General features: G+C 59.9%; 85 protein-coding genes, 3 tRNA genes and 1 pseudogene (1 of these 89 only partly in view). 49 read left to right on the plus strand and 40 right to left on the minus strand.

Annotation, left to right across the window (positions count from 1 at the left end; all coding sequences use genetic code 11):
- The 3 genes in view from KIK84_RS09275 to KIK84_RS09285 are tightly spaced (at most 44 nt apart) and all read right to left on the minus strand, a layout consistent with a single transcriptional unit that may run on beyond the window.
- Positions 1-421 carry the 5' end (the start) of a Rieske 2Fe-2S domain-containing protein gene (locus tag KIK84_RS09275; protein ID WP_214122779.1) on the minus strand. It extends 950 nt beyond the left edge of the window, so the window shows 421 of its 1371 coding nt (coding positions 1-421); it begins with the start codon at positions 419-421; its stop codon lies off the left edge, out of view.
- 27 nt (positions 422-448) lie between these two features.
- A complete protein-coding gene (gene catA, locus KIK84_RS09280; protein ID WP_214122780.1) occupies positions 449-1384 on the minus strand; it encodes a catechol 1,2-dioxygenase in 936 nt (311 codons plus the stop codon).
- A 44-nt stretch (positions 1385-1428) separates the two neighbouring features.
- Complete coding sequence (locus KIK84_RS09285; protein ID WP_214122781.1) at positions 1429-2625, minus strand: muconate/chloromuconate family cycloisomerase; 1197 nt, start codon at positions 2623-2625, stop codon at positions 1429-1431.
- A gap of 143 nt (positions 2626-2768) precedes the next feature.
- Here KIK84_RS09285 and KIK84_RS09290 point away from each other — a divergent pair, with 143 nt between their 5' ends.
- Positions 2769-3785 carry a LysR family transcriptional regulator gene (locus tag KIK84_RS09290; RefSeq protein WP_214122782.1) on the plus strand — a complete coding sequence of 339 codons (1017 nt, stop codon included), beginning with the start codon at positions 2769-2771 and terminating at the stop codon, positions 3783-3785.
- 9 nt (positions 3786-3794) lie between these two features.
- Here KIK84_RS09290 and KIK84_RS09295 read toward each other — a convergent pair whose 3' ends face one another.
- A complete protein-coding gene (locus KIK84_RS09295; protein ID WP_214122783.1) occupies positions 3795-4598 on the minus strand; it encodes an IclR family transcriptional regulator domain-containing protein in 804 nt (267 codons plus the stop codon).
- Positions 4599-4718: 120 nt separating this feature from the next.
- On the opposite strand from KIK84_RS09295, the gene KIK84_RS09300 reads away from it, so the two are divergent.
- From KIK84_RS09300 to pcaF, 3 genes are read left to right on the plus strand one after another with little or no spacing between them, the layout of a single operon-like run.
- Positions 4719-5435: a 3-oxoacid CoA-transferase subunit A gene (locus KIK84_RS09300; RefSeq protein ID WP_214122784.1), complete on the plus strand. Its 717-nt coding sequence runs from the start codon at positions 4719-4721 to the stop codon at positions 5433-5435.
- A gap of 2 nt (positions 5436-5437) precedes the next feature.
- Positions 5438-6085, plus strand: coding sequence for a 3-oxoacid CoA-transferase subunit B (locus KIK84_RS09305; protein ID WP_214122785.1), 648 nt, complete (start codon positions 5438-5440; stop codon positions 6083-6085).
- Between the two features lie 12 nt (positions 6086-6097).
- Complete coding sequence (gene pcaF, locus KIK84_RS09310) at positions 6098-7300, plus strand: 3-oxoadipyl-CoA thiolase (protein ID WP_214122786.1); 1203 nt, start codon at positions 6098-6100, stop codon at positions 7298-7300.
- A gap of 186 nt (positions 7301-7486) precedes the next feature.
- On the opposite strand, the gene KIK84_RS09315 is transcribed toward pcaF, so the two are convergent.
- Genes KIK84_RS09315 through KIK84_RS09325 form a run of 3 tightly spaced genes read right to left on the minus strand, consistent with a single transcriptional unit; the run spans position 7487 to position 10420 of the window.
- Entirely contained in the window at positions 7487-8344 is an 858-nt protein-coding gene (locus tag KIK84_RS09315; RefSeq protein WP_250207868.1) for a methyl-accepting chemotaxis protein, read from the minus strand.
- Between the two features lie 18 nt (positions 8345-8362).
- Positions 8363-8914, minus strand: coding sequence for an SRPBCC family protein (locus tag KIK84_RS09320; protein ID WP_214122788.1), 552 nt, complete (start codon positions 8912-8914; stop codon positions 8363-8365).
- Between the two features lie 30 nt (positions 8915-8944).
- Positions 8945-10420 (minus strand): benzaldehyde dehydrogenase, encoded by a 1476-nt coding sequence (locus KIK84_RS09325; protein WP_214122789.1) that lies wholly within the window; start codon positions 10418-10420, stop codon positions 8945-8947.
- A 291-nt stretch (positions 10421-10711) separates the two neighbouring features.
- Here KIK84_RS09325 and KIK84_RS09330 point away from each other — a divergent pair, with 291 nt between their 5' ends.
- The 3 genes from KIK84_RS09330 to KIK84_RS09340 all read left to right on the plus strand — a co-directional run bounded on the left by KIK84_RS09330 (position 10712) and on the right by KIK84_RS09340 (position 17444).
- Positions 10712-12619 carry a sigma-54-dependent Fis family transcriptional regulator gene (locus KIK84_RS09330; protein ID WP_214122790.1) on the plus strand — a complete coding sequence of 636 codons (1908 nt, stop codon included), beginning with the start codon at positions 10712-10714 and terminating at the stop codon, positions 12617-12619.
- A 679-nt stretch (positions 12620-13298) separates the two neighbouring features.
- Positions 13299-16124 (plus strand): bifunctional diguanylate cyclase/phosphodiesterase, encoded by a 2826-nt coding sequence (locus KIK84_RS09335; protein WP_214122791.1) that lies wholly within the window; start codon positions 13299-13301, stop codon positions 16122-16124.
- A gap of 42 nt (positions 16125-16166) precedes the next feature.
- Positions 16167-17444 (plus strand): DEAD/DEAH box helicase, encoded by a 1278-nt coding sequence (locus tag KIK84_RS09340; RefSeq protein ID WP_214122792.1) that lies wholly within the window; start codon positions 16167-16169, stop codon positions 17442-17444.
- Positions 17445-17448: 4 nt separating this feature from the next.
- On the opposite strand, the gene bioD is transcribed toward KIK84_RS09340, so the two are convergent.
- From bioD to bioB, 5 genes are read right to left on the minus strand one after another with little or no spacing between them, the layout of a single operon-like run.
- The gene (bioD, locus tag KIK84_RS09345) at positions 17449-18123 is read right to left on the minus strand and encodes a dethiobiotin synthase (protein WP_214122793.1); all 675 of its coding nucleotides are present in this window, start codon (positions 18121-18123) and stop codon (positions 17449-17451) included.
- The gene (gene bioA / locus KIK84_RS09350; RefSeq protein ID WP_214122794.1) at positions 18120-19463 is read right to left on the minus strand and encodes an adenosylmethionine--8-amino-7-oxononanoate transaminase; all 1344 of its coding nucleotides are present in this window, start codon (positions 19461-19463) and stop codon (positions 18120-18122) included. The genes bioD and bioA overlap by 4 nt, the downstream gene beginning before the upstream one ends.
- Positions 19460-20620, minus strand: coding sequence for an 8-amino-7-oxononanoate synthase (gene bioF / locus KIK84_RS09355; protein ID WP_214122795.1), 1161 nt, complete (start codon positions 20618-20620; stop codon positions 19460-19462). The genes bioA and bioF overlap by 4 nt, the downstream gene beginning before the upstream one ends.
- Before the next feature lie 12 nt (positions 20621-20632).
- Positions 20633-21784, minus strand: coding sequence for a cytochrome P450 (locus KIK84_RS09360; protein ID WP_214122796.1), 1152 nt, complete (start codon positions 21782-21784; stop codon positions 20633-20635).
- Positions 21784-22758, minus strand: a complete 975-nt coding sequence (gene bioB / locus KIK84_RS09365; protein ID WP_250207899.1) for a biotin synthase BioB — start codon at positions 22756-22758, stop codon at positions 21784-21786. Before bioB ends, KIK84_RS09360 begins: the two co-directional genes overlap by 1 nt.
- Here bioB and KIK84_RS16600 point away from each other — a divergent pair.
- Complete coding sequence (locus tag KIK84_RS16600) at positions 22657-22884, plus strand: hypothetical protein (protein WP_250207904.1); 228 nt, start codon at positions 22657-22659, stop codon at positions 22882-22884. The two genes, bioB and KIK84_RS16600, sit on opposite strands and share 102 nt — an antisense overlap.
- Positions 22885-22906: 22 nt before the next feature.
- Positions 22907-23548 carry a GntR family transcriptional regulator gene (locus tag KIK84_RS09370; protein ID WP_214122798.1) on the plus strand — a complete coding sequence of 214 codons (642 nt, stop codon included), beginning with the start codon at positions 22907-22909 and terminating at the stop codon, positions 23546-23548.
- 13 nt (positions 23549-23561) lie between these two features.
- On the opposite strand, the gene KIK84_RS09375 is transcribed toward KIK84_RS09370, so the two are convergent.
- The 3 genes from KIK84_RS09375 to KIK84_RS09385 all read right to left on the minus strand — a co-directional run bounded on the left by KIK84_RS09375 (position 23562) and on the right by KIK84_RS09385 (position 27311).
- Positions 23562-23912 (minus strand): DUF6172 family protein, encoded by a 351-nt coding sequence (locus KIK84_RS09375; protein ID WP_214122799.1) that lies wholly within the window; start codon positions 23910-23912, stop codon positions 23562-23564.
- A 40-nt stretch (positions 23913-23952) separates the two neighbouring features.
- On the minus strand, positions 23953-24972 hold the full coding sequence (locus tag KIK84_RS09380) for a Gfo/Idh/MocA family protein (protein WP_214122800.1): 1020 nt from the start codon (positions 24970-24972) through the stop codon (positions 23953-23955).
- Between the two features lie 104 nt (positions 24973-25076).
- A complete protein-coding gene (locus KIK84_RS09385; protein WP_214122801.1) occupies positions 25077-27311 on the minus strand; it encodes an NADP-dependent isocitrate dehydrogenase in 2235 nt (744 codons plus the stop codon).
- Positions 27312-27586: 275 nt separating this feature from the next.
- Between KIK84_RS09385 and KIK84_RS09390 the strand changes: the two genes are divergently transcribed.
- Both KIK84_RS09390 and KIK84_RS09395 read left to right on the plus strand, forming a co-directional pair.
- Positions 27587-29341 carry a tannase/feruloyl esterase family alpha/beta hydrolase gene (locus KIK84_RS09390; protein WP_214122802.1) on the plus strand — a complete coding sequence of 585 codons (1755 nt, stop codon included), beginning with the start codon at positions 27587-27589 and terminating at the stop codon, positions 29339-29341.
- A 21-nt stretch (positions 29342-29362) separates the two neighbouring features.
- Positions 29363-29923 carry a DUF3237 domain-containing protein gene (locus tag KIK84_RS09395; protein WP_214122803.1) on the plus strand — a complete coding sequence of 187 codons (561 nt, stop codon included), beginning with the start codon at positions 29363-29365 and terminating at the stop codon, positions 29921-29923.
- 89 nt (positions 29924-30012) lie between these two features.
- Here the strand turns inward: KIK84_RS09395 and KIK84_RS09400 are convergent, their stop codons facing one another.
- The 6 genes from KIK84_RS09400 to KIK84_RS09425 form a co-directional block, all read right to left on the minus strand.
- Positions 30013-31395, minus strand: coding sequence for a glycoside hydrolase family 28 protein (locus tag KIK84_RS09400; protein WP_214122804.1), 1383 nt, complete (start codon positions 31393-31395; stop codon positions 30013-30015).
- A gap of 384 nt (positions 31396-31779) precedes the next feature.
- Positions 31780-34095: a malate synthase G gene (locus KIK84_RS09405; protein ID WP_214122805.1), complete on the minus strand. Its 2316-nt coding sequence runs from the start codon at positions 34093-34095 to the stop codon at positions 31780-31782.
- A 123-nt stretch (positions 34096-34218) separates the two neighbouring features.
- A complete protein-coding gene (locus KIK84_RS09410; RefSeq protein ID WP_250207869.1) occupies positions 34219-35796 on the minus strand; it encodes a M20/M25/M40 family metallo-hydrolase in 1578 nt (525 codons plus the stop codon).
- A gap of 93 nt (positions 35797-35889) precedes the next feature.
- Entirely contained in the window at positions 35890-36663 is a 774-nt protein-coding gene (locus KIK84_RS09415; RefSeq protein WP_214122806.1) for a siderophore-interacting protein, read from the minus strand.
- A 28-nt stretch (positions 36664-36691) separates the two neighbouring features.
- The gene (locus KIK84_RS09420; protein ID WP_250207870.1) at positions 36692-37036 is read right to left on the minus strand and encodes a hypothetical protein; all 345 of its coding nucleotides are present in this window, start codon (positions 37034-37036) and stop codon (positions 36692-36694) included.
- A 16-nt stretch (positions 37037-37052) separates the two neighbouring features.
- On the minus strand, positions 37053-37604 hold the full coding sequence (locus KIK84_RS09425; RefSeq protein ID WP_214122807.1) for an RNA polymerase sigma factor: 552 nt from the start codon (positions 37602-37604) through the stop codon (positions 37053-37055).
- Positions 37605-37725: 121 nt separating this feature from the next.
- Between KIK84_RS09425 and pyrF the strand changes: the two genes are divergently transcribed.
- The 6 genes from pyrF to rbsD all read left to right on the plus strand — a co-directional run bounded on the left by pyrF (position 37726) and on the right by rbsD (position 43701).
- Entirely contained in the window at positions 37726-38556 is an 831-nt protein-coding gene (gene pyrF / locus KIK84_RS09430; protein ID WP_214122808.1) for an orotidine-5'-phosphate decarboxylase, read from the plus strand.
- 164 nt (positions 38557-38720) lie between these two features.
- Positions 38721-39665: a sugar ABC transporter substrate-binding protein gene (locus tag KIK84_RS09435; protein ID WP_214122809.1), complete on the plus strand. Its 945-nt coding sequence runs from the start codon at positions 38721-38723 to the stop codon at positions 39663-39665.
- Positions 39666-39716: 51 nt separating this feature from the next.
- Complete coding sequence (locus KIK84_RS09440) at positions 39717-41282, plus strand: sugar ABC transporter ATP-binding protein (protein ID WP_214122810.1); 1566 nt, start codon at positions 39717-39719, stop codon at positions 41280-41282.
- A complete protein-coding gene (locus KIK84_RS09445) occupies positions 41279-42271 on the plus strand; it encodes an ABC transporter permease (protein WP_214122811.1) in 993 nt (330 codons plus the stop codon). Before KIK84_RS09440 ends, KIK84_RS09445 begins: the two co-directional genes overlap by 4 nt.
- A 24-nt stretch (positions 42272-42295) precedes the next feature.
- Positions 42296-43309, plus strand: coding sequence for a LacI family DNA-binding transcriptional regulator (locus tag KIK84_RS09450; RefSeq protein WP_214122812.1), 1014 nt, complete (start codon positions 42296-42298; stop codon positions 43307-43309).
- Positions 43306-43701 carry a D-ribose pyranase gene (gene rbsD, locus KIK84_RS09455; RefSeq protein WP_214122813.1) on the plus strand — a complete coding sequence of 132 codons (396 nt, stop codon included), beginning with the start codon at positions 43306-43308 and terminating at the stop codon, positions 43699-43701. Before KIK84_RS09450 ends, rbsD begins: the two co-directional genes overlap by 4 nt.
- A 65-nt stretch (positions 43702-43766) precedes the next feature.
- On the opposite strand, the gene KIK84_RS09460 is transcribed toward rbsD, so the two are convergent.
- Positions 43767-44123 carry a DUF779 domain-containing protein gene (locus KIK84_RS09460; protein ID WP_214122814.1) on the minus strand — a complete coding sequence of 119 codons (357 nt, stop codon included), beginning with the start codon at positions 44121-44123 and terminating at the stop codon, positions 43767-43769.
- Between the two features lie 2 nt (positions 44124-44125).
- The gene (gene exaC, locus KIK84_RS09465; protein ID WP_214122815.1) at positions 44126-45646 is read right to left on the minus strand and encodes an acetaldehyde dehydrogenase ExaC; all 1521 of its coding nucleotides are present in this window, start codon (positions 45644-45646) and stop codon (positions 44126-44128) included.
- 245 nt (positions 45647-45891) lie between these two features.
- On the opposite strand from exaC, the gene KIK84_RS09470 reads away from it, so the two are divergent.
- From KIK84_RS09470 to KIK84_RS09505, 8 genes are all read left to right on the plus strand, one after another.
- Entirely contained in the window at positions 45892-47880 is a 1989-nt protein-coding gene (locus KIK84_RS09470; RefSeq protein ID WP_214122816.1) for a sigma-54-dependent Fis family transcriptional regulator, read from the plus strand.
- A 222-nt stretch (positions 47881-48102) separates the two neighbouring features.
- The gene (locus tag KIK84_RS09475; protein WP_214122817.1) at positions 48103-49113 is read left to right on the plus strand and encodes an ABC transporter ATP-binding protein; all 1011 of its coding nucleotides are present in this window, start codon (positions 48103-48105) and stop codon (positions 49111-49113) included.
- Positions 49114-49184: 71 nt separating this feature from the next.
- The gene (locus KIK84_RS09480) at positions 49185-50486 is read left to right on the plus strand and encodes an ABC transporter substrate-binding protein (protein ID WP_214122818.1); all 1302 of its coding nucleotides are present in this window, start codon (positions 49185-49187) and stop codon (positions 50484-50486) included.
- Between the two features lie 29 nt (positions 50487-50515).
- Positions 50516-51520: a carbohydrate ABC transporter permease gene (locus KIK84_RS09485; RefSeq protein WP_214122819.1), complete on the plus strand. Its 1005-nt coding sequence runs from the start codon at positions 50516-50518 to the stop codon at positions 51518-51520.
- Positions 51517-52719: a carbohydrate ABC transporter permease gene (locus tag KIK84_RS09490; RefSeq protein WP_214122820.1), complete on the plus strand. Its 1203-nt coding sequence runs from the start codon at positions 51517-51519 to the stop codon at positions 52717-52719. Before KIK84_RS09485 ends, KIK84_RS09490 begins: the two co-directional genes overlap by 4 nt.
- A 24-nt stretch (positions 52720-52743) precedes the next feature.
- Positions 52744-54414: an alpha-glucosidase family protein gene (locus KIK84_RS09495; RefSeq protein WP_214122821.1), complete on the plus strand. Its 1671-nt coding sequence runs from the start codon at positions 52744-52746 to the stop codon at positions 54412-54414.
- A gap of 866 nt (positions 54415-55280) precedes the next feature.
- Complete coding sequence (locus KIK84_RS09500) at positions 55281-59591, plus strand: RHS repeat-associated core domain-containing protein (protein ID WP_214122822.1); 4311 nt, start codon at positions 55281-55283, stop codon at positions 59589-59591.
- Positions 59588-59869 carry a hypothetical protein gene (locus KIK84_RS09505; RefSeq protein ID WP_214122823.1) on the plus strand — a complete coding sequence of 94 codons (282 nt, stop codon included), beginning with the start codon at positions 59588-59590 and terminating at the stop codon, positions 59867-59869. The genes KIK84_RS09500 and KIK84_RS09505 overlap by 4 nt, the downstream gene beginning before the upstream one ends.
- A 125-nt stretch (positions 59870-59994) precedes the next feature.
- On the opposite strand, the pseudogene KIK84_RS09510 reads toward KIK84_RS09505, so the two are convergent.
- Both KIK84_RS09510 and KIK84_RS09515 read right to left on the minus strand, forming a co-directional pair.
- Positions 59995-60988, minus strand: a pseudogene (locus tag KIK84_RS09510) (IS3 family transposase).
- A gap of 513 nt (positions 60989-61501) precedes the next feature.
- Positions 61502-61990 carry a DUF2062 domain-containing protein gene (locus KIK84_RS09515; protein WP_214122824.1) on the minus strand — a complete coding sequence of 163 codons (489 nt, stop codon included), beginning with the start codon at positions 61988-61990 and terminating at the stop codon, positions 61502-61504.
- 181 nt (positions 61991-62171) lie between these two features.
- Between KIK84_RS09515 and KIK84_RS09520 the strand changes: the two genes are divergently transcribed.
- The gene (locus KIK84_RS09520) at positions 62172-63128 is read left to right on the plus strand and encodes a TerC family protein (RefSeq protein ID WP_214122825.1); all 957 of its coding nucleotides are present in this window, start codon (positions 62172-62174) and stop codon (positions 63126-63128) included.
- Between the two features lie 15 nt (positions 63129-63143).
- Here the strand turns inward: KIK84_RS09520 and KIK84_RS09525 are convergent, their stop codons facing one another.
- From KIK84_RS09525 to KIK84_RS09545, 5 genes are all read right to left on the minus strand, one after another.
- The gene (locus KIK84_RS09525; protein ID WP_214122826.1) at positions 63144-64028 is read right to left on the minus strand and encodes a LysR family transcriptional regulator; all 885 of its coding nucleotides are present in this window, start codon (positions 64026-64028) and stop codon (positions 63144-63146) included.
- Between the two features lie 360 nt (positions 64029-64388).
- Entirely contained in the window at positions 64389-66503 is a 2115-nt protein-coding gene (locus KIK84_RS09530) for a hypothetical protein (RefSeq protein ID WP_214122827.1), read from the minus strand.
- 277 nt (positions 66504-66780) lie between these two features.
- Entirely contained in the window at positions 66781-67659 is an 879-nt protein-coding gene (locus tag KIK84_RS09535) for an SMP-30/gluconolactonase/LRE family protein (protein ID WP_214122828.1), read from the minus strand.
- A 16-nt stretch (positions 67660-67675) separates the two neighbouring features.
- A complete protein-coding gene (locus KIK84_RS09540) occupies positions 67676-68452 on the minus strand; it encodes an SDR family NAD(P)-dependent oxidoreductase (protein ID WP_214122829.1) in 777 nt (258 codons plus the stop codon).
- A gap of 94 nt (positions 68453-68546) precedes the next feature.
- Complete coding sequence (locus KIK84_RS09545; RefSeq protein WP_214122830.1) at positions 68547-69317, minus strand: FadR/GntR family transcriptional regulator; 771 nt, start codon at positions 69315-69317, stop codon at positions 68547-68549.
- 85 nt (positions 69318-69402) lie between these two features.
- On the opposite strand from KIK84_RS09545, the gene KIK84_RS09550 reads away from it, so the two are divergent.
- The 3 genes from KIK84_RS09550 to KIK84_RS09560 all read left to right on the plus strand — a co-directional run bounded on the left by KIK84_RS09550 (position 69403) and on the right by KIK84_RS09560 (position 72490).
- The gene (locus tag KIK84_RS09550) at positions 69403-70377 is read left to right on the plus strand and encodes a 2-dehydro-3-deoxygalactonokinase (RefSeq protein ID WP_214122831.1); all 975 of its coding nucleotides are present in this window, start codon (positions 69403-69405) and stop codon (positions 70375-70377) included.
- A complete protein-coding gene (locus KIK84_RS09555) occupies positions 70374-71054 on the plus strand; it encodes a 2-dehydro-3-deoxy-6-phosphogalactonate aldolase (RefSeq protein ID WP_214122832.1) in 681 nt (226 codons plus the stop codon). Before KIK84_RS09550 ends, KIK84_RS09555 begins: the two co-directional genes overlap by 4 nt.
- A 95-nt stretch (positions 71055-71149) precedes the next feature.
- Positions 71150-72490, plus strand: coding sequence for an MFS transporter (locus tag KIK84_RS09560; protein WP_214122833.1), 1341 nt, complete (start codon positions 71150-71152; stop codon positions 72488-72490).
- A 43-nt stretch (positions 72491-72533) separates the two neighbouring features.
- Here KIK84_RS09560 and rsmI read toward each other — a convergent pair whose 3' ends face one another.
- Positions 72534-73454, minus strand: a complete 921-nt coding sequence (rsmI, locus tag KIK84_RS09565) for a 16S rRNA (cytidine(1402)-2'-O)-methyltransferase (protein WP_214122834.1) — start codon at positions 73452-73454, stop codon at positions 72534-72536.
- Here rsmI and KIK84_RS09570 point away from each other — a divergent pair.
- On the plus strand, positions 73453-73860 hold the full coding sequence (locus KIK84_RS09570) for a YraN family protein (RefSeq protein WP_214122835.1): 408 nt from the start codon (positions 73453-73455) through the stop codon (positions 73858-73860). The two genes, rsmI and KIK84_RS09570, sit on opposite strands and share 2 nt — an antisense overlap.
- 19 nt (positions 73861-73879) lie before the next feature.
- On the opposite strand, the gene KIK84_RS09575 is transcribed toward KIK84_RS09570, so the two are convergent.
- Positions 73880-74464 carry an adenylyltransferase/cytidyltransferase family protein gene (locus KIK84_RS09575; RefSeq protein WP_214122836.1) on the minus strand — a complete coding sequence of 195 codons (585 nt, stop codon included), beginning with the start codon at positions 74462-74464 and terminating at the stop codon, positions 73880-73882.
- A 38-nt stretch (positions 74465-74502) separates the two neighbouring features.
- On the opposite strand from KIK84_RS09575, the gene KIK84_RS09580 reads away from it, so the two are divergent.
- Both KIK84_RS09580 and KIK84_RS09585 read left to right on the plus strand, forming a co-directional pair.
- Entirely contained in the window at positions 74503-75102 is a 600-nt protein-coding gene (locus KIK84_RS09580) for a phosphoheptose isomerase (RefSeq protein ID WP_214122837.1), read from the plus strand.
- Positions 75099-75761 carry a BON domain-containing protein gene (locus KIK84_RS09585; RefSeq protein WP_214122838.1) on the plus strand — a complete coding sequence of 221 codons (663 nt, stop codon included), beginning with the start codon at positions 75099-75101 and terminating at the stop codon, positions 75759-75761. The genes KIK84_RS09580 and KIK84_RS09585 overlap by 4 nt, the downstream gene beginning before the upstream one ends.
- A gap of 80 nt (positions 75762-75841) precedes the next feature.
- Here KIK84_RS09585 and KIK84_RS09590 read toward each other — a convergent pair whose 3' ends face one another.
- Both KIK84_RS09590 and KIK84_RS09595 read right to left on the minus strand, forming a co-directional pair.
- Positions 75842-76978, minus strand: coding sequence for a PilT/PilU family type 4a pilus ATPase (locus KIK84_RS09590; protein ID WP_214122839.1), 1137 nt, complete (start codon positions 76976-76978; stop codon positions 75842-75844).
- 23 nt (positions 76979-77001) lie between these two features.
- Complete coding sequence (locus KIK84_RS09595) at positions 77002-78045, minus strand: type IV pilus twitching motility protein PilT (protein WP_214122840.1); 1044 nt, start codon at positions 78043-78045, stop codon at positions 77002-77004.
- Positions 78046-78089: 44 nt separating this feature from the next.
- Between KIK84_RS09595 and KIK84_RS09600 the strand changes: the two genes are divergently transcribed.
- Positions 78090-78806: a YggS family pyridoxal phosphate-dependent enzyme gene (locus KIK84_RS09600; RefSeq protein ID WP_214122841.1), complete on the plus strand. Its 717-nt coding sequence runs from the start codon at positions 78090-78092 to the stop codon at positions 78804-78806.
- On the opposite strand, the gene KIK84_RS09605 is transcribed toward KIK84_RS09600, so the two are convergent.
- Positions 78803-79270 carry an Lrp/AsnC ligand binding domain-containing protein gene (locus KIK84_RS09605; RefSeq protein ID WP_214122842.1) on the minus strand — a complete coding sequence of 156 codons (468 nt, stop codon included), beginning with the start codon at positions 79268-79270 and terminating at the stop codon, positions 78803-78805. The genes KIK84_RS09600 and KIK84_RS09605 overlap by 4 nt on opposite strands.
- A 239-nt stretch (positions 79271-79509) precedes the next feature.
- Here KIK84_RS09605 and putA point away from each other — a divergent pair, with 239 nt between their 5' ends.
- Complete coding sequence (gene putA, locus KIK84_RS09610; RefSeq protein ID WP_214122843.1) at positions 79510-82728, plus strand: bifunctional proline dehydrogenase/L-glutamate gamma-semialdehyde dehydrogenase PutA; 3219 nt, start codon at positions 79510-79512, stop codon at positions 82726-82728.
- On the opposite strand, the gene KIK84_RS09615 is transcribed toward putA, so the two are convergent.
- From KIK84_RS09615 to apaG, 4 genes are all read right to left on the minus strand, one after another.
- On the minus strand, positions 82725-84653 hold the full coding sequence (locus KIK84_RS09615; RefSeq protein WP_214122844.1) for a methyl-accepting chemotaxis protein: 1929 nt from the start codon (positions 84651-84653) through the stop codon (positions 82725-82727). The genes putA and KIK84_RS09615 overlap by 4 nt on opposite strands.
- A 119-nt stretch (positions 84654-84772) precedes the next feature.
- Complete coding sequence (locus KIK84_RS09620) at positions 84773-85342, minus strand: phosphatidylglycerophosphatase A family protein (RefSeq protein ID WP_214122845.1); 570 nt, start codon at positions 85340-85342, stop codon at positions 84773-84775.
- An 8-nt stretch (positions 85343-85350) separates the two neighbouring features.
- Complete coding sequence (thiL, locus tag KIK84_RS09625; RefSeq protein WP_214122898.1) at positions 85351-86358, minus strand: thiamine-phosphate kinase; 1008 nt, start codon at positions 86356-86358, stop codon at positions 85351-85353.
- 32 nt (positions 86359-86390) lie between these two features.
- On the minus strand, positions 86391-86786 hold the full coding sequence (gene apaG, locus KIK84_RS09630) for a Co2+/Mg2+ efflux facilitator ApaG/CorD (protein ID WP_214122846.1): 396 nt from the start codon (positions 86784-86786) through the stop codon (positions 86391-86393).
- A gap of 31 nt (positions 86787-86817) precedes the next feature.
- Here apaG and rpe point away from each other — a divergent pair, with 31 nt between their 5' ends.
- The 3 genes from rpe to gph are packed head-to-tail and all read left to right on the plus strand — an operon-like array spanning position 86818 to position 91080.
- On the plus strand, positions 86818-87495 hold the full coding sequence (gene rpe, locus KIK84_RS09635; protein ID WP_214122847.1) for a ribulose-phosphate 3-epimerase: 678 nt from the start codon (positions 86818-86820) through the stop codon (positions 87493-87495).
- A gap of 34 nt (positions 87496-87529) precedes the next feature.
- Positions 87530-90367: a putative bifunctional diguanylate cyclase/phosphodiesterase gene (locus KIK84_RS09640; RefSeq protein ID WP_214122848.1), complete on the plus strand. Its 2838-nt coding sequence runs from the start codon at positions 87530-87532 to the stop codon at positions 90365-90367.
- Between the two features lie 5 nt (positions 90368-90372).
- Complete coding sequence (gene gph, locus KIK84_RS09645; protein ID WP_349815922.1) at positions 90373-91080, plus strand: phosphoglycolate phosphatase; 708 nt, start codon at positions 90373-90375, stop codon at positions 91078-91080.
- A gap of 18 nt (positions 91081-91098) precedes the next feature.
- Here the strand turns inward: gph and KIK84_RS09650 are convergent, their stop codons facing one another.
- Entirely contained in the window at positions 91099-91719 is a 621-nt protein-coding gene (locus KIK84_RS09650; RefSeq protein WP_214122850.1) for a chalcone isomerase family protein, read from the minus strand.
- Between the two features lie 370 nt (positions 91720-92089).
- Here KIK84_RS09650 and trpE point away from each other — a divergent pair, with 370 nt between their 5' ends.
- From trpE to KIK84_RS09710, 12 genes are all read left to right on the plus strand, one after another.
- Complete coding sequence (gene trpE / locus KIK84_RS09655) at positions 92090-93634, plus strand: anthranilate synthase component I (RefSeq protein ID WP_214122851.1); 1545 nt, start codon at positions 92090-92092, stop codon at positions 93632-93634.
- Positions 93631-93972 (plus strand): chorismate mutase, encoded by a 342-nt coding sequence (locus KIK84_RS09660; protein WP_214122852.1) that lies wholly within the window; start codon positions 93631-93633, stop codon positions 93970-93972. Before trpE ends, KIK84_RS09660 begins: the two co-directional genes overlap by 4 nt.
- Entirely contained in the window at positions 93969-94541 is a 573-nt protein-coding gene (locus KIK84_RS09665) for an anthranilate synthase component II (protein WP_214122853.1), read from the plus strand. Before KIK84_RS09660 ends, KIK84_RS09665 begins: the two co-directional genes overlap by 4 nt.
- Positions 94538-95641 carry a low-specificity L-threonine aldolase gene (ltaE, locus tag KIK84_RS09670; protein ID WP_214122854.1) on the plus strand — a complete coding sequence of 368 codons (1104 nt, stop codon included), beginning with the start codon at positions 94538-94540 and terminating at the stop codon, positions 95639-95641. Before KIK84_RS09665 ends, ltaE begins: the two co-directional genes overlap by 4 nt.
- A gap of 21 nt (positions 95642-95662) precedes the next feature.
- Entirely contained in the window at positions 95663-96328 is a 666-nt protein-coding gene (locus tag KIK84_RS09675; protein ID WP_214122855.1) for a LysE family translocator, read from the plus strand.
- A 34-nt stretch (positions 96329-96362) separates the two neighbouring features.
- A complete protein-coding gene (gene trpD, locus KIK84_RS09680) occupies positions 96363-97394 on the plus strand; it encodes an anthranilate phosphoribosyltransferase (RefSeq protein ID WP_214122856.1) in 1032 nt (343 codons plus the stop codon).
- Positions 97391-98179 carry an indole-3-glycerol phosphate synthase TrpC gene (gene trpC / locus KIK84_RS09685; protein ID WP_214122857.1) on the plus strand — a complete coding sequence of 263 codons (789 nt, stop codon included), beginning with the start codon at positions 97391-97393 and terminating at the stop codon, positions 98177-98179. Before trpD ends, trpC begins: the two co-directional genes overlap by 4 nt.
- Before the next feature lie 15 nt (positions 98180-98194).
- Positions 98195-98899 (plus strand): uracil-DNA glycosylase, encoded by a 705-nt coding sequence (locus tag KIK84_RS09690; protein WP_214122858.1) that lies wholly within the window; start codon positions 98195-98197, stop codon positions 98897-98899.
- 72 nt (positions 98900-98971) lie between these two features.
- Positions 98972-99057 (plus strand) — tRNA-Tyr (locus KIK84_RS09695).
- A gap of 17 nt (positions 99058-99074) precedes the next feature.
- Positions 99075-99148: transfer RNA gene (locus KIK84_RS09700), tRNA-Gly, on the plus strand.
- A gap of 36 nt (positions 99149-99184) precedes the next feature.
- Positions 99185-99259, plus strand: a tRNA-Thr gene (locus KIK84_RS09705).
- A gap of 69 nt (positions 99260-99328) precedes the next feature.
- A partial coding sequence (locus KIK84_RS09710; protein ID WP_250207903.1) for a GTP-binding protein occupies positions 99329-99453 on the plus strand: 125 nt, incomplete at its 3' end.

Below are 99453 nucleotides of genomic sequence, written 5' to 3' on the forward strand. Positions count from 1 at the left end.
TGGTCTTCTCGTCCTTGACCTTCAGTAGTTTGCCATTGTTACTAAAAGTCCAGCCGTGGAACGGACATGTGAAGCTGCCCTTGTTGCCGTGCTTCTTGCGGCACAGCATGGCTCCGCGGTGGGCACAGGCATTGATCACCGCATTCAGGGTGCCGTCTTTGGTGCGTGTGATCACGATGGGCTGGCGCCCGATAGTGGTCGTGAAGTAGTCGTTGATCTCCGGAATCTGGCTTTCATGGGCTAGGTAGATCCAGTTGCCTTCAAAGATGTACTTCATCTCCAGTTCGAACAGCGCAGGGTCGGTGAAGATGTCGCGTCGGCAGCGGAAAACGCCGTTGGCGTGGTCGTCCTGAAGGGCCGAATCCAGCAGCTTCTCGACGTCACCGCTGATGGGTGCGGAAGTGGTCGTGGTCGTGGTCATAGCGAGTCCTTGAAACGGGGCCCTGCTTCAGGCAGCCAAGCGGGGGCGGTTGACCAGCTGGTTGTCTACGCCATTGACCAGCGCGCTGAGCGAGATGTCAAACACGATCTCAGAAAAGGGGCCCTTGAGGCCATGGGCCTGGATGCTTGCGGCGTCCGTCCGCTCTACGAGTGCGGGTACTAAGCCTTCACGGGTGGCGTAGGCGAAGTCGTCGTTCACCAGAGGGTCGCCGTCAATGTTGATCTGGGTCGTCAGCTTGCGGTGCCCTGGAGCAGTGACGAAGAAGTGAATGTGGGCAGGGCGATTGCCATGGCGACCTAGCTGGTTAAGCAGCGCTTGAGTCGGGCCATCTGGGGGGCAGCCGTAGCCGTGGGGCACGATACTTTGAAACTTGTAGCGGCCCTGCGCGTCGGTGATGATGGTGCGGCGCATGTTGAAGGCTTTTTGCTCACCCGTGGGGTCGAAGTGTGAATAGAAACCCTTGGTGTTGGCGTGCCAGACTTCAACCTTGGCGTTCGGCAGGGGCTTGCCATCGGCACCGCGAACTGTGCCGTGCATGATCAGGGTATGGCCAGAAGCGTCGCTGCCGTCGTCGAGGCGGGCAAAGCCAGACGCCTCGGGAGCTCCAGCGACGTAGAGAGGGCCCTCAATGGTGCGGGGCGTACTGTTGACAATGCCCAATGCTGCATCTTCTGCGTCCATGCGCATGTCGAAGTAGCGATCCAAGCCCAAACCTGGAGACAGCAGACCTGCTTCGCCGCGTTCGCCGAGCTGGTTCACGTAGGCAATGCCTGCCCAGTACTCGTCGGAGGTGATGTTCAGATCTTCAATCGCTTTGAACAAGTCGGACAGCAGACGGTGGACGATCTGTTTGGTGCGGGCATTGCCGCCAGATTGCGTCAGGCCACTGGCCATGCGCAGGAAATCCTGGACTTCGGTGGTGTTGAAAATTGTTGTGCTCATGGTTGTCTCCTATGGCTGGTGGTTGAAAAATTCGAGGGGGAAAATCAAGTGGACGTGACTGCCTTTGCACTGATGCGTGTGCGGCTGACATCGCGTCGGAAATGGCGAATTCGGTCTTCATCGAGTTCGATACCCAAGCCCGGACCATCGGGTAACTCGAGGTGGAAGTCCTGGTAATTCAGAGGCTTGGCCAAGATCTCTTCGGTGATCAGCAAGGGCCCGAACAATTCGGTACCCCAGCGCAATTCGCGGAAGGTAGAGAAAACATGGGCCGAGGCGATCGAACCAACGGCACCTTCCAGCATCGTTCCACCGTAGAGGGCGATCTGCGCTGCATCCGCAATAGCGGCGACCTGCTGGGCTGCCTGCAATCCGCCGGACTGTTCAGTTTTGATGGCAAACACGTCGGCCGCGCCAGCCTTGGCGAGCTGAAAGGCGGTCGCCGGTCCCATCAAGGACTCATCGGCCATGATGGCAATCGGGTAGCGTCCCTTGATGCGGGCCAATGCGTCCGGGTGTGCTACCGGCTGCTCGGCCAATTCACAGCCAGCGTCCGCCAGCGCAGCCAGGCCATGCCGAGCTTCCAGTTCGGACCAGGCCATGTTGACGTCTACCCGGATCGATGCTTGGTCGCCCAGTGCCTTCTTGATGGCGGCGACGTGTGCTACATCTTCACGCACGGACTTGCGTCCGATCTTGAGCTTGAAGATCTGGTGGCGGCGGATGGACAGCATGTGCTGGGCCTCTTCGATGTCGCGGCCGGTATCGCCGGATGCTAGGGTCCATGCAACAGGCAGGCGGTCATGCAGGCGTCCACCCAAAAGCTCTGACACTGGCAAACCGACACGGCGGCCCAGTGCATCGAACAAAGCAGTTTCTACCGCGCACTTGGCGAAACGGTTCTCGCGAATCATGGTGTTCAGCGCAGCCATTAGTGCGGATACGCGGTTTGCGTCGGCGCCAAGCATCAGCGGCGCGAAGTAGGTGTCAATCGCCAGTTTCATGCCTTCTGGAGATTCGCCGCCGTAAGCCAGGCCGCCAATCGTGGTGCCCTCGCCCACACCCACGGTACCGTCGGAGCAATGCACGCGCACCAGCATCAGCGTTTGGCCATTCATCACTGCCATCGACAGTTTGTGTGGGCGAATGGTGGGTAGATCCAGCAGCAGGGTCTCCACTTTCACGATGGTGGCAGTGGCTTCTGCGGAACGGCTCTGTAGCGAGGAGGGTAGATGTTGCATGGGCCATATTGAAATTCAGCCCGCAGTTTTGATCCAAAACCAAATAGGTCTGATTCAATACTAAAAAGGTATAGTCATAAATATTTCTGTTATAAATCAACTATTTATGCTTCATAAAAGCTTCTCTGGTATGGTATTCACGTATGGACTTACGCCAGTTGCGCTATTTCGTCGCCGTAGCGACCACTAAGAACTTCACTCGGGCTGCCGAGCAGGTACACATCGCCCAGCCTCCTTTGAGCCGCCAGATCCAGCAACTGGAGGATGAATTGGGTGTGCAGTTAATCCAGCGCAACAGCAGGCCTTTGCGGCTGACCGAGGCGGGGCGACTGTTTTACGAGCAGAGCCTACAAGTGCTTCAAAAAGTAGAGCAGATGAAAACCGGCGTTCGCCACGCTGCGAGCGGAGAGCGTCAGTCCATATCGATCGCCTACGTGGCATCCACGCTCTACGGGGGCTTGCCTATGCTGGTGCGAATGTTCCGCCAGCGGTATCCCGATACCGATGTGCACTTGGTCGATCTGGGTTCTGTACAACAGATGGCTGAGCTCAAATCAGGGCGCATCGACCTTGGCTTTGGCCGTGTGCGCACACGTGACGCCTCTGTAGTGCGGACTGTATTGCGTGAGGAGCGATTGGTATTGGCGTTGCCGCCGAGCTCACCACTCGCAGCGAGTCGGGGGCGCATTGCGCTCAAAGAGATTGCCCAAGAGCGATTGATCGTGTTTCCCAAAGAACCGCGGCCCAGTTATGCCGACCAGGTATTGAGCTTGTTGCACGATCATGGGATACGACTGGCCGAGGTGCATGAAGTGCGGGAACTACAGGCGGCCTTGGGGTTGGTCGCCTGTGAGATGGGGGTGTGCATCATTCCGGCAGCGGCGCGCTTGCGCTCCGACCTAGTCTACCGATTGATCGAAGATGAGCGCGCGACGTCGCCGGTTATTCTCAGCCATCGCTTGAACGATGACTCGTGGTACATCGGCGCAATCAAGGAGCTGATCAGTGAGATGTATGCACAAAAGCCGCCTTGGCTCGACGTAGAAACCAACGAATTCCCTGCGAATGGAACCATACGCAAATCGGGAGCGAAACAGGGGGCATCCGCCGTACGTAAACCGCGCGCCCGGACGCCTAGCAAGACGCCCCGTGAAAGCTGATGGGATGGTTCAGGGCTGCGCCCCGAGCATTCTGGAAATTGTTTGTGCGGCAGACAGTAGCGGGGTCAGCATGGTGTCTTGCATGAGCTGGGCATTGCTGCGGTTGGCCTGCCCACTGATGTTCAGTGCACCCAGCGTCTGCCCTTGGCGGTCTTTGATCGGGGCAGCCATGGAAATTAACCCTTCTTCCAGTTCCTGATCCACCAAGGCCCAGCCTTGCCGGCGGACCTGTGCGATGCGCTCCATGAGCTGGTCGATGTCTACCACGGTCGATTGGGTGCGTGCCACGGGGGCCGATGCCTGCAAACGCTGGCGCAGTTCGTCGTCGGGCAGGCTGGCCAGCAGCATCCGCCCCATGGATGTGCAGTACGCCGGTAGGCGTGAACCGACACCCAGGTTGATCCGCATGATCTTCTGTGTTGGCACCCGTAGCACATACACGATGTCCGTTCCGTCTAGCACGGCCGCTGAGCAGGACTCTTTGACCTGTGCGACCAACGACTCCATAACGGGCTCAGCCAAGTTCCAAAACGACAAAGACGACAGGTACGCAAAGCCCAGATCCAGTATCCGTGGCGTGAGCTGGAACAGACGCCCGTCGTTGTGCACATAACCCAGTGTTTGCAAGGTCAGCAGGATGCGCCGCGCGCCGGCGCGAGTCAGGCCAGCCCGCTCGGCAACCTCGCTGAGGGTCTGCTGCGGTGACGCAGCGCTGAACGTCCGAATGACTGTCAGCCCCCGCGCCAGCGACTGCACGTAACTGTCCCCTGGTTCTGGGGGGGAATTGGCGTCGTCAGTCGAGGGTGTTGTCATCGTTATTGCGGTACTGGGATTGCCAGATTGTAAAAGTGCTCCTAAAATTCTATAAACGAACAAATGTTCTAATTACGAACAAATCAAAACTCGCACTGTGGGTTTTTCTGGAGCAAATGAATGATTAATAAGATCGCTTTGTCGGTCGCTGACGCGCTTGTCGGCATTCAAGACGGTGCAACGGTCATGATTGGCGGCTTTGGCACCGCCGGAATACCCAATGAACTGATCGACGGTCTGATCGAATACGGAGCCAAAGATCTGACGGTTGTGAACAACAACGCTGGCAATGGCGAAATGGGACTTGCTGCTCTGCTGAAGGCCGGCCGTGTGCGCAAGATCATCTGCAGCTTTCCCCGACAGGCAGACAGCCAGGTATTTGATGGGCTGTACCGCAGCGGAAAACTGGAGTTGGAACTGGTGCCTCAGGGCAATCTGGCCGAGCGTATTCGTGCCGCAGGCGCTGGTATCGGAGCATTCTTCTCGCCTACTGGGTATGGAACCGAACTGGCCAGACAAGCGGATGGGACTCCACGCGAAACACGGGAAATCAACGGTAAGCAATACGTGCTGGAAATGCCGATCCACGCGGACCTGGCTCTGATCAAGGCAGAAGCTGGTGACCGATGGGGCAACCTGATCTATCGAAAAGCCGCGCGCAACTTCGGCCCGGTGATGGCCATGGCCGCACGCAAGACCGTAGCCACGGTGCACGACGTGTTAGAGCTCGGAGAAATGGATCCGGAACACATCGTGACGCCGGGTATCTTTGTGCACCAGATCGTCAAAATCGACCGCGTGGCCACACAGGCCGGCGGCTTCAAGAAAGCAGCCTGACCATGAGCTACCAAGCACGTACCAAAGACCAGCTAGCCGCCCGCGTAGCGCAAGACATCTTCGACGGCGCCTACGTTAATCTCGGCATCGGCATGCCGACCTTGGTTGCCAACCATATCCCAGCCGAACGGGAAGTTGTGTTGCACAGCGAGAATGGCATCCTAGGGATGGGTGCTGCACCCGAAATCGGACATGAGGACTACGACTTGATTAACGCCGGCAAGCAGCCGGTGACCTTATTACCGGGCGGTGCCTATTTCCACCACGCTGACAGTTTTGCCATGATGCGTGGGGGCCACCTCGACATATGCGTCCTAGGAGCGTTCCAAGTGTCTGTCACAGGTGACCTTGCAAACTGGAGCACCGGGGAGTCAGGTGCTATACCAGCGGTAGGCGGCGCGATGGATCTCGCCATCGGCGCCAAGCAGACCTGGGTGATGATGGACCTGCTCACCAAAAAAGGCGAAAGTAAAGTAGTGGCGCAATGCAACTACCCACTCACCGGCATTGGCTGCGTGAAGCGTATTTATTCAGACCTCGCTACGCTGGCATGTACCCCTCAAGGTTTGAAGCTTATAGACATCGTCGATGGGCTCGCGCTGTCCAAACTCGAAGCCATGCTTGGCCTAACCATACAACCCCCTCTTTGAGAGCCAATTGCCATGAATCATGCCTACATATGCGATGCCATTCGCACTCCCTTCGGACGCTACGGCGGCTCACTGAGCAGTGTGCGCGCCGATGACCTTGGCGCAGTACCCCTGCGAGCATTGATGGAGCGCAACCCCCAGGTCGACTGGGAGTCCATCAACGATGTCATTTACGGCTGCGCCAATCAGGCTGGTGAAGACAACCGCAACGTTGCCCGCATGTCTAGTCTGCTGGCAGGGCTGCCCTTGCAAGTGCCAGCTTCCACCGTTAATCGCTTGTGCGGTTCGGGCTTGGACGCAGTAGGTACCGCAGCACGTGCGATCAAGTCTGGAGAGGCCCGGATGATGATTGCGGGAGGCGTGGAGAGCATGAGCCGCGCACCCTTTGTCATTCCCAAGGCTGAGAGCGCGTTTAGCCGTGCCAACACGATTTACGACACCACCATTGGCTGGCGCTTTGTGAACGCGCTGATGAAGTCACGGTACGGTGTCGATTCCATGCCGGAAACCGCCGAGAATGTGGCGATCGCATACAGCATCGAACGCGATGCGCAAGACAGCATGGCATTGAACAGCCAATTGCGTGCCGTTGCAGCCCAGCATGCGGGCCACTTGGCCCGTGAGATCACGGCCGTCATGGTTCCGCAGAAAAAAGGCGAAGCAATCAAAGTAGACCAAGATGAGCATCCGCGTGCTACGAGCATGGAGGCACTGGCCAAACTCAAGGGCGTTGTACGCCCGGAGGGCACGGTCACTGCGGGGAATGCCAGCGGCGTGAACGACGGCGCGTGTGCCCTCTTGCTGGCCAATGAGTCGACCGCCATCCAGAATGGCTTGATCCCGCGTGCCCGAGTCGTTGGCATGGCGACCGCCGGGGTGGAGCCGCGCATCATGGGCATTGGTCCCGCGCCTGCCACCATGAAGGTGCTGGAAATGACGGGTCTGCAGCTCGCCGACCTAGACGTCATCGAGCTTAATGAAGCGTTTGCAGCCCAAGGCCTGGCAGTTCTGCGCCAGTTGGGCCTGCCGGACGACGATCCACGGGTTAATGCTTGGGGCGGCGCAATCGCGCTCGGCCATCCCTTGGGTGCATCAGGGGCTCGTTTGGTGACAACTGCCGTAAATCGGCTGCACCACCAGGGTGGTCGCTATGCGCTGTGCACCATGTGCATCGGTGTGGGACAAGGCATCGCCTTGATCCTTGAGCGGGTCTAGCACACATGCGTGGTGATGCACGGCAATCTGTAGTGCATCACCGGATAAGCATCGACGCAGATACCGCTATTTGCGCAGGTTGATGACGGGATGCAAAAAAGCCGGACTGGGATGAGGTGGCTCAATCGACACCAGCTTCGAGGAGTACGGCACCAAGCTCGTACAGGGCGATGCCCGAGACATTCCTCAGATATCGCGGCGCATGGCTTCCAGCACCACCTGCTGGGCCCGCAGGTCGGCGAACACTGCTGCCACTGTCTGAACCCGCTGGGCTGCCCCGTTCTGGATATCGGTGAACACTTCGTGCACTGCAGCACTGTGTGTGATTCCTCGGGCGCTAACCTGCTTCATCTGCTCCACCTGGGCCTGTGCCCCAGCGCAGGCCGAGGACAGGGCTTCAGCTAGGCGACCTATTTCCGCCGCAGCGTCGTCAGAACGGCCTGCCAGCATCTTCACCTCACCCGAAACAACGCTGAAACCCTTGCCAGTCGGGCCGGCACGCGCCGCTTCGATGGCGGCATTGATGGCCAATAGGTTGGTCTGCCGGGCAATCTGCTTGACGTCTTCCACCACAGCGCTGATACGGGCTGCACGCCGTTGCAGGTCATCGAACGCTTGCGAAGAGTCGCGCAGGTGCCGATCCATCTCGGCAATGGCGCCTCTCAGCTCATGCATGGTGGAGGCTCCTTGCTCGACGCGACCACCCGAGCGACGGGCCAACTCAGTGGCAGCTTCCATTTTTTCGACGCAAGCCGCGACCAGTTGACCCAAGCGAACCGTCTGCTCGCTTGTTTGATCCTCGTTGGCATTGGTTGGGGGCGGTGCATTCGGCTCCGTCGCTGGCGTACCCGGCAACGTTGCCTGGTCGAGCTCCACTGCAGACGTGCCGCGCCATCGTACCCAAGCCACCATGCAGGTCACCAGAGCGGCCACGTGCACCCAGGGTGACACGGGGCCCGCCAATAACCCGAAAAGAGACAGCGCGAAGAGCAGCAACAGGGCGCCGTTCGTGCGAAAGCGTGGGGCCATCATCGACTGCTTCATGCGCTGCTCCATGGCCGATTACTTCGAGGTCAGAGAGACAATGTTGTCAAGCCCTGCTTTGAAGACGCCCTGTACCAAACGGATCGTGGCGGCGTCGTCCTGGTCAGGCTTGGGCGTCTCTTCCGGGCGCTGGAACTGGCCTGTCCATTTGACCACCGAGCCACCATGAGGAGCCGGCACGACCCACATCTCACCCACGTAATTGGAAAGCGGGAGATTGGTCTTGATGATGCGGTACTTGAACCAGCGCTTGCGCTCGTCATAGGCCAGCAATTCGCTGATGACAAAGGCACCCGCACCCTTGATTTGGAACTCCCGCACCGCCAGCGGCTTACCGTTCTGACCTACCAGCAGCACGGTGTTCTCGGTGGCCGGATGCCATTTGTGGATGCTGTCGAAGTCCTTGAACGTGTCCCAAGCCTTCTGCGGCGGCGCCTTCAGCGTGATCTCGTCCTTGTACTTGAGCAGCGGGCGCTCGGCGTATGCCGAGACGGCGGTGCAAAGCAACGCGAGAGCGACGCAGGCATTGCCTGCCAGACGGCGGGTGAGGGGGAAAGTGTTGGTTTTCATGAGAGTCTCCTTTGTTATTTGGGTGATGGGTCAGAACGGATAGGTGATCGGTGCTTCCATTACGCTCACCCATTGGGTCTGTGTGAACTCGTCTAGGTTGGCCGGTCCGCCAAAGCGCCCACCGTTGCTGGAGGCACCCATACCGCCGAAAGGCACATGGAACTCGTTGTTCACGGTCTGGTCGTTGACGTGGACCATGCCACTCTTCAGGCGCTGCGCCAACGAGACGCCGCGCGGAATGTTGCGTGTGTGCACTGCTGCGGTCAGGCCGTAGTGCGAGCTGTTGACGAGTGCCACAGCTTCCTCGTCGGTGTCGAACACCGTGATGGGAGCCACTGGGCCAAAGATCTCGTCGGTGAAAGCACTCATTGTCGGGCGCACACCGGTCAGTACCGTTGGCCAGTAGTAACGACCTTCGCGACGGCCGCCGGTCACCAACTGGGCACCACTGCGAACGGCGTCGTCCACCATTCCCTGCACACGCTCGGCCTGGCGGTCATTTATCAGCGGCCCTAGGTGCGCCGGGCCGGCATGGGGGTTGCCGACGTGCAGTGCCTGCGCACGTGCCGACAACAGTTGCGCGTAACGGTCGGCCACGCTGCGATGCACCAGATGGCGACCCGCCTGCATGCAGATCTGGCCTTGGTGCAGGAAGGCACCCCAGGCGCCACTGGAGCTGGCGGCGTCGAGGTCTGCGTCTTCGAGCACGACCAGGGCGTTGTTGCCGCCGAGCTCAAGGATGCACTTCTTGAGCATCTGACCGCAGGTCGAACCGATGCTGCGGCCGACAGCGGTCGAGCCAGTGAAAGAGATCATGTCCACCAGCGGGTGGCGAACCAGCGCGTCACCGGTCGCTGGCCCTCCTGGCAGCATTTGCAGTACGCCCTCAGGCAGACCAGCGTCGGCAAAAAGTTGTGCGATGAGTGCACCGCCGATCACCGGCGTCTGCACATCGGGTTTGAGAATGACCGCGTTGCCCAGCGCCAGCGCCGGTGCCACTGATCGCATGGCCAACAGCAGAGGGAAGTTCCAAGGCGCGATCACGCCCACGGTGCCGATTGGCACACGCCGCCAGTGGTTCGTGCGGCCTGGCATGGAGGACGGGAAGATCTGACCGATCGGCTGCATCGGCAACGCGGCGCACATCGATAGCTGTTCGCGCGTAGCCTGCAGTTCCCAGCCTGCTTTGGGGCCGATGGAACCCGCCTCGCGCACGTTCCAGTGCTGGAACTCGTCGGCGCGCTCGGCCAGCAACTGTTCGGCGCGGCGCAGCACGGCGGCGCGCTGGTCGAAGGGTGTAGCGGCCCAAGCGGGCTGGGCCGTAGCCGCCGTCCTGGCGGCGCGGTCCACGTCCTCGGCGTCTGCCAGACCAATGGTGGCGAGCAGATCGCCGGTGGCGGGTTCCCTGACCTCCACCGTGCCGCCATTGGCAGTTTGCCATCCTGCTCCGTAGATGCGTCCGGCCCAGGGGGCCGCGGCGATGTCGCTGTTCGTTCTTGCGTTCATTCGGTTGTCTCCTGTTGATCGCGGCACCGTGCCGCAGATGCAGGTCTTGTTGCAATCGCTGTGCCACGGGTGATTGCAGATGAACTCGTGCCCGTATTCCCCTCTGTAATGGGCGGCGTGAGGCATGCTCTGGGGGGCGCGTATGTCGTCTCAAAACGAGACGACAGTTGCGAGACGAGACGGGCGTGCCAACTGTGATACGGAGTTTCCTCATTGACGCTAAGCGGATTCAGATGTGTGATACGGCTTAAATCTCACCAGTCTTACCGAGCTAGGAGTACAACCTTAACCATGCCGCACGCGCAATACCATCCTCAGACCATCTGGAGTGCACGCAAAGCCTTTTTCGAGCAGGGCGTGGCGCCTGTGGGCTTGGTCAATGAGGCGGTGGTGCGTTCGTGGCGCCGCTGCAGCGACAGCGGGCATGCGGTGGGAGAACCGGTGGCTTTCGAGGCAGTCGAACGGGCGCACGTCTCACGCCTGTTGCAGAGTCATCATGAGCTTCTGGAGGCAGCGCAGCCTGAGCTTGCGGACTTGGCAGCATCGGTGGGTGATGCCGGCTACGCAGTACTGCTGACCGACCAAAGCGGCAGCGTACTGTCCGTAGACGGCGCGATCGCTCAGCGCAGCGTGCCACTGCGGCTCGCTTTCCGGCCTGGTGTAGACCTTTCGGAAGCGGCGATCGGCACTACCGCGATGTCCGTGGCGGTTCAGGAGCTGCAGCCGGTGCGCGTGCTCGGCGCCGAGCATTTTTTCATCGATACGCAAATGTTCCATTGCAGCGCGGCACCAGTTTTCGATGCGCACGGTAATGTGATCGCAGCCGTTGACGTCAGTCGTGATATGCCTGGCATGGTAGACAGTACGCTGTGGCTCGCAGCACGCTGCGCACAACGCATCGAACGCAGGCTGTTTCGCACTTTGCGCGCCAGTGTGCATGTCGAAATCGATGCTGGTAGCGGCTCCTGCAGTGGAGCGGCAGGCAGCGGTGCATGGCTGGCTTTTGGGGACTCGGGTGAGCTGATAGCAGCGAACCGTGCTGCTCGCAGTCTGATCGGATTGCCGTCGGGTGGGCTGGAACTTCACTTTGATCAACTCTTTGTCGAGCGCTTCGGGTCATGGATGTCGGCTCTGCGTCGCTGCGAGACGGGCGTGCCGTTGCGACTTCAGGATGGCGTCCGGTTGCTCGCCATACCGCTGGACGCGCGTGGCGCGGGGCGAGCGGGCGCGCCGCCTGCACGGACTGTCTCAGTGGCAAAGCCGTCATCTGTGACGCGGTCTACGTCGGTGCCTGAGTTCGGCGATGTCCGCCTCATGCGCGAATTCGAGCGAGCATTGCGTGCGGTCGCCGCTGGCTTGCCGCTCCTCGTGAGTGGTGAAACTGGAACTGGCAAGGAGGTTACAGCGCGCGCCCTGCATGCTGCTGGAGCGCGTTCTGGTGGTCCGTTTGTGGCCCTGAACTGCGCCGCCTTGCCGGGTGAGTTGCTGGCCAGCGAACTGTTTGGGTATGTTGAGGGCGCCTTCACGGGAGCACGGCGCGGCGGCGCGGCGGGCAAGATCGAGGCGGCGAACGGTGGCACGCTGTTCCTCGACGAAATTGGTGACATGCCACTGCCGCTTCAGGTGTCGCTTTTGCGCGTTCTCGATGGCAAGGAGGTCGTGCGGCTGGGCTGTCACAGTCCGCGCCCGGTGGATGTAAGCTTGGTTTGCGCCACCCACCGCGACTTGGCCGCGTTGGTGCAACAGGGCCAGTTCCGCGAAGATCTGATGTATCGCCTGTGCGGCCACACTTTGCACCTTCTGCCACTGCGCGAGCGACGCGACTTCGATACCGTGCTCAATGCGCTTCTTGAGCGCTTCGGTGGCGATCCGTCCCGCATCGACGGGGCGTTGCGTACCGCGCTCAGAGAACGTCCGTGGCGCGGAAATCTTCGCCAACTCGCTAACGCCGTGCAGCGCGCCGTGGCGCTTGCAGATCCTGGCAGCGGTTTCACGCTCGATGACTTCGGTGACTTTGAAACCAAGACCGCGCCTGATGTATCCAGATCGGACGCTGGTCTGATGTACGCTGTTGCTGTCCAGGCTATTGACGCTGCTCTGCAACGCTGTGGCGGCAACGTGACTCAAGCGGCACAATTGCTCGGCATGGGGCGCGCTACGCTGTACCGCAAGCTCAAACAGCGTTCAGTCAACCTGTGACGGAGGCATTGCGGTGCGAACGTGATCCGCAACAGCCTGATGGAAAGGGCAATCATCACATGCTGACGCTCCAGCAGTTGTGTCTGCGGCAGGCGATGTGCAATGCCGCGCTGGAAAGCTCCTCCACATCGACAGAGAGTCCAGACCTTCGCACAGGAAACGACCTGAATGGCCAGTTTGTCATTCACGAAAACCTTGAGTTCGGCGTGGGTCGATTCGGCATCAGCACCGCGGTGGCCCCCGCAGCCACAGGAAACGTGAGGGCTTGCCTAGGCCATAGGCGTAAAAGAGCTTCGCTGGGCTGAAGCAGATATCTTCGACAGTGAGCTTCAGAATCCGCTTCTCCTTGAGCTTGCAGGTTCAGTAGGGGGCATGCGAGTGCACGGTGCCCTTGGTGTGGTCGCACCTCGTGCGAGCTCGCCTACGGACAAGCGGCACCGACCAGCTACGCCCCGGTGAGCCCCTGCCGCTATCGCTGCTTTACAGCACCGCGCATGGACTATTCGCTGCACCGCCTGCGCCACTACATCGGCACGCGGCCAGAGTATTTTCAGAACTTTATCTGTGTGAGTGACAAGCTGCGCAGTTTTGGCGAGGTAGCCTTCCAATGATGGACGCCATGCCAATACGGTTTACAGTATTGCGGTAACCATATAGCCACCACAGCGATAACCAGAGCATGCAGCCCACAGACACCGATACATCCGCACATGGGGGGATAGATGGGGCTGTCATTTGGGCTGCAATTGAAGCATTTCCCTATCCCATTCAAATAGTAGATGAAGCGCACCGCTTCATCTACGCCAATGTGGCGACCGTGCAGGCTTTGGGCTATAGCCACGATGAATTGCTGCAAATGGGGCCGGCAGACATCGACAAGGACATACTGCAAGACTTTTGGCAGTATTTCCACTCAGCCACGCCTGGCACGGTGTTTGGCATTGATGCCCACCATGTGCGCAAGGATGGGCGTCAGATGCCGGTGCGCGTCAGCGGTGCCATCATTGTGGTCAATGGCAAGCGTTATGGCATGGCCATGGCAGAGGACGCTAGCGACAAGATTTCCTTGCGCACCCAGTTGGAATTGCGGGAGATTTACCAGCGCACCTTGCTCAACAACTTTCCGTTTGTGGTGTGGCTCAAGAATCGCGATTCGCGCCTGACTGCTGTGAACCAGCAGTACGCGCACTTCATGGGTAAAACTTCCACAGCGGATTTCGAAGGCAAAACTGACTTCGATTTTTTGCCCAGCGACGAAGCCGCACGCTACCGCGAAGAAGACCTTCGCGTGATGCAAACAGGTGAGCACTTCTACAAAGAAGAGCATTACGTCAAAGATGGCAAAGAAGTTTGGATGGAGTCGTGGAAAGCACCCATCCGTTTCGAAGATCAAGTGGTTGGCACATTGGGCTATTCGCACGATGTGACGGAGCGCAAAGAGATTGAGAACAAGCTGCAAAAAAGCCTGGCCTTGCTGGAGGGGGTGATCAACGCCTTCCCTGATTTCTTGTATGAAATGGACGAGAGCGGTCGCTTTGTGAATGCATGGATGCACAACGCGGAGTTGCTCAAGCAAACCCGGGAAGTGGTTCTTGGGCAGAGCGTAGGCGATATTTTTTCGCCAGAAAACGCCCGTACCGCTATGAGCGCGATCGAGGAAGCCAAACTCCAAGGCACTTCCTTTGGCAAGGTACTGCGTTTCGATTCATCCAAAGGAACCCGGTGGTTTGAGCTGTCCTTGGCCCGCTTGCCCTTGCGTGAAGGTGCGCAGCACTACATAGCCGTGTCGCGCAATGTGACGCAGCACATGCATATGCAGGCCACACTGGAGCGGCAGGAGCACGAATTTCGCACCTTGGTGGAAAACTCTCCCGATTCCGTGGCCCGTTTCGATGCCGCTTTGTGTTGCCGTTATGCCAATCCCAGTTTGCTGCGCACCATCGGTGCCAGTGAAACCATTTTGCGTGGCTTGAGCGTGCGCCAGCTCTTCCGTGGTGAAGCAGGGGCCCTGATGGAGCAACAGTTGCAGCAGGCTGTTGGCCAAGGCCAGCCCATGGAGTTTGAATTGACCAGCGTGGGCCCGCAGCAAGAAACCCGGGTCGCCCTCATCAGCCTGACACCCGAATTCGATGCCAGCGGGCAGGTGGTCAGCGTGCTCATGGTGGGGCGCGATATCAGCGAGTTGCGCGCCTACCAAGACAAGATCCACCAGATGGCGTTTTATGACGCGCTCACCGGGCAACCCAACCGCGTGCTGTTCAATGACCGTCTGCAGCAAATGTTGGTTGATTCGGCTTACCACGGACAGAGTGCGGGTGTCATGATGGTCGACTTGGATCGCTTCAAACACGTCAATGACACCATGGGCCACGCTGCTGGCGATGCCTTGCTGGCGCAAGTGGCGCAACGCCTGAACCAGTGCGTACGCAGCTACGATACCGTGGCCCGCATGGGTGGGGATGAATTTGGCATTTTGCTGCCTCGCATTCGCACCGGGGAGCATTTGGCGCGTGTTGCCTCCAAAGTGCTGGCGTCATTTGCCCAGCCCTTTTGGCTGGTGGGCAAAGAGTTTTTTGCCACAGGCAGCGTGGGCATCGCCGTGTACCCGCAAGACAGTGGCACCCCTGAAGAACTGGTGCGCTTCGCCGACTCGGCCATGTACCACGCCAAGCGCGCTGGGCGCAATGGCTTTAGCTTTTACTCCAAAGACATGACCGATAGCGCCCAACAGCGCTTGTCGCTGGAGTTGGATTTGCGCCGTGCGCTAGAGCGTAAAGAGCTCAGCCTGCACTACCAGCCCAAGGTGGAGCTAAGCAGTGGTCGCGTGGTGGGTTGCGAAGCTTTATTGCGCTGGAAGCACCCCGTGCGTGGCATGGTGTCACCACTTGAATTCATCCCCGTGGCAGAAGATGCGGGCCTGATCAATGACATTGGCATGTGGGTACTGCGGGAAGCCTGCAAAACCGCCAGTCTGTGGAATGCGGGGCAAGAATGCCCCCGCCAGATGGCGGTCAACCTCTCAGCGCGCCAGTTGCAGCAGCCCAATTGGCTGGAGCAGGTGGTGCAGATATTGCAAGAAACGCACTGCCGCCCCGAGTGGTTGGAGTGCGAAATCACCGAAAGCCTGTTGCTGGACGAAGATAGCCGCAACATCCACATCCTGCAGTCATTGCGGGCTATGGGTATCAGCATCGCTATTGATGACTTTGGTACCGGCTACTCTGCGCTGGGGTATCTCTCGCGCTTTCCCATAGACACCTTGAAGATAGACCGCAGCTTCATCCAAAGCGTCACTACCGACCGCTATCGCGCTGAACTGGTACGCTCCATCCTTTCGATTGCCCGCTGTTTGCAGCAAGAGGTGGTGGCCGAAGGTGTGGAAACGGCTGAGCAAGCCAACTACCTGTTAGCCCAAGGCTGCCAGTTGGTGCAGGGGTATTTGTTTAGCAAACCGCTGCCAGCCGCCGATCTGTTGGCACTGCCCTTGAGGCTGCAACCGCTGTAGCCTTGGCTGCAGTGCATTCCTCTACTCAACCTGTTTCAACCTATGCCGTTTGCCGCTCTTGGCCTGTCTCCTGCGTTGGCGCAAGCCTGTGCCACTTTGGGTTTTGCCCAACCCACTCCCGTACAAAGCGCCACTTTGCCAGCGGCCTTGGCAGGCCGCGATGTGCTGGCCAGCGCCCAGACCGGCTCGGGCAAGACACTGGCATTTGGACTGCCCCTGCTGCAACGCCTGCAGATGGCCGCCACGCCAGCGCTGTTGGCACCCAAAACCGCGCCGCGTGGTGTGGGTAGCTTGGTGTTGGCCCCTACCCGTGAGTTAGCCCAGCAGGTGCGCGCCGTGCTGGCTGAACTGGCCCACGCCGCAGGCTTGCGCGTGCGCATCGTCACAGCCGTGGGCGGCGTGTCCATCAACCCGCAAATGATGGCCTTGCGCGGTGGCTGCGACGTGCTGGTGGCTACACCTGGGCGTTTGCTCGATTTGGCGCAACACAACGCCATCCAGTTGCACACCGTGGGCCTCTTGGTGCTCGATGAAGCCGATCGCTTGCTGGATCTGGGCTTTGCTGCGGAGCTGCAAGACGTGTTGCAACTGCTGCCGCGCCAGCGGCAAACCGTGCTCACATCGGCCACTTTCCCGACGGAGGTAGAAAACTTGGCCAACAGCTTGCTGCGCGACCCGGTGCGTGTGCAGGTGCAGGCCGCGCAAGCAGCCCCTGTCACCATCGTGCAGCGCGCCATTCGGGTCGATGCCAAAGCGCGCACCCAGCTGCTGCGCACCCTCATCGAGCGCGAGCAGTGGGGTCGGGCCTTGGTCTTTGTGGCCACCCAGTACGCGGCCGAGCATGTGGCTAGCAAGCTGTTCCAAGCAGGCGTTCGCGCCGCGCCATTCCATGGCGAATTGAGCCAAGGCGCGCGCCAAGCAGTGCTGGAGGATTTCAAAGACCAGCGCTTGGATGTGGTGGTCACCACCGATTTGGCTGCACGCGGCATCGATATTCTGAAGTTGCCCGTAGTGGTCAACTACGACTTGCCACGCTCCACCACCGACTACACCCACCGCATTGGTCGCACGGGCCGCGCCGGTGAAGCCGGGTTGGCGGTGAACTTCGTCACTGCCGATGCACTGGCGCATTGGAAGCTGATTGAAAAACGCCAAGGCATGGCCTTGGCGTTGGAAGAGGTGGCTGACTTTGCTCCCACTGAGGTGGTGGTGCCCGTGGTCATGCCCACGGGGCCGAACAATGGCGGCGTAAAAGGCAAACGCCCGAGCAAGAAAGACAAGCTGCGCGCAGCAGGCTTGTTGCCCCCACTGCCGCAGTAAGACGCTAGCCCAGTAGGGGGAGCTGGGTGAAGCGGACTGCTGCCGCATTGATGTCCGTGCTCCACGGCAGGCGAGCCAGCAACGGGGCGTGCAGGCGTGCCTCCAGACTTGCGATCATCGCATCGCGGCAGGCTTCTGTCGGATCGATCTCATTGGCCACCCAACCCAGCAACTGCAGTCCGCGCGCTGCGATGGCAGCTTGGGTCAGCAGCGCATGGTTGATGCAGCCCAGTCGCACGCCTACCACCAGTACCACCGGCAAGCCCAACTGCAGAACCAGATCATCGGAATTGTGGTGTGCATCCAGTGGCACCATGAAACCACCAGCACCTTCGACCACCACCATGTCGCATTGCCCGCGCAACTGCGTGTGGCAGTACGCTAGATGATCGAGATCAATGCACACGCCTTGCTCGGCTGCGGCAATATGCGGCGCCGTAGCCCGCAGCAGCAGATAGGGATTCACCCATTCCTGCGGCGGGTGCGTGTTGGCTGCGGCCATTAGGGCTTGCACATCCTCGTTGCACCAGCGCTGGCCGTCATGAAAGGCCCCTGAGGCAACCGGCTTCATGCCGCTCACACGCAGCCCGGCAGCGGCATATTGGTGAATCAGAGCCGCTGCTACCAGAGTTTTTCCCACACCTGTATCTGTACCAGTGACGAAGAGACTGCGGCTCATGGGGCCTCCAGCGTGGCAATGAGTGCCTGATGCAATTGCTGCCCGAGCCAATCGGCCTGATCGGCGCTGAGGATGTAGGGAGGCATTACGTAGAGCGTGGTGCCGATGGGGCGGATCAGTACCTCGCGCTGCGCCGCCTCGACTGCCATGCGGTGCGCAAAGCGGCTTGCCGCTTGTGCGTCATCGATGGCCACATCGCAGGCCCAGATCATGCCCCGCTGGCGCACGTGGCGCACCTGCGCATGCTCGGCCAGTAGCTGCATGGATGCCCCCAGCACCGGGGCGAAGGCTCGGTTGTGCTCCAGCACCTGTTCGTCGGCAAAAATCGCCAGCGTCTCCAGCGCCGCCCGACAGGCCAGCGGATTGCCGGTATATGAGTGTGAATGCAGGAAGCCGCGCCGCACATCGTCGTCATAGAAGGCCGCATAAATGCTGTCGCTGGCCATCACCAGCGACAACGGCAGGTAACCGCCGCTGATGCCTTTGGACAGACACAGCAAATCGGGCCAGACACCTGCCTGCTCACAGGCGAAGAAGCTGCCTGTGCGCCCGCAACCAACGGCAATTTCATCGGCGATCAGATGCGCTCCGTAGCGATCGCACAGGGCGCGCAGGCCGCGCACGTAAGCAGGGTCATGCATGGCCATGCCGGCTGCGCATTGCACCAAAGGTTCGACGATGACGGCCGCTATGCATCCCTCGCGCTGCTGCAACAGACGTTCCACATCGGCCAGTGCCCGCCTGGTTACATCGATGGCACCTTCACCGGGGTTTGCCTGGCGTACATCGGGTGAGGCAGCGATATGTGCCGGGCGCAGCAAGGCCTCGTAAGCGTGCCGAAACAAGGGTGTGTCGGTCACTGCCAGTGCGCCCACGGTCTCACCGTGATAGCCCCCGGCGATGCAGATGAATTCATTCTTGTGGCTTTGTCCCGCATTGCGCCACGCGTGCACGCTCATCTTCAGGGCGATTTCCACAGCCGATGCCCCATCGGAGGCATAGAAGCAATGGCCCAGTGCATGCTGGGTCAATGCCGACAACTGCTCTGACAGGGCTACCACCGGCTCATGCGTAAAACCTGCCAGCATGGCGTGTTCTAGCCTGCTGAGTTGGTCTACTAGAGCGGCATTGATGCGTGCATGCGTATGGCCAAACAGGTTGACCCACCAAGAGCTGATGGCGTCAAGATAGCGGCGTTCTTGGCTGTCGTAGAGCCACACGCCGTGCGCGTGCGACAGCGCAATTGGCGGGGTGACTTCGTGGCGGCGCATTTGTGTGCAGGGATGCCATACGCTGCGCTGGCTGCGCGCCATCAGATCGTGCTCATCACAGAGGTTCATGCGTGGTGCTCCTGTGCGGCGCGTCTCAGTGCCTCGGCCAGTTGGCTGATGTGGCTATCGGTATGCAGGGCCGACAGGCTGATGCGCAGCCGTGCCGTTCCCTTGGGGACGGTCGGCGGGCATATTGCCGGCACCCACAGACCCTCGGTGCGCAGGCGCTGTGAAAGTCTGCGGGCGAGATGGTTGTCCCCCACGATGAGCGGCTGGATGGCCGTGTCTGACGGTAGCAGCGACCACGGCAGTCCGGTCAGTGCTGTACGCAGTTGAGTTGCTAGCTGGCGCAGGCGTTGGCGTCGCCATTCCTCGCGCACGATGATGGACAAGCTGGCCGAGGTCGCGGCGGCTAGGGCCGGTGGATTGGCTGTGCTAAACATGTAGGTACGTGCGCGCTGCATGATCCACGCCAGCAACCCGCTTTCGCCAGCGATGAAAGCGCCAGCCACCCCTGCCGCCTTGCCCAGTGTGCCCATGAGCAGCACATGCGGTGCCTGTACCCCAGCGGCTGCTAGGCTGCCGCGACCCTGCGGGCCCAGCACGCCCAATCCGTGGGCATCATCGACCAGCAGCCAGGCGTCGTGGCGGGCACACACGGCTGCCAGATTGGCCAGCGGTGCTGCATCGCCATCCATGCTGAACACCGCATCGCTGACCACCAACTTGCGTGGGCTGCTGCAACGCGCCAGCACCTGTTCTAGGCGTGCTGCGTCGTTGTGTGGAAACACTTTCAGGCTGGCTCCTGACAAACGTGCGCCATCGATCAGGGATGCATGGCTAAGGCGGTCTACCACCACCGTGTCGCCCACGCCAACAAGTGCGCCGATCACGCCCAGATTGGCCATGTAGCCATTAGAAAAGGACAGCGCCGCAGGCTGGCCGCAGAAGGCAGCGAGATCGTGCTCTAGCTGCTCTTGTGCGGCGCTGTGGCCGCTGATGAGCGGCGAGGCGGCAGCGCCCATGCCGTACTTATGCAGCGCTGTAGTGGCCGCAGCCACGATTTCCGGGTGATTGGCCAGCCCTAGGTAATCATTGCTGCAGAAAGACAGTAGCTGGCTGTCCTCCACCTCCAGATAAGGCCCTTGTGGACCCGCTACCACGCGGCGCGTGCGCAGCAGTCCCTGGCTGGCCAACTCGGCCAGCGCTTCGTGTGTATCCATCATGGTGAACTCTTTCTAGAAAACCAGCGCTAGACCTTGCAGTGCGCGGTAGGCCCCAGCGGGCTGCCAGATGGGCGGCTCATTGCCCAGTGCTAGTGTGGGAAAAGCGCGCATCAGAGCGCCGAAGGCGATTTCAGCTTCCATTTGTGTAAGCGCCGCGCCCAAGCAGACATGCGGCCCCTGGCCGAAGGACAGGTGCATTCCCTCATCGCGGCTGATATCGAAGCGACCTGCGTCGCTGAAGCGGCGTTCATCGTGATTGGCTTGACCAATATGCAAAATGGCCAGTTCACCCCGGCGTAGCAACTGACCATGGAGCTCTACATCGTCCAACAGGCGCCGACCGGTGTATTGCACCGGGCTGTCGTAGCGCAGCATTTCGCGCACGGCGTTGCGCAGCCCTTGCGGGTGCGCTTGCAGTGCGGCCCATTGCTCAGGATGGCGCAGCAGCGCCAACAGTCCATTGCCTAGCAGATTGCGTGTGGTTTCGTAGCCGGCAAAGAGCAGGGTGCTGCACTGCGCCAGCAGTTCAACCTGTGTAATGGCTTGCTGCTGCTGGGCCTCTAATAATCTGACCGCCAGGCCGTGCGGATCTAGTTGCGTGGGCGTTTGCAGTACCTCGGCAAAGTAGTCGCACAGCGCCTGCATGGCCTGTTGCGCGGCCTCAGTTAGGGCAGTGTCGGGTGTAGGGCTGCCAATAAAGGTGGCCAGATCGGCGGCCCAGTCGATGAAGGCTTGCGGCCCCCGTGCTGGCAAGCCCATCAGGCTGGCGATTACCTGTGCTGGTAGCGGTCTGGCAAAGCGCGAGACGAAATCAAATCCCTTGCGTGCAGAACCATCCTTGGCGATATCGTCTATCAATGCGTCGGTCAGGCGGCTTATGACGGGAGCCAGTTGGGCCAGTTGAGCTGGCTTGAAGCCGGGCTGTAGGATGCCGCGCAAACGACGGTGTGCGCGGCCATCGAGAAACAGCAACGAGCGCGAGAAAATGCGCTTAAAACGCAGTTGTGCATGCGAGTCCGCGGTGTGAAGCCCCAGCCCGCTGTTGATCCAGCGTGCCGCCCGACGTACCGAAAAACGCGGATCGCGCAAGGCATGGGCCACTTCGTCGTAGCCACTGATGATCCAAGCGCCGCCGCAATGCGCGCTACTCCATTGCACTGGCATCAGGGATTCGCCGTCCTTGCGGGAGCCGGGTTGATGCCCAAGCGGGCCAGCAAGTCCAGATCGGAGGAGACCGGTGCATTGGGTGTGGTCAGCAGCTTGCTACCTAAGAAGATTGAATTGGCACCTGCTGCAAAGCACAGCACCTGGGTCGCTTCGCTCATGCTCTCGCGCCCTGCTGACAAGCGGATGACCGAATGCGGCAAAGCGATGCGAGCGGCAGCAACGGTGCGCACGAATTCCAACTCATCCAGCGCCGGCACATCTTCCAGCGGTGTGCCTGCAATCGGTACCAAGTGGTTGATCGGCACCGATTGCGGCGGCACTGGCAGGCTGGCCAGTTGCGCAATGAGTCCGGCGCGCTGGCGGCGGCTTTCACCCATGCCGATGATGCCGCCACAGCAGACGTTCAGCCCCGCGTTCTGAACCTGTTGCAGGGTATCCAGGCGATCTTGGTAGGTGCGGGTTGAAATGACTTGGCCGTAGAAATCGGGAGCGGTGTCAAGGTTGTGGTTGTAGTAGTCCAAGCCAGCCTCCTTGAGTGCCTCAGCTTGGGCCTGCTCCAGCATGCCCAAGGTCATGCAGGTCTCTAGACCCAAGGCGTGCACTTCGCTGACCATGGTGGTCAGTGCTGCCATGTCACGCTGCTTGGGATTGCGCCAAGCCGCCCCCATACAAAAGCGTGTCGCCCCTTGGTCGCGTGCGGCCCGAGCGGCTGCCACAACGTCCTCCACTTCCATCAGTTTGCCGGCGGGCACGCCAGCCTCCTTGTGGTGGGCTGACTGCGAGCAATAGCCGCAATCCTCGGCGCAGCCGCCGGTCTTAATCGACAGCAGGCTGGAGAGCTGAACCTCGTTGGCCACATGGTGTTGGCGATGCACGCTCTGCGCCTGAAACAACAGATCAAGAAAAGGCAGTGCAAAAAGGGCTTCGATGGCGCTGGTGTCGGGGCGCTCCTGTCTGGGCAGGAAATGCAGTGGCGCACCTGCTTGGGGGACTGCTTGGGAATCGCAAAGGCGCATAAAAAATCCGTGGCTGAAGTGAAAAATAGAAAATATCGTCCTGCTTCATTCTATTTGCCGCTAATTTGCGCCAATAATTAACCTTCTTATAGATTATCTATAAATGACAGGCTTAAAAAATAATCATCCCAGCACCGTTGAGCGCATTGCCGAGGCTTTGCGCACGCGCATTATTCGCGGTGAAATCGCTGGCGGAGCGGCCTTAAAGCAGGATTACGTAGCGCAGGAATTCAATGCCAGCCATGTCCCGGTGCGGGAGGCATTTCGGCATCTGGAAGCGCAGGGTTTGGTGATCACATTGCCCCGCCGTGGGGTGCGTGTGACCACCATCGATCGTGCAGCCATCAAGGAAAATGTAGAAATGCGTGGTGCTCTGGAGATTCTGGCGTTGCGCCACAGCGTCGCTAAGTTCGGGGCTGAGCACATCGCCCGTTTGGAGCAGGCGCACCAAGCCTGTGCACAAGCTGCTTCGTTGGTGGAGTGGGATGCCGCCAACAACCTGTTCCACGATATTCTTTCCAGTGAATGTGCAATGCCGCGTCTGCTCACTGTCTTGAAGCAGTTGCAACTGGTTAACTCGCGCTACCTGTTCTCGATCGGGCTCAAGCGCGGCTGGCAGCCACGCTCAGATCATGATCACATGCTGATCATCGACGCGCTGAGAGATAAGAAAATAGACCGAGCCGTGCAACTGCTCAGCATGCACATTGGCACGATGGAACGGGTTGGCTTCGTGGCTGCATGAAGCCAATCGCCATTCAGTCGTCGCCGTCTTCATCCAAAAAATTACCAGCCTCGTCGGCAGCACGTGGGCGTTCAGTGCGGGGGCGATCGCTGCGCTTGCCAGCGCGGGCACGCAATTCCACATAAAACTGGTTGGCCCCGCCATCGGTGATGGTGGTGATCAGCGCGGGCAACTCGCGCACGGACACGGCTTCGGCCAAAGCCTCTTCGGGGCCGAAGCGGCAATCAAACTCCCACACATCAAAGCCCTCGGGCAAAGGGCGGCGCAGCTCGCGGTGCTGGTACTTGCGGATGTCATGGCGCGCAGCATCCAGCAGGCGGTCGCGGTTTTTGCCTTCAATCTGCAGTTGGTAAGTTTTTTTCATGGGGATTCCAATAGAGGGGGCGGATCATACGCTTACCCTCTCAATCGGCCCGGTTGGGCATGTCTCTTTCGCTTGCGAAGCGTTGCATGTTCCCCGTATCGGCAGCCTCTCGCGCCATCAGACTGGCCAAGGTGGCGTTGAAAGCGTCATCGCTGCTGACGATGCAGTCAGCCGTGCCCAGCACCTGATCCACGAAGCTGGCAAAGATCGAACGTTCTGGCAGTTGTGCCAGGGTTTGCGGACCTTCGGCTTCATCGTTGATCAAGCAGACTTGCTTGTCACGTACCTCCAGCACACCCCGTGTGCCGGTGATGCGGATGCGGTCATCGTCGTGCGAGGGCGCAGTCGTGGGGCGCAGGTAGTCAATGCTGACGGTCGCGGCGATGCCATGGCTCATGTCGAACAGGCATTGCGCCGACACTTCCAGATCACCATGGCCTGCATTGTGCTGGCGGCTATGGCGCGCGGTGACGCTGAGGAAATGCGCGCCGCTGAACCACTGCAACCAGTCGATAGCGTGGCTGCCGACCCAGGGAATCAGGCCCCCGCAGGATTCGCGCTGTGTGTAGAAAGCAGGGCGGGTGCCGAGCTTGTAGGACTTTTGGGCATGCATGAGGCGCACTGCCCCGATGCGCCCAGCGCTGACAGCCGCGTGCGCCGTGAGGAACCACGGCTTGCAGCGGATGCCAAACATGGCGCTGAAGTGTTGGCCACTGGCACCATGGGCAGCACGCAATGCTGCCAATTCGTCCAAGGTCGTGGCGACGGGTTTTTCCGAGAAGACGTGGATGCCGCGTTGCAGGCATTCGCGGCTGATGCGTGCGTGGTCGCCAAAGTGGCTGTTGACGGCCACGATGTCGGGCTTCACGGTATCGAGCATGCCCTGCCAGTGCCCGAAACGGGGCACCTGCAGTGCACGCTCGGCGAGCATCGTCTCGAGTTTGCCCATGTCTTCGCCAAGTGAGCCTGCGGCATAAGCGGCGAGTTGGATGCGCTCGTCTAGGCCCTCCAGCACATAGCGGTAGTGACCGCTCCCACCAACAATGCAGACCGTGAGCATCGATACTTTCCTTGGGTGTTATGGGGAAGGATTCAGGGCTGTACAGCAGCAGAAAAAAAGGGCAGACCCAGTCTGCCCCTTTGCGAGTGCCAGCCTTGAGTGGCTCAGGCCACAGAGCCCAACGCTGCGTTGAACGTGGCGCTGGGGCGCATGATGGCATCCAGCTTGGCCGTGTCGGGCAGGTAGTACCCGCCAATGTCAGCGGGTTGGCCCTGCACCGCTGCCAATTCGGCCACGATAGTGGACTCTTTCGCAGTCAACTCTTTTGCCAAGGGTGCAAACTGGGCTGCCAAGGTGGCGTCTTCCGTTTGCGCGGCCAACTCCTGTGCCCAGTACATGGACAGATAGAACTGGCTGCCGCGGTTGTCCAGCTGACCGGTCTTGGGGGACGGGTTCTTGTTGTTGTCCAGCAGCTTGCCTGTGGCTGCGTCCAGCGTCTTGGCCAGCACCTTGGCTTTGGCGTTGCCGGTTTTCAGGCCCAAGTCTTCGAGGGAAACCGCCAGCGCCAGAAACTCGCCCAGCGAGTCCCAGCGCAGGTGGTTTTCTTCCACCAATTGCTGCACGTGCTTGGGCGCAGAGCCGCCCGCGCCGGTTTCGTACATGCCGCCACCGGCCATCAAGGGCACGATGGAGAGCATCTTGGCCGAGGTACCCAGTTCCATGATGGGGAACAGGTCGGTCAGGTAGTCACGCAGGATGTTGCCGGTGGCGCTGATGGTGTCCAGGCCGCGGATGACGCGCTCCAGCGTGTAGCGCATGGCACGCACCTGGCTCATGATCTGGATGTCCAAGCCAGTAGTGTCATGCTCGTGCAGGTACATCTTCACCTTGGTGATGAGTTCTTTCTCGTGCGGGCGGTAGGCGTCCAGCCAGAAGACCACGGGCATGCCGGAGTTGCGTGCGCGGTTGACGGCGAGTTTCACCCAGTCGCGGATGGCAGCGTCCTTGCACTGGCACATGCGCCAGATGTCGCCTTGTTCCACGTTTTGGCTCAGCAGCACTTCGCCCGTGGCCAAGTCGGTGATGTTGGCCACGCCGTCTTCAGGAATTTCGAAGGTCTTGTCGTGGCTGCCGTATTCCTCGGCTTGCTGGGCCATCAGGCCCACGTTGGGCACCGTGCCCATGGTCTTGGGATCGAACGCGCCGTGCCACTTGCAGAAGTTGATGATCTCTTGGTAGATGCGGGCAAAGGTGGACTCGGGCATCACGGCCTTGACGTCTTTCAAGCGGCCGTTGGCATCCCACATCTTGCCACCAGCGCGGATCATGGCAGGCATAGAAGCGTCCACGATGATGTCGTTGGGCGAGTGGAAGTTGGTAATGCCCTTAGCAGAGTCCACCATGGCCAGCTCGGGACGGTGTTCATGGCAGGCGTGCAGGTCGCGCTTGATTTCGTCTTGCTTGCTCTGGGGCAAAGTGGCGATCTTGCCGTACAAATCGGCCATGCCGTTGTTCACGTTGACGCCGAGTTCCTTGAACAGCGCACCGTGTTTTTCGAACGCGTCTTTGTAGAAAATCCGCACGCAATGGCCGAATACGATGGGGTGTGACACCTTCATCATGGTGGCTTTCACGTGGAGCGAGAACATCACGCCGGTCTTGCGGGCATCTTCAATTTCACGCTCGTAGAACTCCAGCAGGGCTTTTTTGCTCATGAACATGCTGTCGATCACTTCACGATCGAGCAAGGACACTTTGGGCTTTAGCACAATGGTCTGGCCACTCTTGGTGATCAGCTCCATCTTCACATCGCGTGCGCGGTCCAGCGTCATGGACTTTTCACCGTGGTAGAAGTCGCCATGGTGCATGTGCGAAACGTGCGATTGCGAGGCTTGGCTCCACTCGGCCATGCTGTGGGGGTTCTTGCGGGCGTATTCTTTGACGGCTTTGGGCGCGCGGCGGTCGGAGTTGCCTTCGCGCAAAACGGGGTTCACCGCACTGCCGATGCACTTGGAATAACGGGCGCGGATGGCCTTTTCTTCTTCGGTCTTAGGGGCTTCTGGGTAGTCAGGAACTGCATAGCCTTTGCTCTGGAGTTCCTTGATGCATGCCACCAATTGGCCTACAGAGGCGCTGATGTTGGGCAGCTTGATGATGTTGGCGTCGGCTTGCAGGGTTTTCTTGCCGAGTTCTTGCAGCGTGTTGGGAACTTTCTGCTCGTCTTTCAGGAAATCAGAAAACTCGCCCAACACGCGGGCCGCTACAGAAATATCAGACTCGACCACGTTGATGCCTGCGGGAGCCGTGAACGTGCGGATCAACGGCAGGAAAGAAGCCGTGGCCAGACGGGGGGCTTCGTCGGTCAGTGTGTAGATGATGGTCGGTTGCTGGGTGCTCATCCTTTATCTCCTAAAAATGATGGTGTGTGCCGCGCTATTGTCCGAACTAGGCAGCAATCTCCGAACAGTGTGTGATTGTGCGTGCAGTAGTCTGCTCCGAATCGAAATTTCAGCAACACGTTACCGCAATATGAAATGGAGCCACTGTTCTAAGGAAATTATTTTAGGGGCAGGCTCGGCAGAGGCTCTATGGAAATGCCTTGCACCAGCAGATCGGCCCCAGACTAGGGAAACTCAGGAGATTCAATAAGCAATTAATTATAAAAAATAACTGAATGAAGCCTTATTCCTACACCACCCTTGCTTTGCCCGTACTCGCCAGTGCGCTGCTTCTGGCTGCCTGCCAAACAACGCCCCCCGCCACCCCCGTCCGTGCAGCCCAGGGTGCTAGGCCTGTGGGCCCGTGCGAAGCGCTGCAAGGTCGATTCCAACACCCGGCAACCCGACTCACCCACGTCGAGGCCGTTGCAGCGGGCAGCGTCACACTCCCCGGCATAGCAGAGCTCATGCCTGCACATTGTCTGGTGCGCGGTGCCCTGCGCGAGCGCACCAGTGTGGTCGATGGCAAGCCCTATGCCGTGGGTTTCGAAATGCGTTTGCCACACGATTGGAATGGTCGGTTGTTCTACCAAGCCAATGGCGGCTTGGACGGTAGCCTGACGCCGGCCTGGGGTGACATTTTGGGTGGCGGCCCGCGCAGCAACGGTCTGCTCAAGGGCTTTGCTGTGATCAGCTCAGATGCCGGGCACCAATTGGAGCGAGCCGCAGGCGCCATTGGTGGTGCCACGTTCGGCGTAGATCCAGACGCCCGCCTGGACTACGGCTACCGTGCCGTGGCCGACCTCACGCCCATGGCACGCGCTTTGGTGCTTACTTACTACGGCAAAGTACCAGACCGCGCCTACTTGGTTGGTACCTCCAACGGCGGGCGACATGGCATGGTCGCCGCGGCACGCGACAGCGGCCAGTTCGATGGCATTGTGGTCACAACCCCAGGCTACCGGCTGCCCCTTGCGGCTGTGACGCAGCTATGGGGTGCCCAACAGGTGGCCCGCATAGCCCCGCAAGGAAAGGATCAACGCCCAGATCTGCAAGCAGCTTTTCCCCCAGCCGCCCTGGCTGCGGTCGCCCAGCACGTGCTGCTGCGCTGCGATGCTCTGGATGGTCTGCGCGATGGCTTGGTTCACGATGTGGTTGGCTGTCAAAAAGCATTCGATCCATTGCGTGACCTGCCCGTTTGCGGCGCTAACGCCAGCACGAACTGCTTGAGCCAAGCGCAGCGGGATACCTTGGTAAGGCTATATGCCGGCCCCCGCACCCGAGATGGTCAGCCCTTCTACAGCGAGTGGGCTTGGGATGCCGGTATCCGGGGCAGCGACTGGCGCACCTGGCGTTTTGTCAACAGTGTTGGCCCGCGCGATGCCGTGGCGGTGGGTTTTGTGTTTCAAACGCCGCCCGCCAGTACCGCCGTGCTCAACGGTCAAGGTACCAGTCTGATCGACTTCGCACTGGGCTTTGACCTAGACCGCGATGGCCCACGCCTCAAAGCCACCGACAACACCTACCGCGAATCGGCCATGGATTTCATGACGCCACCACAAGCTGAGCGCATGGACTCCTTTGTGGCCCGAGGCGGCAAGCTGCTGCTGGCCCACGGCAGCAGCGACCCGGTGTTTTCCGCTCTAGACACCGTACGCTGGTTGGACGCCTTCCGCGCACGACATGGTGCCCGCACCGACGACCTGGCTCGGCTCTACTTGGTACCAGGTATGAACCACAGCCGGGGCGGGCCCGCTACCGACCAGTTTGACTTGGTCGACGCCATCGTGCGCTGGGTTGAGCAAGGCCAGCGGCCCGAGGCCATCACCGCCACCGCCCGTGGCGTGGGCAGCAATCTGCCTAACCCGGAAGTCCCAGCCGACTGGGCACCGCAGCGCACGCGCTTGTTGTGCCCTTACCCGCAAGTGGCTCGCTATAGCGGACAGGGCGATACCGAACAAGCCAGCAGCTTTCGCTGCGTAACCCCCTGACACCCCCAACCAGGAGCCTTGATGCCCAACATGAACCGCCGCCAACTGCTGGCCACAGCCCCCGCTGCATTGGCCACGTCAACCCTATGGGCCCAAAGCCCGGCCCCATCCGCACCCTTCCCGCCCACAGGCGCAGCCGCTGCTGCAGCCGGTGCACCCAAGCTCGAATGGATCTATGACGCTATCGTGGACATCGAACCCGCGCAGTTGCTGGGTGATGCCCCCTTGGGCGAGCGGCGCATGGTGCCCATCAGCGGCGGCACGTTTGAAGGCCCCGGACTCAAGGGCACCGTCCTGGCCGGTGGTGCCGATCGCCAACTGGTGCGCAAGGATGGCATCGTGCAACTCGACGCTCTGTACGAGATGAAAACCCACGACGGCGCCGTGATCACCGTACACAACCAGGTACTGGTGGACAACAAACCACCGGGTGGTGGGCCGCGCTACGCCTTCTCGCACATCAAACTGACGACTCCCACTGGCCCCTACGAATGGCTCAACCGCAAGGCCTACGTGGGCACATTGACCAGCCTGCGACCACAGCGGCAGGCGGTGCTGATCCGCTGCTACCAGTTGGCCTGACCCTCAAGCGCCATGGTGCAGCCAGCACACCACGTAGCCCAAGATGCCTTGGGCGTTGTTGTCCAGCTCGGCTCCTTGATGGTCTGCGCTTACTTCTGGTTCAGCTGGCCATCCTTCTGCAGGATCAGCTTGTCACCCGTATGGGCCTTGAGGCTGAACTTGCGAGCCTCGACGCTGGCATTGCGGATCAGCAGACCGCGCTCGGCTTGGATTTTCACGTTCTCGAAACGGAAGTCACTGATCAGCGCTTCGGGCACGCCGACGATGTAGCCGGCGGCCTTGCTCTTGCCGGTGGACGTCAGATTGATGATGCGGATGTTGCTGAAATGTGGCGTCTTCACGGCATCGAAGGCCTGGGCCGGATCGGAGTCCGCCGGGTAGAGCTGGTCGCCCACCACGAAGCCACCTTCGGCCAGGGCCTTAGCCAGTTCCTCGGCATTTTCCGGTGCGCTCTTGTAATAGCCAGAGAAGACCAGTGGCACGCCCACGTTCACCATCTTCGTGTCACGGTAGGTGATGTTCGTGACCTTGCCGGCCTTGCCACGCGGGCTCTTGATGCGCAGGCCGTACATCGAACCCTCGAAGCTGTTGTGTTCGACCAGAACGTTTGACACGCCGCCAGCCGATTCGCTGCCGATGGAAATGCCGCGCCCACCCTTGATGGTGTTGTGGGCGATGTATATGTCATGTGTTACGCCTTGCGGGAAGCGTGGATCGGCTTTCTCGGCCTTGATCGCAACATGGTCGTCATTGTTGTCGATGAAGTTGTGGGTGATGCGCACGCGGCGGCTGTCGATCGGATCGATGGCATCTGTATGCGGCGCGAACTGCGGACTGACGATGCGGGTGCGGGTCACATCGATGTCTTCCGAATAGCGCATGACCACGTGAAAACTCGGCGAGTTGTTGATAGTCACCCCCTCCACCAGTACGTTATGGCTGTTGCGGATGTAGATCAGGCGCGGCCGATCGGTCGAGCCCCGCTTGGCCGGATTGGCGCGCACATTGGCGCGCCAGCGCTCCCACCACACAGCGCCCTGCCCGTCGATCGTGCCTTCGCCGCTGATCGCCACATTTTCGGCACCCGCCACACTGATGAAGGGCAGCCAGCCGTTCTCGGCTTCGGCATACTTGGTTTCGGGCGTGGCGCGATAGCTGGATTCGGTAGTGGACGCGACGAGAATGGCGCCCTTTTCGAGTTTGAGTCGGACATTGCTCTTGAGGAAGATCGGATCGGTCAGATAGTTGCCAGCCGGAAACAGCACGGTGCCGCCGCCAGCCGCCGCGCAATCATCAATGGCCTGCTGGATCGGCGCTGTGTTCAGCTCAATCTGCTGACGCAGGCCATTGGCACCGTAGGCAGTCACATCGCAGACCTTGGTCGGAATGCGGATGTCGGTCACGGCCCACGCGGCCGGTGTGAGTGCGGCCAGGGCCAGACAGATCAGGGAACGAAGATGATTCGGATACATTCAGAACTCCAGAATAGAAAGCTTTCGGTTTGACTTAGCGCACCACAATCAGACGCAGATCGTTGACGTTTGTCCGGGGCGGCCCGGTGACGATCAGATCACCCAGTGCCACGAAGAAGCCATAGCCGTCGTTATTTTCAAACGGGTAGGAATTTCAACCGTATGAGTCCCAGTATTGCACGGATTGGGGGCTATCCGAACGGGCTTGTTTGCTGACTTTGGGTGTGGTGCGCCTTGTCTACAGGCTGTTCCATCGCGTGTGGGCATGCTGAGCGCTTAGACCATCCCGCGGCGGCTGCGGTGCCGCCGTCTGGTTTGTTCACCAACTGATTTGCTGGTTCACCTCGTAGTCCGGTGTTGGCTCTGGCCCCAGCAATGGCATTGCTATGTCGCGTTCTGTGCCGCCTTCACCTTCAAGCGCCAAGCATGCAGCAGCGGTTCGGTATAGCCACTGGGTTGCTCCTTGCCCTTAAAGATAAGGTCACTCGCCGCTTGGAAGGCCGCGCCTTGCCAGTTACCCACCATGGGCGTGTAGGCCTTGTCCCCCGCGTTTTGCTTGTCCACCTTGGCGGCCATGCGTTCCAGGGTTTCGCGCACCTGCGCCTCAGTCACCACGCCGTGGTGCAGCCAGTTGGCAATGTGTTGGCTGCTGATGCGCAGCGTGGCACGGTCTTCCATCAGGCCCACGTCATTGATGTCGGGCACCTTGGAGCAACCCACGCCCTGGTCCACCCAGCGCACCACGTAGCCCAAGATGCCTTGGGCGTTGTTGTCCAGCTCGGCTTGCTTTTCGGTGGCGCTCCAGTGCGGGTTGGCGGCTACGGGTACGGTCAGCAGGCCGTTTAGCAGCTCCTCGCGCACCTTGGCAAAGGCCTTGCCTTGGATGCTTTTCTCCAGCGACTTTTGCACCCCAGAGACCAGCACCTGGTGGTAGTGCATGGCGTGCAGCGTGGCACCGGTGGGGCTGGGCACCCACGCGGTGTTGGCACCCGCCTTGGGGTGGGTGATTTTTTGCTCCAGCATGGCCTTCATGAGGTCGGGCATGGCCCACATGCCTTTGCCAATCTGCGCCTTGCCACGCAAGCCGCAGCGCAGGCCCACCAGCACGTTGTGGCGCTCGTAGGCTTGTATCCACGCGCTGGTTTTCATGTCGCCCTTGCGCAGCATGGGGCCTGCGTGCATGGCGGTGTGCATCTCGTCGCCCGTGCGGTCGAGGAAGCCGGTGTTGATGAAAGCCACGCGGCTCTGCGCAGCGGCAATGCAGGCCATCAGGTTGACCGAAGTGCGGCGCTCCTCGTCCATGATGCCCAGCTTCACGGTGCTGTCGGGCAGGCCCAGCAGCTGCTCCACACGGGCAAACAGGTCGGCGGCAAAGGCCACCTCGGCTGGGCCGTGCATTTTGGGTTTGACGATATAGACCGAGCCTTTGCGCGAGTTGCGCAGTGCACCAGCTTCCACGTCCTGCTTGGTTTTCTTCAGGTCGTGCAGGGCGATGGCGGTGGTGATGACCGCATCCATGATGCCCTCGGGAATCTCTTTGACCTTGCCATCCGCGTCGGTGAACAAAATGGCGGGGTTGCTCATCAGGTGGCCCACGTTGCGCACAAAGAGCAGGCTGCGGCCATGCAGGCGCACCGTCTTTTTGCCCTTGGGCGCGGTGTAGATGCGGTCGGGGTTCAGGCCCCGGGTCTGCGTGTGGCCGCCTTTCTCAAAGGTCTCGGTCAGCGTGCCTTGCAAAATGCCTAGCCAGTTGCGGTAGGCCAGTACCTTGTCCTGCGCATCCACTGCGGCCACAGAGTCTTCTAGGTCGAGGATGGTGGACAGCGCCGCTTCCACCACCAAGTCGCTCACGCCAGCGGGGTCTGTTTTGCCGATGGGCGTGCTGCGGTCAATGCGAATGTCCAAGTGCAGCCCGTTGTGCACCAGCAGCACGCTGCTGGGGGCTTTGGCATCGCCTTGGTAGCCCACCAGTTGGTCTTTGTCGGCCAGCTTGCTGGTGCTGCCGTCTTGCAGGCTCACCACCAAGTCCCCGCCTTTGATGCGGTAGCCCACCGAGTCGATGTGCGAGCCTTTTTTGAGTGGGCAGGTGCGATCCAGCACGTAGCGCGCGTACTCGATGACTTTGGCACCTCGTTTGGGGTTGTAGCCCACGGGTTTGCCATTTTTGACGATGGTTTTCTCGCAGCCCTTGTCTTCGCTGATGGCATCGGTGCCATACAGCGCGTCGTACAGCGAACCCCAGCGGGCGTTGGCGGCGTTCAGGGCATAGCGGGCGTTGAGCACGGGCACCACTAGTTGTGGCCCGGCTTGCTTGGCCAGTTCAGCGTCCACGTTGGCGGTGCTGATTCTCACCTTGTCTGGGCAGGGTACTAAGTAGCCAATGCGCTCCAAGAACGCCTTGTACGCTGGCATGTCGGTAATGGGGCCGGGGTGCGTGCGGTGCCAGGCGTCCAGCTCGGCTTGCAGGCGGTCACGTTCAGCCAGCAGGGCGGCGTTGCGCGGGGCCATGTCGGCCACGATGGCATCGAAGCCACGCCAAAACGCTGCTACGTCCACCCCGGTGCCGGGCAGTACCTGCTGCTCAATGAACTGGTGCAGCGTGCTGGCCACCTGCAGGCGGTGGATATTGATGCGATCCGATGCCGCTTTGACCTTGGTTTGGGCTGGGCGTGGTTGGGTGTTGGCTGTGTTGGTGCTCATGCAGTCCCCGTTAGCGATGGTTTGAACATAGCTGGGGACTGTATTGCATCTACCAAAGTAGCGCTACCGCCTATTTTTGCAATGTATTCATGACTTTATTGCAAGTAATAGGCGATCAGCCACTCAGGGCAGGGGAGTGGTCAGCATGGAGGCGATGGTGCGAATGCCCTCCACGTAGTTGCCCATGCGCATGTTCTCGTCGGGGCCGTGCTGGTTGTTGTCGGCGTTGACCAGTGGCACCACGATATAGGACTGCTTGAGCACATCGACCGCACCGCTCATCGGCAGGGTAGAGCCCCACATGCGGATTTTTTCTGGGTCTTTGCCGCGTGGAGCACGCACGCCTTGTAGCGTCCACTGTGCCAAGGCCGACTCCATGGGCACCCGCGCTGCCGAGGCCGAGCTCGGGTAGGCAATCACGCCCAAGCGGGCCAGCTTGTCGTAGCGGCTGCGTTCTTCTGCCGTAGGTGTTTCCCCCTCAATGAGGTGGTAGCCGCGTGACTGCACATACTGACGCACCAGCGTGTGCATGCGTTGCGGTGGTGTTTCCGGCACGGTGCGGATGTTCAGGCTGGCCGTGGCCGCTGCTGGAATGGCGTTGGCTGCTTTCGTGCCCACTTGGCCTGCGGACAGGCCCAAAATGTCCAGTGATGGGAACTGCATCGCCAGCAGCGGGCTGCGTACTGTGGGCTCCAGCGCAGCAATGCCCAGGCGCTTGAGGATGGCCGCCGCGGGTTGCGAGCTGGCTTCCACTTGCGCACGCTCAGCATCGGTCAGGCTGATGCGGTCGTAGAAACCGGGGAGCACCACCTTGCCATCCTCGTCTTTCATGCCAGCGAGCAAACTGGCTAGACGCTGCGCCGGGTTGGGAATGACGTTGCCATACACACCGCTGTGCTGCGCGCTCATAGGGCCAAACACGGTCAAATCCAACTGCATCGAGCCGCGGTTGCCAAAGTTGATGCTGGGTTCATTGCTGGGTGGCATGGCACCGTCGTAGACGATCAGGCCATCGCTTTGCAGCAGCGTTTGGTTGTCTTGCATCACGAGGTGCAAGCGCGGTGAGCCTTTCTCTTCCTCCGAGTCCAGCAGCACTTTGATGTGCATGGCCGGATCCACTTGGGCGGCGCGCAGCGCGTCGATGGCCGCCAAGAACATCACGATGGGCGCTTTGTCGTCTGCAGATGCACGGGCAAACACCCGCCATTCGGGGTTGAACGGCGTGCTCTGGAGCTGCTCCAAGGGCAGGGTTTGCCACTGGCCTGCTGCATCACGCAGGCGCAGTGTGGGTGTCCATGGCTCGGTCTTCCACTCGCTGGGGGTGACGGGCTGGGCGTCAAAGTGCATGTAAAACAGCACCGTCTTGGTGGCTGCGGTGGCTTTTCGGGCGGGCAGCTCTGCGTAGACCAAGGGCTTGCCCTCGTTGGGCAGTTGCCGGGTGGCAAAGCCGCGTTTGGCAAAGGCTTGCGTCAGCCAGTCGGCATTGCGCACAATGTCCGCGGCCTTGCTGGACTCGCTGGGCAGGGCCACAAATTGCAGGTATTCGGGAAAGCTGGTGCGGGCAAATTGCTCCGCCGTGGCTTGCGTGAGCACGTGCTGGCTCCAAGCCAGTGGTGCGGCGCACAGCACGCCCAGTGCAGCGGCAGTGCGACGCCAAGCCAAGCCCCGTATGGGGGCCGTCCGATTAAAAAACGGGTGCATGCGGTAAAAATCCTCTGGTTTGTCTGAAAGGCGCAAGCCTAGCAGGCAAAAAACAGGCCAGCACCCGCAGCCCTGCGATGGAGCTGATGGAAATTAATCCAAGCCCTTCTTGCCGGGAGCCCAATAGGCTTTGTTGTGGAACTGCCGCCCTTTGATACCCTGTCGGCCCAAAAACTGGCGGATGCGCTGAATGGAGCTGGCTTTGCCGCTGAGTACAAAGGACGCAGATGGATGGGTTTGCACCCAATCCAAAGCCAGTTTTTCCACGGCAGACAGATGGGAGTCTTCGCCAGTGCGCTCAAGCACACGGGTTGTTTCCAAGCCCAGAGCCTGGATGACTTCCTGCGTGTCTTGCAGCGACGTCACTTCCAGTGCCGCCAGCACAGGCCCTGCTGCTGGCTGAACGTGGCGCAGTGCGGCCACCAGCCCGATGGAGGTTTCATCCCCAAAAACGAAAGCAGGAGAGTCAATCTTGGTCAGGTCAATAGAGCCACGCGGCCCGAAAAAGGTGCACTCATCGCCAGCACGCACCCGTCGCGCCCACTCGGCACCAGGGCTTTCGCCATGCAAGTAGGCCAAGATGCGTGTGCTACCTTGTACCGGATCCCACTCCACTGGGGTGTAAGTGCGTTGTACCCAGCCGCCAAACTGCACCTGAATTTTGTCGCCCGGTGTCCATTGGACATCCTGCAGCGCTGCGCCTTGGATGGTGATCATCCTGAACTTGTCTCCCAGCGCTTCAACGGCAGTGACCTGTGCGGGGCGCATCAGGATTTTGTGCAAGACAGATTCGAACAAGCCTGTGCGCTTGTCCAACGATGGGGTGCTTTCGTCTGAGCGTGTTTGTGGTGCAGACAGATCCGTCATAGGTGTTTCTCCGTGTAATGGGTGGTGTTCATTTCATACCGTGTGGCGCCGCTTCGGAGGAGCCAAACTGCCCACCCCAACGGCTTTGGAAGCGGCGCTTGAACAGCTCCCGCTCATCGTTTGTCATGCCTTGCCAGCGTTGGCGCATCTTGCCGCGCAAACCGCCGCCGCCCAGTAGCAGTTTGCTCAGCACAAACAAGCCCATGGCCTGCCAATAATCAATCGGCTTGACCCCCGCGAACACGGCAGGCATGAGCCAGTTCCACAGCAGCATGACCACTGCACTGACTACAGCAAGCACCGCCACCAGTAGCACGCCCATGGCCAGCGCTTTGGTGGCGCGCCCCCGTCGATTGGCAATAAATGGTTTCATGGTTGGGTTTCCTTTGTTAGGTTAGTTCGTCGTAAAACGGTTGCAGTCGGTTTCTCAGATGCAGCACTGCGCGTCGTTTCCAGCCCAGCAGGGTGTTGACGTTGGTGCCGCTGTGTGTGGCCATGTCCTGAAAGCTCAGGCCTTCCAGTTCATGGCCTATGAACACGTCGCGCTCGTTGGGGGGTAATTCGTCCAAGGCGTTGGAGATGGCCTCTAGCAGCATCGCTCGCATGTAGGCGGCTTCGGGGCCACCATCGGGATCGGGCAAAGCTTCTTCAAGATAGAGATACTCAGCCTCGTCATCGTCTTGCCCCGATGCATCCGACCATGACTCTTCGCGCTTTTTGCGGAAACGGTCGATGATGCGGTTGCGAGCCACCCGCGCCAGCCAAGCGCCCACTTGCTCAATCGGCTCGGGCAATGCCCACGCCTGCGTGAACTCGAACAGCACATCCTGCAAGATGTCTTCTGCATCGCCAGCATTGGGTACGCGCCGGCGAATAAAACCCAGCAACCGTGCACGTTCGCGCACGATGATGGCAGCAATGTCATCGGTGTGCGGGGTCATCGGTCTATATAAGGCATGGGGATCGAGCGTCGTGTCCATAACTGTATAGACGGATGGCGCGCCAAAATATTGTGGCAACGGATAAAAAAAATGCACAGCCCATGGTTGTTACCATTGCCTTATGACATTTCTCGACCAACTCCACGCCGCCGAACGCCAAAATCAATCCCTGCTGTGCGTTGGCCTAGACCCCGAGCCCAGCCGCCTGCCCCTGTCCATGCGCGGCGATACCCACCGCCTGTACGACTTTTGCGCCGCCATCGTCGATGCCACGGCCGACTTGGTCATCGCCTTCAAGCCGCAAATCGCCTATTTCGCCGCTTGCGGTGCCGAAGCCCAGCTGGAAAAACTGATGCGCCACATGCGTGCCGCAGCGCCCCATGTGCCCATCATTTTGGATGCCAAGCGTGGCGACATTGGCAGCACGGCCGAGCAGTACGCCAAAGAAGCCTTCGAGCGCTATGGGGCGGATGCCGTGACGCTCTCGCCCTTCATGGGTTGGGATTCGGTGGAGCCCTACTTGCGCTTTGAGGGCAAGGGCGCTTTCTTGCTCTGCCGCACCTCCAATCCCGGGGGGGACGATCTGCAAAGCCAAACCCTGCACAGCGTGCCCGGCCAGCCCAAGGTGTTTGAGCACGTGGCCAGCTTGGCCCAAGGCCCATGGAACCGCAACGGCCAACTCGGCCTGGTGGTGGGGGCGACGTACCCTGCTGAAATTGCCCGCGTGCGCGAACTGGCCCCCACGCTGCCGCTGCTCATTCCCGGCGTAGGCGCCCAAGGTGGTGACGCCGTGGCCACCGTGCGCGCAGGCTACACCCCTAATGGCCCCATCGTTGTCAACTCCTCCCGCGCCGTGCTCTACGCCAGCGCAGGCGAAGACTTCGCCGCTGCCGCCCGCAGCGTGGCACAAGCCACGCGGGAGCAGTTGGAGTTGGCCAAGGCGGCGGCCTGATTTTTCACGAGACACCTTAGCTCTGCACGCCTGACGGCCACGCCTTGCGCGTGGATCGGGCGTGACAAGGCCTCATGAAAACCCCAATAGAAAACGTATGCGCAAACGTTTGCGCGTGAGGCAAAATCCAAATTCCAACAACCATCAATGAGAAGGAGACATCAATGACATTCACACGCCGTACCGTACAAACCGCTGCTGCTCTGGCCCTGCTGGGCGGCTTGGTGGCTCAGCCTGCATTGGCGCAAGAAAAGCCCAAGGTCGCGCTGATCATGAAGTCCTTGGCCAATGAGTTCTTCCGCACCATGGAAGACGGTGCCAAGGCCCACCAAAAAGCCCACGCCAAGGACTACACCTTGGTGACCAACGGCATCAAAGACGAAACCGACACCGCCGCACAGATCAAGATGGTTGAGCAAATGGTGGCCCAAAAGGTGCAAGCCTTGGTAATCGCTCCTGCCGATTCCAAGGCCTTGGTGCCGGCCATCAAAGCCGCTATCGACAAGGGCATCTTGGTGGTCAACATCGACAACCAACTGGACGCTGCCGCGCTTAAGGAAAAGTCCATCACCGTGCCGTTTGTGGGCCCTGACAACCGCGCTGGTGCGCGCTTGGTCGGTGATCATTTGGCCAAGACACTCAAGTCCGGTGACAAGGTGGGCATCATCGAAGGCGTGTCCACCACGTTCAACGCGCAGCAGCGCACCTTGGGCTACCAAGACGCGATGAAAGCCGCTGGCATCACCGTGGTGGGTGTGCAGTCGGGCCAATGGGAAATCGACAAGGGCAACACCGTGGCCGCTGGCATGCTGCGTGAGCACCCCGACCTGAAGGCGCTGCTGGCTGGCAACGACAACATGGCCCTGGGCGCTGTAGCCGCCGTCAAGGCTGCTGGCAAGGCCGGCAAAGTGGCCGTGGTGGGCTACGACAACATCTCCGCCATCAAGCCCATGCTGGCCGATGGCCGCGTGTTGGCCACGGCTGACCAGTATGGTGACAAGCAAGCCGTGTTCGGCATCGAAACCGTGCTCAAGGCCTTGGCCGAGAAGAAAAAGCAAGCCGACATGCCTGCTCTGATCAAGACCGACGTGGTTTTGGTGACCAAGTAATCCACCCCCACCAAGGCCCTCGCAAGAGGGCTTGGTTAGACAGCCGTGCTTATGACTCGCGCCGATTCTTCTCCCTCCACCGCTGCGCTGCGCATGCAGCTCGCGGGCATAGGCAAGACCTATGCAGGCCCCGTGTTGGCCGATGTTTCCTTGTCCTTGCAGGCGGGCCAAGTGCTGGCCCTGACAGGAGAGAACGGAGCGGGCAAAAGCACGCTGTCCAAAATCATTTGTGGCTTGGTCAGTCCCTCCAGCGGCAGCATGCTGCTCGATGGTCAAGCCTTTGCCCCCACCTCGCGCCGCGATGCCGAAGCGCAAGGTGTGCGCATGGTCATGCAGGAGTTGGGCCTCATTCCCACCCTGAGTGTGGCCGAAAACCTGTTGCTAGACCGGCTGCCCCACCGCGCTGGCTGGCTCAAGGACAAAGAGCTGCGCGCCTTGGCGCAAGCCCAGCTCGACAAAATGGGCATCCACGACATTGACCCTGCCACTCCCGTGGGGCAGCTGGGCATTGGTCAGCAGCAAATGGTGGAGATCGCCCGCAACCTGCAAGACTCCACGCGGGTGCTCATTCTGGATGAGCCCACCGCCATGCTCACTGCCCGTGAGACCGAGCACTTGTTCGCCCAGATCGCCCTGCTCAAGCAGCGCGGCGTGGCGCTTATTTATGTTTCGCACCGCCTTGAAGAGCTACAGCGCATTGCCGACCAAGTGGCCGTCTTGCGCGACGGTTTGCTGGTCGATGTGCGTCCCATGGCGGGTGTGCAAGAGGCCGAACTGGTCGAGCGCATGGTGGGCCACCACGTGCACGAAGACTTGCAGCGCCCCATACGTCCCGCAGGCCCTGTGCTGCTGCGCGCCCATGGCATTGGCCGTGGCAAAGCGGTGCAAGGCGTAGATTTGGAACTGCGTGCTGGCCAAATCATGGGCATAGCCGGGTTGGTCGGCGCAGGTCGTACCGAGTGCATACGCCTTTTGTATGGCGCCGACCGCATGGACAGTGGCAAGCTGGAGGTGTTCACCCAAGCCAGCCAGCGGCACGGTTTGCGCGGCCCGTGGCGCTCCCCTATGCAAGCCATGCGCGCAGGCATCGGTCTGGTGACTGAAGACCGCAAATCCCAGGGTTTGCTGCTACCCCAGTCCATCCGTGTCAACATGACCCTGTCGGACGTACCCGCCATCGCCCGCGCAGGCTGGCTGCGCAGTGCCCATGAGCATGGCGTGGCCCGCAGCCTGATTGAGCGTCTGCGTGTGCGCTCGCACAGCGAGGAGCAACCTGTCTCCACCCTGAGTGGCGGCAATCAGCAAAAAGTGGTGCTGGCCCGCTGGCTGCACCGCGAATGCGAGGTGCTGCTGCTGGACGAACCCACCCGTGGCGTAGACGTTGGCGCCCGCGCCGAAATCTACGCTGAACTCGAACAAATGGCTGCTGCAGGCAAAGCCCTGCTGGTGGTCTCTAGTGACTTGCGCGAACTGCTGGCCCTGTGCGACCGCATCGGCGTCATGCACGCAGGTCGCTTGGTGCAAACCTTTGAGCGTGGTGCTTGGAGTGAGCAAGCCATCTTGGCTGCCGCTTTTGGTGAAAGCACCCAACCCAACCCCACAACCCAGACACTATGAGCACACCTGCAACGTCCTCTAGCCTGGCCAAGTCCTACGGCAACAACTCTTGGAGCACCTACATCGGCTTGGGGGTGGTTTTGCTGTCCATGGTGGCCCTGTTCAGTTTCTTGAGCGAATATTTCTTCACGCTGGAAACCTTTGTCACCATCGCCAACGAAATTCCCGCTCTCACCGTCATGGCCGTGGGCATGACCTTTGTGCTCGTCATCGCAGGCATCGACTTGTCGGTCGGCTCCGTGTTGGCTCTGAGCGCCGCCATGACGGCAGCGGCCATCTTGCAGTGGCACTGGGGCGTGCTGCCCGCCACCTTGCTGGGCTTGGTTACAGGCTTGGTGTGCGGCTCCATCACCGGGGCTGTGTCGGTGGCGTGGCGTTTGCCCAGTTTCATCGTGTCGTTGGGCATGCTCGAAGCGGTGCGCGGTGCCGCGTACTTGGTAACGGACTCGCGCACCCAGTACGTGGGTGGTGCCATGTCTACCCTGGCCGCCCCATGGATTGGTGGCGTGTCTGTGGCGTTTGTGCTGGCTTTGGCCTTGGTGGTGGCGGGGCAGTTGGTGCTCACCCGCACCGTGTTGGGCCGCTACGTGGTGGGTATTGGCACCAACGAAGAAGCCATGCGCTTGGCCGGGATCGATCCTCGCCCAGTGCGCATCATGGTGTTTGCGGCCACGGGCTTTTTGGCCGCGCTGGCGGGCATGATGCAGTCGGCCCGCCTTGAGGCAGCAGACCCCAACGCAGGCATCGGCATCGAGCTGCAAGTCATTGCCGCCGTGGTCATTGGTGGCACCAGCCTCATGGGCGGTCGCGGTTCGGTCATCAACACCTTCTTTGGCGTGCTCATCATTGCTGTGCTGGAGGCGGGCTTGGCCCAGATTGGTGCCAGCGAACCGGTCAAGCGCATCGTGACGGGTGCAGTCATCGTAGTGGCCGTGGTCATTGACACCCTGCGCCAGCGCCGCGCCGAGCGCCGCCTAGGCCAGCACTGAGTAGCGGCCTGCTACCCTCGGCGCATGGCCACTATCAAAGACGTCGCATTGCAGGCTGGGGTATCGGTCACCACGGTGTCGCACGTGGTGAACAAAACCCGCCACGTCAGCCCCGAGGCGCTGCAGCGTGTGGAGCGCGCTATCCGCGACTTGGGCTATGTGCCCAGCGCCGTGGCCCGCAGCCTCAAGCGCAACAGCACCCACACGCTGGGCATGCTCATCCCCAACAGCTCCAACCCCTACTTTGCCGAGATCGTGCGTGCTGTAGAGGATCGCTGCTTTGGCGCGGGTTACGCCCTGGTGCTGTGCAATACCGACGACGAACCGCACCGCCAACACATCTACCTGCAGGTGCTGGCTGAGCGGCGCATAGACGGGCTCATCGTCATCTCCACCGGGGATGACCAAGACCTCATCACCATGCTGCACGGCATGACCATCCCTACCGTGGTGGTAGACCGCGAGATACCCGATCCGACTGGAGACCAAATTGGCGCCGACCAACTGCACGGTGCTTTGCTCGCCGTGCGCCACTTGGTCTCGCTGGGGCATAGACACATCGCCTGCATAGGCGGGCCTGAAGGCTTGGCCCCCAGCCAGCAGCGCATAGCCGGTTGGCAGCAAGCACTGGCCGAAGCGGGCGTCAATGCGGCGGCAGACCAGCTCTGGCGTGGCAACTTCAGCGCCCAAGGCGGCTACGAAGCCATGCATGCCATCTTGCGCTCGCAGCAGCGCCCCAGTGCGGTGTTTGCGTGCAACGACCTCATGGCCATAGGTGCACTGCGCGCCGCCCATGAGATAGGCCTGCGCGTGCCCGATGAACTGTCCATCGTCGGCTTTGACGACATCGAGCTGGCCAACTTTTGCTCCCCACCGCTGACCACTGTGTCCCAACCCAAGCAGCGCATAGGCGCGTTGGCGGTGGACATGCTGCTAGAGCGCGTCAAAGGCCGCCGCCAAGCCGTGCGCAAGGTGCTGCTGCATCCCGAGCTGCACGTGCGCGCCTCCACTGCCCCCAATTCCATCCATTTGCCATGAAACGCTCCCCTTTGCTGCACGCCGACATCTCGTACCTCATCGCCACCCTGGGCCATGGGGACACCATCGTCATTGGCGATGCCGGGCTGCCCATACCAACCGGGCCACAACGCATAGATTTGGCCGTGCTGCGTGGCGTGCCCACGCTGGCGCAAACCCTGCAAGCCGTGTTGAGCGAGATGGTTGTCGAGGGCAGCGTGATAGCCCAAGAAGCCCCGCTGGCCGCCAACGGCCTGCCCGCGTGGTACCCCACCGAACTGGCCGGCGTGCGGCCCCAGACCGTGAGCCACGAGGAGTTCAAGCGCTTGACGCAAAGTGCCCGCGCCATCATCCGCACCGGCGAATGCACGCCCTACGCGAACATCATCTTGCGGGCGGGGGTGGCGTTTTAGTGGGCTAATCGATTTTGTTTGGATTGCTATCAATTTGATGGCTGTCACAGCTTATCCCACGGGCTCTACAGGCCAAAAACCCTAGAGCGCATAAAAAAGCTCTGCCCCGTTCCGCTCTCCAGCGAAAACGTCCCGCATTCGCCGGGCACAGCGTCGATGATGATTTGGGTGTGTTGCCACGTGGCGTATTGCGACGCGCTCATGTAAAAGGGGCAGCCGCCTACCTCGCCCAGCAGTACGTCATTGTTGCCCAGCGGTATCTCGCCGGGCAGGTAGCAGCAGGCGGCGCTGTTTTCGCAGCAGCCGCCTGATTGGTAGAACAGCAGCTGCGGCCCGTGCTGGGCCTGCAGCTGCGCCACCAGCGCCAGCGCCGCAGGGGTGGCAACCACTTTGGCCTCTGCTTGTGATGCTGGCGTGTCCATGGTCAGAAGAAGCCCAGTTTTTGCTCGCTGTAGCTCACCAGCAAGTTCTTGGTTTGCTGGTAGTGGTCGAGCATCATCTTGTGCGTCTCGCGGCCAATGCCGGACTCTTTGTAGCCGCCAAACGCGGCGTGCGCCGGGTAGTCGTGGTAGCAGTTGGTCCACACGCGCCCGGCCTTGATGGCGCGGCCCATGCGGTAGGCCACGTTGCCGTTGCGCGTCCATACACCAGCGCCCAGCCCGTACAGCGTGTCGTTGGCAATGGCCAGCGCATCGGCTTCGTCTTTGAACGTCGTCACGGCCAGCACGGGGCCGAAAATTTCCTCTTGGAAGATGCGCATCTTGTTGTGGCCCTTGAACACCGTGGGCTGGATGTAGTAGCCCCCGGCCAGGTCGCCGCCCAGCGTGGCGCGGTCACCGCCAATGAGGCACTGCGCGCCTTCTTGCTTGCCCAGCGCCAGATAGGAGGTGATCTTGTCCATCTGCATTTGGCTGGCTTGCGCGCCCAGCATGGTGTCGGTGTCCAGCGGGTTGCCTTGTTTGATGGCGGCCACGCGCTTCAAGGCACGTTCCATGAATTGGTCGTAGATGGACTCGTGGATCAGCGCCCGGCTGGGGCAGGTGCAGACCTCGCCTTGGTTGAAGGCGAACAGCACCAAGCCTTCGATGGCCTTGTCCAAGTAGCCGTCGTCGCGCTCCATCACGTCGGCAAAGAACACGTTGGGCGACTTGCCACCCAGCTCCAGCGTGGCGGGGATCAGGTTGGTGGCCGCTGCTTGGGCAATCACCTTGCCGGTGGCGGTGCTGCCGGTGAAGGCGATCTTGGCAATGCGCTTGCTGGTAGCCAGCGGCATACCGGCTTCGCGGCCATAGCCGTTGACGATGTTGAGCACGCCCGGTGGCAGCAGGTCGGCAATCAAGCCCATGAGGATGAGCAGCGAGATGGGGGTGGACTCGGCGGGCTTGAGCACCACGCAGTTGCCTGCACCCAGTGCGGGGGCTAGCTTCCAGGCGGCCATGAGCAGGGGGAAGTTCCACGGAATGATCTGCCCCACCACGCCCAGTGGCTCGTGGATGTGGTAGGCCATGGTGGTCTCGTTGATCTCGCTGATATTGCCTTCTTGGGCGCGCACGCAGCCCGCAAAGTAGCGGAAGTGGTCTACCGACAGCGGCACGTCGGCGTTGAGCGTTTCGCGCATGGGTTTGCCGTTGTCCACGGTCTCGGCGTAGGCCAACAGCTCCAGGTTGGCTTCGATGCGGTCGGCAATCTTGAGCAAGATGTTGGAGCGCTCTGCAGGCGAGGTTTTGCCCCACTTGTCCGCAGCGGCGTGGGCGGCGTCCAGCGCCAGCTCAATGTCCTCGGCCGTGGAGCGGGCCGCCTGCGTGTAGGGCTTGCCGGTGATGGGGGTCACCACGTCGAAGTACTGCCCCTTGACCGGGGCGACCCATTGACCGCCGATGAAGTTGTCATAACGCGCTTGGTACTGAATCTTGGCACCTGCGGTGCCGGGGGCTGCATACAGCATGGTTGTCTCCTCGTTGGTGTTGTGTGTCATGCCCGCTGGGCAGGCCATTGCCTTTATCAAGACGCGTGCCATCGCGGCTGGTTTGCTAAGTAATTGATTCATAAGCTGTGTTGACTGGCTGTAGCGGGGAGAGGGTGTTGCAAGCAGGTGTTGCAGCGCGACAGGTGTCACAAAATGGAACACCGGGCTTGCCCTAGTGAAAACACGCCTTGTAGGGGGCCCCCGGTGCGCCAATACTGGGCCGCATGCGAAGCCCTTCTACCGCCTTGGCCTTGCGCCAAGCGCGCCAGCAACTCCTTGAACATGGCCAGTGCCCCCAAGGCTTGGTGAGTGAGCATTTGCTGCGCTCGTGGAACCGCTGTTTGGCGGCGGGCTTGCTGCCCACGCAGTCCAGTGGTGTGGCCGACTACAGCAGTGGTGCAGAGCTGCGCCACACACTCAGCGCCCACCAAAGCTTGCTGGCGCATTCGCGCCCCGTCATGGAATACGTGTTCGAACAAATGGGCCATAGCGAAGTGGTGGTGGTGCTGTCCGACCCCCACGGCACGCTCATGCACACGCTGGGCAACCCGGCGTTTTTGGGCAAGGCCGATAGGGTGGCTTTGTCACGCGGGGCCAATTGGCTGGAATCCACCCGTGGCACCAACGCCATCGGCACCGCGCTGGCCGAGTGCAGTGCGGTGCAAATCCACGGGGCCGAGCATTTTCTGGAGCGCAACAGTTTTCTCACCTGCGCGGCTTCGCCCATCGTGTCGGCCAGCGGCGAGGTGATGGGCGTGCTCGACATCTCGGGCGACTACCGCCACGGTCACGCGCATGCGCTGGGGCTGGCGGCCACGGCCAGCCGCATGATCGAGAACCGCCTCATGGTGGCGCACAGCCGGGGGCACTGGCGCTTGCATCTGCACGCCCAGCCTGCAGGCATAGGCAGCGTGGCCGAAGGCATTGTGTGGCTCAACGACGATGGCTGGATCATGGGGGCCAACCGCGCCGCCCGCGGCATGCTGCAGTTGCATGCCCCAGCCAGCGTGGGCCACAGCGCTAGCGTGCTGCGCTGCCAGCTAGAAAGCCTGCTCGATGTGCGCATGGCCGACCTGCTGGCCCAGTACCACCGCACCGGGGCTGCTGTGCTGCCCCTGCGTGGGCACGATGGCCGCCACTGGTTTGCTGCCTTGGGGCATGACACAGCAGTCGTCCACGCTGGGCCCACTGTGCTTGCAGGCACTATGGCCACGGCGGCCAGCGCCGTAGTGGGCCCGGCTGATGCAGCCGATGCCTTGGCCCAGTTGGACACGGGCGATACCCACTGGCGCGCTGCCACGCACAAGGTGCGCCGCGTGCTCGACAAAGGCATTCCCTTGCTCATACAGGGCGAAACCGGGGTGGGCAAAGAATGGTTTGCCAAAGCCGTGCATGCCAGCAGCGCCCGCCATGCCGGGCCGTTTGTGGCCATCAATTGCGGCGCTTTGGGCGAGAGCTTGGTAGAGGCAGAATTGTTTGGCTACGTGCCCGGTGCATTTACCGGGGCCAGCCGCCACGGCAGCAAAGGGCGCTTGCGCGAGGCGCATGGTGGCACGCTGTTTCTGGATGAAGTGGGCGATTTACCGTTGCCACTGCAAACCCGCTTGCTGCGCGTGCTGCAAGAGCGCGTGGTCGTGCCAGTGGGTAGCGGGCAGGCCTACCCGGTGGACTTTGCCCTGCTGTGCGCCACCCACCATGGCCTGCAGCAGGCGGTGGAGCAGGGGCGCTTTCGGGCCGATTTGTACTACCGTCTCAATGGCCTGACGGTGCAGCTACCCGCTTTGCGCGAGCGCACCGATTGGGACGCCTTGGTGCAGCGCCTGCTGGCCCAGTACGGTGCCAGCCATGCAGCACATGCCACGGCGGCTGTGCAGCTTAGCCCCGAGGTGGACGAGGCCCTGCGCCGCTACGCCTGGCCGGGCAATGTGCGCCAACTAGGCAACGTGCTGCGCACGGCCTGTGCCATGCTGCTGCCGCACGAGCGCTGCATTGGCTGGGAGCACCTGCCCGATGACTTGGTGCAAGCGCTGCAAGGCCCGGATGGTGTAGCGCCAGCCAACCCTGCCCATCCTGCTGCATGGCCCAACTTGCAGCAGCTCTCGCGCACAGCCATAGAGACGGCGCTGCAACAGTGCCAAGGCAATGTCTCGCAAGCGGCGCGGCTGCTGGGCATTAGCCGCCAAACCTTGTACCGCAAGCTGCACAAGCACTGAGCTGCAGCGGTATCTGTCTTTGCGATGGATGCCTTTAGCGTTAGTAATGTTGTTACGGTAAACAATCTAACTCTTCTTGGTGACATTAAAATTTTTCACTGTACAAAAACGATTTTGATTTGAAGCAAAACAAGGGTAATCCCGATCACTTGCATCACAGGTAACTGATTACATTCGCTGTCTGGGCTGCAGTGCAGCCTTTCGCTTTGTTGGAGTGCACGTATGAGTCAATCTGGTGTCCGCCTGCGCGGCATCGTCAAGAGCTACGCCAAGTCCAGTCCCGTCATCCACGGCATTGATCTGGACATTGAGCCGGGCGAATTTGCGGTCTTTGTGGGGCCCTCGGGCTGTGGCAAAACCACCCTGATGCGCATGATTGCCGGTTTGGAAGAAATTTCTGGTGGCGACTTGTTCATCGGCGAAAACCGTGTGAACGACGTGGAGGCTGCTCAGCGCGGCGTGGCCATGGTGTTCCAAAGCTATGCGCTGTATCCGCACAAAACCGTGTACGACAACATGGCTTTTGCGCTCAAGATAGCCAAAACGCCCAAGGCCGAAATCGACCGTCGCGTGCGCGAAGCGGCCAACATCTTGCAGTTGACCGACTACTTGGAGCGTCTGCCCAAAGCCTTGTCGGGTGGCCAGCGCCAGCGCGTGGCCATTGGCCGCGCCATTGTGCGCAACCCGCAGGTGTTTTTGTTCGACGAGCCGCTCTCCAACCTAGACGCCGCCCTGCGCACCAAGATGCGTGTGGAGCTGGCCACCCTGCACCGCCGCTTGGGTGCCACCATGATTTATGTGACCCACGACCAAGTGGAAGCCATGACGCTGGCCGACAAGATCGTGGTGCTCAACAAAGGCCGCATTGAACAGGTGGGCAGTCCCATGGAGCTGTACGAAAAACCCGCCACGCTGTTTGTGGCTGGTTTCATTGGCTCCCCCCAGATGAACTTCATTGGCGGTGAGTTTGCCCAGCGCTACCAAGCCAGCACCGTGGGCATTCGTCCCGAGCACTTGCGCCTGCAGGCCGATGGCGCGCTACGCGGCACGCTCAAGCACGCCGAGCGCTTGGGCAATGAAACCTTTGCTTATCTGGATGTGCCTAGCATCGGTGACATCACCGCCCGCATGGATGGCGATGTACAGGCCCAACCCGGCAGCGAGTTGGTGCTGGGCTTTGCCCCGGAGCACGTGTACACCTTCGATGCCGACGGCCAGCGCATCACTCGCTAAGGTGATAGCCCGCTAAATTTTTTGTGAGCAACCGCCACGTACTGCGTGGCACAACAGAGGAGAGAAGCATGATGAAGCATTCAGCAATTGCCAGCGCTTGCGCTGCTGTCTTGGTCGCTGCAGTAGGCCAAGCCCACGCAGCCGCCGACTACAAAGGCCCCAACCTCAAGGGTGAAACCCTCACCATCACCTGCCCATGGACAGGTGCTGAAGAACTGAACTTCAAAAAAGTGCTGGGCGCATTCGAGAAGGCCACAGGCGCGACCGTCAAGCACTCTTGCTCGCAAAGTTCTGAGCAGCAGATCGTGATCGACATCAAGGCAGGCTCTCCTTCCAACATTTCTGTCTTCCCCCAACCCGGCTTGGCCGCCAACATGGCTGCCATTGGTGGCTTGGTGCCGCTGGGCGACAAGGCCAAAGATTGGGTCAAAAAGAACTACGCCGCAGGCCAATCGTGGGCTGATTTGGGCACCTACAAAGACAAAGCCGGTAAGTCCCAGTTCTACGGCTTGTTCTACAACGTGAACGTCAAGAGCTTGGTCTGGTACGTGCCAGAGAACTTCAAGGAAAAGGGCTACAAAGTGCCCAAGACCATGGAAGACCTGCAAGCGCTGACCAAGAAAATCGCAGCCGATGGCGGCAAGGCTTGGTGCATTGGCTTGGGCTCTGACGCCGCCACGGGCTGGCCCGGCACCGACTGGGTGGAAGACATGATGCTGCGCACCCAAACCCCCGACGTGTACGACGGCTGGGTGAACAACACCGTCAAGTTCAACGACAAGCGCGTGATCGAGGCGTTGGACGCCTACGGCTGGTTTGCCAAGAACGACGCCTATGTAGATGGCGGTGCCAAAGCAGTGGCCACTATCAGCTTCAAGGACAGCCCCAAGGGTCTGTTTGGCACCCCACCCAAGTGCTACATGCACCGCCAAGCCAGCTTCATCCCGGCGTTCTTCCCCGAAGGCAAGGCCTCAGAAGCGGACTTCTTCTACTTCCCCTCGTTTGCCAGCAAGAAGCTGGGCAACCCTGTTTTGGGCGGCGGCACCATCATGACCATCACCAAAGACAGCAAGGCTGCGCGTGCTTTCATGGACTACCTGCAAAGCAGCCAAGCGCACGAAATCTGGATGGGTGAAGACGGCTTCCTGACCCCCCTCAAGACCGTGGATTTGGCCAAGTACAAAACCGCTGCGCAGCGCAAGCAAGGCGAGATTTTGCTGAACGCCACCACCTTCCGCTTTGATGGCTCTGACCTCATGCCCGGTGCCGTGGGTGCGGGCAGCTTCTGGAAAGGCATGGTGGACTTCTCCAGCGGCAAGTCCGCCAAGGAAGTGGCCGATGACATCCAGAAGAGCTGGGACGCCATCAAGTAATCCGCCTGCAACCTGACATCTCGTGACCCATGTCTGACTCTCTTTACCAGACCCTGTATGCCGTGCTGTTGAGCATAGGGTTTTGCTTGCTCTACTTTTCGCTCAGCAACTGGTTGCTGGACTGGGCTGTGCGCCTGCCCATGGGGCAGGCCAACCAGCGGGAGCGGCTGGGTCGCGCGATTCGTCCGTGGTTGTTCTTGTTGCCCGCATTGTTGCTGCTGGTGGTGTACCTCGTGTACCCCTTTGTGGAAACGGTGCGCCTGAGCTTCATGGACGCCACGGGCGAGAACTGGGTGGGTTGGAGCAACTTTGCGTGGGTGGTGATGGACCAAAACTTCCTCATCACCATCCGCAACAACTTTTTGTGGCTGCTGGTCGTGCCTGCAGCGGCCACCATGTTTGGCCTCATTGTGGCCGTACTGGCCGACCGCGTGTGGTGGGGCTGGCTGGCCAAGTCCATGGTCTTCATGCCCATGGCCATCAGCTTTGTGGGGGCCAGCGTCATTTGGAAGTTTGTGTACGACTTCCGCGGCCCCGATGCCGAGCAGATCGGCATTCTCAACGCCATCGTCATGGGCTTGGGCGGCAAGCCGCAAGCGTGGGTGACGATTCCGTTTTGGAACAACTTCTTCCTCATGGCCATCCTGATCTGGATCCAGACCGGCTTTGCCATGGTGATTCTGTCGGCCGCTCTGCGCGGTGTGCCGCAAGACACGCTGGAGGCTGCCCGCATAGACGGTGCCAGCGAACTGCAAATTTTCTTCGAGATCATGGTGCCGCAAATCATGTCCACCGTGGTGGTGGTGTGGACCACCATCACCATCACCGTGCTCAAGGTGTTTGACATCGTCATGGCCATGACCGGCGGCCAGTGGGACACCAGCGTGCTGGCCAACCTCATGTACGACTGGATGTTCCGTGGCGGCGGCGACTATGGCCGCAGCTCCACCCTGGCTCTGATTCTCATGCTCGCAGTGATTCCTGTGATGGCATTCAATATCCGCCGCTTCCGTGCTGAGGAGGCCCAACGATGAGCACGCCTTTCAAGCCCCGTTCGTCTTTGCGCTTGAGCATGCGCTCTGTTATCGCCCAACTCTTGCTGCTGGCCTTGGTGCTGGTGTGGGTGTTGCCCACGCTGGGCTTGTTTGTATCGAGCTTTCGCGACAAGTCGCAACTGCTAAGCAGCGGCTGGTGGACGGCTACCTCCACCCAAACCCGCGCCGACATGCGCCGCACGGGCGGTGCCCAAAGCGTGGTGCCCGAAGGCGGCCACTACGTCATGCGCGGCCAATTGTTCGCTCCCGGTGAGCAGGTCAAGGTCAAGAAGTTCTCCCTCGCCTCATCCAACCCCGGGCAAGTGGAAGTGGGCCAAACGCTGACCGTGGCCGATGGCCAAATTTTTGACGACGAAGACGGCCAGCCCGATGGAATGCTGACCGTGGATGCCCACGGTGGCTACACGCTGGAGCTGAACCAGCCGTATGACAAAGACCGTGGCATTCGCGTCTTTTACGTGGCTGAGACACCGCCTGTGCTCAAAACCGACAACTACGTCAAGGTGCTTAACTCCGAAGGCGTGGGCGATGCGTTCATGAACACCTTCAAGGTGACCATTCCCGCCACCTTCATCCCTATCCTGATTGCCGCCTTTGCCGCCTACGCCTTTAGCTGGATGGAGTTCCCCGGTCGCCGCTGGCTGTTTGTGGTGGTGGTCGGTCTGTTGGTAGTGCCGCTGCAAATGTCGCTTATTCCGCTGCTGCGGCTGTACAACGACATGGGTGAGTTGCTGGGCATGCCGTCCAAGTCCTACCAAGGCGTGTGGCTGGCGCACTCGGCCTTTGGTTTGCCGCTGGCCATTTACCTGCTGCGTAACTACATCGCCGCGCTGCCGCGCGACATCATCGAAAGCGCCCGTTTGGATGGGGCCTCGCACATGCAAATTTTCTTGGGCATCGTGCTGCCGCTGTCAGTGCCTGCGCTGGCCAGTTTTGCCATCTTCCAGTTTCTGTGGGTGTGGAACGACTTTTTGGTAGCACTGGTTTTCTTGGGCAAAAACCCCGACCAGGTGGTGCTCACCATCAAGCTCAACGACCTCTTGGGCTCGCGGGGCGAAAGCTGGGAAATCCTCACCGCCAGCGCCTTCGTGTCCATCGCCGTGCCCGTGGCCGTGTTCTTCTCTTTGCAGCGCTTCTTTGTGCGTGGCCTGTTGTCAGGCTCGGTCAAGGGCGGCTGATCCCAACGCATTGTTTGTTCTCTCATGTCTAAAGCACCCAATAACAACTGGTGGCGCGGTGGCGTCATCTACCAAATCTATCCCCGCAGTTTTGCCGACAGCAATGGCGACGGCGTGGGCGACCTGCGCGGCATCACCGCCAAGCTGGACTACGTGGCCGCGCTGGGCGTGGACGGCATCTGGCTCTCGCCCTTCTTCAAGAGCCCGCAGAAGGACTACGGCTACGACGTGTCCGACTACTGCGACGTCGACCCCATGTTTGGCACGCTGGACGACTTCCGCGCGCTGGTGGACAAAGCCCACCGCTTGGGCCTGAAGGTCATGATCGACCAAGTGCTCTCGCACTGCTCCGACCAGCACCCCTGGTTTGTGGAAAGCCGTTCCAGCCACACCAATTCCAAGGCCGACTGGTTCATCTGGGCCGACGCCAAGGAAGACGGCACCCCGCCCAACAACTGGCTCTCCATCTTTGGCGGTAGCGCTTGGCAGTGGGACACCCGCCGCCAGCAGTACTACATGCACAACTTCCTGACCAGCCAGCCCGACCTGAACTTCCACAACCCCGAGGTGCAGCAGGCCATTTTGGACAGCGTGAAGTTCTGGCTCGACATCGGCGTGGATGGCTACCGGCTGGACACGGCCAACTTCTACTTCCACGACCAACAGTTGCGCGACAACCCCGCCCGTGGCCGCCCCCAAGTGGAAGACCCCGCCGTGGCCGCCAGCAACCCCTACGGCTGGCAGCGCCACGTGTACGACAAGAGCCGCCCCGAGAACTTGGTCTTCTTGCGCCGCCTGCGTGCGCTGGTGGACCAGTACCCCCACACCACCATGGTGGGCGAGATTGGCGACGACGACGGCCTGGCCCGTGTGGCCGAATACACCAGCGGCAACGAGCTGCTGCACATGGCCTACTGCTTCGATTTGCTGGGCACCCAGCACCACGCAGAGCACTTCCACCACGTCATCAGCCGCTTTGAAGCAGTTGCCCCCAATGGCTGGCCCTGCTGGGCCTACTCCAACCACGACGTGGTGCGCGTGGCCAGCCGCTGGTCCAGCGCCGTGCAGCAGCCCGCCATGCTGCGCACCATGGCCGCCGTGCAAATGAGCCTGCGCGGCTCCGTTTGCCTGTACCAAGGCGAAGAGCTGGGCTTGCCCGAAGTGGACATTGCCTACGAAGACCTGCGCGACCCGCTGGGCATCACCATGTGGCCCGAAGTGAAGGGCCGCGATGGCTGCCGCACCCCCATGGCGTGGGACGGTGCAGCGGCGGACTTGGGTTTCTCCAGCAGCGCCAACCCCGCCAAACCCTGGCTACCCGTGGGCGAGTCCCACCGCGCCCTGGCCGCCAACGCGCAGCAAGCACAAGCCGACAGCCTGCTGCACTACTACCAGCAGCTGCTGCGCTGGCGCAAACAGTACCCCGCGCTCACCAGCGGCACCCTGCAAGTGCTGCCCGCCCACCCCCAAGTGCTGGCCTATGTGCGCGAGCATGAGGGCCAGCGCGTGCTGTGCGTCTTCAACCTTAGCCCAGAGGCCGTGCGCTGGACACCACCCGCCGACGTGGCCGCAGCCTTTGCCCAAGGCCAGTGGATAACCGGCAGCGGTTTGCCAGAAGCCGACGCTGGCGCGGTGCAAGTGGATGGGGGCGTGTGGACGCTAGCACCTTGGGCGGGGGTGTTTAGACGGGGGTGATAGCTTCTTGGGACCCTCCGCTAATGACCTCAGCTTAGAACAGTAAAACACCCGCCATTGCGGGTGTTTTTATTCCTGATGACTAAAAACTTAGAGAATTTGTTGCAATGTTGCATCAAATTGTTTCAAAAAGAGTTGACTGTACCTGCTGCCAGAGATAAGTTTCTTTAAGAGGGTGGTCTCAAATCCGAAATGGCAAAAATTACTGCTTTGTCTAGTTGTTGCAGACACGCTGAGGATCATGGTGGAGGCTGCATATTCTGTTCGAGTGAATATGAAGCTTGTGCCATGCATGGCGAGTGATGCTTTGAAAAATGAAATAAAAACTGCCTTTTGCTTATTGTTTATTTGGCGAACGCTTTTAAATGGGTTTTATTATGAGTTTTGAATATTTTTCAAAAAACATTTTTGCACTTGTATTGTTGTTTTTTTCTTTTGATGCAATTTCACAATGCAAATTTATACACCCGCTGGAGTTTGCAATTAGTGATAATAGTGATGATGGAGTACGTACAGAGGAGGGTGTAAGCTATCCTAATCCACAAGCTGCATTTGCAGCATTTAGGCAATCAGAAAGTGGAGATATTAATTTTCGAGGAGTTGCGTGTGGGAGTACTGTTTCTAAAAAGCCATTTATGGTGCGAGGAGGAGAGGATGGTATCTTCGGGTATATAGGTGGTGGTACGCCATATGATATGAAAAAAATGAGCCCCAACGCGTATGGGATTATAGTTGCTTACACATTCCAAAGTGTTAAATTCCCGAACCCTTCCGATCATACCGTATGCGAAATTATTCGCGTTAGAGAAGAAAAATATATCGCTAATATTCTCGAGTGCACACCGTCAGCTATTGAGACTGTCGAGTTGCCGACGATAGAAAATGAGCCATCCCCCACTGGCATGTGCCAAGCTGGCGGATCTACCCCCAACCCCATCATTCCCGCCACAGGCGAGAAGTACTACACCCACACTGACTGGAGCGACAGCGCGGCAGATGGCTTGAGCTTTAGCCGCACCTTCCGCAGCCGCTGGTCCGTTAGCGGCGTACCCAGCTGGCCCAGCAACCCCGGCCTCGGCAAATCATGGGCGCACAACTACAGCGCTGGGATAGTCGTAGAAAACGTCAGCACCAGCGGTAGTGGTACCAAGCTTGCCTTGCAACAACTGCGCCTAATCCAAGGCGACGGCACCATCACCCTATTCCAACCCAGCAGCAACGGCGCATACAAAGACACCACCGGCCCCAGCAGCATCACCACATCGGGCAGCAACTACGTATTGAGCAAGGCTGACGACGACAGCACCTGGGTATTCGATGCCAGCGGCAAACTGCTCAGCACCACCAGCCGCAACGGCTGGGTGCACACCTACAGCTACTACACCAGTGGCAATGGCATAGGCCAGCTTGCCAGCGTCACCAACGCCTTTGGCCGCAGCATCACCTTTGGCTACAACGCCAGCGGCCAGCTCGTGCAAGTCAACACGCCCGATGGGCAGACCATCACCTTGGGCTACGACAGCAGCGCACGCCTAGCCACCGCCAGCCGCCCCGGTAGTGCGGGTGGTACATCCACCACCGTCAGCAAAACCTATCTTTACGAAAACACCGCCTACCCCCAGAGCGTCACAGGCTTCTACGACGAACGCGGCCAGCGCCTGGCCAGCGTCAGCTACGACAGCCAAGGCCGCGCCACCTACAGTGGCTACGCCGCCGGAGCCAACAGCTACAGCGTGAGCTACCCCAGCAGCACTGGTGGCACCACCTACGTCACAGACCCACTGGGTGTTCAGCGCGGTTATACCTACAGCACTACCAACAGTCGCCTTAACGTCAGCGGCGCAACCTTGGTCAGCGGCAGCTCCGGTGCATCCGAAGCAGCCAGCCGTGGGGTCAACAACAGCGGCCTTGTCGAGAGCGAAACAGACTTCTTAGGCATCAACACCGTCTATAGTTGGGACACCAACCGCCAGTTGCTGCTCTCCTCCACCCAAGCTGCCAGCCGCCCCGAAGCACGCACCAGCACCACCCAGTGGCACAGCACATGGCGCTTGCCCGTGCAAACCACCGAGCCAGGTTTGACCACCCAGCACAGCTACGACAACCGGGGCAACCTGCTAGAGCGCACCGAAACCGATACATCCGGCACTGCTACCAACGGCCAAACCCGCACCCACCGCTGGACCTGGGGCGACAGCGGCGGCGCGTACAACCAAATCACCAGCTACACCGACCCCACAGGTGCCCAGTGGCAATACGGCTACGACGCCGCAGGCAACCGCACCAGCGAGACCGACCCCTTGGGCCGCAGCACCAGCTACAGCTACAACACAGCAGGGCGCGTTAGCCAAATAGTGGCCCCCAACGGCTTGACCACCGCCATCGACTACGACAGCGCAGGCCACATCACCCAAGTGAGCCAAAGCGGCAGCGGCATAGCCACCGAAACCACCCGCTACACCTACACCGCAGACGGGCAAGTGCAAAGCATCACCCAGCCTGACGGCTACCAAGTGAGCTACCAATACGACAACGGCGCACGCCTCATCGGTGCCAGCGACAACCGCGGAGCCACCCTCAGCTACACCCTGGACGGCATGGGCAACCGCACTAGCGAACAACTCAGCCAAGGCGGTGCCATCCTCTGGAGCAGCCAGCGCAGCATCAACCAAATCAACCGCCTAGCCAGCATCACCCAAGGAGGCGGCACCACCCGCTTTGGCTACGACGCCCAAGGCCAGCTCACCAGCATCACCGACCCACTGGGCCAAACCACCAGCTACACGCTCGATGGCCTAGGCCGCCCAAGCGCCAGCCGCTTGGCAGACGGCAACCAAACCGCCCAAGCCTTCGCCGCCGTAGCCGAGGCCAATGCACTGGCCAGCGCCCGCGACCCCAAAGGCATAGCCAGCACCTACACCCGCAACGGCTGGGGCGAAACAGTGGCAGAGCAAAGCCCCGACACCGGAGCCACCCACTACACCCTAGACAGCGCAGGCCGCCCCCTGACCCAAACCAACGCCCTAGGCCAAACCACCCGCTACGCCTACAACAGCGCAGGCCAGCTCGTACGCAAAGATGTAGAAAACAACAGCACCACAGACACCTACACCTACAGCTACGACAGCGCAGGCCAACTCATAGCCACCACAGAGCCCCACAGCAGCACCCGCTACGAGCGCGACGCCCTAGGCCGCATCCTGGCCAAAACCCAAACCGTGCTGGACAACCCCAGCGCCCCCAGCACCTTCACCACCCAATACCGCTACCACCCTGGTGGCCAACTGGCCGAACTCATCTACCCCAGCGGCCTGCACCTGTACTACCGCCTAGGCACAGGAGCCAACACAGCGCGCATAGTCCAGCTAGACCTGCAACGCCCCGGCCTAGTGGACAAACTCACCAGCAACGCCAAACCCTTCATCACCAACATCCAATACAACGCCCTAGGCCAGCCCACCAGCTGGACATGGCAAAACACCAGCGGCAAAACCATCAGCACCGCAGCCCGCAGCTACGACAGCGCAGCACGCCTGACAGCCAACGAATTTGCCAGCTACCAATACGACGCAGCAGGGCGCATCACCGCCATCAGCGAACAACTGACCACTAATACAAACACAACCATCCTCCTGAACTGGAGCCTGGCCTACGACAGCCGCAACCGCCTCACCAGCATCGCCAGCAACTACGCCAGCCACAGCTACCAATACGACGCCAACGGCAACCGCGCCAGCACCGTGCACCAATACCAACTGGGCAGCAACACCGCCACCCAGCTAGACCTGCGCCCACCCCAAACCAGCACCTACCAAGGCCGCCAATTCCAAAGCCAAAGCACCAGCCAAACCCACACCCTGGATGCCAGCAGCAACCAAACCACAGGGTTGAGCCAAACCGAGCAACTGCAAGCCGACAAGCTCTACCAAAGCACCCTTACTACCACCAACACCCTGGACGCAGCAGGACGCACCACCAGCACCGGACTGCGCCAATACCGCTTTGATGCCAACAACCAGCTAACAGCAGTAGCCGAGAGCTCCGCCCAAGATGCAGGCAAGAGCCTGTACTGGTACAACGCACAAGGCCAACGCGTATTCCAAAGCGAATGGCAATACACCAGCACAGAGCAAACAACCGAGCAAGCAGCACAACAAACCACAGAACAAGCAACAGACTGGTACCAAGCCCTGCTCAGACTATTGGGCATGGGCATGGGCATGGGCAGCAACAGCGCAGAAGTCCCCCTAGGCCAACTGTGGAGCTGGGCAGAGGACACAGGCGGCCTGCAAAGCTGGCAGCTCCTGAGCGAAACAGGCAACGGTGGCCCCACACCAGCGCCCAACAACGACTACATCTGGCTGCCAGTGGCAAGCAGCACCAATACCGCAACCCAACCCGCCCAACTAGTAGGCCTGTACACCAACGACAAAGCCTACGCAGTCCACATCGACCACCTAGGCACCCCCAGACGCATCACCGACACATCGGCCAAAACAGTGTGGCAATGGCCCTACGACGGCTATGCAGAAAACGCCCCACTAGGCCCACTCAAGCTACGCAAAGACACCAGCGGCAAAGAGATAGCCAACAGCTACCGAGCAGAAGAACCAAGGGTAGCCATGAACCTGCGCTTTGCGGGGCAATACTGGGACGACAGAGCCCAACTGGCGTACAACCAAAACCGCTGGTACAGCACACAGACGGGCAGGTACATCACGCCTGATCCGCTGGGGTTGGATGCGGGGTGGAATAGGTTTGGGTATGTGGGGGGGAATCCTCTGAGTTACACGGATCCAGACGGTTTGCAACGTATGCCCGGGTACACCCGACCAAACAATGCAAGAGATGCTGCTGGGTATCACGATCCCCGTGGAAACTTTGTATGCGAGCAATGGAACTGCCCGGCAAATTCCGGTGCTTGCTCCCGCAATGATTTGAAGCGCCCATCTGACTTTTTACCTGCTGCCACTAGCGCAAATGTTGCCGATGCGCCGAGTGGATGCACATGCACTCAACTTGGATATCGACGTGATTGGTCACCACCAACGCCAGAAGAGCGGGATCTTGGCGATGCTTACAACAACTACAAAGAAGCCAAGCCCATGTTTCCGCGTTTCAAGAATGCAACAGGCGGTTTGCCGTTGTGGTATCACATTGGGGGTTATGGAAGATGAAGTACTTCGTTGGTGCCCTATTGATCGCAATTGGTTTTTTCCATGGATTGCATGTGTTTGGCATTGACGCAGGCAGTGTGGGAAATTTGAATGGAACTCGCTTCCTGTCGTTTGCATCACTTGATCGCCTAGCCTCTACGGGCTATGCGGGCAAGGCAATCGTTCTGATGATTGATGTATTTCTCATTTTGTTGGGCATCCTAGAAATCACTGGACGGCGCTTGTTTTCTAATTCTTCAAAAAAGAAAAAGCCACCTGCAACCCCTGCCAGCCGCTGAGCTACACGGATCTGTATGGGTTGGAGAAAGTAATCTTGATTCCAATGCGGGAAATTTGGCACTTTGCCGCAGTGACCTGCCCCCATTGACCGTACCAACCTATTTGAGAAGTCCGAGGTTGAAGGTTAATCGATGTTTTGTTTGTGCTCACTGGCATCAGTACCGCCAACGCGCTGCCGATGCTGATGCGCGAACAACGCTGGCGGGATTCGGCCCAGACTGCTATGTGGTCTGACTTCGTTGTAGTCCTGCCTCCATTGGGCAATGCACTCTCTGGCCTGAGGCAATGAGTCAAACCACTGTTCGTTTAGGCACTCATCGCGGAACTTGCCGTTGAAGCTCTCGATGTAGCCGTTTTGCATCGGCTTGCCGGGCTCAATCAGGATGTGCCGTATCCCGTGAGTGTGCGTCCACGCCAGAAACGCCCGGCTGGTGAACTCCGGTCCATTGTCGGTGCGCACGGCCAAGGGATAACCCCGAAACCGCGCCACCTGCTCCAATACCCGCGTCACGTACTGACCCGATATGCCGTAGTCCACCGCTATCTGCACGCACTCCTTGCTGAAGTCATCCACTACCGTGAGGCACTTGATGCGTCGGCCATTGGCCAGACTGTCCGATACAAAGTCCATGCTCAAAACCTCATTGATGCTCTTGGCAACTTGCAGCGGCACACGCTCCTGAGGCGCTCGCTTTGCTTTGCGGCGCTTCTTCACGTCAAGTTGGCTTGCCGATACAGCCGATAGATACGCTTGTGATTCACATCAGAGAACTGGCTCCTGAGCATGTCGTGGATGCGTCGATAGCCAAACCGCCTGCGCTCAAGCGCGGTCTGTCGGATGCTCTCCTCTAGGCTGGCGTTGAGTGCACTGGCCACGGGTGGGGGGTGGTAGCTGTCTCGGGATAGCCCCACAAGGCGGCAGGCGTTGCGTTCTCCGATTCAAGTTCGCACAGGCGCTGGGCGTCCGAGACCTGCATGCCGCCGTACTTGGCACGCCACTTGTAAAACGTGGCCTGACTGAAGCCGCCGCTGCGGCACAGCTCGGGGATGGTCATGCCCGCTTCGGCTTGGCGCAGAAAACCAATGATTTGCTCTTCGCTGAATCTGCTCTTCTTCATGTCCGTCATTCTCCTGGGTTGACGGACTTCTCTCGCTTACCGTGGTATGGCTGGCAGGGGGTAGGTCAGAACGAGGCCCACTCTTAGCAACTGTTCACCTCGGCGCATACATGGCAACGATTGGCTCCCTTCAATTTGGAGGGACGCAGGGTGGAAGTTGGTCGTTCTTGTTTTGGTTAGTCTGATTTCCCGTGGTCACTTCTTGTGTGGCTTACAGACTGGCTTGGAGCTTCTGCGCCCTATTGGGTGCATGGCGTAATTGGTACGCTTTGGTCCTACTTTCTTCCGCAAATCGTGCAGGTGGTGCGCTATAAAAGCTTTTATGTAAATTGAATGCCTTAGTAATCTTGCTTGAAATCCCTCGATAAAGCCCGTCCCTATTGCTGCTGCAGCTATAAAAAGAATAGCAAATATTTGCAAGATGTACCCGTGCAAGACGCACCACCAGCACCGGACTGCGCCAATACCGCTTTGTTGCCAACGACGTTTTCCGATGCGTAGTGAATGCAACGTTTAGGCTTTACGCACCCATACCCTGCGCAGCCTCCACACCAGCTTGACCAACAGGTAGCCCAGCGCCGCACCGCCCACGGCAAAGAGACCCATGCCCAGTGCAGTGGGGCCGCCGTAGTGGGCGATCCATGCCCACCAGTTGTCGGGGGTGGGGCTTTCTGCCGGGGCGCTGCCGCCCAGTACCGTGCTGCCCATACCATGGGCCAGCCAGAGCCAAAAGCCAACCGTGAACGGGTTGGTTACGCACGTCATGATGGCCGCTGCCGGTATGTTGCCGCGCCACCAGGCGCAGTGCGCGGCGGCCACCAAGGTCTGTGCTACAGGAATCACAAAAGCCCAAAACGTGCCCACCGCCACGCCCCGCGCAACCGATTCGCTTTGCAAACGCCACAAACTGGGGTGCAATAAGCGGCCCGCTACTGGGCGCAGCCACGGGTGGCGGGTCAGGGTGTCTTGGGTGGGAATCAGGGAGGCCAACCAGGTTTTCATGGGAGTTGCTGCAAACATTAAACAGATGCGCCATGCTGCGGCTGCTGGGGCTTGTTACCTAGCAGGTGTAAACAGAAAAATGCTCCTGTTTTTTGGAAGTTGAATTTGCTTTTACTCAGATAAAAATAGCGGTCACGCAGGCGTTGCCTGTGCACTCCATTGCAATAAAAAGGAAACAACCATGCAAACCATCGCGCCCCTGTGGCTGTGGATCGTTTTTGTTGGCATCGTCTTGGTGTCGCTCTTCATCGATTTTGTCGTGCTCAAAAAGCAAGGCGCGCACGAGATTGGCGTGAAAGAAGCGCTCAACTGGTCGATCATCTGGATCGCCCTGAGCTTTGTCTTCAATGGCTTGTTTTGGTGGGCTGTCAAAGACACCACTGGCTCGGTGGAGATGGCCAACACCAAGTCGCTGGAGTTCTTGACGGGCTACCTCATCGAGAAGTCGCTGGCGGTGGACAACATCTTTGTCTTCTTGCTCGTGTTCACCTACTTTGCGGTGCCACCCACTTTCCAAAAGCGCGTGCTGATGATTGGCATCGTGGGTGCCATCGTGTTGCGCACGGTCATGATTTTGGTAGGCGGCTGGTTGCTGGCCCAGTTCCACTGGATTTTGTACGTGTTCGGTGCTTTCCTCATCCTCACCGGCATCAAGATGTGGCTGGCCGCAGGCCAAGAGCCCAGCTTGGATGACAACCCCGCGCTCAAGCTGCTGCGCAAGCTCTTGCCCGTGAGCAAGGACTACGACGGCGAGAAGTTCTGGACCGTGCAAAACGGCAAAAAGATCGCCACGCCCTTGTTCATGGTCATCTGCTTGGTGGCGCTGACCGATGTGATTTTTGCGGTGGACTCCATCCCCGCCATCTTCGCCATCACCAGCGACCCGTTCATTGTGCTGACCAGCAACGTGTTTGCTATCTTGGGTTTGCGTGCCATGTACTTCTTGCTGGCTGCCGTGGCCAACAAATTCCACTTGCTCAACTACGGCTTGGCGGTGATTTTGGTCTTCATCGGCACCAAGATGTGCTTGATCGACCTCTACAAAATCCCCGTGGCCGTGTCGCTGGGTGTGGTGGTGGGCATCCTGGCCCTGACCATGGTGCTGAGCGTCCGCACCGCCAAGCCAGAGGCCAAGTAAGCCCGGCTGGGCAAGCTAGCCCAGCCCAGCCAACAAGCGCAGCACCAGCGGGTGCTGCACTTTGCGTTCGGTGCCGATGGCGTAGAAGTTCTCCCGCACGCCATCGGCCGCACCGAGCCAGCGCACATTGAACTGCTGCACCAAATCGTCGTGCGCCCACTGCGCCGCCGGAAACACCCCCATGCCACTGCTGCCAAAGGTTTTGAGCAGCGCACTGTCTTCAAATTCCCCCACCACGCGCGCTGCAATGCCGTGCTCCTCCAGCCACCAGTCCAGCCGCGCCCGCATGGCCGTGTGGTGCGTGGGCAGCAGCAGCGGCACTTGGGCCAGGCTGTGCGGAAAGTTCTGCTCCAGCTGCGCGTGCCACTGCTCGCTGCCGTACCAGCCAATGTCCGAACTGCCCAGCGCATGGCTGTACAGCCGTATGTTGGGGTTGGTGGGCGCGGGGCGGTCAGACAGCACCACGTCCAGCTTGTGCAAAGCCAAGTCGGCCAGCAGGCTGTCCAGCTCGCCTTCTAGGCACACCAAGCGCAGGTCCGCTTGGTCCAGCACCGGCTGCAGCAGGCGGTGCACCACCAGTTTGGCCAAGCTGTCCGATATGCCCACCACCAGTCGCACACTGGGCTGGCTGGCCGCTTCGCGCACCAGTTCGGGCAGGGTCTCGCCCAGTTGGAATATTTGGTCTGCCACCTTCAGCGCAGCTTGGCCCGCTTCGGTCAGCGCCAGCCCACGCCCAGCGGGCTTGAAGAGCGCGTAGCCCAAATCCCGCTCCAGCTCGCGCACCTGCGCGCTCACGGTTTGGATAGCCATGTCCAGCCGCTGCGCCGCCTTGGAGATGCCCCCCTCCTTGGCCACGACCCAGAAGTAGTACAGGTGTTTGTAGTTGAATGGTTTGCCCATGGCGGTATTGTGACGGGGTGGGGCTAAACACACAGGTCGATATGCCTGATACGTCGACACTAGGGATGCATGTTGGCGAATACCGAATTGCAGTGGAAGCTGTAGGCCAGCTTTTGAGAAGGAGTAAGTGCCGCTTTGGGTCAATGCGATTTTGAAGAAGCGACTTTTATGAGTTCACTTGACACACTATGCGGAGACGAAAATTCAGCTTGAGGCTGGTTGCGTCGTCTATCAAGGAGAGCTGTGCGGTAACAAAGAACCAAGCGTGCCCAAGAAAGGGTGAATCTCGTCACCCGACCTTGGACAGATATCTGCGAGAGAAAGGCCTAGACTGGCTGTGCGACGTTGATCTGGATTCCATCAGTTCAGTTGCACGCGCAGCTTATCCTTGTAAACGTGCAGGCGGGCTGAGGCCCTGTCGATGAAATGCTTGTAAAGCAGCACCTCTGTGTAGAGCTCCCCGTACACCATGCTGTTCGCAAAGTTCTTTAATTGCTGGCTCTTGAAAAATCCTCTACCGTCAGGAAATTGCGTGTAGTCGCCATCCATTCGGGTCTCATCAATCGTGCAACCAATCAGGTAGCCATAGAATTTCTTGATTCGTCCGTTCGATTTTGCAGCTAAAAGCCTCGCGTATTGCGCTAAGTCTGGAATGTGCTCCTGCAGGCCAACATCTGGTGCTTTGAACTCAATAATTATCGCAGCGCCTTCCTTTGTGAAAAGCGCAATATCTGGGCGCTTTTCCTCATGATCTTTATTGTTTCGGGCAAATAATTCTTCGAGGCTTTCATCAATATCGGGTTCAAAAACATTTTCGGAAGCCGACCACTTAATTGATTTAAGAGGCTTATCTGAGGCGATGTACTCGAAATATTGATATTCCTCATTGAGTAGCCAGATGTCGTGTTCGGAGGTGTCCGTAGAATCCTTCCCCCTAGGGAAGAAAATATTGTGGATGATCCGCTCGTTATCGTTCTTCTTCCCGGGTTCCGGCGTTTGGCATTTAAGTAAGCCATCGACAGCCATATCCAGCACCTCAATCATTGCGCTGCGACGTACCACAAGTTGCGATAGGTTGGTCATGTCCATCGTCTTGATGGAGCTCGTGTACTTCCATGCAAGTTCAGATATCTTTAGTCTAAAGTCATTCGAACGCGGATCTAGTTTTAGTAACTCGTCCTTAATCCGGAATAAGCTCGACGTATCGCCGACAATTTCCTCCTGAAGTGTCTTCAGGACTCGACGCGCGATGTTTTCCTCGTTATCCCCATAGTGAATTTTGATATTCGTTCTCTCCATCATCTGACGGGTGATGCCGAAGCGCTGCTCGGTGGAGCGAACCAAAACATCTTTATCGAAATCTGGTGGGGTAATGATTTGAAAGACGTAGTCTTCGAGCGAATTAACCACGTCTTCCAGAGAAAACTCATCTTTTAGAGTATCGCTCTCTGTGCAAGTCGCAGGAATGTTGAAACCATCTCGCTGCTGGTTCACTGTATCTTCTAACAGTTGGCTTTCGACGAGTAGTAACTCGAAATGGCCGGACGTTGGACGCTTACGGGCAGTCGCGTTCCGCAGGTAGCGTTTGGTAATTTGTTGAACTACTGCTGAATTTGCACAGAGAGCCACTTCATGCTGAAAATTAGGGAATATTTCCTGTGCGAAAGAGTACCTAGTAACCGACAGTTTGGAACCATTTCGCAACTCCTTTCCGTGGTCGCACATTAGTGGAATGTGAGCGACTTCTCCAATGGGATCGGGTAATTTCTTTTCGTCAATGAATTCCTTAATGGGAATATCCCCATGACGGGATTCCACTTCAATCCTGAAGTTGCCTATAAGCTTCTTCAGAATGATGAGACGCTGAAGAAACGTGGTGTAAAGATGATCTGCAATAGCTTTTGCCGAGAATATCTGCGGTATTAATGATTCGTCGGCCTTCTGCTCCGGAGTCAAAGCACTTGGTCGGCGCCCTTTCAAGGTGAACGTGGTCTCGATCTGGCTTCCATGAGCCGGCGTAGTCACAAAAGACTGTTCGGAAACTAAGCGGGTGGAATCATCTACTTGGAGTTGTCTGCGTTGAATTTCACCATCACGTTCGAACACGCTGTCGATGTTCATTCGCTCATAGTGGTGGAAAAACTGAATGCGTCCGGCCCCTTTGCATTTGCCGATGCCCGGAATTTGCAGCAAATCCTTATAAGTGGAATCTTTCGTCACGAAGGCTTTGACCTCGTCTTCGCCGAAGCCTACACCGTTGTCAGTGCAGGAAATCTCGACATTGAACGTTGCGTCGAACAAGTCTGCCTGTGAAATTTTGACGCCTACGCTCATCTTGAATGGGGGGACCGTAGCAAGACGACTCCGGCGAATTAGGTATGAGTCGATGGCGTTTGAGAGCATTTCCTCAAACACTACGTAGTGGCTGTGATTAACGGCAGTGTTTTTTCGACCACCGGGAACGTCGAGTGCCATAGATTAAGTCTTTTATTAAAGTGCGGCTCACGTTTTAACGCGGCTCCTATCCCTTACGGTAGCGCAACAGCGCTTCCTACCAAACGGCTGTTACTCGCATTTTGCCACCCCGATCTTCGCTTATTTTTGATTCGCAACTATCGGCAAATAGTGGCAGTTGCGTCTTATTGTTTTACGGTCTGGAGCCGATCGGCATACTCGACAGTTCAACACTTCACACCCATCGCGTTGCAAAAAACATGCGCCTACAGAGGGGGCCTAAGCCCCCTCCCCACCCTCACCCCCCAAACGCACACGCCTGCACCCCTGCCACATCCAGTTGCAGGGCAAAGGCGTTGCCGCACTGCGGGTAGCGGGCCAAGGTGGCGTCGTCCAGGCCTATCTTGGCGCTGGTGACCAGCAGGGTGCGCAGGTCTGCGCCGCCAAAGGCCACGCTGGTGATTTGCAGCGATGGCAGTTCCACGGTGCGCAGGCATTGGCCCGCGGGGGTGAACTGGCGTATGCACGCACCGCCCCAGAAGGCGATCCACACGTTGCCGTCGGCATCCACGGTCATGCCGTCGGGGGTGCCTTCGGCGTCGGTGAAGGTCTTCCACACGGTTTTGTTGCGCAGCGCGCCGTCTGCGCCCAAGTCGTAGCGGTAGGTGGTGTTGAGCAGCGAGTCGGTGTGCAGCATCCAGCTGCCATCGTGGGCGATGGCGGGGCCGTTGCAAATGTGGATGCCGCCTTCGACCACTTGCCAGCTCAGGTCGGGGTTGAGCCGGGTGAGGCGGCCCCAGCCCAAGCTGGGCTGGGTGTTGTGCATAGAGCCAGCCCAAATGCGCCCCCAGGGGTCGGCTTTGGCATCGTTCAGGCGCACTTCGGGCTCGTTGGCATGCGGGCTGCCCACGCGCTCCAGGCGCAGGGTGGGCTCTAGCCACAGGCGGGCAAAGCCGCTGTGCAGGCCGGCCATATAGCCGTCGCCATCGCGGCGGGGAATGACCCAGCAAATGCGCTCGGGCAGGGGCCAGCTGCGGCGCTCGTCGCTGGCAGGGTACCAAGCGTGCAGGGCGCAGCCGTGCAGGTCTACGAACAAAAAGCGCTGCTGTGCGCTATCCCACAGCGGGCCTTCGCCGAGCTGCAGAGTGGGGGTCCAAATAGGGCGTGGCGTGCTCATGCTGTGCTCCCTCGTATCAGGTCCAACCCGCGTCCACCACAAAGTCTTGTGCGGTGACCATGCGGCTGTCGTCTGCGCTCAAGAACAAGGCCATGTTGGCCACGTCGCTGCCCACGATGCGGCCGGGCAGGCACTGGTTCTCGTCCATCAGTTTTTCACCGGCTTCGTCCACCCACATGTTGATCTGCTTCTCGGTCATGATCCAGCCGGGCGAGAGGGTGTTCACGCGGATGTTGAGCTTGCCCAAGTCGCGGGCTAGGCTGCGCGTCAGGCCCACGGTGGCGGACTTGCAGGTGGCGTACACGGGGTAGCCCGCGCCTTTGATCATCCAGCTGATGGAGCCGACGTTGACGATGACGCCACCGCCTTGGCGCTTCATGCCGTCCAGCACGGCTTGGGCGGCAAAGAAAGCGGGGCGCAGGTTGATGTTGACGCGCCAGTCAAAGTCGTCGGGCGTCACGTCTTCGATGTTATGGCGCTCGTCGTTGGCCACGTTGTTGACCAGCACGTTCACGTCGCCAAACGCGGCGGCGGTGTCGGCAATGGCTTGGCGCAGGGCTTCTACGCTGCTGGCATCGCTCTGCAAAAACAGCGGTTTGGGGCCCACGGCGGCAGCGGCTTCCACCACCTTGGCGGCAGCGGCGGCGTTGCGGCCGGTAAAGCCTACCTTGGCGCCTTGGCGCGCAAAGGCGATCACGATGTCAGCCCCAATGCCGGAGCTGCCACCGGTAACGAACACGGTGCGGTCTTTCAGGCTGGGGTAGAGGGCGTAGCGGGATAGGTCGGTGCTCATGGTGTCTCGCTCAATAGTGGTTATCGGATTGGTTGGTGGTGAAAAAAATGTGATTAATCATCATACAAATAAACCGTGCATTTGGCTATGTGGCTTACACGCTGGTGCCGTTGTGCGTGAAAGGTTGCAGCAAATGGCTGGTGTCTGCCAGCAGGCTGGCCATGCGGTGCAGGGCGGCTTGGCTGTCGCGCTGGGCGATGGCGGCCAGCAGTTTTTGGTGGTCGGGCAGGGCTTGGTTGAAGTTGTCGGAGTTGCGTGCGCTCAGGTGCAAGAGCGACTCCAGCGCGCTGCCGATGATGGCGGCCAGCGGCATCAGCAGCGGGTTGTTGGTGGCTTGCAAGATGCTGGTGTGGAATGCCAAATCGGCCTCAACCCATTGCTGGATATGCTGGGCCTGCTCCATTTTTTGTAGCGCCTCTTGCATAGTGTGCAGTTGCTCGGGGGTGTGGCTTTGCGCCGCCAAGCTGGCTGCTGGTGGCTCGATGATGACGCGCACCTGCAGCAAGTGCAGCACAAAGGCGGCGTCCACCCCAGTGCTGCAGCGCCAAGCCAATATGTCGGGGTCGAGCAGGTTCCACAGCGCTTGGGCGCGCACCCGGGTGCCAATGCGCGGACGCGGCTCCAGCAGGCCTTTGGCGGCCAGCACTTTCACGGCTTCGCGCAGCGCGGTGCGGCTCACGGCCAGTTCGCTGCAGAGCTGGTCTTCATTGGGCAGCAGGGCGCCAGCGGCGTAGCTGCCGCCCACCACGCGCCGCCCCAGTTCGTGCACCACTTGGCCGTGCAAGGTGCTGCCGCTGTAGGTGCTGTGGTGGTTGTGGGCGTTGTGCGCTGTGGGGTTGCTGGGGCTGGGTGGCGTTTGGGACATGGTGGGAGTGTGGGGCCTGCCCAGTGTGTTGGGCGTGGCACAATGCGTTCAATCATCATATGTTTAATGGCGGAGTGAGACAAGCATGACCCAAGCTTCCAATGTTGCTTCCATGGCCCGAGTGGTCGGTGTGGACTGGGGGACTACCCACCGCCGTACCTACGCGCTAGATGCGGCTGGCCAGTGTGTGGCCGAATCGGCTGATGACGATGGTGCCCGTGCGTGCGCGGGCCGCTTCCCGGCTGCCGTTACGGCGGCTGTGGCTTCGGTGCAAGTTTCAGCGGCCTTGCCAGTGGTTTTGTCTGGCATGGTGGGCAGCGCCTTGGGTTGGCATGAGGTGCCTTACCTCAGTGGTGATGTGCCCGTGCAAGACATGGGCAAGCACCTGTTTGCCGTGCCCGATGCGCCTGCCAGTCTGATTGGCGCGCCCTGCGTCATCGTGCCGGGCTACTGCGTGCGCAGTGCCAGCGGCCAGCCTGATGTGATGCGCGGCGAGGAAACCCAGTTGCTGGGTGCATGGGCGCTGGGCCAGCGCACGGGTTGGTTTGTGCTGCCGGGCACGCACAGCAAGTGGGTGTACATGGACGATGGCCGCATCGTGCACCTGCGCACCTACATGACGGGCGAGTTGTTCGACCTGCTGCGCAGCCAAGGCACCGTGGCCGCAGCCGCCCAAGCCGCGGGCGATGCACCGTGGGATGCCAACGCATTTGCGCAAGGCGTGCAAACAGCCACGGCCAGTACAACCAGTGCAACCAGCACGGCTGGCGGCGGCCCCTTGTCGCTGAGCCATTTGCTCTTTAGCGCCCGTGCCAAGGTGGTGTGCAAAGACATGCCCGCCAGCGCGGTGGTGCCCTATTTGAGCGGTTTGCTCATTGGCGCTGAATTGCAAGACGTGCGCAGCAGTGGCTTGGCCGTGGAGTCCTTCTTTGCTCTGGGCTCGCCGCAGTTGGCGCAGCTCTACGCGCAGGCGGCCAGTCTGCTGGACTTGCACATGCACACCTTAGACGCCCGGGCTGCTTACCTTGCAGCCATTCAACACCTTGGAGCCTACCTATGACCACTACTACAGCTACTTCCGCTACTACCGCCACTCCCTACGCCAGCCAAGCGCTGCAGCATTTGTCCGCTATGCCCTTGGTGGCCATCCTGCGTGGGCTGCAACCCAGCGAAGCCGTGGCGGTGGGGCAGACGCTGGCGCAAGCGGGCTTTCGGGCGCTGGAAGTGCCGCTGAACCGCCCCGGCGCGTTGGAGTGCATTCGCTTGCTGACGCAAGCGCTGCCCAGCCATGTGGTGGTGGGTGGCGGCACCATGCTGACGGTGGCCGATGTGGAGGCCGTGCATGCAGCGGGGGGGCGTCTCATGGTGTCGCCCAATTGCGATGCGGCGGTGATCCGCCGCGCCGTGGCGCTGGACATGCTCGCTGCGCCGGGCATCGTCACGCCGACGGAGGCTTTTGTGGCCCTGCAAGCGGGCGCGCATGCGCTCAAGCTCTTTCCCGCCGAGCAGGTGGGCCACGGCGGGGCCAAGGCGCTGCTGTCGGTCTTGCCCGCTGGCACGCCGGTGTGGCCGGTGGGCGGTATCACGCCCGAAACCATCGCCCCGTGGAAGCGCGTGGGGGCCACAGGCTTTGGCATTGGTGGCCAGCTCTACACGCCGGGCACCAGCATCGAGCAGTTGGCCCAGCGTGCAGCAGCCTATGTGGCAGCCTATGCCGCAACCTTGGCTGCGGTCTGAGTCGCAGTGGGCCTGCAGGCATAATCCGCGCCTTCCCCGTTTATGAACAGATTCTGAACAGTCCCTGCGCGGGACTGTTTGGCGAAAGGTATTCCATGTCTGCATCCACTGCTGTGCAGGGCAATTCGCCCCGCAAAGTAGCCATCGCGTCCCTGGTGGGCACCGCGATCGAGTTTTACGACTACTACATCTACGCTGCTGCTGCGGTGTTGGTGTTCAACAGCCAGTTCTTCCCCAAGGGTGACGCCTCTGCGGCCATGCTGCTGTCGCTCTCCACACTGGCGCTGGCTTTTTTGGCCCGCCCCATTGGCTCGGCTTTGTTTGGCCACTTTGGCGACAAGATTGGCCGCAAGACCACTTTGGTGGCCTCTTTGCTGACCATGGGCTTGTCCACGGTGGCCATTGGTCTGCTGCCCAACTATGAAAGCATTGGCTTGTGGGCCCCCATTTTGTTGTGCCTGTGCCGCATTGGCCAAGGCATTGGTTTGGGGGGTGAGTGGGGTGGTGCCGCTTTGGTGGCCACCGAAAACGCGCCCAAGGGCAAGCGTGGTTTGTTTGGCAGCTTCCCCCAGTTGGGTGCGCCCATTGGCTTGTTCATGGCCAACGGCGTGTTCTTCTTGGTGACGTATTTCTTGGGTGCGGAAACCATGGTGGCATGGGCGTGGCGCATTCCCTTTGTCATGTCCATCGTGCTGGTGGCGGTGGGCTTGTATGTGCGCCTGAATCTGCACGAAAGCGCCGCTTTCCAGCAGGTGGAGCGTGAAGGTCGCAAGCTGCAAGCCCCGGTGAGTGCGGTGTTCAAACACCACGGCGCTACCATGGTGCGCGGCATTTTCTGCATGTCGACCACCTACGTGCTGTTCTACCTCATGACGGCGTTTGTGCAGGTCTACTCCAAGAGCCCCGTGAGCACTTCCTCTGCGGGTTACGCCATGGGCTTGGGCATTCCGGCCAACACTTTTACTGGCTTGTTGCTGATTGGCGCGGTGGTGTTTGGTGTGTTCACGCTGCTGGGGGGCATCTGGGCTGACAAGCTGGGCCGCCGCACTTGGTTGCTGGGCGTGACCGCTGGCATCATCGGTTTGGGTTTGCTCATGCCTGCATTCTTGAACCAAGGCTCCGTGGCGTCGGTAGCGGCGTACTTGGTGTTGGGCATGGCGCTCATGGGCATGACTTTTGGCCCTATGGCTGCTTTGCTGCCTGAGTTGTTCCCCACCGAGGTGCGTTACTCCGGCGCATCGCTGGCCTACAACTTGTCGTCCATCGTGGGCGCATCCATTCCCACGCTGGTGGCCATGGAGCTGAACAAGAGCTACGGCCTGTGGGGTGTGGGCGTTTACATGGCGGTCAACGGCGTCATCACCATGATCGCCTTGTACCTGTCGCGCGAAACCCGTGACTTGGATCTGACCAAAGTCACCGTCGCTACGCCCTAAGCGGCGTGTAGCCGCGCCCCGCACAGCGACGGGCGCACCGAGCTTAGTCGCTGTCCTTCCACGCCAAGGCCTGCTCGTACAGGGCGTTGCGTGGAGCGTGGGTGATATCGGCCGCCAGCTTCACGGCGGCTTTGGTTGGCAATTCGGCCAACAGCAGGCGCAGCACGCGCTGCGTCTGGGCATCCAAGCCCTCGCTGGCCTGTGCGGCAGCGGGGTGCAACACCAAGCAGAATTCCCCACGCAAGCGCTGCGGGTTGGCCTGTAGCCAAGCTGGCAGTTCGGCGGCAGGCAGGGTGTGGACTTCCTCAAACTGTTTGGTCAACTCGCGTCCCACGGTCACACGCTGTTCGCCCAAGGTTTGCAGAACTTGGGCCAGGGCTTCCATGCGGTGCGGGGCTTCGAGCAGCACCACAGGCAGGGGTTGGCTGGCCCAGTGCTGCACGGCTTGGGCACGTTCTTGCGCCTTGCTGGACAAAAAGCCTGCAAACACAAAGCCCGTGGCATCGCCATGGGCCACCACGCCCGCCACGCTGAGCAAGCTGGTCACGCTGCTGGCACCGGGCAGCGGGATGCAGCGCAGGCCAGCGGCTTGCACTTGCGCCACCAGCCGCGCGCCGGGGTCACTCACGCCGGGGGTGCCCGCATCGCTCAGGTAGGCCACGCGCTTTCCTTGCTGCAGCAGCGCAATAACTTGCTGGGCCGCCTCGGCTTCGTTGTGCTGGTGCGCCGCCAGCCAGTGCTTGCTGCCACTGTCTAGCCCGTAGGAGCGCAGCAACTGCTGGGTGTGGCGCGTGTCTTCGCAGGCCAGGGTGTCGGCCAGTTGCAGCACGTGCAGGGCGCGCAGGCTGATGTCGGCCAGATTGCCAATGGGGCTGGCCAGCACGTACAGTGCGCCAGTAGGGTAGTGCTGGCTGCCCGCTGCGTCGTGCGCGGCGGTCAGTGCGGCAGAGAAAGAAACACTCATGAAAGCCTTTGGACAAAAAACCAGCAGCGATGGCCGTACCGCCCAGCCTAGCACCAAGGTGCGTGGCGATGCGGCAGAGGCCCAGGCGCTGGCGTACCTGCAAGCGCAGGGGCTGCGGCTGTTGGTGCGCAATTATCGAACCCCCGGCCGGGGTGGCGGGGAGATTGACCTCATCATGCAAGCGCCCGATGGCACGGTGGTGTTCGTTGAAGTGCGCCAGCGTGCCAGTGGTCAGCATGGCGGTGCGGCCGCCAGTGTGGGCGGCATCAAACAGCGGCGCATCATTTTTGCCGCCCGCCATTACCTGATGCGCTGGCGTGGTGAATGGCCACCGTGCCGGTTTGACGTGGTGGCTGTGGAGGGCGATCAGCTAGAGTGGCTGCAAGCGGCGTTTGATGCGGGCTAGTCCGCACAGGGCCGGGGCCTCAAAGCGCTTGCTGCTGCAAAGCGGCAAACGCTGGCGTGCGGCTCCAGTCCAGCAAAAATTGCAGGGTGCTGGCGGGGGCGTCGTCGGCAAAAGCGGCCAGGGTAGCGGGCATGTTCTCCATCGTGCTGGCAAGCCAAGCGTTGCGAATGTGTGAGGCGTCTATAGGGCTGTTGCGCGGCACACTCACCAGCTTCCATTCATGGAAATAGCGCAGGTAGTAGCTGCTGTCATCTTTGAAGTGGCCTATGAGTGCCACCCGTGGCACATTCAAGCCCAGTTGCTGCTGCGCCAGTTGGTGCACCCCAGCACGCACGGCTTGCACCCACTGACTGTCGTCACGGTAATCGTGCAGGGGCAAAAAATCCACCCGGGCGCGCTCTGCGGGACTCAGGGCTTGCTGTACCAGCGCGGCGCGTTCCTGCCAGCTAAAGGGGTTTTTGCGGCTGCTGCTGGCGTAGGAGGAGCCCAGCACCATGACCACGCGTTGCGCCATGCCCAAAGCTTGGCGCACGATGCACAGGTGACCGTTGTGAAAGGGCTGAAAGCGGCCAATAAAAACGGTGATGTCAGAGGGGGCTTGCATGCAACAGTAGAGGAAGTGGGAGGCGCTATCATCGCGCCATGCTAGAGCAACGAATTCAACAGCACTTTATCGACAGTGCGGACTTGAAATACAAGGCCGCCCAAGTGCTCAGTGGCCCCATTGATGCGGCTGTGCAGGCCATACTGACTTGCGTGACGGGTGGCGGCAAGGTGTTGGCATGCGGCAATGGCGGCTCGGCAGCGGATGCGCAGCATTTTGCTGCTGAGTTTGTAGGCCGTTTTGAGCGTGAGCGCCCCGAGTTGGCCGCCATTGCCTTGACGACCGACACCTCCATCATCACGGCCGTGGCCAACGACTACGACTACACGCATATTTTTTCGCGCCAAGTGCGTGCGCTGGGACAGCCTGGCGATGTGCTCATTGCCATTTCGACCAGTGGCAATTCGGCCAACGTGTTGGCTGCCATAGAAGCTGCCCACCAGCGCGACATGGTGGTGGTGGCTTTGACGGGCCGCAAAGGCGGCCAGATGAACGAGGTGCTGCGTGAGACCGATGTGCACATTTGTGTGCCGCACGATCGCACAGCACGTATTCAAGAGGTGCACATCCTGACCCTGCATTGCTTGTGCGATGGGGTGGATGCGCTGTTGATGGGTGATCAGGAGACCAAACTATGAAACGTTGGACACAACGCGCTGCGTTGGCAGCATTGGTGGCAGTGAATTTGGCGGCTTTGTCCGGTTGTATTGCCTTGGTGGCTGGTGGTGCCATGGTGGCCGGTGGCGCTGTGGCAACAGATCGCCGTACTTCCGGTACGGTGGTGGAAGACCAAGGTATCGAGTTCAAGGCCAGTGCCCGCATCCGCGACGGCTTGGGTGAGCGTGTGCATGTGAATGTGACCAGCTACAACCGCCAAGTGCTGCTGACGGGTGAGGTGCCCAATGCGGATGACAAAGCACTGGTGGAGCGCATTGCAGCCAACGTAGAAAACGTGCGCAACATCGTCAACGAGCTGGCTATAGCGGGCAACACATCCCTGAGCTCGCGCTCCAGCGACACTCTGATCACCAGCAAGGTCAAGGCATCCTTGGTGGATGCCAAAGATTTGATCTCTAGCGCGTTCAAGGTCGTGACCGAGCGTGGCACGGTCTACTTGATGGGGCGCGTCAGTCAGCGTGAAGCCAAGCGTGCTACCGACATTACGGCCTCGGTTTCTGGCGTGCAAAAAGTCGTCAAAATCTTTGAATACATCTCTGAAGATGAACTGGCCGGCATGCTGCCCCAGCCTAGCAAAACCAATACCACCAGCAACCCCAAAAGTGATGTAGGCAACTAGGTCGGAGATGCGGTGCCCCGTTGCCGTGAAAAAAGCCGCATGGCCAGATGGCGATGCGGCTTTTTTATGCCTTGGTGGCCTTACATGATGGCCAAGTTTTCTGTACCTTGGGCCAAATCGCCGGAGCGGTTGCGCTTGCTGTTGAGCTTGATTTGCAGGCGCAAGTCGTTCACCGAGTCGGCATTGCGCAGAGCGTCTTCGTAGGTGATGGAGTTGAGTTCGTAGAGGTCGAACAGGGCTTGGTCAAAGGTTTGCATGCCCAACTCGCGGCTCTTTTTCATTACTTCTTTGATATCGGTGACTTCGCCCTTGAAGATCATGTCCGATACCAGCGGGGTATTGAGCATGATCTCCACGGCGGCTACACGGCCCTTGCTGTCTTGGCGCGCAATGAGTCGCTGCGACACCATGGCACGCAGGTTGAGCGACAAGTCCATGAGCAACTGGCTGCGACGCTCTTCGGGGAAAAAGTTGATGATGCGATCCAGTGCTTGGTTGGCGCTGTTGGCGTGCAAAGTGGCCAAGCACAAGTGACCGGTTTCGGAGAACACGATGGCGTTTTCCATGGTTTCCCGGTCGCGGATTTCGCCCATCAAAATCACATCGGGCGCTTGCCGCAGGGTGTTCTTGAGTGCGGCATCCCAGCTGTCGGTGTCCAAACCCACTTCGCGTTGCGTGATCACGCAGTTTTTGTGCGCGTGCACAAATTCGATGGGGTCTTCCACTGTGATGATGTGCCCTTGGCTATTCTCGTTGCGCCAGTCCACCATGGCGGCCAATGTGGTGGATTTGCCCGAGCCAGTGGCACCCACCAAAATGCACAAGCCGCGTTTGGACATCACCACTTCTTTGAGGATGCCCGGCATGCGCAGGCTATCGATGGTAGGAATGATTTGTGGAATGACCCGCAGCACCAAGCCAATCTTGCCTTGTTGCACAAAGGCGTTGACGCGAAAGCGCCCGATGTTGGCTGGGGAAATGGCGAAGTTGCACTCTTTGGTGCGTTCAAAGTCAGCGACCTGGCGGTCGTTCATGATGGAGCGGGCCAAGGCTTGGGTGTGGGCCCCGCTCAGTGGCTGAGGCGATACCTTGGTAACCCGGCCATCGACCTTGATGGCCGGGGGAAAGTCCGCCGTGATGAACAAGTCGCTGCCGTTGCGGCTGACCATGAGGCGCAGCAAGTCGTTGATGAATTTCGTGGCCTGATCGCGTTCCATGGTGGGGAGTCCTTCAATCTAAATTAGCCAGGAAAGTTCTCTGGGCTCTTGGCTTTGCTGCGTGCTTCGGAGGGGTTGATGACGTTGCGGCGTACCAAGTCGGTCAGGTTCTGATCCAGCGTTTGCATGCCCACGCTGTTGCCGGTTTGGATCGCGGAGTACATCTGGGCCACTTTGGCTTCACGGATCAGGTTGCGAATGGCCGGGGTGCCAAGCATGATTTCGTGCGCCGCCACGCGGCCTTGGCCATCTTTGGTTTTGCACAGCGTTTGCGAGATGACGGCCTGCAGCGATTCGGACAGCATGGCACGCACCATTTCTTTTTCGGCGGCGGGGAACACATCAATGATACGGTCGATGGTTTTGGCCGCGCTGCTGGTGTGCAAGGTACCAAACACCAAGTGCCCAGTTTCGGCGGCGGTCATGGCCAAGCGGATGGTTTCCAGATCCCGCATTTCCCCCACCAAGATCGCATCCGGGTCTTCGCGCAACGCTGATTTGAGCGCCGCCGCAAAGCTCATGGTGTGCGGCCCAACCTCCCGTTGGTTGATCAGGCACTTTTTCGATTCGTGGACGAATTCGATAGGGTCTTCCACCGTCAGGATGTGGCCAAATTCGGTCTCATTGAGGTGGTTGATCATGGCCGCCAAGGTGGTGGATTTACCCGAGCCGGTGGGGCCAGTGACCAGCACCAAGCCGCGTGGTTTGAGGGCAAGGTCACCAAAAATGGAGGGCGCGTTCAGTTGCTCCAGCGTGAGGATTTTGCTCGGAATGGTACGGAACACTGCACCTGCACCACGGTTTTGGTTGAAGGCGTTGACCCGGAAGCGGGCGAGACCGTCGATCTCGAACGAGAAGTCGATTTCCAGCGTGTCTTCGTAGATTTTGCGCTGCGTATCGTTCATGATGTCGTACACCAGCGCATGCACCTGTTTGTGGTCCATGGGGGGGATGTTGATGCGGCGCACATCCCCGTGCACGCGGATCATGGGCGGCAGTCCAGCCGAGAGGTGCAAGTCAGACGCTTTGTTCTTGACGCTGAACGCCAGCAGCTGGGTGATGTCCACGGATCGATACTCCTAGTTCACAATTTGGTACGCTTGACTTGATTATGACCAAGATTGCTGAAAATCTGCGCACAGTCCAGGCCCAACTGCTGCGAGCATGCGAGGAGGCGGGGCGCAATTCCAACACTGTACGGCTGTTGGCGGTGTCCAAGACATTTGGGCCTGATGCCGTGCGCGAGGCATTCGACGCTGGGCAGACGGCGTTTGGAGAGAACTACATCCAAGAAGGGGTGGAGAAGATTCTGCACCTGAGCCACTTGCCCATCGAATGGCATTGCATTGGCCCCATACAGAGCAACAAAACCCGACTGGTGGCAGCCCATTTTGATTGGGTGCACACCGTAGATCGCCTCAAAATTGCCGAACGTTTGAATGAACAGCGCCCGCCTGAATTGCCACCGCTGCAGGTGTGTGTGCAAGTCAATATCGACGGTGGTGTGACCAAGTCAGGAGTCTCCGCCACCGAGGTGGTGGAGCTGATGCGCGCTGTGGTGGCCTTGCCACGGCTGCGCTTGCGCGGCCTCATGTGCATCCCCGAGCCAGCGCCGGATTATGCGGCTGCATGCGCCGTATTCAAGCGGGCGCGGCAGTTGTTTGACCAGTTGTGCGCCCAAGGCTTTGCGCTCGATACTTTGTCCATGGGTATGAGCGCCGACATGCTGGCTGCGGTGCACAGCGGCTCGACCATGGTGCGCGTGGGCAGTGCCATATTTGGCGCTCGCAGCTATGCCGCGCCAGACACGCAAGCGGCCCCGCTTTAGTGCGGCAGCGGCAGTTTGCCGCTGCTTTTTATTTCTTCCATGACTGCGTAGGTTCGTGTTTCACGCACGCCAGGCAGTTGCCACAACACGGTGCCTGCAAAGGCGCGGTAAGCGGCCATATCGCTCATGCGCAGCTTGAGCAGGTAGTCAAACCCGCCCGCCACCATGTGGCATTCGATGATTTCATCGCGCACTTGCACGGCAGCTTTGAATTGGTCGAACACGTTGGGGGTGGTTTTGTCCAATAGCACTTCCACAAACACCATCATGCCCAAGCCCAATTTGAGTGGGTTTAGGCGAGCTTCGTAGCCCACGATGTACCCCTCTTTGGTCAGGCGTTGCACGCGGGCCAATACCGCAGTGGGTGACAGGCCCACCACTTCGGCCAGTTTCAGGTTGGTCAAACGACCATCCAGTTGTAGTTGCTGCAGGATGCGCAGGTCTATGCGGTCAAGGTTGTCCATGGCAGCGTGTGGTGTTGCAGCGAAAAAATCCAACGACGTTTCCCATCGGTTGTTCCGAGTCTTTATGGGTAAAACGACTTTCTATCCAATAAGGTTTTTGTTGGCAAGTACGTGCTTGTAACTTGTTTTTTTAACCGTTTTGCGCAAAGTAAAAATCTAAAAAATCAAAAACAACTGAATTTAATTCAGTGTAAAAAGCATAAATATGGCGGCATTGTTCAATTTGTAGGCCAATCGCTATGACAAACCCTGTTGCAGACCCCGTGGTGCATTCGCTGCCCAGTCCTTTGCCGTCGGTTCTTTTGCCAACTCCGTACGAAGCGGAGTCACAGGCTGTCGCGCAGCGGCTACAACTGCTCGATGGCGCGCTGGCTTGGGATGGTGCCGCCCGCATGGCTTTGCCGTGGGTGCAGGCCGTACGCGACAACCCGCCACCGTTTTGGGCCATGGAGAGTTTGTTGCGGGAGTACCCCATCTCCAGCGTCGAGGGCTTGGCGTTGATGCGCTTGGCCGAAGCCTTGCTGCGCGTGCCCGATGCCGCCACGGCCTTGAGCCTGACAGCCGATCAACTTGGCCGCGCTGACTTTGCGAGCGCCACTGCGGCGCACGACGCGCCCCCCGCACTGGCCCGCTTGAGCAACGTGGCCTTGCAGTGGGCCAAGCACTGCTTACCCGAACCGGGCAATGCAGACCAAGCATCGCTGTGGCGGCGTATGGGCGGGCGCACGGTGGTGGTGGCAGCGCTGCGTGCCGTGCAGTTGCTGGGGCAGCAGTTCGTGCTGGGGCAAACCATGCCACTGGCATGGCAACAAGCCCAGCGCAGCCGCCAGCAGGCGCAGCAGCAGGGCAGTGCCAGCCTGCGTTACAGCTACGACATGCTGGGCGAGGGGGCTCGCACCGAGGCCGATGCGTTGCGCTACCTGCAGCACTATGAAGACGCCATTGGCTTTATCGCGGCGCACACCGATGGCACCGTTGCGCCAACGGATAAAGATGGCATTTCCATCAAGCTCAGTGCGCTCTACCCGCGCTACGAAGCGGCGCAGCACCAGCAGGTCATGCAAGTGCTGGTGCCCCGCGTGTGGGGACTGTGCGGGTTGGCAGCGCGGGCCAACATCAACCTCACCTTGGATGCAGAGGAGGTAGACAGGCTGGAGCTGTCACTGCAGGTGCTTGATGCACTGCTGGCGCGCGTGGCGCAGCAGCACCCGCAGTGGTGCGGTTTGGGGCTGGCGCTGCAGGCTTACCAAACCCGCTCACTGGCGCTGGTGCGCCAAGTCATCACCATGGCGCGGCGTTACCGGGTACGCCTCATGTGCCGCTTGGTCAAAGGGGCGTACTGGGATGCGGAGGTCAAACGCGCCCAAGAGCTGGGCTTGCCGCACTACCCGGTGTTCACGCACAAAAGCCATACCGATGCCTCTTACCTGGCCTGCGCCCGGGTGTTGCTGGCCGCGCCCGATGCGGTCTATCCCCAATTCGCCACACACAACGCGGCCACTATCGCCGCGCTGCTGCAATTGGCCGCGCAGAGCAGCACGGTGGCGCAAGCGGAGCAACTCACCGGCAGCCCAGCCCAGCCGCTGCCCAGCGGCCACAACCCTTGGCCGCGCCGCTTGGAATTGCAGCGCCTGCACGGCATGGGTGAAGGCGTGTACCGCGAAGTGCTGCGCGACCCGCTGTTGGTGTGCCGCGTGTACGCCCCCGTGGGAGCGCACCGCGACTTGCTGGCCTATCTCGTGCGCCGTTTGCTGGAAAACGGGGCCAACTCCAGTTTTGTGCACCAACTGGCCGACACCGCCGTGCCGCCTGAACGGCTGCTGGCCAGTCCGCTGCAACTGCAGCCCGATGCCAAGCTGCCGCTGCCCGATTCGCTGTACGGGCCTGTGCACGAACCTGCCCAGTCCAGCGCGGGTAGCACTCGGGCTCGGCGCAACAGCGCAGGCCTGGACTTGACCCAGCCCGGCGATGTGCAACCCTTGCTCGACGCCTACGCCCAGTGCAGATTGGAAGACTATCCCTTCGATTCAGAAGAATTGGCCGCTAGCGCTTATGCAGCAAGCTGGAAGTGCTATCAAAAGTGGAGCAAAACACCCGTGCATCAGCGCGCTGATGCCTTGCTGTTCGCCGCCGATGCGCTGCAGGCTGAATTGCCGCAGTGGTGCGCCCTGTTGGTGAAGGAGGCCCACAAAACCTGGGGCGATGCGGTGGCCGAGGTGCGAGAGGCCATCGACTTCTTGCGCTACTACGCTGCGCAGGCCGTACCCCTGATGCAAGCGCAAGCGTGCCCAGCGCTGGAGCCTGCATGGCAAACCCAGTACGGCGCGCAGTGGTTTGGCCTGACTGGTGAGCACAACACGCTCACCCTGCGCCCCCGTGGTGTGTGGGTGTGCATCAGCCCGTGGAATTTCCCGCTGGCTATTTTTATGGGGCAGGTGGCTGCGGCCTTGGTCACGGGCAATACGGTGCTGGCCAAACCCGCTGAACAAACCCCGCGCATCGCCCGCAAAGCGGTGCAACTGCTGCATGCCAGTGGCGTGCCTGAGCCCGCAGTGCAACTGCTGCATGGCCCGGGCGAGACGGTGGGCGCAGCATTGGTGGCGCTGCCCGGCGTGGCCGGGGTGGTGTTCACGGGCTCCACGCAGGTGGCCAAAACCATCCAGCGCACGCTGGCGGCCAAAGAGGGCCCCATCGTCCCGCTGATTGCCGAGACCGGGGGGCTCAACGCCATGGTGGTCGATAGCAGCGCCCTGCCCGAGCAGGTGGTCGATGCGGTGGTGCAAAGCGCTTTTCGTTCAGCCGGGCAGCGCTGTTCTGCGCTGCGTGTGCTGTGCGTGCACGAGGCCATTGCCGACGATGTGCTGCCCATGCTGCGCGGTGCCCTGCAAACGCTGGTGCTGGGCGACCCGGCGCACTTGGCCACCGATGTGGGCCCGCTCATCGACGGGCAGGCCTACGCCCGTGCATGCCAGCAGTTGCAAGCCTATGGGGTGCACATTTTGGAAGAAAAAATGGCTACGGAGCTTGATGGTATTGCTATGAAAGCTATCAAAACCATAGCAAACATGCTGCCGCCGCAGTTGATTGAGATCGACTCGCTGCAGCAGGTGCGCGAGGAAATTTTTGCCCCCGTGCTGTTGGTGCTGCGCTGGCGTGGCGATCCCTTGGCCATGATTGAGCAGATCAATGCGCTGGGCTATGGCCTCACGCTGGGCATCCACACCCGCATAGACAGCCGCGCTGCTGCCATGGCGGCGGCAGCGCGCGTGGGCAATGTGTACGTGAACCGCAACATGATTGGTGCCGTCGTGGGTGTGCAGCCCTTTGGTGGCGAGGGCCTGTCTGGCACCGGCCCCAAGGCCGGGGGGCCGCATTACCTGCTGCGCTTTTGCACCGAGCAGACCGTGACCATCAACACCACGGCGGCTGGAGGCAACGCGGCCTTGCTGGCGGGTTAGGCCAGTTTGAAAAAGCCCACCACCTGCATCAGGCGCTGGGCTTGCTCGGCCAAGTTCTTGGCCGCAGCGGATGACTCTTCCACCAGCGATGCATTGTGCTGCGTGGTGTCGTTGAGCTCAGCCAGTGCACCGCCCACTTGCTTGACGCTGTTGGATTGGTCCCGGCTGTCTTCGGTGATGGAGTGCATCATGTCGTGGATGCGCTGGGCGTTGGTCACGATGTCATCTACCGTGGCACCGGCTTTGTCGGCCACCTCGGCACCGCGCTCCACTTGCTCGATGCTGCTGGTGATGAGTTGCTTGATCTCGCGGGCGGCCTCGGCACTGCGCCCGGCCAAGGCGCGTACTTCGCTGGCCACCACGGCAAAGCCACGGCCTTGCTCACCAGCACGGGCAGCTTCTACCGCAGCGTTCAGGGCCAGGATATTGGTCTGGAATGCAATGCTGTCGATCACGCCAATGATGTCGGCAATTTTTTGTGAACTGCCGTGGATGGCGCGCATGGTGCTCACCACCTCGCCAATGGTTTGCCCGCCATCGCGCGCCACGTTGGCGTTGTTTTGCACGATGGTGGCTATCTCGGCCACGGTGCGGTTGCTGTGTTGCACTTTCTCGCCAATGGTGTGCATGGCTGCAGCCGTTTCTTCCAAGCTGCTGGCGGCGCTTTCGGTGCGGCTGGACAGGTCGGCGGCAGTGGAGGCAATTTCGCTGCTGGCATGGTTGAGTGTGCTGGCCTCTTGCAGGGTGCTGACGGCGATGTGCTTGAGTTTGTCCACCATGTGCGTCATGTTGTGCATCAGGTCGGCGGCTTCATCGCGCCCCCACGGGATGGGTGGGGCGAGCAAATTGCCATCGGCAATGGCATCCAGATTGCGCGACACTTCGTCCAAGCCCCCCATCATCACGGTGTAGAAGGCCAGCATCATGTACAGCGCCAGTGCGATGAAGCTGCCGCTGATGGTGAATTTGACGAGCAGCGCCCGACTGGCGCTGTCGCTGCGCTCTTGCAAGCGCTGCTCTAAGCGTTGCAAGATTTGTTGGTTGAGCTTGTGTGAGCTGTTCACACTCGCTTGGGCCACGGCGATGAAGGCCTCCGGTGCCATGCCCAAACTGCCGCTTAGGACTTGTTCGCGCAAGGCTGCGTCGAATTTTTCCCGGTCGCGATCCACGCCGGGCATGTCAAACTGGCTGCTAATGCTTTTGTCGCTCTCGATGGCAATGCCATACGAGTGCTCCACCTTCTCATCCACAAAGTCCAGCAAGGCGTGCTGTTGCCCGATCTCGGCTTGCAGTTCTGCAGGCAAGGCGTGTTCGCGCAGCACCATGGTGCTCAAGGCCTGCAGGCGGCTGAGCATCTCGATTTGCTCAGGCCCCACCAGCACGCTGTAGTTCATGAGGTGGTATGTGTCCAGTTCGGGGTCGAGGGATAGCTGCGAGTTGTCAGCCACGTTTTGCGTCAGGGTGATCAACGCCTGCACAAAAGCGGTGTGGGCGCGGTAGGCATCGAGTGCCGGGGCATTGCTGGGCAGTTGCTGCAGCACGGCAAACGCTTTGTCAGCCGCTTGGAAGGAGGGGGCCGTTTGCAGCACCTCCCCCAGTTGTCGGTTGGTGCTTTGCAAGTCCTGCCATGCTTGGGAGGCTTTGGTTTTGGCGCTGTCTGGGTCGCGTTGCAGGATTGCCGCCATGCGCCAGTTTTGGGCTGCTACCAGCACAGCGTGGGCGCTTTGCACATAGTCCACGCCCAGTTGTTCGCTGTGGGTGAAGTCTTGCTGTTCTTGCGTGCCTTGCCACACTTGCCACAACAACATGACCAAGGGGATGAGAAACAGTCCGGCAATGATGCTGGCTTTGCCCGGAAAACGCAGTTGGCGCAGTAAACGCACGCCGGGGGCCAACCAGCCGTGGTAGCGGAAAAAGTCTGTCATGCGCAGTCCAACGGTTTAAATAAAGACAAAAACATTTTTGGATGAAAAAGTGCGCTTAGGCGCAACGATTTGCAATGTAAATGTCGGTATTTACGGCTATTGACAAATATTGACGCAAGTCAAAAGCGCCACCACGCCATGATGAACAGGGTGCAGCCCGCAGCCACGAAGTCGTCCAGCATGATGCCAATGCCGGTTTGCCACCAAGCCAGCCATGGGCGCTCGCTGCGCTGGTGGAATAAGCGGTCGGCCCAGCCTACTGGGCCGGGTTTGACGGCATCGAAAAAGCGAAACAGCACAAAAGCGGCCAACTGCTGTTGCCACGAGCAAGGGGTGATGAGCCAGAGCACCAGCCAGAACGCCAGTATCTCGTCTACCACCACAGCTGAAGGGTCGGCATGGCCCAGCCATACCGCAGCCACGCTGCTCACCCACACGCCCAAGGGGATGCCCACGGCCATCACCATGGCCCAGTGCCCATCGCCCATGTGCGGGGCGCTGAGTGCGAAAACCACCCATGCCCACAGCGTGCCCACGGTGCCCGGTGCTTTGGGTGACAAGCCGCTGCCAAAACCCGTGGCCACGATGGTGGCCAGCCGCGCTAGCCATGCCGGTACACGGCTGGCAGTGTGGGCAGAGGGGGCGGTGGTATCGGCAGGGGGTGGGGTTTGTTCGGTGGCGCTGTGCATGGCAAAGGTTAGCTGGCAAAGTGGTCAAAACTGCGGGCGCTGTGGGGTTGTACCTGTCCGTTGGCATGGCGCAAGCGCAGGCCGGATTCGGTCTCTATCTGCCCGATGCGGGTGACACGTGTGTGGCTGGCTGCTGCGGCAGCGGCAATGGCTCCGCGTTGCTGTGGGCTGGCGGTAAATACCAGCTCGTAATCATCGCCGCCGTGCAGGATGCAGTCGAGCCATTGGGCTGACCAGTCTTTTTGATCGAATTCGGCCGTGGAGCCCGTGGAATAAGCTGAGGCCGCTATCAATTGCATAGCATCTTGCAGGTGCAAGGTGGCCCCTACGCCGCTGCGCTGCAGGATGTGGCCCAAGTCGCCAGCCAAGCCGTCGCTGATGTCGGCGGCGGCGTGGGCCAGTCCCCGCAGGGCTTGGCCCAGCGCCACGCGCGGCGTGGGCTGTTCCAGTCGGTGGCGGGCGTGGGCCAGCAGATCGTTGGGCAGCGCGGCGGGCAAACGGCCTTGCAGGGCACGCAGGGCCAGCGCTGCATCGCCCACATGGCCGCTGGCGTAGATATCGTCCCCCACTTGGGCCTGGTGGCGCAGCAGGGCTTGGCCCGGTGGCACTTGGCCCATGACGGTGATGCATATATTGAGCGGCCCGCGTGTGGTGTCGCCACCCATGAGCACGCAGCCATGTTCGCGAGCCAAGGCCAGCAAGCCACTGGCAAAAGCGTGCAGCCAGTCAGGGTTGGCCTCGGGCAGGGCCAGTGCCAGCGTGAAGGCGCGCGGTGTGGCACCACAGGCGGCCAGGTCGCTCAGGTTCACAGCCAAGGCTTTGTGGCCCAGCAGGGCGGGATCGACGTCGGCAAAGAAATGGCGACCACTGACCAGCATGTCGGTGCTGATGGCCCATTGCCAACCACTGGTATCGGAATGCAACAAAGCGCAATCGTCTCCCACACCCAAAGCTACGGCGCTGTTGGCCGGAACGGGATGGTCGAAGTAGCGCCGTATGAGGGCGAATTCGCCCAAAGCGTCGGCCTTGCAAGTGGTGCCAGCCATCGTCAGTGCAGGGTACGCGGTGGGGTGCTGCCGCTGCTCAAGGCGTCGAGCACAAACAGTGGAACGTCCACTTCAAAGCGCTCCCCGTCTTCGGCCACAAAGAAGTAGCTGCCGTGCATGGTGCCGGTAGGTGTGCTCAGTGGCACACCGCTGGTGTATTCGAACGATTCGCCCGGTTGCAGCAGCGGTTGCTGCCCAATCACGCCCAAGCCTTTGACGCGTTCGGTCTTGCCTTCGGAGTTGTTCACACTCCAACTGCGCGCGATCAATTGCGCAGCCACTTCGCCGACGTTGGTAATCGTTATCGTGTACGCAAATACATACAAGGATTCATCGGGGTTTGATTGTTCCGGGATATATTGCGGAACCGTCTCGATGTGGAATTGATATTTCGCCATAACGAGAAATGCTAACCGTGAATTTGACCCCATGACATACCGAATCGCCCCATCCATCTTGTCCGCCGATTTTGCCCGTTTGGGTGACGAGGTGACCCAAGTGATTGCGGCCGGCGCAGACTGGATCCATTTTGACGTGATGGACAACCACTACGTGCCCAATCTGACTTTTGGCCCCATGGTGTGCCAGGCCATTAAGCCCTATGCCAAACGTGTCGATGGCAGCCCCATCCCCGTGGATGTCCACCTGATGGTGCAGCCCGTGGATGCTTTGGCAGCCGCTTTTGCACAAGCTGGGGCCGACTACATCAGCTTTCACCCCGAAGCCAGTGACCATGTGCACCGCAGCGTACAGGCCATCAAGGCCCACGGCGTCAAGGCAGGTTTGGTGCTCAATCCCGCCACGCCTTTGAGCATGCTGGACTGGGTGTTGGACGATCTGGATTTGGTGCTGATCATGAGCGTCAACCCCGGCTTTGGTGGGCAGAGTTTCATTGACGCTGCTTTGCGCAAAATTGAGCAAGTGCGCCGCCTCATCGATGCCAGTGGCAAAGACATTCGCTTGGAGGTAGATGGCGGCATCAAGGTGGACAACATCCGCCGCGTGGCCGATGCAGGGGCCGATACCTTTGTGGCTGGTAGCGCTATCTTTGGCAAACCTGATTACCGCGCCGTGGTGCAATCCATGCGCGAAGCATTGGCTACTTAGCTCGCGCCCAGCGGGCCTCACCACGCACTAGCGCATGTCGTCAGAAAGTCAGTCACCATCGTTTTTTGATTCGACTGAGGCATTGCTCGATCCGGCCAACGAGCGAAGGGCCATGCGCCACGGCCCCCATGTCCGGGTGAGGTGGGTCATGGCCATCATGCTCGGTGTGTTGGCTGTGTTGGTGACCATTGGTTTTTTGGTCAATTACGACACCGATGAAGACCTGCACTTGGAAGTCTCACTGATGCAGGTGATCGCTGATCGCATGCAATTGCTGGGTGAGCAAGACAAGCATTTGCAGGCCTATTTGGAAACAGGTGATGCCAGCGACCAGCAGGCCTTGGTGCAAAGCGTACGCCAAGCCACTGTGCTCAACGACAACTTTGCTGGCTTGTACGCCCAGTGGCAGTTGCGCAGCCTGAAAAACCAAGGAACGCCCTTGCAGGATTACTTTGATCAGTGGCGTGCATCCGAGGTGGAAATGGTCAACTTTTTGTTGGACATGCCACCGCCTGTGGCATCGACCACCAAGCCCCCGCGAGTCATGGTGGCCAAGCTCGATTGGCTGCACGAGCAATTGCTGTTGGTCTCCAATACTTTGGGCGATATCCAGCGCCACTTGCTCTCGCGCATGCATACCCTGCGCGAGCGCTCCAAGAACTTTGGCATTCTGTGGTACACGCTGATTGTGGCAGTGCTCATGTTGATGCTGCTGCTGGTGGTGGAGCACACGGTACGGGTAATCAAACGCCAGTACCGCACCGAACGGGCCCAGACCGAGCGTTTGCGCCGCTTTGTGATGGTGGCCGAGATGAGCTCCAGTGCCATGGTGCTCACCGATGCCAATCACCGCGTCATGTGGGCCAACAAAGCCTATGGCCGCATGCTTGATGCCCAAGTGCAGTCCATCATTGGTCGCCGGGCCGAGGCCTTGCTGCGCCGTGCACGGGTCGATGAGCGCGCTCTGCGCCATTTGCGTTTGGCGGTATTGGCGGGTGTTGCCCACAAGCAAGAGTTGTTTTTGCATGGTGCCAATGGCAAGCGGCGCTGGTTTCAAATAGAAACCAAACCTTTGGTCAATGAAGAGCGCACCGTCATTGGGGCGGTGATGGTGGCCCAAGAGATGACCGAGCTGCGCCAACAAGCGCATATGTTGCGGTTGGCCATCGATGGTGCTGGTGTGGGTATTTGGGATTGGGAGATCAACACCGACTGGACGCGTTGCAACGAGCGATTCATGGAATTGATGGGTTTTGGCTCCAATGTGAGCATGATGCGCGGTCGCGAATGGCAGCAGCGTGTGCACCCAGACGATAGACCTATTTGGCGCGAGTTCATCATTGGTTTGTTGCGCGTGACGGGGGGATCTAACCGCACGGTGGTGCGGCTGCAGCAGGTCAATGGCCGTTGGATTTGGCTCTTGATCGCGGGCACGGTGTCAGAACGCGACAGCAAGGGCCATGCACTGCGCATGACAGGTGTGGTGATGGATGTGAACGCGCAAAAAGCCATGGAGTTGCAGCTGCGCAATGCTGCCCGCACCGATGAGCTCACGCAGTTGCCCAACCGTTCGGTGGTGCAAGAAAAAATCGAAACCGCTTTGGCACGCCGCCGCCAGCAGCCGGGCTACAACTTTGCGGTGCTGTTCATGGACTTTGACCGCTTCAAACAGGTCAATGACACCTTGGGTCACGGCGTGGGCGATGAGTTGCTGCGCCAAATTGCCCGCCGCTTGCAAGACACGCTACGCCCCGGCGATACCTTGGTGCACACCAGCGATTTTGATTTGCTGGCCGCCCGCATCGGGGGCGATGAGTTCGTGGTGGTGCTGGACGATATCCGGGGCGATTTGGACGCCGAGATCGTGGCCGGACGCTTGCTCGACGTGCTGGCAGTGCCCTACCAGGTGGGCAACCACCGGGTCGATAGCACGGTGAGCATCGGCATTGTGACCAGCACCTTCGCGGCCGACGATGCCGACAGCGTGTTGCGCGATGCCGACATTGCCATGTACGAAGCCAAGCGCAGTGGCAGGGCGCGCTACGTGATGTTTGAGCCGGCCATGCGCGACCGCGTGAGTGCGGCGGTGGCCTTGGAGAGCGACTTGCGCCAAGCCTTGGCCGCTAAGGGCTTGCATGTGGTGTACCAGCCCATCATCGATTTGCGCACCCAGCGTCTCATGGGGGTGGAGGCCTTGGCACGCTGGCGCCATCCGGTGCGGGGTATGGTGTCGCCAGCGGATTTTGTGCCCATGGCCGAGGCCAGCGGTTTAATCGACACGTTGGGGCAATTTGTGCTGCAGCAATCGTGTACCGATTTCGAGCGTTGGCAGGCGGAGTTGGGGCCTTTGGCTCCGCGTAGCGTATCGGTCAACCTGTCGCGGGCGCAGTTGCGCCACCCGCATTTGGTGGCCATGGTGCACGACACCTTGCGCAACCACAGCATGCGTCCGAGCAACCTTATTTTGGAAGTGACCGAAAGTTTGGCTGCACAAGACGAGCAAGTGCAAGGCACCCTGCATGCCATTCGCGAGCTGGGGGTGGAGTTGTCCTTGGATGACTTTGGTACGGGCTACTCTTCGTTGGCGTGCCTGCACGAATTGCCCATACAGCACCTGAAAATCGATCGCAGCTTTGTCGCCTTGTCCAACCCCAGTCGCTACCACCGTGTGCTGGTGGAGTCCACTGTGGAGGTGGGGCATGCATTGGGACTGCAAGTGGTGGCCGAAGGGATTGAAACCGAAGAGCAAATGCAGCACATGCAGCGCATTGGTTGTGACAAGGGGCAGGGGTACTGGTTTGCCAAACCCATGGAGACGACCCATTTGCTCAGTTGGATACGCGAGCGCGAAGTGCCGCTGGAAGTGGAGTGATTTCTGTGAATACTGTGTTGCATGCAGCGCCCCCGCAGGGTTTGCTGCTGGATTTGGATGGAACCTTGGTCGATACGCGTGGGGACTTTCAACAGGCCTTGCAGCGCATGCTGGCACAACTGCCAGCGCCGTATGCCTCGTTTGTTGTGGAGTTGGAGCAGGTGGAGCATTTGGTGGGCAAGGGCACCGAGCACTTGGTGCGCAGCTTGCTCGCCCAAGTGCAGCGCAGCCACGGCCTGCACACGTTGGAGGAATCCATGGTGCAGCAGGCTTTGCAGGCCTATATGGCGCATTACCCCCACATCAATGGCCACTACTCCACCGTGTATGCGGGTGTGCAGGCCGGGCTGCAGCGTTGCCAACAGCAGGGCTTGCCCATGGCGTGTGTGACCAATAAGCCGGAGCGTTTTGCCCGTGATTTGCTGCAAGCCAAAGGTCTGCTGGGCTATTTCCAGTTGGTGGTCGGTGGTGATACGGTGGCACGCAAAAAACCCGATCCTATGCCGTTGCTGCATGCGTGCAGCACCTTGGGCTGGGCCCCTGCACGCACGTGGATGGTGGGCGATAGCAGCAACGATGTGGTGGCCGCACGCGCTGCAGGTTGCCCGGTGTTGTTGGTGCCTTATGGCTACAACCACGGTGAGTCAGTGCAATCGGCGGGAGCGGATGCCTATATCGACACGCTTGAGCAACTGCCGCTTGCAGCGCCGTAATAGCTACCTGTGCATGGGCTAAGAGGCCCCCAGCAACGCGTCTTTGAGTTTGTGATCGGCGGGGACAGGGCCCAGCCATATGCCCATGATGGCGCGGTAGAAGTCGGCATCTTTGAAGGGCTCCCCTTGTGGTTTGCCTTTGACGCTAATCACCATGCCGGTACCGGGTATCCAATCGACCGTGACCACATCACCGGGACTCAGGGATTTGTTGGCACTGAACATCTCGCTCATGCGCAGCAGGCCAGGAACGAGTTTGCTCAGTTCGGATTTGGGGGTGTTGTCCTCCACCCCCCGCGTGAGCAGCTTGCCAAAGGAGTTGGCATCGATGTCACGCACAAAAGTCATGGACAGTCGTTTGGGGCCTGGGTTGCGCAAAAGGGCGTCGAGCGAGCGGATTTTTTCATTGGCATACAGCGCACCTGCGTACACCTTGAACACGGCCTTGTAGCGCATGCCCGCGCCTTGTAGGGGCAGGGTAGTGCCGGCCACAGTGGCACTGTCGTCCACTTTGGTGCCTTGCACATCCAGTGCCCAAGTCCAAACGGGGATCATGGCCAAGCATGTGACCAGCAGGCAGTGCAGTGCTCCGTGCAGCCAAGGCATGCGGCGGTCTTGATGGATGGATTCAGTGTGCATAGTGCGCCTCCATGGGTGGCAAAAGCAGGGACAGGCATTGTCAAAGGCGCTTGTGGCATGCCAATTTGGTGTTTCACCTTAGCCCTCAGTCTTTAGGTGCGGCTCTCTAGCGCAGGAGTAGGTGCCGGGTTTGCTACACTGCGCCGCATGTTCATACACCGCATTCGCACGACAGGTTGTAGTGACCGGGGAGCCTGGCCCTGGCGTCGCTGCGTTGTTGTGCCCGCTCACTAAGGGCGCGGCGGCTGCCTAGGCGCAGCCCTCGCGTTCTGGCGAGCACTGTGCACTGTCTTGCTGGGCGTCTAGCCCATCCCCTATCCGAGCAGTGAAGCCCACTGCTTGCGCAGCGAATGAACCCAAAGGCATTGCCATGACAGAAGCCCAATTCAATGCCCTGCACGCGCAGGGTTACAACCGTATTCCATTGACTCTGCAAGCGTTTGCAGACTTGGAAACCCCACTTTCGCTCTACCTCAAGTTGGCGTGTGAATCCGGCAGTACCGAGCCTGCGGCCAATAGTTTTTTGCTCGAGTCCGTGGTCGGTGGCGAGCGTTTTGGGCGTTACAGCTTTATTGGCTTGCCAGCCAGTACGTGGTTGCGTGCCAGTGGTTTTGGTGCACAAGCTGTGACCGAGGTGGTGTACCAAGGTACCGTGGTGGAGCGCGCCAGTGGCAATCCGCTGGACTTTATAGCGGCCTACCAGCAGCGTTTCAAGGTGGCCATACAGCCCGGCATGCCGCGCTTTTGTGGTGGCTTGGCGGGCTATTTCGGCTACGACGCAGTGCGTTATTTTGAAAAAAAACTGGAAAGAACCTGCCCGCCCGACGAGTTGGGAACGCCCGACATCCTGCTGTTGCAGTGCGAAGAGCTGGCGGTGATCGACAACCTGAGTGGCAAGCTGCACCTCATGGTCTATGTGGACCCTGCACAGCCGCAGGCCTATGCCCAGGGGCAGGCCCGCCTGCAAGCGCTCAAGGCGCGTTTGCACCAAGCGGTGGCGCTGCCAGTGCAGCAACCCGTGGAGAAGCAGCCGCTGGTGCGCGACTTCGCCAAAGAGGACTATCTGGCCGCCGTAGAGCGTGCCAAAGAGCTGATCGCCGGGGGCGACTTCATGCAAGTGCAGGTCGGTCAGCGCATCAAAAAACGCTACGAAGCGTCACCTTTGTCGCTGTACCGCGCGCTGCGTTCACTCAACCCCAGCCCTTACATGTATTACTACAACTTCAGTGGCACTGATGGGCAAGGCAGCGACTTCCATGTAGTGGGGGCATCGCCAGAAATTTTGGTGCGCCAAGAAAGTGTGTTGGCGGCTGACAGTGGGACTGTGCAGCAGAAAGTCACCATTCGCCCGCTGGCGGGAACCCGCCCCCGTGGTGCCACGCCCGAGGCCGACAAGGCAGCAGAGCAGGAGCTCATCAACGACCCCAAAGAGCGGGCTGAGCACGTCATGCTGATTGACTTGGCCCGCAATGACATTGGCCGCATTGCCGAAATCGGCTCGGTCAAGGTGACCGATGCCTTTGTGATCGAGCGCTACAGCCACGTCATGCACATCGTCAGCAACGTGGAGGGTACGCTGCTGCCGGGCATGACCAATATGGATGTGCTCAAAGCCACTTTCCCAGCCGGTACGCTCACCGGCGCGCCCAAGGTGCATGCCATGGAACTGATCGACCAACTCGAACCCGTCAAGCGCGGCATTTATGGCGGTGCTTGCGGTTACCTGAGTTATGCGGGGGATATGGACGTAGCCATTGCCATTCGTACTGGTGTCATCAAGAACGGCACGCTGCACGTGCAAGCTGCTGCTGGGGTCGTGGCCGATTCAGTGCCTGAGATGGAATGGCGTGAAACAGAACACAAAGCCCGCGCTCTGTTGCGCGCTGCTGAGTTGGTAGAGGAAGGATTGCAATGAGCAAGGTACAACACCAATATGACGCTGCCCGCAAAGCCAAGCATTGCGACAACATGCAGCAAGTGCGCGAACACATCGATGCCTTGGATACGCAAATCACTGCCCTGCTGGTGGAGCGCACTGGCTACATGACCGAGGCCGCCCGTATCAAGCAAGACCCAAGCAAGGTGTACGACCAAGCGCGTATCGATTTCATCTTGGCCCGCGTGCGGGCCATGGCCCAAGCTCAGGGCGGCCAACCCGATGTGGTGGAGGCGGCGTACAAGGCGCTGATCCATGCGTCTATTGAATTTGAGCACCGTGAGTTTGCGCGTCTGCGCCAAGGAGCCCAGCAATGAAAGTTTTGATGGTCGATAACTACGATAGCTTCACCTACAACATCGTCCAGTACTTTGGCGAGTTGGGTGCGCAGGTGGAGGTGTTTCGTAACGACGAAATCACGCTCGAAGGCATTGCTGAGCGCCAGCCGGATCGTTTGGTGATTTCTCCCGGCCCGTGCTCTCCAGCCGAGGCTGGTATTTCCGTATCGGCTATCCAGCACTTCATGGGCAAGTTGCCTATTTTGGGCGTGTGTTTGGGGCACCAAAGCATTGGCGCGGCGCTGGGTGGTCGCATCATCCGCGCCCAAGCGCTGATGCATGGCAAAACCAGTGACATCACCACCACCCAGAAAGGGGTGTTTGCCAACCTGCCCCAGCGCTTCACGGTCAACCGCTACCACTCGCTGGCGATTGAGCGCGCCTCGTGTCCGGCTGAGTTGGAAATCACCGCGTGGACGGACGATGGCGAGATCATGGGCGTGCGCCACCGCAGCCTGCCGCTCGAAGGCGTGCAGTTTCACCCAGAGAGCATCCTCACCGAGCATGGCCACGCCATGCTGCGCAACTTCTTGGAGCAAGCGGCATGAGCGCCCAGCCGAAGGTGGTGGATTTGCGCAGTGACACCGTCACGCAGCCCACGGCCGCCATGCGCGCTGCCATGGCAGCGGCCCCCGTGGGCGACGATGTGTTTGGCGATGACCCCACGGTCAACGCCCTGCAAGAGCGGCTGGCGCAGGCGCTGGGTTTTGAGTCGGCGCTGTTCATGCCCACAGGCACGCAGAGCAACCTGTGCGGCATCTTGGCCCATTGTGGTCGGGGTGATGAATACATCGTCGGTCAGTTGGCGCACACCTACCGCTTTGAGGGCGGTGGTGCCGCCGTGTTGGGCAGCGTGCAGCCCCAGCCACTCACGCAAGATGCCGGCGGCCAAATGGCGTTGGCCGATATCGCTGCGGCAGTGAAGCCCGATGACTGCCATTTCGCCCGCACCCGTCTGCTGTGTTTAGAGAACACGTGGAACGGGCATCCCATGCCCGAGGAGTATTTGCAGCAAGCGTCCAGCTTGGCGCGCAGCAAAGGCTTGGCGGTGCATTTGGATGGCGCCCGTTTGTTCAATGCTGCAGTGGCCTCGCGCCAAGCGGGTGAGACAGCGACGGCTTCTGCCAAGCGCATTTGCAGCTACTTTGACAGTGTGTCCGTGTGCTTTAGCAAGGGGCTGGGCGCGCCCATCGGCTCCATGCTGTGCGGTAGCCGCGAACTGATTGCCCGCGCCCACCGCATCCGCAAGATGGTGGGGGGAGGTATGCGCCAAGTGGGCGTGTTGGCGGCCGCTGTGGACTACGCGCTGGACCACCATGTGGAGCGGTTGGCCGATGACCATGCGCTGGCGCAGCGCTTGGCGCAAGGCCTGCAAGGCATAGACGGGCTGACCGTGCGCTCAGCCCAGACCAACATCGTGTTTGTCGATGTCGCCGATGGACGTGGCGCGGACTTGCTGGCGCATCTCAAAGCCCATGGCGTATGGGCCACAGGCTTGATCGGTCTGCGCTTTGTGACGCATCTGGATGTCGATGCTGCCGATATCGACCACACACTGGCCTGTATTCGGGCGTTCTTTACCCAAGCAGGTGCCAGCGCCGATGGTGCTGTGGCGCACAGGGCATCGCACGGCGCGGCTGTGTATTGAGACCCCAACGGAGAAGCACGCATGCCTGATATGTCACACCTATTGGCTTTTATAGCCGCAGGTTGGTTGCTGAATTTGACGCCTGGTCCGGATGTGTTTTACGTCGTCTCGCATACGCTGCGCGGTGGTGTGCGGGCCGGCTTGGTGGCTGGGTTCGGTATCACGGCAGGCTGCTTTGTCCATGTGGCAGCTGCAGCTGTGGGATTGAGTGCTTTGCTGGCGGCCTCAGCCACGGCATTCAACGTACTCAAATGGCTGGGTGCCGCCTATCTGCTGTGGATGGGGTGGCGCATGCTGCGCGCCCGTCCCGGTACCGGGCTTGCCCGGGCGGCTGTCCAGGCCCAGCAAGCGCCCTATGCGCCTGACAAGCTACGCCAAGTGTTTGCCGGCGGATTTGTGACCAATGTGCTCAACCCCAAAGTGGCCTTGTTTTTCTTGGCTTTTATCCCGCAATTCATAGCGCCGGACTATGCCCACAAGGATTGGGCTTTCATGCTCTTGGGTACTTTGTTCAATATCAATGCCATCCCTGTCAATGTGCTGTGGGCGCTGGCTGCGGCGTCTTTGACGCAGCGTGCGGCGTGGGTGCTGCGCCATATGCACTGGCTCGATCGGGTGGCCGGTGCGATGTTTGTTGGTTTTGGTGTCAAACTGGCTTTGACAAAAGCGCCTTCGGCCGTGGCTTGAGGCAAAGTAAAGCGATTGATTTTTGGAGAAACCCATGTCCATCACCCCCCAAGACGCCTTGCAGCGCGTGATCGAGCACCGTGAAATTTTTCACGATGAGATGCTTGATCTGATGCGCCAGATCATGGCCGGAGAGGTGTCCCCCGTGCTGACCGCTGCCATCATGGTGGGCTTGCGGGTCAAGAAGGAAACCATTGGCGAGATCACCGCCGCAGCGCAAGTGATGCGCGATTTCTCCACCAAAGTCGAGGTCGCCAATCGCCAGCATTTGGTGGACATCGTCGGCACAGGCGGCGATGGCGCGCACACCTTCAATATCTCGACTTGTTCTATGTTTGTGGCCGCCGCCGCTGGTGCGAAGGTGAGCAAGCACGGAGGCCGCAGTGTCAGCAGCAAAAGCGGCAGCGCCGATGTGCTGGAATCCTTGGGTGTGAACATCATGCTCACACCAACGCAGATTGCGCAGAGCTTGGAGCGCCATGGCATTGGCTTTATGTTTGCGCCCAATCACCACCCGGCCATGAAAAACGTAGCGCCTGTGCGCCGCGAGTTGGGGGTGCGCACCATTTTCAATATCTTGGGGCCGCTGACCAATCCTGCTGGAGCGCCCAATATTTTGATGGGGGTGTTCCACCCTGATTTGGTGGGCATTCAGGTGCGCGCGTTGCAGCGTTTGGGTGCTGAGCATGCTCTGGTGGTCTATGGCCGTGATGGCATGGACGAGATCAGTCTGGGAGCCTCCACCATGGTGGGGGAGCTGCGTGATGGCGTGGTGCGCGAGTACGAAATTCACCCGGAAGACTTTGGTTTGTCCATGGCCAGCAACCGCTCTTTGCGGGTGGAAACGGCGGCCGACTCCAAAGCCATGCTGTTGGGTGTGTTGGACAACCAATCTGGTGCAGCGCGTGACATCGTGCTCCTCAATGCCGGTGCCGCCTTGTATGCGGCTAATGTGGCCAATTCGATTGCAGAGGGCATCCAGCAAGCTCGCGGTGCTATAGAAACAGGAGCGGCGAAGGCCAAGCTCGCGGCCTTGCTGGCCGACCAACCCCAAGGAAGCGTATGAGCGACATCTTGCAAAAAATCGTTGAAGTCAAGCACCAAGAGGTGGCTGCTGCACGCAAGCGCCAATCCTTGGAGTCGATGCGTTCGGATGCCTACTCGCGTGTCATGACGCGGGACTTCGTGGGGGCCTTGCGCCAGCCAGTAGCGGCAGGGCAACCTGCTGTCATTGCCGAAGTGAAAAAGGCCAGTCCCTCCAAAGGGGTCATCCGCGAAGACTTTATTCCGGCCGATATCGCGCAAAGCTATGCCGAGTTTGGCGCAGCCTGTTTGTCGGTGCTGACCGATAGGCAGTTCTTCCAAGGCCAGCCAGACTATTTGAAGCAAGCGCGTGCATCGTGCCACTTGCCTGTATTGCGCAAGGACTTCATGGTCGATGCCTACCAAATTTTTGAGTCCCGGGCCATGGGGGCCGACTGCATCCTGCTCATCGCAGCGTGCTTGAGTGATGCGCAAATGCAGGAGTTTGAGGCCATCGCCAAGGACTTGAACATGGCTGTATTGGTTGAGGTGCATGATCGGGCTGAGTTGGAGCGTGCCTTGCGCCTCCAAACACCGTTGCTCGGTATCAATAACCGCAATCTCAAGACATTCGAAGTGAGCTTGCAGACCACGCTGGATTTGCTGCCCCTTGTGCCAGAGGGAAAATTGTTGGTCACCGAAAGTGGCATCCATACCACCGAGGATGTGCAGCGTATGCGCGCAGCCGGAGTGCACACTTTCTTGGTTGGCGAGGCTTTTATGCGTGCCAGCGACCCGGGTGAAGCACTGCACAAGCTGTTCTTCTGAGGCGAAGGGAGCTGTATGGCGGATCAGTTGCAAAGCCCATCCCCAGCAGACTGGCCGGTAGCGCCTGGTTGGCAGGCTTTGGTGGATAGTTTCTTTGCTGGCTCCAAGGGGCAAGCGCTATTGGCTTTTTTACAGCAGCGCTTGGATGCTGGCGCGACGGTTTTTCCGCCGCAGCCCTTGCGGGCTTTGGAGTTGACGCCGCCCGATGCAGTGCGGGTCGTGATCTTGGGGCAAGATCCTTACCATGGCCGTGGGCAAGCAGAGGGGCTGGCTTTTTCGGTGCAGCCAGGAGTGGCGCTGCCGCCGTCCTTGCGCAATATATTCAAAGAGCTGCAGCGCGATTTGGGGACGCCACCGCCCGATTTTCCACTGCCAGGTGGCAGTTTGGTCAAGTGGGCGCGCAATGGCGTGCTCCTGCTCAATACCTGTTTGACGGTGGAGGAGGCGCAGCCCGCAAGTCACAGCGGCAAAGGTTGGGAGGTGTTGACCGATGCCATCATTGCCCATGTGTCGGCACACCAAGACAAGGTGGTATTCATGTTGTGGGGCAGTCACGCACAGAGCAAGCGTGTGCTCATCAATGCCCATAAGCATTTGGTCTTGACGGCCAATCATCCCTCTCCCCTCTCAGCGCTACGCCCCCCGCAGCCCTTCATTGGATGTGGTCATTTTTCCCGTGCGCGGGAATGGAAAATCCAGCACCACGGCACCGACAACTGAGTGCTTAGAAATAAAAAGCGGTGATTTTGATGACACGTCCGAAAATCGATGGCATAATTTGAGGCTCACCGAGGAGAGGTGGCCGAGTGGTTAATGGCAGCAGACTGTAAATCTGCCCTCTTACGAGTACGCTGGTTCGAATCCAGCCCTCTCCACCAGTGATCGCATGGCGATTGCGGGGTTCGTATAGTGGTAATACCTTAGCCTTCCAAGCTAATGCGAGGAGTTCGATTCTCCTACCCCGCTCCAGTCGGTTGCTTGTGTACGGTTTGAGCGGATTAATTTGCCCATGTGGCTCAGTGGTAGAGCACTCCCTTGGTAAGGGAGAGGTCGCGGGTCCGATTCCCGCCATGGGCACCATTTACTTGTCGCGTTGGCGGCAGTTTTGTAGTTTTTCATCTAGCGCATTACTTTTCGGAGCGTAGCGAAATGGCAAAAGAGAAATTCACGCGTACCAAGCCCCACGTCAACGTTGGTACGATCGGTCACGTTGACCACGGCAAGACAACCCTGACAGCTGCTATCACTACCGTGCTGGCAACCAAGTTCGGCGG

Origin of the sequence: Curvibacter sp. CHRR-16, from assembly GCF_018474005.1 — a bacterium.
Taxonomy (GTDB): domain Bacteria; phylum Pseudomonadota; class Gammaproteobacteria; order Burkholderiales; family Burkholderiaceae_C; genus Allorhodoferax.

Excerpts from the sequence above, each read along its gene's own strand:
- catA (WP_214122780.1), bottom strand. The coding sequence starts at position 1,384 with ATGAGCACAACAATTTTCAACACCACCGAAGTCCAGGATTTCCTGCGC.
- KIK84_RS09285 (WP_214122781.1), bottom strand. The coding sequence starts at position 2,625 with ATGCAACATCTACCCTCCTCGCTACAGAGCCGTTCCGCAGAAGCCACT.
- KIK84_RS09290 (WP_214122782.1), top strand. The coding sequence starts at position 2,769 with ATGGACTTACGCCAGTTGCGCTATTTCGTCGCCGTAGCGACCACTAAG.
- KIK84_RS09295 (WP_214122783.1), bottom strand. The coding sequence starts at position 4,598 with ATGACAACACCCTCGACTGACGACGCCAATTCCCCCCCAGAACCAGGG.
- KIK84_RS09300 (WP_214122784.1), top strand. The coding sequence starts at position 4,719 with ATGATTAATAAGATCGCTTTGTCGGTCGCTGACGCGCTTGTCGGCATT.
- KIK84_RS09305 (WP_214122785.1), top strand. The coding sequence starts at position 5,438 with ATGAGCTACCAAGCACGTACCAAAGACCAGCTAGCCGCCCGCGTAGCG.
- pcaF (WP_214122786.1), top strand. The coding sequence starts at position 6,098 with ATGAATCATGCCTACATATGCGATGCCATTCGCACTCCCTTCGGACGC.
- KIK84_RS09315 (WP_250207868.1), bottom strand. The coding sequence starts at position 8,344 with ATGAAGCAGTCGATGATGGCCCCACGCTTTCGCACGAACGGCGCCCTG.
- KIK84_RS09320 (WP_214122788.1), bottom strand. The coding sequence starts at position 8,914 with ATGAAAACCAACACTTTCCCCCTCACCCGCCGTCTGGCAGGCAATGCC.
- KIK84_RS09325 (WP_214122789.1), bottom strand. The coding sequence starts at position 10,420 with ATGAACGCAAGAACGAACAGCGACATCGCCGCGGCCCCCTGGGCCGGA.
- KIK84_RS09330 (WP_214122790.1), top strand. The coding sequence starts at position 10,712 with ATGCCGCACGCGCAATACCATCCTCAGACCATCTGGAGTGCACGCAAA.
- KIK84_RS09335 (WP_214122791.1), top strand. The coding sequence starts at position 13,299 with ATGCAGCCCACAGACACCGATACATCCGCACATGGGGGGATAGATGGG.
- KIK84_RS09340 (WP_214122792.1), top strand. The coding sequence starts at position 16,167 with ATGCCGTTTGCCGCTCTTGGCCTGTCTCCTGCGTTGGCGCAAGCCTGT.
- bioD (WP_214122793.1), bottom strand. The coding sequence starts at position 18,123 with ATGAGCCGCAGTCTCTTCGTCACTGGTACAGATACAGGTGTGGGAAAA.
- bioA (WP_214122794.1), bottom strand. The coding sequence starts at position 19,463 with ATGAACCTCTGTGATGAGCACGATCTGATGGCGCGCAGCCAGCGCAGC.
- bioF (WP_214122795.1), bottom strand. The coding sequence starts at position 20,620 with ATGATGGATACACACGAAGCGCTGGCCGAGTTGGCCAGCCAGGGACTG.
- KIK84_RS09360 (WP_214122796.1), bottom strand. The coding sequence starts at position 21,784 with ATGCCAGTGCAATGGAGTAGCGCGCATTGCGGCGGCGCTTGGATCATC.
- KIK84_RS16600 (WP_250207904.1), top strand. The coding sequence starts at position 22,657 with ATGCACGCTCTGCGCCTGAAACAACAGATCAAGAAAAGGCAGTGCAAA.
- KIK84_RS09370 (WP_214122798.1), top strand. The coding sequence starts at position 22,907 with ATGACAGGCTTAAAAAATAATCATCCCAGCACCGTTGAGCGCATTGCC.
- KIK84_RS09375 (WP_214122799.1), bottom strand. The coding sequence starts at position 23,912 with ATGAAAAAAACTTACCAACTGCAGATTGAAGGCAAAAACCGCGACCGC.
- KIK84_RS09380 (WP_214122800.1), bottom strand. The coding sequence starts at position 24,972 with ATGCTCACGGTCTGCATTGTTGGTGGGAGCGGTCACTACCGCTATGTG.
- KIK84_RS09385 (WP_214122801.1), bottom strand. The coding sequence starts at position 27,311 with ATGAGCACCCAGCAACCGACCATCATCTACACACTGACCGACGAAGCC.
- KIK84_RS09390 (WP_214122802.1), top strand. The coding sequence starts at position 27,587 with ATGAAGCCTTATTCCTACACCACCCTTGCTTTGCCCGTACTCGCCAGT.
- KIK84_RS09395 (WP_214122803.1), top strand. The coding sequence starts at position 29,363 with ATGCCCAACATGAACCGCCGCCAACTGCTGGCCACAGCCCCCGCTGCA.
- KIK84_RS09400 (WP_214122804.1), bottom strand. The coding sequence starts at position 31,395 with ATGTATCCGAATCATCTTCGTTCCCTGATCTGTCTGGCCCTGGCCGCA.
- KIK84_RS09405 (WP_214122805.1), bottom strand. The coding sequence starts at position 34,095 with ATGAGCACCAACACAGCCAACACCCAACCACGCCCAGCCCAAACCAAG.
- KIK84_RS09410 (WP_250207869.1), bottom strand. The coding sequence starts at position 35,796 with ATGCACCCGTTTTTTAATCGGACGGCCCCCATACGGGGCTTGGCTTGG.
- KIK84_RS09415 (WP_214122806.1), bottom strand. The coding sequence starts at position 36,663 with ATGACGGATCTGTCTGCACCACAAACACGCTCAGACGAAAGCACCCCA.
- KIK84_RS09420 (WP_250207870.1), bottom strand. The coding sequence starts at position 37,036 with ATGAAACCATTTATTGCCAATCGACGGGGGCGCGCCACCAAAGCGCTG.
- KIK84_RS09425 (WP_214122807.1), bottom strand. The coding sequence starts at position 37,604 with ATGACCCCGCACACCGATGACATTGCTGCCATCATCGTGCGCGAACGT.
- pyrF (WP_214122808.1), top strand. The coding sequence starts at position 37,726 with ATGACATTTCTCGACCAACTCCACGCCGCCGAACGCCAAAATCAATCC.
- KIK84_RS09435 (WP_214122809.1), top strand. The coding sequence starts at position 38,721 with ATGACATTCACACGCCGTACCGTACAAACCGCTGCTGCTCTGGCCCTG.
- KIK84_RS09440 (WP_214122810.1), top strand. The coding sequence starts at position 39,717 with ATGACTCGCGCCGATTCTTCTCCCTCCACCGCTGCGCTGCGCATGCAG.
- KIK84_RS09445 (WP_214122811.1), top strand. The coding sequence starts at position 41,279 with ATGAGCACACCTGCAACGTCCTCTAGCCTGGCCAAGTCCTACGGCAAC.
- KIK84_RS09450 (WP_214122812.1), top strand. The coding sequence starts at position 42,296 with ATGGCCACTATCAAAGACGTCGCATTGCAGGCTGGGGTATCGGTCACC.
- rbsD (WP_214122813.1), top strand. The coding sequence starts at position 43,306 with ATGAAACGCTCCCCTTTGCTGCACGCCGACATCTCGTACCTCATCGCC.
- KIK84_RS09460 (WP_214122814.1), bottom strand. The coding sequence starts at position 44,123 with ATGGACACGCCAGCATCACAAGCAGAGGCCAAAGTGGTTGCCACCCCT.
- exaC (WP_214122815.1), bottom strand. The coding sequence starts at position 45,646 with ATGCTGTATGCAGCCCCCGGCACCGCAGGTGCCAAGATTCAGTACCAA.
- KIK84_RS09470 (WP_214122816.1), top strand. The coding sequence starts at position 45,892 with ATGCGAAGCCCTTCTACCGCCTTGGCCTTGCGCCAAGCGCGCCAGCAA.
- KIK84_RS09475 (WP_214122817.1), top strand. The coding sequence starts at position 48,103 with ATGAGTCAATCTGGTGTCCGCCTGCGCGGCATCGTCAAGAGCTACGCC.
- KIK84_RS09480 (WP_214122818.1), top strand. The coding sequence starts at position 49,185 with ATGAAGCATTCAGCAATTGCCAGCGCTTGCGCTGCTGTCTTGGTCGCT.
- KIK84_RS09485 (WP_214122819.1), top strand. The coding sequence starts at position 50,516 with ATGTCTGACTCTCTTTACCAGACCCTGTATGCCGTGCTGTTGAGCATA.
- KIK84_RS09490 (WP_214122820.1), top strand. The coding sequence starts at position 51,517 with ATGAGCACGCCTTTCAAGCCCCGTTCGTCTTTGCGCTTGAGCATGCGC.
- KIK84_RS09495 (WP_214122821.1), top strand. The coding sequence starts at position 52,744 with ATGTCTAAAGCACCCAATAACAACTGGTGGCGCGGTGGCGTCATCTAC.
- KIK84_RS09505 (WP_214122823.1), top strand. The coding sequence starts at position 59,588 with ATGAAGTACTTCGTTGGTGCCCTATTGATCGCAATTGGTTTTTTCCAT.
- KIK84_RS09515 (WP_214122824.1), bottom strand. The coding sequence starts at position 61,990 with ATGAAAACCTGGTTGGCCTCCCTGATTCCCACCCAAGACACCCTGACC.
- KIK84_RS09520 (WP_214122825.1), top strand. The coding sequence starts at position 62,172 with ATGCAAACCATCGCGCCCCTGTGGCTGTGGATCGTTTTTGTTGGCATC.
- KIK84_RS09525 (WP_214122826.1), bottom strand. The coding sequence starts at position 64,028 with ATGGGCAAACCATTCAACTACAAACACCTGTACTACTTCTGGGTCGTG.
- KIK84_RS09530 (WP_214122827.1), bottom strand. The coding sequence starts at position 66,503 with ATGGCACTCGACGTTCCCGGTGGTCGAAAAAACACTGCCGTTAATCAC.
- KIK84_RS09535 (WP_214122828.1), bottom strand. The coding sequence starts at position 67,659 with ATGAGCACGCCACGCCCTATTTGGACCCCCACTCTGCAGCTCGGCGAA.
- KIK84_RS09540 (WP_214122829.1), bottom strand. The coding sequence starts at position 68,452 with ATGAGCACCGACCTATCCCGCTACGCCCTCTACCCCAGCCTGAAAGAC.
- KIK84_RS09545 (WP_214122830.1), bottom strand. The coding sequence starts at position 69,317 with ATGTCCCAAACGCCACCCAGCCCCAGCAACCCCACAGCGCACAACGCC.
- KIK84_RS09550 (WP_214122831.1), top strand. The coding sequence starts at position 69,403 with ATGACCCAAGCTTCCAATGTTGCTTCCATGGCCCGAGTGGTCGGTGTG.
- KIK84_RS09555 (WP_214122832.1), top strand. The coding sequence starts at position 70,374 with ATGACCACTACTACAGCTACTTCCGCTACTACCGCCACTCCCTACGCC.
- KIK84_RS09560 (WP_214122833.1), top strand. The coding sequence starts at position 71,150 with ATGTCTGCATCCACTGCTGTGCAGGGCAATTCGCCCCGCAAAGTAGCC.
- KIK84_RS09570 (WP_214122835.1), top strand. The coding sequence starts at position 73,453 with ATGAAAGCCTTTGGACAAAAAACCAGCAGCGATGGCCGTACCGCCCAG.
- rsmI (WP_214122834.1), bottom strand. The coding sequence starts at position 73,454 with ATGAGTGTTTCTTTCTCTGCCGCACTGACCGCCGCGCACGACGCAGCG.
- KIK84_RS09575 (WP_214122836.1), bottom strand. The coding sequence starts at position 74,464 with ATGCAAGCCCCCTCTGACATCACCGTTTTTATTGGCCGCTTTCAGCCC.
- KIK84_RS09580 (WP_214122837.1), top strand. The coding sequence starts at position 74,503 with ATGCTAGAGCAACGAATTCAACAGCACTTTATCGACAGTGCGGACTTG.
- KIK84_RS09585 (WP_214122838.1), top strand. The coding sequence starts at position 75,099 with ATGAAACGTTGGACACAACGCGCTGCGTTGGCAGCATTGGTGGCAGTG.
- KIK84_RS09590 (WP_214122839.1), bottom strand. The coding sequence starts at position 76,978 with ATGGAACGCGATCAGGCCACGAAATTCATCAACGACTTGCTGCGCCTC.
- KIK84_RS09600 (WP_214122841.1), top strand. The coding sequence starts at position 78,090 with ATGACCAAGATTGCTGAAAATCTGCGCACAGTCCAGGCCCAACTGCTG.
- KIK84_RS09605 (WP_214122842.1), bottom strand. The coding sequence starts at position 79,270 with ATGGACAACCTTGACCGCATAGACCTGCGCATCCTGCAGCAACTACAA.
- putA (WP_214122843.1), top strand. The coding sequence starts at position 79,510 with ATGACAAACCCTGTTGCAGACCCCGTGGTGCATTCGCTGCCCAGTCCT.
- KIK84_RS09615 (WP_214122844.1), bottom strand. The coding sequence starts at position 84,653 with ATGACAGACTTTTTCCGCTACCACGGCTGGTTGGCCCCCGGCGTGCGT.
- KIK84_RS09620 (WP_214122845.1), bottom strand. The coding sequence starts at position 85,342 with ATGCACAGCGCCACCGAACAAACCCCACCCCCTGCCGATACCACCGCC.
- apaG (WP_214122846.1), bottom strand. The coding sequence starts at position 86,786 with ATGGCGAAATATCAATTCCACATCGAGACGGTTCCGCAATATATCCCG.
- rpe (WP_214122847.1), top strand. The coding sequence starts at position 86,818 with ATGACATACCGAATCGCCCCATCCATCTTGTCCGCCGATTTTGCCCGT.
- KIK84_RS09640 (WP_214122848.1), top strand. The coding sequence starts at position 87,530 with ATGTCGTCAGAAAGTCAGTCACCATCGTTTTTTGATTCGACTGAGGCA.
- KIK84_RS09650 (WP_214122850.1), bottom strand. The coding sequence starts at position 91,719 with ATGCACACTGAATCCATCCATCAAGACCGCCGCATGCCTTGGCTGCAC.
- trpE (WP_214122851.1), top strand. The coding sequence starts at position 92,090 with ATGACAGAAGCCCAATTCAATGCCCTGCACGCGCAGGGTTACAACCGT.
- KIK84_RS09660 (WP_214122852.1), top strand. The coding sequence starts at position 93,631 with ATGAGCAAGGTACAACACCAATATGACGCTGCCCGCAAAGCCAAGCAT.
- KIK84_RS09665 (WP_214122853.1), top strand. The coding sequence starts at position 93,969 with ATGAAAGTTTTGATGGTCGATAACTACGATAGCTTCACCTACAACATC.
- ltaE (WP_214122854.1), top strand. The coding sequence starts at position 94,538 with ATGAGCGCCCAGCCGAAGGTGGTGGATTTGCGCAGTGACACCGTCACG.
- KIK84_RS09675 (WP_214122855.1), top strand. The coding sequence starts at position 95,663 with ATGCCTGATATGTCACACCTATTGGCTTTTATAGCCGCAGGTTGGTTG.
- trpD (WP_214122856.1), top strand. The coding sequence starts at position 96,363 with ATGTCCATCACCCCCCAAGACGCCTTGCAGCGCGTGATCGAGCACCGT.
- trpC (WP_214122857.1), top strand. The coding sequence starts at position 97,391 with ATGAGCGACATCTTGCAAAAAATCGTTGAAGTCAAGCACCAAGAGGTG.
- KIK84_RS09690 (WP_214122858.1), top strand. The coding sequence starts at position 98,195 with ATGGCGGATCAGTTGCAAAGCCCATCCCCAGCAGACTGGCCGGTAGCG.